A 109,702-nucleotide genomic window follows, 5' to 3' on the forward strand; every position below is an offset into this window, starting at 1 on the left:
GTCGCACCTCGACCACCGACCGCGGTGGTCGAGCAGGGAGGCGCGCCAGCGCCGAGCGTCGTCGAGACCCCCGCAGCGACCCACCCGCGCAATCGACTGGGTGGTTTCGAGGCTCCTCGCTAGCGCTCGTCACACCTCAACCACCGATGCCGGCCGTCGCGCAACGTGCCGTCGCACCTCAGCCACCGACCCCTGTGGTCGAGCAACGTGCTGTCAAACCTCAACCACCGTTGCCGGTGGTCGAGCGGGCTGGCTAGCAGGCGGAGCCGAGGTCGTCGGCGTCGTTGGCGGCGTACCCGGTGCTCTTGGACCCGAGCGAGCCGCCGGTCACGACGGTCGCCTGCTCACCCGACGGCTTGGCCTTGGCCTTCGCCTTCTTGGCGGGCGCCTTGCCCTCGGCCCGGTCGATCGCCTGGGTGACCTTGTGGCGGACGAGCGGGATGTCGGGGTCGGCGGTGTTGATCATCGGCGGCACCAGCGACAGGGTCGACACCTTCTGACCACGCGCCTTGAGCGCCAGCTCGACGAAGCGGGGGAACTCCCCCGAGGGGATATTGGTCGAGACCATGGAGGAGCTCGCGTCGGCGATGTCCGCGAAGTTGCGTACGGCGGACTGCGGGCTGATCTGCTGCAGCATCGCGCCCATCACGCACTTCTGCCGCGCCATCCGCGAGTAGTCGTCGGAGTCGTCCCGCGCCCGGGAGAACCACAGCACCTCGTGGCCGTTGAGCTTGCGGACGCCCGGCTTGACGTAGCCGGTGACGTTGGAGCCGAGTCCGCCGACCGGGATCGGCTGGCGCACGTTGAGGGTGACACCGCCGACGGCGTCGACGAGGTTCTTGAACCCCTTGAGGTTGACCATCGCCCAGTAGTTGATCTTCAGCCCGGTGATGCCCTCGATCGCCGAGATGGTGGCGTCGACGCCGGGGTTGTCGGAGTCGGGGAAGAGCTCGGTGTTGTCGCCGGCCCAGGTGCTGACGCCGTTGAGGTAGTCGGCGTCGAAGCCGTCAGGGAACTGCTCGCGCATGACCGAGCCCCGGGCGAAGGGGAAGTTCTTCATGTTGCGCGGCAGCGAGATCAGCACGGTCCGGCCGCTCTGGGCGTCGATGCTGGCCACCGTCATCGAGTCGGGTCGCAGCCCCCAGCGTCCGGCGCCGGAGTCACCGCCGAGCAGCAGCACGTTGTAGCGCCCCGCGTGGGCGTCGGTGACAGCGCCGTCGCCCGACATGGCCAGGATGAAGTCGCGCTGGACACCGACCAGGTGGGCGCTGAAGAGCAGCGCGGCCGCGATCGTCAGCGAGAGCACCCCGTTGACGCCGATCGCGGCACGGCGGTGCGCCATGTTGAGGGTGAGCGGCTGGCCGATCCGCCAGGCGTCGATGAAGAGCATCGCCCAGCCGATCGCCAGAGCCGTCAGCAGCAGCCGCAGCCACAGCAGTGCGGCCGGGTCGAAGGTGAGCCGGAAGAGGATGCCGTGCCAGAAGAGTCCGACGACGAGCGTGACGACGAGGCCGAGGACGAGCACCGCCCAGATCCGCAGCGCGATCCGACCGACCCGCTTGTTGCCGGCGACGAGCTGCGCCGACCCGGGCAGCACCAGCGTCATCAGCATCAGGGCCATGGCCCGGCGGAACCGGACGCGGGCAGCCCGCTCGCCAGGGGTGGAGCGCAAGGCTTGCGACCCGGGGGAAGGTGCGGGCGGCATCGAGATGCCTCTCTCGAGAGCGTCGTACGGGGAAGGGTGCTGCCCCGCCAGTATCACCAGTCACATGAGCAACATCGGTCACGACGCGCCGGGCGATCCCGTGACACCAGGGTGGACCGGGTACGGTCGCGGCATGAACGACCGTCCCCGCGGTGACGGCGAACCCGCGGACGGGACGCCCGACTACCACTGGCTCTACGGCGGCGGCGCCGACCCCACATCCGGCACGCCTCGCGAGCCCCGGCCCGACGAGACCCGGGTGATGCCCGCGATGTCGCGCCCCACCGATCCGAACGCCGGCCAGGGCGGTCCCGCCGGTCCCGTCGGCGCGGCACCGAGGCGGGCGGGCTCACCGCCCACCCCGCCACCGCTCGCACCGACGCCGGGCCAGCGACCGCCGCGTCGCCGCGGCTTCCGCTTCTACCTGCGCATCGTGCTGGCGCTGCTGCTGCTCTGGGTCGCCTACCTGGTGGTGGTGCCGTTCTACGCCTGGAGCAAGGTCGACAAGGTTGCGTTCGAGCCCAAGGTCGGCCGCCCCGCGGAGCAGCCCGGCACGACGTACCTGATGGTCGGCAGCGACTCTCGCGCCGGGCTCACCAAGGAGCAGCGCAAGGAGTACGCCACCGGCAACGCGGCCGGGCAGCGCACCGACACGATCATGCTGCTGCACACCGGCTCCGGCCCCAACCTGCTGATGTCGATCCCCCGCGACTCGATCGTCGACATCCCCGGGCACGGCACCGGCAAGATCAACGCCGCCTATGCGTACGGCGGCGCGAAGCTCCTCGTGAAGACCATCGAGCAGGAGACCGGCATCCGGGTCGACCAGTACGCCGAGGTCGGGCTGGGTGGCGTGGTCAGCATGGTCGACGCGGTCGGCGGCATCGAGATCTGCCCGACGTTCCGGATGAAGGACAGGCTGGCCGGCCTGAACATCAAGAAGGGCTGCCAGCAGGTGGACGGTCGGGTGGCCCTGGCCTACGCCCGCTCGCGGCACACCGACCCGAGGTACGGCGACATCACCCGCGCCAAGCACCAGCGCGAGGTGGTCTCCGCGGTCGGCTCCGAGGTCCTGTCGCCGGCGACCTTCATCAACCCCTTCCGCTACTGGGACGTGATGATGGCGACGCCCGACACCTTCACCTTCGGCGAGGGGATGTCGACGATCGATGCCGGTCGCTGGGCGCTGGCGATGACCCGCGTCAACGGCGACAAGGGTCTGACCTGCGGTGTCCCGATCTCCGACCTCGCGGTGCACTGGGACCCGGTCCGCTCGAAGCGGATGTTCCGCTACATCAAGCAGGACAAGACCGACGACATGCCGAAGTCGCTGTGCACCCCCACCGGGCTGCCGAGGAGCGTCACGGGATGAGCAGGCCATGACGTTCGAGACCCTCCGCTGGGAGGTCGACGCGGACGGCGTCGCGACCCTGACGCTGCACCGACCCGACCAGCTCAACGCCTTCGACCTGACCATGGCCGGCGAGCTGGAGCAGGTCTTCCGCCGGGAGGCCCGGGACGACGCCGTGCGCGCCGTCGTCGTGACCGGCGCCGGACGCGCCTTCTGCGCCGGCATGGACCTCAACGCCAGCGGCAACGTCTTCGGCCTCGACGAGTCGCTCTCCCCCACGCCGGCCGAGTTCCGCGCGTCGTACGACGAGCCGCCGTACCAGGACGGCGTCCGCGACACCGGCGGCAAGGTCACCCTCGCGATCCACGCGCTGCCGAAGCCGGTGATCGCGGCGATCAACGGCCCGGCCGTCGGCATCGGCGCGACCATGACGCTCGCGATGGACCTGCGCCTGGCCTCCACGAAGGCGCGGGTCGGCTTCGTCTTCGGCCGCCTCGGGATCGTGCCCGAGGCCGCGTCGACCTGGTTCCTGCCGCGCATCGTCGGCATCCAGCAGGCGCTCGAGTGGGTCTACTCCGCCGACATCCTCACCGCCGACCAGGCCCTCGCGGGTCGGCTGGTGCGCAGCCTCCACGAGCCCGACGACCTGCTCCCGGCCGCGCAGGAGCTCGCCCGGTCGTTCGTCGTCAACCGCTCCCCCGCAGCCCTCGGCCTGGCCAAGCGCCTGCTCTACCGCAACAGCGCGGCCGCCGAGCCGCTCGACGCCCACCTGTCGGACTCGCTCGCGATGTACTGGCAGTCGCTCGGCGACGGCAAGGAGGGCGTGGCGGCCTTCCTCGAGAAGCGCCCGCCGGTCTTCACCGGTTCGGCCTCCGACCTGCCCGACGTCTTCTGAGGCTCGGTGCACCGCCTGGCCTCCGCTCGGGCCACTGCGCTCGGCGCCGCCACGCTCACCTACGACGAGGTCGGCGCCACGCGGGGCGACCTCCCGGCCGGCTACCGGCCCGCCCACCGACGCCGGGTCCTCGAGCGGCGTGACTTCGACGGAGCCGTCGACGACCTGGTCCGCTGGCGGGTGCACGAGCGGGCCGGCCTGTGGGTGGCCGCCAGCGGCCCGGCGGCCGGCCCGGGGGTGATCGTCGACATGCGCCTGGGCGTCGGTCCGGTCGCCGTGCGCGTCCCCTGCCGGGTCGTGTACGTCGTGTCCGAGCCGGACCGCGCGGGCTTCGCCTACGGCACGCTGCCCGGCCATCCCGAGTCCGGTGAGGAGCTCTTCCTGCTGGCGCGGATGGGCGACGGCCGGGTCGTCTTCACGATCACGGCCTTCTCGCGGCCGGGCACCCGTCTGACCCGGCTCGGCGGACCGGTCGCCCGCGGCATCCAGGGGCGGATCACCGACCGCTACCTGCGCGCGGCCGAGGCGGCCGGCAGCGACGACCGCTGACCGGGCCGGGTCACAGGGTCCGCGCGAACAGGTCCCGCAGCACCTCGTAGTGGCGCTCGGTCGCCGCCTCGTCGTACGCCGACGTGTCGGCCATCGAGTAGCCGTGCGTCGCGCCCGGGTAGATCTCGTTGACGTGCTCGCGGCCCGCTTCCTGGAGGGCCTGCTCGAGCGCCGCGACCTGCTCGATCGGCATCGACGCATCCTGGTCGGCATGGCCGAACGCGTACGCCGCCGTCGAGCGGGCGATCGCGAGGTGCGGGCTGTCGTCCGCGTCGGTCACCAGCCTGCCGCCGTGGAAGCCGCCGACAGCACCGACGGTGCCCGGGAGCTGGCCCGCAGTGCGCACCGCCAGGCGGGCACCCATGCAGTAGCCGGTCACGCCGATCGGACCGTCGCCGGCGTGCTTCTCGAGCTCCGTGACCCATGCGGTCGCGTCCCGGGAGGACTGGTCCGGGGTCAGCCCGCCGACGCGCTCCATGACCCCGCCCGCGAAGAACGCCTCCCGCGCCCCGGCGTCGCGCAGGTCGCCCTGCGGTGCCAGCGCGGCGGCACTGCCGTCGCGGTAGAAGACGTGCGGCGCGAGCACGACGTACCCCCACGACGCTATCCGGTCGGCCATCTCCTCGATCTGCGGCCGCAGCCCGATCGCGTCGACGTAGAAGAGGACCCCCGGGCTGCCGGGTGCACCGGTCAGGTAGGCCTCAGCGGTACCGTCCGGCGTGGCGATCTCGATGGTCCGACCCATGGGAGCGACCGTAGACGGCGCTGCCAAGGTCCGCCGAATCCCCCTAATCCACTCAAGTCAGTAGAGTTCTGCCATGACGAGCACCGCACCGGCTCCGGCCCCGACGAAGCGCGACGGCGAGCTCCGGGTCTCGATCGTCGGCGGCGGTGCGAGCGGCGTGCTCACGGCCGCCAACCTGCTGGCCGACCCCGAGACCCGGCTGCGGGTCACGATCCACGAGTCGGCCCCCGTCCTCGGCGCCGGCGTGGCCTACGGCACCACGGATCCCCGGCACCTGCTCAACGTGCGCGCGCGCCACATGAGCGCCTTCCCGGACACGCCGTCGGACCTGATCGACTGGTACCACGCCACCGGCCGCACGATCGACCCGCTCGCGTTCCTGCCCCGGCGGGAGTACGCCGAGTACCTCCGTGACCGGCTCTCCGACGTGGCCGACGGCCGCCTGCAGGTCCACAGCGGGCGGGTGGACGACGTCGTACCGACGGACGCGGGCTACCAGGTGCTCAGCGAGGGTGCCGAGCCGACGGAGGCGGACGCCGTCGTGCTCGCGTACGGCAACTCCGCCCCGGCCCCCCTGGCCGTCGACGGTGACGCCCTGCCCGGCGCGGCCTGGCACGTGGCCGACCCCTGGGACCTCGCCTGGATCGACCGGCTGCCGCAGGACGGCGTCGTCGTGCTCGTGGGCTCGGGTCTCACGGCGGTCGACACGGCGATCACCGTGCTCGAGGACAGCCCCGCGCGCCGGGTCGTCATGGTGAGCCGGCACGGACTGCTGCCCGCCGCGCACGTCGAGCAGCAGTCGACGGCCTGGGTCAGCCCGGTCCCCGACGGTCCGCTCACCGCCGACCAGCTCGCCACCTTCTTCGACGGCCAGGTCGCAGCGGCCCGCCGGCAGGGCGTCGACTGGCGCGCGGTCGTCGACGGCCTGCGCGCTCCGACGCAGTCGATCTGGCAGCGGCTCGACGCCGACGAGCGCCGCCGCTTCCTGAGCCGCTACGCGCGGCACTGGGAGGTGCGTCGACACCGGATGGCACCGGAGGTCGCGGCGCGGCTCCAGCAGTACCGGCGCGACGGTCGGCTCCGGCTGGTGGCCGGCGGGCTCACCGGGCTGACCGAGCGCGACGGGCGGTGCCAGGTGCGGCTCGGCGACGAGGCCGAGCACCTGCCGGTCGACGCCGTGGTCAACTGCACCGGCCCGCAGACCGACGTCGGACGCAGCCAGAACCCCCTCCTGCAGAGCCTGCGCGAGCGCGGCCTCGTCGCCCCGGACGCCCTGCGCCTCGGCGTCAGCTGCCGGTCGACTGGCGAGATCCTCGACCCGAGCGGTGCGGTCGTCCCGCAGATGTACGCCGTCGGCCCGCCGCGCAAGGGCACGCTCTACGAGTCGACCGCCATCCCGGAGATCCGCGCCCAGGCCGCCGCCGTCGCCCGGGCGCTCACCACAGCCGGTTCCACTCAGATCCGGTAGCCACCGGCCGATTCGGCCTGCGTGAGCAATCGGAGACATGACAGCGCGGCCCGGCGCCGGCTCGCCGCGGCCCTGACGGGCGCCGTCCTGCTCGGTGGCCTCGGCGTGGTCGGCGCGACCCAGTTCGACGGCGCCCGGCTCACCAACGCCTGCGGCGTCGGCGGCGAGCTGGTCGACGCGAGCGACGACGGGTACGTCTCCTGCGTCCACCGCGACCCCACGCCTCCGGGCATCAACCTCGCCGCGTCGGTCTCCACCGGCGCCCTGCTGGCCCGTGAGGGCGTCGGCCCGAACGCCGCCGAGGCCGCCTCCGACTTCGGCGTACCGGCCACGCCGGCCAGCGTCGCGGTCACCCCCGACGTCGCGTGCGACGGCGACGGCAGCGCCGGCTACCGCGTCGAGGCGCTGTACGTCGTCGAGGCGGGCGGCACCAACCGGTACGCCGCGCTGAAGCCGACCATGCAGAACTGGGCGGCCGGCATCGACGACGTCTTCAACAAGTCCGCGGCCATCACCGGCGGCGTGCGCCACCTGCGCTACGTCACCGAGACCGCCGGCGGCGGCAGGTGCGTCATCTCCATCGACAACGTCACCGTGCCCACCGGCTCCCTCCGCACCTTCTCCGCCTCGATGAACGCGCTCGCCGCGGCCGGGTACGACGACGTGCACCGGAAGTACCTGGTGTGGGCGGACATCGCCAACCAGGGCATCTGCGGCATCGCCAGCATGTGGAACGACGAGACCGGCGCGCAGAGCAACATCAACAACGGGCTCCGCACGCAGTTCGCCCGGATCGACAACCCCTGCTGGGGTCTGGGCAACGGCACCAACCAGAGCTCCATCGAGGCGCACGAGCTCATGCACACCCTCGGCGGCGTCCAGGGCAGCGCACCGAACTCCTCCCAGTACGGCCACTGCACCGACGAGTCCGACACGATGTGCTACGTCGACCACACCGGCGTGAGGATGCGCCAGATCTGCCCGGCCGATCACGAGTACCTGCTCGACTGCGGCTCCAACGACTACTACTCGACCAGCCCCGACTCCGGCAACTGGCTGAGCACCCACTGGAACGCAGCCGACTCGCGCTTCCTCATCGGCGGCGGCAACGGCGCCGACGGGGGCTCCGTCGGGACCCCGACCACGCTGGGCGCCAAGCTCGCGGTGAACAACCCCGCCGTACCCGGTCTGGCCACCCAGGTCGCCGTCACGCCGATGCTGCCGACCGGACGCACCGTGGCCGGCGTCGCGTGGAAGTCCGCCAAGGCCGACTGCGTCTTCGCCGACCGCACCGCGCTCCAGACCACCGTCACCTGCTCGGCGGTGAACGTGAAGCCGACGACGGTCACGGTGACCATCACCGACTCGACCGGCGCCAACCGCACCGTCACCAGCCCGCTCACCTTCGCCACGGGCACCGCCCGCCCGGTGTCGATCGCCCTGTCCGTCGACCACCAGGGCGCCGGCGACGTCAGCAGCGCCTCCATGTGCCTCGGCGCCTCGACCCCGGTCCGGGCGGTCGTCACCGACACCGCCACCGGGCTGCCCGTCGTCGGGCTGTCGGTCGCCTTCACGAAGAAGCTCACGACCGCCACCGCCAAGGCGGCCAGGATCGCCAGCGTCCTGTCGGTCGCCGACGGCATCGCCACGTCCTTGCAGACGCCGACCGCGGCCGCGGAGTACGGCGCCGGCTCGATGAAGAACACGGTGTACGCCGCCTCGGAGCCCGCGGTCCTGCCCGCGACCGTCGAGAAGTGCACGCCCGAGCTCGCGGCCACGGCGGCCGCCTCGTCGACGTACCTCGGCGACCCGATCAGGATCACGGGCACGCTCGACCGCGCGGTCGGATCGGCCACCGTGCCGGTCGCGAAGGCCACGCTGACCGCGACCGTCACCACGACGACCACCACCGGCACCCGCACGGTCACCAAGGTGGCGAAGGTCGGCACCGCCACGACCGCCGCCGACGGCAGCTACGTGATCGACGCGAAGGTCGTCACGGATGGGGTCCTGACCGTCGCGCTCACCGACTCCAGGTCGTTCGCCGGCACCACCGTCGACCTCGGCGACGTCACCGCCGTCGCGCCGACGACCACGCTCACCGGCGCCCTCGACAAGACCGACGTCGGCCTCGGCGGCACCGTCATCGCCACCGGCAGGCTCACGCGGGTCGCGGCGACCACGACCGGCGCCGCCGCGCAGGCCGTGGCACTCGTCGTGACCGTGGCCGGCAAGCCCGTCACCCTGGGGACCGCACGGACCGCCGTCGACGGCAGCTACAAGATCGCCGCGGCCGCCAAGGCCGCCGGGGACTACCGCGTCGCGTACGCCGGCGCCGGCTTCCTGCCCGCTGCCGCGAAGGAGCTCGGCACGGTCACCTTCGGCACCTGGACCACCGCCCTCACCGGCGCGCCGTCCGTCACCTCGGTCGTCGCGGGCAAGCCGGTGACCATCTCGGGCACGCTGAGCCGCTCGTACGGCGGCACGACCGAGCCGGCCGCCGGCTACAAGCTCGAGGTGACCGCGACCCCGGCCGTGGGCGCCCCGACCGTGGTCAAGGTGACGGTGAGCGCGACCGGCACCTACACCCTCCGGGTCACGCCGAAGCTGACCACGACGTACGCCATCGTCGCCCCGCCGGTGACCGGCTACGACGGCACGTCGCTCTCGCCGTTCACGGTCACCGTCACCTGACACAGGAAGCCCTCACGCGGGCAGGACGATGACCTTGCCGTCGAGCGCGCCCCGCTCGGCCCGGGCGTGGACGGACGCGAGGTCGGTCATCGGGACACGCTCGGCGATGTCGACCGTGAGCTCGCCCCGGTCGACCCGCTCGGCGAGCCCGGCGAGCTGCGTGGCGTCGCTGCGGACGAAGAGGTCGATGCCACGCACGCCCCGCGCCTCGTCGGACGGAGCCGGCATCCACACGGTGGTGTTGACGATGACCCCGCCGTCGGCGACGACAGCCACCAGCGCGGTGAGCTGTTCCGGGGTGATCGGCGCCAGGTTGAGCAGCACGTCCACCGGCTCGTGGATCGCCGCGGGCAGGTCCTCGGCCGTGTGGTCGATGACCACGTCCGCGCCCTGCTTCTCGACCCGTCCCCGGGTGCGCGGGCCGGCCGTGGCAATGACATGCGCGCCTGCGGCCTTCGCGAGCTGCACGGCGTAGCCGCCCACTGCTCCGCTGGCGCCGTTGACGAGGATCCGCTGCCCGGCCCGCAGGTCGGCGTGCTCGAAGAGCGCCTGCCAGGCGGTCAGACCGACGACTGGCAGCGCGGCCGCGTCGCCGAGCGGGATCGTCGTCGGCGCCGGCGCGAGTCCGTCCGCGGCGACCACGACGTACTCGGCCGTGGCGCCGTCGTCGCCGAAGGGCAGGAAGCCGATGACCGCGTCGCCCGCCCGCAGGGTGTCGACGCCCTCGCCGAGCGCGTCGACGACGCCGGCCACGTCGAGGCCGGGCACGTGGGGAAGGTCCATGGGCATGGGGCCCTGCATGCGCCCGGCCCGGATGTTGCCGTCCACGCCGTTGAACGACGTCGCCGCGACGCGGACGCGGACCTGGCCGGCGTCAGGGGTGGGGAGGTCGACCTCGTCGAGGCGCAGGACCCCGGGGCCGCCGTACTCGTGGAACCGGATCGCCTTCATCGTGTGCTCCTTCATCGTGTCGATGTGCTTCGAATCCGAAGCACATGAATGACGATAGCGCTACTTCGAACTCGAAGCAAGTGCTTCGAATCTGAACGTTCGACTAGGGTGGCGCCATGTCGTTCACGCCCGCCTACTCCGGGCTCGCCCTCGACGAGGCCGAGCTGCGCGCTTACTTCGCCCTGATGGACGTGGCCGGCCTGCTGCGCCACAAGGTCGAGCAGCAGCTGCGCGAGGCGGCCGACCTCACCTACGTGCAGTTCAAGGTGCTGGCGCGGCTGGGCCTCGACTCGCCGACGGGCAGCCTGCGCATGACCGAGCTCGCCGACGAGGTGGTCTACAGCCGCAGCGGCCTGACGTACCAGGCGGGCCAGATGGAGAAGGCCGGCTGGGTCGAGCGCAGCCCGTCACCGGACGACGACCGCGGTGTCACGGTGACGATCACGGAAGTCGGTCGCGAGCGACTGACCCGGGCGCTCCCCGGGCACGTCGAAGTGCTGCGCGAGCTTCTCTTCACGACCCTGACCGGGAACGACGCCGGCACCCTCGCCGCCCTGCTCGAGCCGGCGCTCGACCACATGCGCGCCCTGCCGCCGCGATCGGCCTCGTCGCGCCGCCGGTCAGGTGCGCCGAGCTCGGTCTCAGATCCCTCCGCTGGTCACAGGAGCGTCGAGGCCCCAGGAGGCGAGCACTGACAGGGCCTGAGCGGTCAGCGACCCCGGCTCGACGGTGTAGACGACGAGCCGTTGCTCGGGGTCGTGCGGTGACACCAGGGCTTCGATACCGAAGGTCAGCGTCCCGACGACGGGATGCGCGATGCGCTTGTCGACCGAGGTCCGGTCGGTGACTCCGTGGTCGTCCCACCACCGCGCGACGTCCGGGTCGGTGGCTCGCAGCTCCTCGACCAGGTCCAGGAGTCGCCGGTCCGCGGGATGTCTCCCGACCTCGTAGCGCATCGCGCCGACCGCGGCCGCGGCGTAGTCGGACCAGTTGTCGATCCGCTGGCGGGCACGCGGATCGAGGAAGAGCCAGCGCATCAGCACAGCGCCGGCGTCGACCTCGGCGCCGAGCACGGCGCGCACGAGTGCGTTGCAGGCGAGGATCTCGGAACGACGGCCCACGATCAGCGCGGGGACGTGGTCGAGGGTCGTCATCATCCGCAGCAGACCCGGGTCGGCCCGCTGCGGGGCCTCCCAGGTCGTGCCGCGCCGGCGGGCCGGAGCCGAGAGGTCGCGCAGGTGGGCGCGCTCGACCTGGTCGAGCTGGAGCGCTCGGCTGAGCGCCTCGACGACCTCATCGGTGACGGTCTGCTGACGGCCCTGCTCGAGCCGGCTGTAGTGGTCGGGACTGAGACCGGCCAGGACCGCCAGCTCCTCCTTGCGCAGTCCGGGGACCCGCCGGGGCCCGGGGAACGCCGTGATGCCGGCCTGCGCAGGGGTGAGCCCGTCGCGTCGCGAGCGGAGGAAGGATCCGAGCGCTGATCGGTCGACGGGCACGCCACCAGCCTACGGATCCGGATCGGGTGGCGCCTGGTCACGTCGTGACCAGGCAGCACGCGCCCTGGTGCGCTGCTCGTCGCCGCGGTGGACTCGACCCATGAGCAACCAGAACCTGTCAGGACGCACCGCCGTCGTCACCGGCTCCACCAGCGGCATCGGCGCCGCCACCGCGCACGCCCTCGCCGCTCGCGGCGCCCGGGTCGTGGTCACCGGACGAGATGCCACCCGCGGCGCCGACGTGGTCGCCGGCATCGAGTCCAGGGGTGGGTCAGCCCTCTTCGTCGCCGGAGACCTCGCCGCCTCACCGGTCGCCCTCCGCGAGCTCGCCGCCTCCTGGTCCGCAGCACTCGACGGGCGGGTCGACATCCTCGTCCACAACGCAGCCGTCTGTCCCGCGGTCGACACGGTGTCCCTGAGCGACGCCGACCTGGAGACGACCCTCGCCGTCAACGTCCGCGCACCTCAGGTCCTGACCGCCGTCCTGGCCCCCGCGATGGCAGCCAACGGCAGCGGTGCGATCGTCGTCATCGGCTCCTGGATGGCGACTGTGGGACACGCCTTCGTCGGCTTCTACTCAGCCACCAAGGCCGCCGAGGCCCAGCTCGCCCGCAGCTGGGCTGCGGAGTTCGGTCCGAGCGGGGTGCGGGTCAACACCGTCGCGCCGGGAGCCACCCGGACCCCGATCAACGAGGGAAGCGACGACGTCATCACCCGGATGACCGCCACCATCCCGGCCGGCCGGCCCGGCAGGCCCGAGGAGATCGCCGAAGCGGTCGCCTGGGTGGTCTCCGACGACGCCTCCTACCTGCACGGCGCCCTCATCCCCCTCGACGGCGGGATCACCGCCACGAGGTAGCGCCTAGCCCCAACCCCAACCTCTCGCCTCACGGTGGGCGACGTAGCTGGCCCGTGCGTCCTCGGCCATTTCCTCCTCTGCCACGAAGTCCCGGGCGCCGACTCTCGCCAAGCGCTCCCGCAGGTCCCTTGGCAGGTCGTCGCCGAGCCACACATTGGCGAGGGCCACCTGAAACTCGGGGACCTCGCGCGCCGCGATCTCGATCGCCTCGATGCGCCGGACGTCGTGCGAGTCATGCCTTGCCAGGTCTTCGAGAGGACCGCAGCCCAAGGCGACAACAGTTGCCGAGTTCACTCGAACGACGACTTCCCGGAACAAGTCGACGGCCCAGATCGGCGCTTCCTGGGCTAGGCAGTACAAGAACGAGGTTGCCGGGCCGAGATCACGATCTCGTTCGTCGCTGTCGCTCTGCTCGCCGTCGTAGGCAGCAGCGAACTCGACGGGACCGGCCCACGTAGCCGGAGGCGCCTCGTCGAACATGTCGTGGAACTCGATCGTCCCATCGTCACGCAGGACAGCTCGTCCCTCGGTCATCGATCAATCATGGCAGGCCGATCGAGACCCGCGACGGTCCCGATCTTCGGTCCGCGGTCATGCGAGCTCCGGGCGTCCTACGTGCGGTGGCTCTGCTGCCTGTCGAGCTCGTCCCGGAGCCCTGCTGGCCAGGCTTCGATGAACGGCCACGTCGAGGAGTCCCATCAACCGGCGTCCTCCACGAGGGACACCGCAACGGCGTTCTCGACACACTCGTCGCCCTCGGACAAGCCAGCATCAAAAGCAATCAGCAATCGTTCAAGCGGTTCCGCAGCGCCTCGGTCGAACCAATCAACGGCCAGCCGAAGCAGGTCCGACATCAAGCCTGGCCTGACTCGAACGGCACCGTCATCCTCGGCGTCAGTCACGCGGGGCGTCTCGGAGCCGCGGGTCGGTGCGCGATCAGACCTCAGGTCGATTGACGAGGTGGTCCGGAAGCCAGACGCCCGGGTCGCGCCCGCTTCGGACCCGGACGGCCACGTAGACGGGGGAACCCGCTGCCCGGCAGGGGTCGGACGTGGTGGTCGTCTGGCTGCCGGCTCCCCCTCCGCCCAGCACTACGTCCTCGCCCTCATGGGCGACCAGCTGTCCGTCCGGGCCGACGAGCCGGATCGGATCGAAGGCGACGCGGTAGCCGACAGGCCACCGGATCTCGGTCGTGCGCTGGGCCCTGGTGTTGCCGAGCCAGGCGCAGGCGGTCCCATCTACGAGTGCTGCCTCGAAGGGGCCACGTGCGTACGCGAACGTCCGCTCGCGCTCCGCGGTGGTGAGACCGGTCGACGGGAGTGCGAACAACCGGTCACCGCCCCCGGCGGTCTCCGTCGGTGTCGTGGATCTTGTCGAACTGCCGGGCGCGGCCCCGAGGCCGGGCGAGGGCCCGGGCCGGGACGGGACCGACTCAGTCGACGCTACGACGGCCAGAGCGGCGCACGCGGCCGCGACCATGCCGGCGATCTCGACCAGTGCCCGTGTCCGTGGGGGTGGGGATGACGGAGGCTGTGACGCAGCAACGACGAGGTGCGCGGGTGGCTCGGGAGCTTCCGACCGGAGTCCGTGGATTCTCTGGTCTTCGTCACCGTGCACGGCACACTCCGATCGAAAGTCCGCGCTGCCCGGCGGAGTGTCCATCATGGCCCGTTCGTGGCTTCTGTGGGGTGCACGCAGCCTGGTCGGGTCGCGTCTCCGCCACCGCTCGTGGCAGGAAGTGTCGGCAGTTTGGCGCGATGCCGGCTTGTCGGTCGATCTCGCGTGCGCGAGATTTCTCGGCTCCGGACGGAGTCCGCACCTCCCGCGGCACCGCCTTCGAAGATCGGAACCAGGACGCCATGTCACTGCCCCAGCCCACCACGGCAACGGCGCACGCAGCCCTCGAGATCGCTCGCGCCCACTACTCGCCGGCACTGTTCAACCACTGTGTTCGCTCGTACCACTTCGCGGCTGACGCGGGACGTCGACTCGGGCTCGAGGTCGACGACGAGCTGCTGTTCGTCGCGGCCGTCCTCCACGACATCGGCCTGGTGGCGATCTTCGACTCCGCCACCGAGCCGTTCGAGCAGGCGGGCGGACACGTCGCGGAGATCTTCACCTGGGGTGCTGGTTGGTCCGAAGCGCGCCGCGTCCGGACTCGCGAGGTGATCGTCGCTCACATGGCGGACCACGTGGACGCGGAGGTTGACGTCGAGGGTCACCTGCTGGGGATCGCGACCGGGCTCGACATCAGCGGCCGAGACGTGGAGCTCTGGCCCACAAGCGTTCTCGTTCGAGCCCTTCGCGAATATCCCCGGCTCGATCTCACCGACGTGTTCGCGGGGTGCTTCGACGAGCAGGGCAGACGCAAGCCGGACAGCCCCGCAGCCGCCGCGGCGCGCAGCGGCGTCCGCCAGCGACTGGAGGACAACCCCTTGAACGACCTGCAGGCAGGGATCACCGCCAGGTCCTGAGGGATGACCGCATCCCCGCGCCCGGATCCCGCCATTCCCCGGAACGACTGCATCGGCGGGCCCGTTCTTGCATACTCCACGGCATGACGAACCAGCCCAACGGCATGGACGGTGCGACGCCGTCCCTCTACGCGTTCGTCGGGACGGTCCTGCTGGCCGTCGCGGCAGCATGCTGGGTGAATCTTGACGAGGACCGCGAGCTCTTCGCCATCCTCACGGCCGTCTTCGCGGCCCCGGGTCTGTACCTGGTGATCGCCGGCGCCGTCGCCCGCGGGATCGTCACCGCTCGGCGCTGAGAGTCCGGTCGGCGCGCCTCGCGCCGCCGAGGCCGGGCGCGGACCGCCTACCGCCGCGACAGCGTCGCCAGGAGCGCCGTGAAGTCGGCGCGACCTTCCCCGAGGCGACCGAAGAACGCCCGGTCGACGGCCTCGACGTCGACCACGGCCCGGTTGGCGAGGGCGACCCCCGCAGGGGTGGCGGCGAGGGAGCGGGCTCGGGCGTCGGTCGGGTGCGGACGCCGTACGACGTGGCCCGCCGCCTCGAGGGCTCGCAGCACCTGGCTGGTCATCATCGGGTCGGTGCCGGCGTGATCGGCCAGGTCGCGCTGGGTGATGGTCTCGTCGGTGTCGAGCCACACGAGCGAGGCGAGCAGCACGAACTGGACATGGGTCAGCCCGTGCGGCTTCAGTGCGGCCCGCTGGGCGGCCTGCCAGGTGTTGGTGACCCGCCACAGGAGCAGGCCGGTGCTGTCCGGGGCGTCGGCGTGCTCGGTGGCGAGCCGCCCCTCAGCCACGGCCGACCGCGGCCTCGGCCTCGGCCTCGGCCTCGACCAGGGCGACCAGTCGGTCGAGGTCGGCCTGCGCCGACTCGCGGAACCCACCGCCCATGATCCGCGACCAGAGCCAGGCGAGCGGGCCCGACATGGTGACCAGGACGCCGAGCTCGGTGCCCGCTTCCGTCGGCTCCGCGGTGTGCTGGAAGACCAGCGTGGCGCCGGGGAGTCGGGTGGTGTCGGTGTACTCCCGGCCCGGCTCGCACGCCGAGACGGTGAACCGGACGGCGGGTCCGCCGGCCGGCTTGAGCCGACCGCGGGTGCCGGTCCGGACCGGTCCCTCGACTCGGACCCACTCGGTGTCGGGGCTCCACTGGGGCCAGCTGTCGTGGTCGATCCACCGGGCGAAGAACGCGTCGGGGTGGGCGGTGGAGGAGGTGCGGCCCCGGCCGAGCTCGATCGTCATGCAATTAGTATGCGCGCATATCAACTGTCGGCGCAAGCGATCTCACCCCCGTCCAGACCCCCCGGGCGCGCTCAGATCTGCGACTGGACTCCCGCGAGCAGCTGACGGCCGATGACGATCCGCTGCACCTGGTTGGTGCCCTCGTAGATCTGGGTGATCTTGGCGTCGCGCATCATCCGCTCGACCGGGTAGTCGCGGGTGAAGCCGTAGCCGCCGAGCACCTGCACGGCGTCGGTGGTCACCTGCATCGCGACGTCGGAGGCGAAGCACTTCGCCGAGGCGCCGAAGAAGGTGAGGTCCTTGTCGCCGCGCTCGGACTTGCCGGCGGCGGCGTACGTCATCTGGCGGGCGGCCTCGACCTTCATGCCCATGTCGGCGAGCAGGAACTGCAGGCCCTGGAAGTCGGCGATGGACCTGCCGAACTGCTTGCGCTCCTGGGCGTAGCCGAGCGCGTAGTCGAGAGCACCCTGCGCGATGCCGACCGCCTGCGCGGCGATGGTGACGCGCGTGTGGTCGAGGGTGCGCATCGCGGTCTCGAAGCCGGTGCCCTCGGCGCCGATCATCCGGTCGGCGGGGATGCGCACGTTGTCGAGGTAGACCTCGCGGGTCGGGCTGCCCTTGATCCCGAGCTTCTTCTCGGGGGCACCGAAGGTGACGCCCTGGTCGGCCTTCTCGACGACGAACGCCGAGATGCCCTTGCTCCGCTTCTCCGGGTCGGTGACGGCCATGACGGTGTAGTACTCCGAGACGCCGGCATTGGTGATCCAGCGCTTCACGCCGTTGAGCACGTAGCTGTCGCCGTCACGGACAGCGCGCGTCTTCATGCCCGCGGCGTCCGAGCCTGCGTCGGGCTCGGACAGGCAGTACGAGAAGCCGCCCCGGCCCGCGGCGAGCGCGCCGAGGTACTGCTGCTTGAGCTCCTCGGAGCCGGCGAGCTGGACCGGCAGCGACCCCAGCTTGTTGACCGCCGGGATCAGGCTGCTGCTGGCGCACGCCCGCGCGACCTCCTCGATCACGATCACGGTCGCGAGCGCGTCGGCACCGGCGCCGCCGTACTGCTCGGGCACGTGGGGGGCGTGGAAGTCCGCGGCCAGCAGCGCGTCGGCCGCCTCCTGCGGGTAGCGGGCGTGCTCGTCGACGTCGGCGGCGTACGGCGCGACCTTGGCGTCGCAGAGCGCCCGGACGGCCTCGCGGATGGCCTGGTGCTCCTCGGAGAGGGCGAACATCGGGAACTCGGACATGACACACACCTTCGGACGCGGTGAACAAGATCGGTACTGAGTACCATACTCGCAGGACTTGATACCGGCCCCGGCCGGCCAGCAGAGAGAGGCGCCCATGACCGTGACGACGCGCGACCGGCTGGTCGACGCCGCGATGGCGCTCTTCAGCGAGCGCGGCTTCGAGGCCACCAGCATCGAGGACGTGGTGGCGCGCGCGGGCACCGGCCGCACGACCTTCTTCCGCCACTTCCCCACCAAGGAGGACGTGGTGTTCCCCGATCACGACGGCCTCCTGCTCCAGGTCGACGCGCGACTCGCGACCGGCACCGCCGCGACCGCCTCGACCGCGCTGCGCGAGGCCGGCGGGCTGGTGCTCGAGCACTACCTGGCGGAGGGTGACACCGCCCGTCAGCGCTACCGCCTCACCCGCAGCGTGGCGCCGCTGCGGCAGCGTGAGCTGGCGAGCGTGCACCGCTACTTCCGGCTCTTCGCGGGCCACCTGCGCGGGTGGTACGGCGAGTCACCGGACGCCGTGCTGCGGGCCGAGCTCACGGCCTCCGCGGTGATCACGGCGCACAACCACGTGCTCCGCGCCTGGCTGCACGGCGACGACGACGAGCCGCGCGCCCGGTTCGCCGCCGCCCTCGACCAGGCCCTGGGCACCGCCTCCCCCGGCGCGGCGGCGCCGCTCGCGGTCGTCGTACGCGGCGACGCCTCCGACGTCGACGCCGTCGTGGCGGAGGTACGCCGAGCCCTCCTGGGCGGACGGCAGAGCGGCGAAGGTTCTGCCCCGGCGACCGGCAGCGACTATCGTTGAGCACCAGGAGCCACATGGACCACTTGCGCCACCGCCTCAGCAGTGCGCACGGACGAAGGGGCGGTGCCATGGCGCCGGTCGGGACCCATCTGAGACGAGGCGTCGTCGCCACCCTCGGAGCACTGCTCGTGGGCAACGCCCTCGCGGCTGCCACTGAGGCCGCGGAGCCACCCACCCCCAGCGCCTCGCCGGTGGCGTTCTACACCCCGGTCGACGGCGGTACGACGGCCGGCAAGGTCCACGTCGTGCTCGGGGCCGACCCGGGCGTGACGGCGGTCCAGCTGGCCGCCAGCACCAACAACGGCGCCAGTTGGCAGCCGATCGGCGGCCGATTGCTGCGCCGTACCGGCTCCACGGTGTTCGAGACGACCTGGCAGTCGGCCGGCAACGGACCGGTGCGCCTGCGGGCCACCGGCTACGACAGCGCCGGCGCACCGGTCGGGGTGGACGCCGAGGAGTCGGTCACGCTGGCCGCGAGCGCCAGCCGCTTCGCGTTCACCAGCCCCGGCGCCCGGACCTCGCAGGTCGGCGTCTTCAAGCGCGCCGACGGCCGCTGGTTCGCCGCGGTCTCCGGCACCACGACCGGAGCCGTCGGGCCCGTCGCCGACGCACCGCTGCCGCCGACGGCGACCGCCACCGCGGCGGCGTCCAGGCTGCGCAGCCCGAGCGGCGTCTACGACAGTGCGGCTCGGACGTTCACGGTCCCCGTCGAGCTGTCGGCGTACGCCGCCCAGTCGCCGGCGCCCAAGCGGGTGCCGGTCCGCCTGAGCGACGGCACCTCCACCGAGGCGGTCGACGCACCGACCTACCCCCAGACCATCAGCGCCGTGCGGTCCACCACCACCACGCTGCCGGGGACCCGCGCCGTCACGATCACGACGCGCGTGACCGACCAGTACGGCCAGCCGGTGGCCGGCGCACCGGTCCGGCTCGTCGGCTACTCCTCGGGAGCCGCTGCGGGCGTGCGCGCCACGACCGTCACCGCCGTGACCGACGTCCTCGGTCTCGTCGCCTTCCCCGGCCCGGGCACGACGACGGGCTACCCCACCGGCTACTACACGGCGTACGTCGACCTCGACCTCGACCGCAGGCGCGACGCCGGGGAGCCGGGCTACCAGACCGTCGTGGGCACCGTGTCCTTCGCGGCACCCGGCCGGGCGTTCTACCACAACAACACCCCCATCGCCGGCGCCGGCGGCGTGGTCGCCGACTCGCTGCGCGGCACCCGCGACGCGGCCGCCCACGGCTACACGTGGATCGACCAGGACGGCCAGCTCTCCTACCGCTCGCACGCAGCGCTGCGCCGCGGATCGGCCCGGGTCTCGCGTCCTGCCGACCTGAGCTGGGTCAACGCGCACGGCGCCCCCTTCAACCCGCGCTGGCTGCGGAAGGGCCGCTTCGAGACGCACTCCTGGTCGTCGATCCGCCGACACCGGGGCCTGCGCAACGCGGTGATGACCTTCAAGCAGAACGCCGTCTACGGCATCTCCGTCGAGTGGGAGGTCAAGGACATCCGGCCCTTCACCACGAAGGTCGCCCTCGACGCAGCCTTCACCAACCTGGCGGCCGCCGCGCAGCGCGCCTACGGGACCGGCTGGCAGTCCCGGGTCCAGGTGAAGATGCTGTCGAGCCTGTCCGGCGGACAGGCGCGCGCGCTCAAGGTGCTCAGGTCGGCCCGCGCTCACGGCTTCACCACGATCTACCTGGCTCGCGGCAACGCCGCTCGCGTGCAGATCCCCGCCTCGGCGCACCGCTACGTCACCTACGTGCGCGGCGCCAGGTCCGGCCTCTATGCTCCGGTGCCGCCCGTCGGCCAGGACGCCCCCGTCGTCGTGACCGGCCCGCCGCCGGTCACGAACCGTCCGTGAGCACCTCGTGACCGGGTGGCAGGACCCGGAGTCCGTGAGACTCATGCTCGACGACTGCGAGACCTGGGCGGTCGTGGGCCTCTCGGGCAACCCGGCTCGTACGGCGTACTCGATCGCCGGCCTGCTCCAGCAGCGCGGCAAGCGGATCGTGCCGATCCACCCGTCGGCGCCGACCGTGCTCGGCCAGCAGGGCTACGCGACGCTCGCCGACGTGCCCTTCCCGATCGACGTCGTCGACGTCTTCCGGCGCTCCGCGGCGGCCGGCGCGTTCGCCGACCAGGCCGTCGCCGTCGGGGCGCGCGGCGTGTGGTTCCAGCTCGGCGTCATCGACGAGTCGGCGTTCGCGCGCACCGTCGCCGCAGGCGTGCCGATGGTGATGGACACCTGCCCGGCCATCGAGTGGCGGGCGCGGGGCTGACGTGGACGACCTCCGGGTGCCGGCCGGACCCGGGATCCCCGACGGCCTGGTGATCCCGGCCGGTGAGCTCGTCGAGCGGTTCAGCCGCTCCCCCGGGCCGGGCGGACAGTCCGTCAACACCACCGACAGCCGGGTGGAGCTGGAGTACGACGTCGCCGGGTCCGCGGCGCTCACCGACACCCAGCGCGAGCGGCTGCTGCGGCGCCTGCCGACCTCCGTCGTCCGGGTGGTGGCGTCCGAGCACCGCTCGCAGCACCGCAACCGCGTCGCCGCACGCGAGCGGCTCGCCGAGCTGCTGCGCGAGTCCCTCGCACCGCCGCCGCCGCAGCGCCGTGCGACCAAGCCCACCCGCGGCTCCAAGGAGCGGCGGCTCGACGCCAAGAAGCAGCGTGGTCGGACCAAGTCGCTGCGCGGGCGCGTCGAGGACTCGTGAGCCCGGCCCGACCTAGCGGGTCTCGACCGCCAGCCGCGCGCTCAGCGCGACGAACGACGCCGCGAACGCCCGACGGATCCGACGCACCAGCCGCGGCCGGGTCAGCACCCGGTCGCGCAGGGCGGCGGCGCCCACGCCGTACGCCGCGAACACGACGAAGGTCATCGCCATGAAGACCCCGCTGAGCAGCAGCATGTGGACCAGCTGGTGGGCGGAGCCCGCGGGGACGAACTGCGGCAGGAACGCGAAGAAGAAGATGGTCAGCTTGGGGTTGAGCAGGTTGAGCGTGATGCCCGAGGCGATCACCTGACGACGTGACGCCGGGCCGCCGTCGGCGTCGACCGTCAGCGCACCGGTGTCGCGCCAGGTCGACCAGGCCATCCAGAGCAGGTAGGCGACCCCGAGGTACTTGATGGTCTCGAAGGCCACGCCGCTGGCGTGCAGCACGGCAGCCAGGCCCGTGACCGCGGCCAGCAGGTGCGGGAGGGTGCCGAGCGTGCAGGCGAACGCGGCGAGCACGCTGGCCCGGGTGCCGCGGGCGAGCCCGGTCGCGATCGTGTAGAGCGCGCCGGTGCCGGGCGTCGCGACGATGACCAGTGCCGTCACCAGGAACGCCAGGCTCATGGAGCGACCTTACCGCGGTGCGGACCGTCCGGACCGGGCCCGGAGCAGGTGCGCTCCGCCGGTCTCCGTGCCGCCCGGACGACCGAGGAAGCGCTCGCGGATCTGCGGGCGGTCCAGGTCCTCGACCTCGCCGAAGCCCAGGTCGTCGAGGAGCCGGTGCAGGGCCCCGGTGTCGAGCCCGGCGGTCAGCGGCTCGCCCACGGCGGCGACGCGCGCGAGCAGGTCGGCCCGGTCTCCCTGCGCCGTGGCGAGGAGGTCGTGCACCGGGTTGGTGTAGTCGAGGACGACCTCGCCGCCGGGCACCGACGCGATCGCGCGCAGCGTGACCGTGACCGCGTCCAGGGTCAGGTAGGGCACCACCCCGAGCCACAGGAAGAACGCCGGCTCGCCCGCGTCCAGACCGGCCTCGACCAGGCGCGACGTCAGGTCGTCGGTCTCGAAGTCGACGCCGACGTAGGTGACGGTGTCGGGCACCGCGATGCCCGCCGCCGCGAGCCGCTCGCGCTTCCACGCGCCGGTGGCCGGGTGGTCGACCTCGAAGACCCGGGTGCCGGCGTACGGGTTGCGGTAGGCAAAGGTGTCCAGCCCGGCGCCGAGCACGACGACCTGCCGGGTTCCGTGCTTGACGGCGGCCGCCAGCGCGTCCTCGGCGAAGCGGTGCCGGGCGGCGATGAAGACGCGGAGCCGCGCGCGGTCCGTGGCCTCCGGCTCGGCGAGCACCGCCTCGCGGTCGACGCCCAGGATCTGCCAGGCGAGCGGGTCGGCGAAGATAGCCCCGCCGTCGAGGTCCTGGTGCACGGCGCGGTAGACCGCGGCCCCGAAGGCGGTCCGGCTCGGCTCACCCTCGCGCACGGGCAGCGCTCTCCCGCACCGCAGCCGCGAAGGCGCGCACCAACGGGTGCACCGGAGCACCGGCCAGGGCCCCGATGTGCGGCTGGAACATGCTGGCGACGTAGAAGGGGTGGTCCGGGAACTCGAGCACCTCGGCCCCCGCGTCGTCCGCCGTCGCACCGACGACGACGCCCGCGGCGACCAGCCTCCCCACGACCTCGGCGGTGGGGGCGTAGTTGCAGAAGTGCATCCCGGCGAAGGGCTCGGGGACCCAGCCGGCGAAGCGGCTCCCCGGCACGGGCGTCACGAGGCACTCCTCGCCGTACAGGCTGCACGCCAGCGCACCGACGACGTTGTCGTCGGCCTCTCCGTCGGACTCCGCGTGGGTCGCCCGCTCACCGAGCACCGAGCGCACGAACTCGATCACGGCGTACTGCATCCCGCCGCACGACCCGAGGAACGCGATGCCGCGCTCGCGCACGACCGACAGGGCGCGCAGCACCGCATCGTCGTCGGCGTACGGCGAGCCGGGCACCAGCCAGACGCCGTCGTACCGGCTGATGCCGAACGCGGAGTCGCTCGGCACCCAGGTCGTCTCGACGCCGAGCTCCGCCAGCTGGGGCCGCAGGGCGTTGAGCTCCCGGTGGCTGCGATGACCTCGGTCCTCGCCGAGCAGCGCGACGGTGCTCACTCGCCGGCCAGCCGAGCGATCTCCTCGTCCACGACCAGCGGGTCGAGCTTGGTGAAGATCGGGGTCGGCTTGCCGATGGGCGTGCCGGCCACGAGCGGCTTGCGCTCCCAGGCGGGGACGGCGGTGTAGTCGCCGGTGATGATCGGGTACGGCGCGCCGCCGTCCAGGTCGTCGACCTCCTCGATGCGGGGCATCGGGGCGATGTCGCCGGCGCCGCCGAGCGCCCGGTCGACCTCGTTGGCCGCGAACGGCAGGAACGGGCTGAGGACCAGGTTGAGGTCGGCCACGCACTGCGCCATCACGGACAGGATGGTGCCGAGCCGCTCCCGGTCCGCGGGGTCCTTGGCGAGCTTCCACGGCTCGGAGTCCGAGACGTACTTGTTGACCTCGGCCACCGTGCGCATCGCCTCGCCGATCGCCTGCTTCTGCCGGTGCCGGGAGATCAGGTCGCCGACCACCGCGAAGCTCGCGTCGACGGTGTCGAGGATCGTCCGGTCCTCGGCGCTGAGCTCGCCGGCCTGCGGGATCTCACCGAAGTTCTTGGAGATCAGCGTCGCGGTGCGGTTGACCAGGTTGCCCCACCCGGCCACCAGCTCGTCGTTGGTACGGCGGACGAACTCCGCCCAGGTGAAGTCCGAGTCCTGGGCCTCCGGGCCGGCCGCCGCGACGAAGTAGCGGAAGGCGTCGGGCTGGTAGCGGCTGAGCAGGTCGCGCACGTAGATCACGACCCGCTTGGAGGAGGAGAACTTCTTGCCCTCCATCGTCAGGAACTCGCTCGACACGACCTCGGTCGGCAGGTTGAGCTCGCCGTACTCGCGCGGCTTGCCGCCCTTGTCGCCCTTGCCGGAGTAGGCCAGCAGCTCGGCGGGCCAGATCTGGCTGTGGAAGGTGATGTTGTCCTTGCCCATGAAGTAGTAGGACAGGGCCTCGGGGTCGTTCCACCACTGGCGCCAGGCGTCCCTGTCCCCCGCCCCGGACTCGGCGGAGCGGCGCGCCCACTCGATCGAGGCGGACAGGTAGCCGACGACGGCGTCGAACCAGACGTAGAGCTTCTTCGTGGGGTTCTCGCGCCACCCGTCGAGAGGTACGGCGATGCCCCAGTCGATGTCGCGGGTCATCGCCCGCGGGCGGATCTCCTTGAGGATGTTCTGGCTGAAGCGGATCACGTTCGGCCGCCACGTCTCCGAGGCGGCCCGCTCGTCGAGCCACTCCCCCAGCGCCTCGGCCAGGGCCGGCAGGTCCAGGAAGAAGTGCTGGGTCTCGATGAACTCCGGGGTCTCGCCGTTGATCTTCGACCGCGGGTTGATCAGGTCGTGCGGGTCCAGCTGGTTGCCGCAGTTGTCGCACTGGTCGCCGCGCGCGCCGTCGTACCCGCAGATGGGGCACTCACCCTCGATGTAGCGGTCCGGCAGGGTGCGGCCGGTCGAGGGCGAGATCGCGCCGTACGTCGTCTGCTCGACGAAGTAGCCGTTCTCGTAGACGCCGAGGAAGAGCTCCTGCACGACGGCGTGGTGGTTGCGCGTCGTCGTGCGCGTGTAGAGGTCGTACGTCAGCCCCAGGGACGCCAGGTCCTCGGCGATGATCCGGTGGTTCTGGTCGGCCAGCTCCTGGGGGGTGACCCCGGCCTCGTCGGCGGCGATCAGGATCGGGGTGCCGTGCTCGTCGGAGCCGGAGACCATGAGCACGTCGTGGCCCGCCATCCGCATGTACCGACTGAAGACGTCGGAGGGCACGCCAAAACCGGCGACGTGGCCGATGTGGCGCGGGCCGTTTGCGTACGGCCAGGCGACGGCGGACAGGACTTTGCTCATGGCAGGAGTCTAGGGATCGACCGCCACGTCATTTCTACCGGCGTCGCTCGCCCCGGGGTCAGCTGAAGTCGAGGTCCTCGGTCCGGCTGCGCTTGAGCTCGTAGAAGTGCTCGAAGGCCGACAGCGTCACGAACGCGTCCCACATCTGGCCGGCGTCCTCGCCCTTCGGAGCCTTGCTGATGACCGGCCCGAAGAAGGCGTGCCCGTTGAAGGCGATCGTCGGCGTGCCGACCTCGTTGCCGACCTGGTCCATGCCCCGGCGGTGCGAGTCGCGGATCGCGTCGTCGTACGACGAGTCGTCCATCGCGTCGGCGAGGGCCAGGTCGAGACCTGCCTCCTCGAGCGCCGACTCGATCATCGCGCGGTCCTTGTCCTGCTTCTGGACGTGGATCCGGGTGCCCAGCGCCGTGTACAGCGGGAGCAGCGCCTCCTGCCCGTACTTCTGCTTGGCGGCCTGCACCACGCGCACCGGCTGCCAGGCGGTCTTGAGGAACTCGCGGTACTCGTCGGGGATGTCCTTGTCCTCGTTGAGGAACGCGAGGCTCATGATGTGCCAGGTCACCTCGATGTCGCGGACCTTCTCGACCTCGAGGATCCAGCGCGAGGTGATCCAGGCGAAGGGACAGGCGGGGTCGAACCAGAAGTCGGCGTTGGTCTTCGGCGCAGTGGTCATACCTGGTGCAAACCCCTGGGCCGGTCGACTATTCCCGATCAGCCCAGCAGCGACAGGCCGAGGCCGGCGAGCGCGCAGACACCCAGGGTGCGCAGCACCGACCAGCGCAGCGGGAAGACCATCACCAGGGCGACCGGGATGAGCACGAAGGACTCCCACACGTAGGAGTCCCACACGGGCACCAGCAGCCCGAGGTGCTGCCGGCCGAGCCGACGGACCTCCGCGAAGAGGGTGTGCAGGGCGAAGTAGAGCGCGAGGTTGGCGATCACGCCGACGACCGCGGCCGTCACCCCCGTCAGCGCGGCCGACAGTGCGGCGTTGCCGCGGAGGCGCTCGACGTACGGCGCACCGAGGAAGATGAAGAGGAAGCTCGGCACGAAGGTCACCCAGACCACGATCACCGACGCCAGCACGCCCGCCATCCACGGGTCGAGGCTGCCGGGGTCGCGGTAGGCACCGAGGAACGCCACGAACTGCACGACCATGATCAGCGGGCCGGGCGTCGACTCCGCGAGGGCCAGCCCCTTGGTCATCTCGCCGGCCGTCAGCCAGCCGAACGTGCCGACCGCGGCCTGGGCGACGTACGCGAGCACGGCGTACGCGCCGCCGAAGGTCACCAGCGCCATCCCGCCGAAGAAGACGCCCTGGTCGACGAAGACCGACGGTTCGCTGTCCGCGACGACCCACGCGATCGCCACCGGCGCCACCCACAGCACCAGGCCGACCGTCAGGATCACCAGGTTGCGGCGGGCCGACGGACGCACGCGGTGCAGCCCCTCGTCGGCCACCAGGGGCGCGTCGCCGCCGTCCGCGTCGAGCCCGGTGCCCGCCACCATGACGTCGGGGCGCAGCCGGCCGACCAGCCAGCCGACCGCCCCGGCGCCGATCACCACCAGCGGGAACGGCAGCGCCAGCACGGCCAGGGCGAGGAACGCCGCGACCGCGATCGCCACGAGGGCCGGATGGCCGAGCGCGCGACCGCCGATCCGGAAGACCGCCTGGACGACCACGGCGACGACGGCGGGAGCGAGCCCGACGAAGAGGCCGGTCACCAGCACGTTGTCGCCGTGCGCGACGTACACCGCCGAGAGCACCAGGAGCGCGACGAAGCCGGGGAGCACGAAGAGCACGCCGGCGATCAGCCCGCCGGCCCATCCGTTGAGCAGCCACCCCGTGTAGACGGCCAGCTGCTGCGCCTCGGGACCGGGCAGCAGCATGCAGTAGCTGAGCGCGTGCAGGAAGCGACGCTCGCCGATCCACCGGCGCTCGTCGACCAGCTCGCGCTGCATCACGGCGATCTGGCCGGCCGGCCCACCGAAGGTCTGGAGCGAGATCAGGAACCACGCCTTCGTCGCCGTCCGCAGCGGGACGAGATGGCGTCCGGGATCGCTCACGCGCTCATGATGCCCGCCATCTCCTTTTCGTCCGCCGCTGCCCGGGTGGCAGGATGCTTCGCATGCCTGGAACCAACCTGACCAGGGACGAGGCCGCCACCCGCGCCGCCCTCCTGGACGTCACGTCGTACTCCATCGACCTGGACCTCACGACGGGCGACACGACCTTCGGCTCGACCACCACGATCCGGTTCACGTCGACCGAGACCGGCGCGGAGACCTTCGCCGACCTCGTCGACGCGACCATCCACGAGATCACCCTCAACGGCGTCGCGATCGACCCGGCGACGGCGTACGCCGACAGCCGGATCACGCTGACCGGCCTGCAGGCCGACAACGAGCTCGTCGTCCGCGCGGACTGCACCTACTCGCGCACCGGCGAGGGCCTGCACCGCTTCGTCGACCCCGCCGACGACCGGGTCTACCTCTACTCGCAGTTCGAGGTGCCCGACGCCCGCCGCGTCTACACCACCTTCGAGCAGCCCGACCTGAAGGCGCCGTTCACCTTCCACGTGACCGCACCCGACCACTGGAAGGTCATCTCCAACTCCCCGTCGCCGGAGTCCGAGGCGCTCGACGCCGGCCGCGCGATCTGGCGCTTCGCACCGACCAAGCCGCTCTCGACGTACGTGACCGCCATCGTGGCGGGCGAGTACCACGAGGTCCAGCACACGTACGCCGGCAAGCACGGCGACATCCCGCTCGGCCACTACTGCCGCCAGTCGCTGGCCGAGTTCCTCGACGTGGAGGAGCTGGTGAAGGTCACCGAGCAGGGCTTCTCGTTCTTCGAGGACGCCTTCGACTACCCCTACCCGTTCGGCAAGTACGACCAGCTCTACGTGCCGGAGTACAACATGGGCGCGATGGAGAACGCGGGCTGCGTGACGCTGCGCGACGAGTACCTCCCGCGCAGCCGCCAGGACCGGATGTTCTACGCCTTCCGGGTCGAGGTCATCCTCCACGAGATGGCCCACATGTGGTTCGGCGACCTCGTGACCATGCGCTGGTGGGACGACCTGTGGCTCAACGAGTCCTTCGCGGAGTGGGCGTGCTACCACGCCGCCGCCGAGGTCACCGAGTTCGACGACGCCTGGACCGGCTTCGCCAACGTCCGCAAGAACTGGGCCTACCGTCAGGACCAGCTGCCCAGCACCCACCCGATCGCGGCCGACAACGTCGACCTGCAGGCGGTCGAGGTCAACTTCGACGGCATCACCTACGCCAAGGGCGCCTCGGTGCTCAAGCAGCTGGTGGCCTGGGTCGGGCTCGACAACTTCCTCGAGGGCGTGCGCGCCTACTTCAAGACCCACGCGTTCGGGAACTCCGAGTTCTCCGACCTCCTCGGCGCGCTCGAGACGGCCTCCGGTCGCGACCTCGAGTCGTGGGCCCAGGAGTGGCTGCAGACCTCGGGGGTCAACACCCTCGCCGCCCAGTTCGAGCTGGACGCCGACGGCAGCTACACGTCGTTCGCGGTGCGCCAGACGGCGGCCGAGGACTTCCCGACGCTGCGCCGGCACCGGCTCGCCATCGGCCTGTACGACGAGGTCGACGGCCACCTGGTCCGGCGCACGTCGCTGGAGACCGACGTCGACGGCGAGCTGACCGAGGTCGCGGAGCTCGTGGGCGCCCGCCAGCCCGACCTGCTCCTGCTCAACGACGGTGACCTCGCCTACGCGAAGATCCGGCTCGACCCGCGCTCGCTGGCCACCGTGGTCGGCGGCCTGGCCACGCTGGACGACTCCCTCGCCCGCGCCCTGTGCTGGGGTGCCGCGTGGGACATGACCCGCGACGCCGAGATGAGCGCGACCGACTTCGTCACCCTGGTGCTCAGCGCCATCGCGACCGAGACGGACGCCTCCGGCGTCAGCCGGATCCCGACGTACGCCGCCCTGGCCGTCACGCAGTACTCCGCACCGGGGCACCGTGCGGAGCTGCGCGCGACTTGGGAGCAGGGCCTGCGCCGACTCCTCGAGGAGGCGGCTGCGGGCAGCGACCACCAGCTGTCGTTCGCCCGGGCGTACGCCGCCGCGGCGCACAGCGACGCCGCCCTCGACGACCTCGCCGGGCTGCTCGACGGCTCGCTGGTCTTCGACGGCCTGGCGGTCGACACCGACCTGCGCTGGACGATCCTCAACGGGCTGGCCAAGAACGGCCGCGCCGACGCGGACCGGATCGCCGCCGAGCTCGAGCGCGACAACACCAACTCCGGCCAGGAGCACGCCGCCGCGGCCCGCGCACTGCGGCCCACGGCCGAGGCGAAGGCCGAGGCGTGGGAGATCGCGATGGTGCGCGACGACGTGGCCAACGAGACCCAGCGCAGCGTCGTCCTCGCCTTCCAGGCCTACGGCCAGGACGAGGTGCTGGCGCCGTACGTCGAGAAGTACCTCGCCGCCGCCGACACCCTGTGGGAGGAGCGCGGCACCCAGCGCGCGTCGACCGCACTGGAGTTCATCTTCCCCAAGCAGCTGGCGAGCAAGGAGCTCCTCGACCGCGTCGACGCGTGGCTGGAGACCTCGTCGGCCAACCCGGCCGCCAAGCGCTACGTGCGCGAGGGCCGGGCCGACGTCGCTCGCGCCCTCGCCGCCCAGGCCAGGGACGAGCAGGGCAGCGGCGCCTGAGCGACAGGCGCGTCGGACTGCCGTAGGACGACAACAGGGCGGTGACCACGAAGGTCACCGCCCTGTTGCTGCGTCGGGGTCGCGGATCAGTCGGCGTGCAGGGTGTCCGGAGCGCGCGCGTGGTCGGCGAGCATCTGGATCCCGCGGCGGAGCCCGCCGACCAGGTCACCGGACTCGAACGACGACTGCATCTGCAGCGTGGTGAGCTCGACCTCCTGGTCGGTGATGTTGCGCCGCACGGTGCCGCCGGTGACGATCTCGAGCACCCGCGCGGCCGGGTCGAGCATGATCAGGATGCTGCGCGAGGGAGCGACCAGCGAGTTGTGCAGTTGCGTGGCGAAGGCGCGCGGGTCGGTGCCCGAGCGGCCGACGAAGACGCTGAACTCGAAGCGCGAGACCTGCTCGGCGCCGCGGATCGCCTCGTCGATCTGGAACCGCTCCGCGGTGTTGAACTCACCAACGCCCACTTGCGCCACCGGCCTTCGACTCATCGTTGTCCGGGGCGGGCAGCGCGGCGGTGCCCTTGCTCGGTCCGCCGAACCACTGGTCCTGGGTCGCCTGGCCGCCCGGCGTGAACCGCTCGCCCTTGATGACGCCCGGGATCACGACCAGCGCGGTGATGACCAGGAAGAGCAGCAGCGGCACCCCGACCAGGAGCAGCACGGCCTCCCACGGGTCGACCGCTGCGGGGTCGCTCCAGCCCTCCGGCACGTCCGCACCGGCGGGACCGCCGGCGACCACGACGAGCGCCCCCGCGAGGAGGACGGCAGAGGTACGACGGGCGTGGCGGGCGAGCTTCGTGGTCACGGACGGAATCGTATCCGGTCGGATGCGTCACACGCCCCACGGGACCGGGCCGGCCCCACTCGTACGACGTGGACCGGTGCGGTAGACATGGGGCCCATGCTTGGCTTCGACGACACGTCCTGCGACACCTCCGACGCGCTCTGCAAGACCGTCTTCGGCTGGACCGACAACCAGAGGCTCGCCAACGTCTCCGACATCGTCATCGGCAAGCCGCTCGCCCTGCTGTGGCTGCTGGTCCTCTTCCTGGTCGTCCGCTGGCTCCTGCACCGCGTGCTCGACCGGCTCGTCGAGCGCGCGGAGGACGGCGTGCTGCCCGACCGGATGAGCCGGTTCGGCTCCCGCGGGAGGGCCGCGGAGGCCCGCGACCTTGCGACCACGAACCGCCGGGTCCAGCGCGCCAAGACCATGGGCGACCTGCTCAAGAGCATCATCACCGGGCTCCTGATCGCGGTCTTCGGCACGATGGCGCTCAGCGAGCTCGGGGTCAACATCGCCCCGATCATCGCCTCCGCCGGCATCATCGGGCTCGCGCTCGGCTTCGGCGCGCAGTCCCTGGTGAAGGACTTCCTCTCCGGCATCTTCATGATCTTCGAGGACCAGTACGGCGTGGGCGACGTGATCGACGTCGGGGCGGCCAGCGGCACGGTGGAGGCGGTCAGCCTGCGCGTGACGCGGCTCCGCGACCTCAACGGCACCGTCTGGTACGTCCCCAACGGCGAGATCCTGCGCGTGGGCAACATGAGCCAGAACTGGTCGCGCGCCGTCGTGGACGTCAACGTCGGCTACCAGGAGGACCTCGCCCGGGTGGAGCGCGTGCTGCGCGACGTGGCGCACGACCTGTGGGCCGACGACGACTACCGCGGGCTCATCATCGAGGAGCCGGAGGTCACCGGCGTGGAGATGTTCACCGCGGACGGCGTCACCCTCCGGGTGCTGATCAAGACCGCGCCGATGGAGCAGTGGGGCGTCGCCCGGACGCTGCGCCAGCGGATCAAGGCCCGCCTCGACCACGAGGGCATCGAGATCGCGCTCCCCCAGCGGGTCGTGTGGCACCGCGACCAGCCCACCCCGGACCAGGCACCGGAGACGCCGACGGGCTCCTCCCCCGCAGGGGAGAAGCCCGTCGCCGGATCCTGACTAGGCCAGGGACGCCTCGAGCTTGATCGGCACGGCGGCGAGCGCCTGGCTGACCGGGCAGCCGACCTTGGCGGCCTCGGCCGCGGCGACGAAGTCCTCGTTGCTCAGACCCTCGACGACGGCCTTGACCGTCAGGCGGATCTCGGTGATGCCGGTGCCCGGGACGAAGTCCACGGCCGCGCTGGTGTCCAGCGAGGTCGCCGGCGTACCGGCCTTGGCCAGGCCGTTGGACAGCGCCATCGAGAAGCACGACGAGTGCGCGGCGGCGATCAGCTCCTCGGGGCTCGTCTTGCCGTTGGCCTCCTCGGCGCGGGAGGCCCAGGAGACGTCGTACGTGCCGGTGCCGGAGGACTCCAGCGTGACCTTGCCGGCGCCCTCGAAGAGGGTGCCTTCCCAGTGCGTGCTGGCGTTGCGGGTCGTAGCCATGTGCGGATCACTCCTCGTGCGTCGCTCGAAAGGACTCGGTGCCAGCGAGTCTGGCACGCCGGTGTCGAGCGGTCACCGGGGCCTCGTCACAATGGACGGGTGACGACCTTCTACGACGAGATCGGCGGTTTCGAGACGTTCCGGCGGATCGTCGCGAGGTTCTACGAGGGTGTTGCCGAGGACCCGGTCCTGCGGCCGCTCTACCCCGAGGAGGACCTCGGGCCGGCCGAGGAGCGCTTCCTGCTGTTCCTGGTGCAGTACTGGGGCGGCCCCACGACGTACTCCGAGAGCCGCGGCCACCCGCGCCTGCGGATGCGCCACGCTCCGTTCGCGGTGACGCCGGAGACCAAGGAGCACTGGCTCCTGCACTTCCGGGCCGGGCTCGACGAGGTCGCCCTGACGCCCGAGCAGGACGAGCAGTTCTGGGACTACGTGACGCACGCGGCCCAGTTCATGGTCAACACGCTCGAGTGAGCGCGCCGCCCGGGACCGGCGCGCCGGCTCAGGCCGGCTGAAGGGCCCGCAGCCGGTCGAGGTAGATCTCGGGCGGGACGGTCGAGCGCTGGGTCGCCTGGTCGAAGAAGACGATGGTCACCCGGCCCCGGGCGAGCGTGACGTCGCCGTCGCCGATGACCGACTCGATGGTCGCGGAGCGCTGGCCGATGCGGGCGATCCAGGAGCGGGCGGCGTACGGCTCGGGCCGGAAGAGGATCGGCACCCGGTAGTCGACGTCGGTCTGCGCCACGACGAGGGTGATCGGCTCGAGGCCCGCCCAGAGCTCGGCGAAGCCGGAGATGCGGGCCTCCTGGAAGTACTCGAAGTACTTCACGTTGTTGACGTGCCCGTAGATGTCGACGTCCGAGAAGCGGACGTGCACCGGGTAGGACAGCGCCGGCTCCGGGAGCTCGCGCGGGAACCTCGGCCGGGGCGTCGGCGCCTCCGGCTCGAGGAAGCGACCGAGCATCTCGCGCTCCTGGTCGTTGACCCGGCGCGGTGTCTCGGTGGTGAAGACGTACGGCGTGAGCATCGTCTTGGCCCGCGCGTAGACCTGCCGCGTGCCGTCGGGCTCCTCGTGGAAGACCTCGTAGGCCACCGTGAACGACGCGGCTCGGATCTGGGTCACCCACGCCTCGATGCTGACGGGCCGAGAGCCGAAGCTCAGCGGCGCGACGTAGGTCACCTCGTGGCGGACCACGACGGTGCCCTCGGTCAGCATCCCCGAGTGGGCCGCAGGTGAGTGGGTGCGGAGCATGTCGACGCGGGCCTCTTGGAGGTAGTCCACGTAGACGACGTTGTTGATGTGCCCGAGCTGGTCCATGTCGGCCCAGCGCAGCGGGCACTCGTAGCGGTGTCGCACGCCCCGATGGTGCCAGAGATCAGCTGGTGAGGCTGAAGCTGCCGTAGTGCGAGCGGACCGACTCGTGGCGGGCCAGGCGGGCGCGGCGGTTGGTGACGACGAACTGACCGACGGCGGCGATGGAGACCAGCGCGGTGGCGGCGGCGACGACCAGGAACGCGATCGAGAGAGCGAAGAGCGTGGTGCTGACGACAGTCATGACGACTCCTTCTACAGACGTAGGATCTCTACTTCTGTAGAAACTACAACTGTAGAAGGATCGCGGCAAGCCCTCGCGGTAGTGTCTCCAGTCACAGCCCCCGAGAAGGACCTCATGTCGCACGCCACCACCGACGCCAGCTCCGAGACCAGCTCGGCCGCCGCTGCGTGCGCACCGCTGTCACCCCGCCGCCGCACGCTGCTCGACGCGGCCCTGCACGTGATCGCCGACGAGGGCCTCAAGGGCCTGACCCACCGCGCCGTCGACCGCCGCGCGGGCCTGCCGGAGGGCAGCTGCTCGGCGTACTGGCGCACGCGCAGCGCGCTGGAGGCGGCCCTGACCGAGTACGTCGCCGCCTCGCTGCTCGCGGACGTCGACGGGCTCACCGCGCAGATCGACGTCTGCCCCGAGGACGACGAGCAGGCGGCCGTGTCGGCCACCCTGGAGCTGTTCCTGCGCTGGCTCGACCAGCGCGAGCTGCTCGTGGCCCGGCTCGAGCTCACGATGGCCGCCACCCGCGACCCCGACCTCGCCCAGCTGCTGGCCGACCACCGGGCCCGGCTGATCGCGATCGTCGAGGAGATCATGACGGCCACCGGCAAGGAGCAGGGAGCGGCCCGCGCCGAGGCGCTGGTGGCGTCGTACGACGGGATCCTCCTGTCGGCGCTGCTGCAGCCGGCGCCCGCCAGGCGGGACTTCCTGGCCCGGTCGCTCGAGCTGCTCGGCACGTCGCTCGCCGGCGCCGCGGAGTAGTGACGAACGCCGCACCGGGCGCCGGTAGAACACGGTCTACTCTGGCTTGCGCAGCAGCACCAACCCCTGGAAACGGAGTGTTCCCATGCCCGAGGCAGTCATCGTGTCCGCCGCTCGTTCCCCGATCGGACGGGCCAACAAGGGGTCGCTGACCGAGTTCCGACCCGACGACCTCACGGCGTTCATCGTGAAGACAGCGCTGGACAAGATCCCGGAGCTCGACCCGAGCACGATCGACGACCACTACCTCGGCTGCGGCCTGCCGGGCGGCGAGTCCGGTAACAACCTGGCCCGCGTGGTCAACGTCCTCAACGGCCTGGACGACGTGCCCGGCGCGACCATCACCCGCTACTGCTCGTCCTCGGTGCAGACCACGCGGATGGCGTTCCACGCGATCAAGGCCGGCGAGGGCGACGTCTTCATCTCCTCCGGCGTCGAGACCGTGTCCCGCTTCGCGAAGGGCACCTCGGACCACTGGCCCGACACCCACAACCACGCCTTCGACGACGCCAAGGCGCGCACCGACAAGCAGGCCCAGGGCGGCGTGGACTGGAGCGACCCGCGCGAGAGCGGCCAGGTCCCCGACGTCTACATCGCGATGGGCCAGACGGCCGAGAACGTCGCCCGGCTCCGCGGCCTGAGCCGCCAGGAGCTCGACGAGTTCGGCGTCCGCTCGCAGAACCTCGCCGAGAAGGCCATCGCCGACGGCTTCTGGGCCCGCGAGATCACGCCGGTCACCACGCCCAGCGGCACCGTCGTGACCGCCGACGACGGGCCCCGCGCCGGCGTCACCTACGACGGCATCAAGGACCTCAAGCCGGTCTTCCGACCCGACGGCGTCGTCACCGCCGGCAACTGCTGCGGTCTCAACGACGGTGCTGCGGCCGTCATCATCATGTCCGACACCAAGGCCGCCGAGCTCGGCCTCACGCCGCTGGCCCGGATCGTCTCCACCGGCGTCTCGGGGCTGTCGCCCGAGATCATGGGCCTCGGTCCGATCGAGGCCACCAAGAACGCGCTCAAGTACGCCGGCATGAGCATCGGCGACATCGACCTGGTCGAGATCAACGAGGCGTTCGCCGCCCAGGTCGTCCCGTCGTACCAGGAGCTGGGCATCGACCTGGACCGCCTGAACGTCAACGGCGGCGCGATCGCGGTCGGTCACCCCTTCGGCATGACCGGCGCCCGGCTGCAGAACACGCTGCTGAACTCGCTGGACTGGCACGACAAGACCACCGGTCTCATCACGATGTGCGTGGGCGGCGGCCAGGGCATGGCCCTGATCCTCGAGCGTCTCTGACGCTCACCGCTCGAACCCGTCGAACGCCTGGCCGCGGAACGCGGCCAGGCGTTCTGCCTGCTCGGCCACGCCCGCCGGGACCGGACCGCCGTCCCACACCGTCACCGCGACCTGGAGTCTCCTGCCCTTGCTGCGCGGGCGCCACGAGCCGATCAGCTCCCCGCCGGCGAGCACCCCGCCCGGACGCCCCAGGGTGCGCCAGAGGTCCGGGCGCGCCGAGGCGTCGGGCACGACGAGCTCCCGGTCGCGTCCCTGCAGGAAGAGGTCGAACGGGCCGAGCAGGCGCAGGTACGCACGGACCGGGTCGAGGTGCACCAGCGCAGGTAGGGCTCGCCGAGACGGGCGGTGAGGGCGCCCGACATGTCGCCCTTGACGACCGGCTCGGTGGCGACGTCGCGCATCACCCCGGCGATGTGGTCGAGCGCGTCGAGCACCGGTATCCCGGCCTGCTTCAACGGCCGGGAAGCATCGAAGATCCGCTTGGCGGCGTCGGCCTCGCTCCACGGCGCCACGGCCGCCGCCACCTGCGCGGCCTCGGATCGCCGGTAGGCGTGCGGTGCACCGCGCAGGGTCCAAGCGAGGAACAGGTCGTCGTCGGACATGCGCACCGCGGATCTCGAGCGCCCAGCCCGCCCCTTGGGGACCGGAGTCCTGGGCACCCACGCGTAGCACGCTGGCGTCGCGGTGCTGACCGCCCCGCGCCAGCTGCTGGGCAGCGATCCGGAACCGGAGCACCGACTCGCGCGAAACCCGCGTGGCCTCCATGGCCCCATCCTCCATCACCGCGGCAGCACTCCCCTTACACTGCCCGAGTGACCGACTCGGGTGACGGCCAGACCAGATGGTTGGACCAGGATGAGCAGCGCTCGTGGCGCGCGCTGCTGATGGGGATGACCCTGCTCCTCGACCGCCTTGACGACGACCTCCGCCGCAACTGCGACCTGTCCCTCGTGGAGTACGAGATCCTCGTGCGGCTCTCCGAGCGCGAGGGCCGCCAGATGCGGATGGCCCAGCTCGCCGACGCACTCGCCCACAGCCGCAGCCGGGTGACCCACACGGTCACCCGGATGGAGCGGTCGGGCCTGATCACCCGCAGCAGCTCGCCGGAGGACGGCCGCGGGGTCGTCGCCAGCATGACCGACAAGGGCTACGACCTGATCGAGCGGATGGCCCCGATCCACGTCAACGGCGTGCGCGAGCACCTCGTCGACCTCGCCAGCCGCGAGGACTTCGCCGCGCTGGGCCGGGTCATGGACGCGGTCTCGGACAACCTGGTGGCCGCGCATCCCGAGATGGAGATGCGCGCGGACGCCCCCTGAACGGACGAGGGCGGCGACCCGGAGGTCACCGCCCTGCGTCAGCTCGGATGCATGCTGGATCAGTCGCGGGTCAGGCGACGGTGCGTGACCCGGTGCGGCCGGGCGGCCTCGATGCCGAGGCGCTCGACCTTGTTCTCCTCGTACGCCGCGAAGTTGCCCTCGAACCAGAACCACTTCGCCGTGTCCTCGTCGTCGCCCTCCCAGGCGAGGATGTGGGTGGCGACGCGGTCCAGGAACCACCGGTCGTGCGAGGTGACCACGGCGCAGCCGGGGAAGTCGAGGATCGCGTCCTCGAGCGACGACAGCGTCTCGACGTCCAGGTCGTTGGTGGGCTCGTCGAGCAGCAGCAGGTTGCCGCCCATCTTCAGGGTCAGCGCCAGGTTGAGGCGGTTGCGCTCACCACCGGAGAGCACCCCGGCCTTCTTCTGCTGGTCCGGGCCCTTGAAGCCGAACGACGCGACGTAGGCGCGCGAGTTCATCTCGAAGTTGGCGACCTTGATGAAGTCGAGTCCGTCGGAGACGACCTCCCAGACGTTCTTGTTCGGGTCGATGCCGCCGCGGCTCTGGTCGACGTACGACAGCTTCACCGTCGTGCCCACCTTGAGCTCGCCCCCGTCCGGCTCCTCGCCGCCGGTGATCATCCGGAAGAGCGTCGTCTTGCCGACGCCGTTGGGCCCGATCACGCCGACGATGCCGGCACGGGGCAGGCTGAACGTCAGGTCGTGCATGAGGGTGCGACCCTCGAAGCCCTTGGACAGACCGGTGGCCTGGAGGACGATGTCGCCGAGTCGCGGGCCGGCCGGGATGTTGATCTCGGAGGTGTCGATCTTGCGCATCCGGTCGGCCTCGGCCGCCATCTCCTCGTAGCGCGCGAGACGCGAGCGGCTCTTGGTCTGCCGCGCCTTGGCGTTGGAGCGGACCCACTCCAGCTCCTTCTCCAGCATCTTGGCGCGCTTGGCGTCCTTCTGGCCCTCGATCTTCAGCCGGTCGCGCTTCGTCTCGAGGTACGTGGAGTAGTTGCCCTCGTACGGATGGGTCTGGCCGCGGTCGAGCTCGAGGATCCACTCGGCGACGTTGTCCAGGAAGTACCGGTCGTGGGTGATCGCCAGGACGGCGCCCGGGTAGTCCTTGAGGTGACCCTCGAGCCACTGCACGGACTCTGCGTCCAGGTGGTTGGTGGGCTCGTCGAGGAGCAGCAGGTCGGGCTGCTGCAGGAGCAGCTTGCACAGCGCGACCCGGCGCCGCTCACCACCGGAGAGGTTGTCGACGATCGCGTCCGGCGGCGGGCAGCGCAGCGCGTCCATCGCCTGGTCGAGCCGGCTGTCGAGGTCCCAGACGTTGGCGGCGTCGAGCTCGGTCTGCAGGTCTCCGGCCTCGGTCGCGACTTTGTCCTGGTCGGCGTCCGGGTCGCCCATCATCATGTAGAGCTCGTCGAGACGGGCCATCTTCGCCTTCGTCTCGGCGACGGCCTCCTCGACGTTCTCGAGCACGGTCTTGCCCTCGGTGAGCGGCGGCTCCTGCTGGAGCATGCCGACCGTGGCGGCCGGGTCGAGGATCGCGTCGCCGTTGTTGGCCTTGTCGAGACCGGCCATGATCTTGAACAACGACGACTTGCCGGTGCCGTTGGGGCCGACGACACCGATCTTCGCCCCGTGCAGGAAGGAGAGAGTCACGTTGTCGAGGACGACCTTGTCGCCGTGGGCCTTGCGCACATTGCGCAGGGTGAACACATATTCCGCCATGGTCCGAGCCTAGTTGCCCGCCGGGCTTGAGACCTGATCGGGGGCCGACGGCGTCTGTAGGGTGACGGCCTCCACCGGGGAGGCCGGTGAACGCTCACGGAGGGCACGTGCGTCGATCCGACCGCACCGACGACGAGTTCGCGGAGTTCGTGACCGCCCGCTCACCGCAGCTCTATCGCAGCGCCTACCTGCTCACGACCTCGTCGCACGCCGCCGAGGACCTGGTGCAGACCGCCCTGGCCAAGACGTACGCCGCGTGGTGGCGGGTGCGGTCGGCGGACGACCCCGTCGCCTACGTGCACGGCGTGCTGGTGAAGTCCTTCCTCTCCGAGCGACGGCGGAAGAGCTCCCGCGAGCTGCCGATCGCGTCGGCGCCGGAGCGGGCGAGCACCGACGCCGACCCGACCGAACGGGCGGCGCTCCTGGCGGCGCTCGCCGAGCTCGGCGCCATCGACCGAGCCGTGGTGGTGCTCCGCTTCTGGGAGGACCGCAGCGTCAGCCAGACCGCGGTCCAGCTCCACCTCACCGAGGCTGCGGTGAAGAACCGCAGCCTCCGCGCCCTGCGCTCGTTGCGCGGCCTGCTCGCCGAACCCTCCTCCCACTCGAACGGAAGCGCGCGATGACCGATCTCGACTCCGGCGCCGACCTGCACGACCTGATGGACCGCGCCCTCACCGGCGTGTCCACCCCCACCGACCGTCTGCGCGAAGGTGCGCTGCACCAGGGCCGACCGCTGCGGCGCCGCCGGCGCGTGGTCACCGGGATCGCGAGCATGGCCGTCGTGGCTGCCACGGCCGCCGTGATGGTGCCGATCGTGGGTGGCGACGGTCCGACACCAGGCACGGTGGCCACGGACCCGTCGCCGAAGCCACAGCCGAAGGCTCCGGACGACTTCGTGGCCCACCCCGGCTGGTGGGACATGCCGGTCAGCGACATGCGGACGCGCCTGGTCGGGCTGCTCCCCGCGGACGTCGAGATCGCGTCGTACGCCAGGACCAACACCGAGCACGGCCCCGGCGAGAGCTCGGCCTGGTCCGGAGTCTTCACCGGGACGCTGCGCAACTCGGCAGCCACGGGGCCCGGCAGCATCGAGATCATGCTGACCGAGCTGCCCCAGGATCCCGCGGCACTCGCGGACGTCCGCACCCAGCACCTCAGCTGCGACCTGAGCGACTGGGACCTCCGCGACCTGACGACACCGGTGCACTGCGAGCTCGGCGACCGGCGCGGCGGGCTCCCCCACCAGCGGACGATCAGCTTCACCAACAACGGGATCAGCTACGCCGAGGTCCGACGGTGGGACGGCGACGGCGAGATCTACGCCGCCGTCGCGAACTCGACGCAGCGCAAGTGGGGTCCCCCGGCGTCCGCCGCCCGACCGCCGCTGACGGTGGCTGAGCTGACCGCGGTCGCCGAGAGCCCGTCCTGGGTCAGCGAGTAGCTATGCGGCCTCCTCGCCCGTCACCTGCTCGGCCGGCGGTGCCTGCGTCTCGGGCTGGCTCCGGGTGAAGGCGGACGTGCCCCGGCTCAGGTCGTGACCGACGTGGACGGCGTCGATCTCGAAGCTGAGCACCTCCACGTCGTTGGCGTTGACGAACGTGCGCGTCTCGAGCCGGCCGTGCACGACGACCGGGTCCCCTCGGCGCAGCGAGGTGGCGCAGTTCTCGGCCAGGGCCCGCCAGGCGGTCACGGTGTACCACTGGGTCAGGCCGTTGGACCAGGTGTCGGTCCGGCGGTGGTACCTGCGCGGGGTGCAGGCGAGCCGGAAGCTCGCGACCGGCACGTCGGCGGCGTGGCGCAGGGTCACATCGGCGCCGAGCCAGCCGCGAACGGTGATGGTGCAGTCGGACATCTCTGTCTCCTTGTCTGGATCCGGGTGGGACGGATCGAGACTCCGCTGCCGCGCCGACAGCGCGGCGACGGGCGGGACCGAGCTGGGGACGACCAGGTCGCAGACCGTCCCTGTGGAGGGAAGGTGGCCCGGACCCGGCGGGACGGAGGCGCTACGCGCGGGCGCGGGCCAGGCCGTCACGGACGGCGCCGTACGCCGCGAGCTCGGCCTCGACCGGCTCGATGACCAGCTCGTGGGTGACGCCGTTGACGCCCTCGCGCAGGCCGTGGTCCGCCCGGCTCGCGCGACCGCGCGCCATCCGGCTCACGAGCACCCGACAGACGATCGCGAGCACCAGCCCCAGCACGAGGCCACCACCCAGCAGCACGAGGGAGAGGGCGGTGCCGCCCACCGACGGGGTGTCGGCGTCCTGGAGCTTGCCCGTGCCGAGCAGGAAGGCGGTCCACCCCAGTCCCGCGACGGCCGTCAGCAGCAGCAGCCACTGCAGCACGCGCACCAGGCCGACCCAGACGGGGAGGCGGGCGACGCCGAGGTCGGTCTCGGCCAGGGCCTGGTCGAGACGGTCGCCCAGGAGGTCCAGGCGCGAGCCGGCGGCACGGCGTACGGCAGCGACCCAGGCGGGTGTCATGTCGTGGGTGAGCCGGTCCGAGAAGGAGCGCACCTCGTCGTCGACCCGCGCGCGCTGCACCTGGGTGGCCTCGGGGAGAGCGGCACGCGTGCGACCGCTGAGCCGGCGGCCGTCCTCACCGAGGTCGAGGTCCAGCCGCTTGAGCGGGTCGGAGCGGAGGCCGGAGAGCAGGGTCACGACGGGCCAGCCGGTCGCCCGGTTACCCCGGGTGCGCAGCGAGCGCTCGAGCGCCTCGACGACGACCGGCACGCCGGCGGCGTCGGCGAAGGCGTCGTCGAGCGCGACGACCTGACCCGGCTCGACCACGCGGGTCGGCACGTCACCGGTGGCCTCGGCGAGGCGCGTGGCCACGTCGCGGATGTCAGCGTCGATCCGACCGCGGGTCGCGCGCTTCTCGGCGGACCGGCGCGCGATCTCGGCTCGCAGCTCGGGGATCCCCACGCCCTTCCGGGCGCTGATCGGCAGCACCGGCACCCGGTCGAGGCCGTCCTCGTCCAGCAGCCGGCGGATGTCGTCGAGCATCGCTTGGCGACGCTCCTCGGGCACGGTGTCGATGTGGTTGAGCACCACGAGCATGACGTCCTGCTGCTCGGCCGACGGCTTCAGGTAGCGGTCGTGGATCGCGGCGTCGGCGTACTTCTGCGGGTCCACGACCCACACCAGCAGGTCGGCGAGCGAGACGAGTCGGTCGACCTCGAGGTGGTGCGCGACCTCGGTGGAGTCGTGGTCCGGCAGGTCGAGCAGCACGACGCCGTCGAGCTCGGCCTGCTCGTCGCGCCCCATGTCGAGCATGGAGTCGCGGGTGGTCTGGTGGCGGGGCGCGATCCCGAGCCACTCCAGGAGCTCCTCGGCTCCCTCGCGGCCCCACACGCACGCGGTCGCCCACGACGTGGTCGGACGACGTACGCCGACGGCGGAGAGCTCGAGCCCGGTCAGCGCGTTGAAGGTGGAGGACTTGCCGGAGCCGGTGGCGCCGGCGATGCCGACGACGGTGTGGGTCGCCGACAGCCGCAGCCGTCCGGCGGCGCGGTCCACCACACCAGCGGCGTCGTCGACCAGCCCGTCGTCGAGGCGACCGCGCGCGGCCGTGGCTGCGCCGTCGAGGCCGTCGATGCGGGCGCCGATGTCGGTACCGCGGGTGACCAACCGGTCGGTCCCCTCGAGCAAGGACGTCATCTTCTCCCTCGACCTGCCCGGAGCAGGCGGCGTTGCCTTCGTACAGTGCATGACCACCCTAGGGCCTGGACGCCCGGGTGGCTGGATCAGGGCACGGGTTCCTCGTCCGGACGGGCCTGCTCGTAGCGCCGGTCATCGACGCGACGAGCCGCCCGGCGCACCTGCTGACCGGCTCCTTCGTCGAGTCCCAGGGCGTCGAGCAGTCCGAGCGCGCGGGCCTCCTCCGCCACCAGGAGCGTGCCGATGCGACGCTCGAGATCGGCCCGGCCGCGCGCGACCAGCGAGCGGGCGTGCTCGGCGCCGAAGACCGCGTCGAGCAGGGTGCGCCCGACCTCGGCGCCGCTCGCGGCGCCCGCCGGCGCGGTGTCGGCGAGGACGCAGACCGCGAGCGTCACGGCGAGACCGCGGGCGCCGTACGCCAGGTAGCGGGAGGTACGGCGCTCGCCGTCGTCGGACTTGACCAGCTCGGTCAGCTGCTGCTGCCAGGCCCGGACCTCACCCTCGACCCCGCGGCGCAGGCCGCCGGAGGCACGGGAGAGGTCGACGTCGGCCACCGCGAGGACCGGTCCGGCGGTCCCGAGCTCGGCCCAGCGGGCCGCCGTCGTGGCGGCGGCACCCTCGGCGTGGTCGATGACCATCAGCTCGACGGCCGACTCCATCGCGACGGCCACGCGCTCGGCCTGCTGCCCCGAGCCCTTCACCGCGTTGACGACCCGGTCCCGGATCAGCCCGACACGGCCCTCGAGCGAGCGCAGCAGCTCGCCGTTGCCGGCGTACTCCCGCCAGCGCACCGCGACCTCGCCGCGCAGCAACGAGCCGTCCGAGACCGCAGCGACGGCGGCGGTCTGAGCGGCGGCGTACGCCGTCGTGACCGCCTCGCGCAGCGCGACCGCGGCGTCGAGCTGGTGGCCGTGGCCGTCGGCGATGACGTGGGCCTGGCGGGCGATCGAGCGGACCGTCCCGTCGAGGGTCTGGCGTACGACGGCCGACCGCGCGCCCTCGTCGTTGGCGAGCGACTCCAGCCAGGCGCGGACCTCGGCGACCGAGCTCGCGTCGAGCAGCCCGTCGGGCGAGACCGGCCCCTCGGCGACGGTGAAGAGCGGCGAGTCCTTGAGGCCGCGGCTCGCGAGCATCCGGGCCAGGTGGGCCGCGACGGTGCGGACGTCGCCCGCCGGCGTCCGGTCGAGCACGATCGCCACCGAGGTCGAGCGCTCGGCCGCGCGCTTGAGGTGCTCCCACGGGACCTGGTCGGAGTAGCGCGCCGCCGAGGTGACGAAGAGCCACAGGTCGGCCGCCGCGAGGAGCTGGGTGGCGAGGGAGCGGTTGGCCTCCTCCACCGAGTCGACGTCGGGTGCGTCGAGGATCGCGAGGCCGGGCGGGAGCGTGTCCGAGGCGACCAGCTGGAGCGAGTTCCGGTCGTCGGTCGACGCGGAGACGCGCACGAGCTCGGGCAGCAGCCGGTCCTGGCCGAACCAGTGGGTGTCGTCGGGGTGGTGCACCAGCACGGCCGAGCGGGTCGTGGGACGCAGCAGGCCGGGTGCGGTGACCCGACGGCCGACCAGCGAGTTCACCAGCGTCGACTTGCCGGCTCCCGTCGAGCCGCCGACGACGGCGAGCAACGGCGCCTCCACCGTCATCTGCCGCGGCAGCACGTAGTCCTCGAGCTGGCTGATCAGCTGCTCACGGCTCGTCCGCAGCTCCGCGGCACCCGGGACGTCGAGCGAGAAGGGGGCGGCCTGCAGCGCGTCGTGGAGCTGCACGAGCGCGGTCAGCATGCGCGAGTCGTGGTCGGGAGTGACCGTCATCTGGTCGGTACCACCTGTCCGGGGAAGGCGATCGACGGCCGGAGCGCGTCGATCCTCTGGAGGAACTGCTGGCCGCGGGCCGCGTAGTCGGGTGGCGGCGTGCCTCGCAGGTAACGGTAGTGGAGAAAGCCGAGCTCGATGGTCGCCTGCTGATAGTCACGCATCGCGCGCTCACCGTCGCGACCGCCGCGCTCGCGCGCGTACGCCCGGCTGCGCCGCCGCGCCGACAGGTCCACGACCCAGCCGATGTCGGTCGCCGGCACCAGTCCACGGCTCGCGGCGTCGGCGAGGGCGGCCGCCAGCATCCGGCGCTCGGACCGGCGCGACCACACGGCCAGGCTGACGACGGCGACCAGGGCCGGCGCCATCAGCACGACGTAGGCGACGGCGAAGCTGCCGAAGCCGTACGAGGTCGAGATGTTCCACACGGCGTGGGCCACGACCGCGCACAGGTAGCCCCCCAGCGGCCACAGCACCCGGCCGCGCCCGGTGCGGGCGTTGACCGCGAGCCCGACGCCGATCCCGGTGAAGGTGGTGAAGAGCGGGTGGGCGAACGGGCTGACCAGGCACCGGACGACGAACGTCGCCGTCACCGCCTGGGTGCCGCCCGGACCCATCCCGTCGGTGCCGTTGTACGCGGCTGCGAGGTAGAGGATGTTCTCGGTGAAGGCGAAGCCGACACCGACCATCCCGGCGTACACGATCCCGTCGAGCACGCCGTCGAGCTCGGCGCGGCGCCACCAGAGCAGCAGCAGGAGGAAGAGCCCCTTGCAGGCCTCCTCGGTCACCGGGGCCACCACCCCGAGGGTCTGCCGGTCGGTGAAGCCGGCCACCAGCCCGCCCAGGCCCTGGAGCAGGATCGCGGCCGCGGTCGCCACGAAGCAGCCCCACAGCAGTCCGGCCGCGAGCAGCGTGCGGGGCTCCGGCTCGTAGCGGTCCAGCCAGAGGTAGCACGCGATCACCGGACCCACCGGCACGGCCGCCAGCAGGGTCGCCAGGGCGATGCTCGCCGGTGCCCCCGACAACGCGACGACCGCGAGGATGACGAGGGCTCCGACACCCACCAGGACCGTCACCACCACCGTGAACGCGACCGACGAGGCGGCGCTGACACGGCGGGTTCCGGGCATGGTGGCAGCCTATCGGGGCCCGTCCTGACCTCGGGAAACGCGGCGTAGAGTGACCGGGTGAGCGAGAACGAGACCGGCACCGAGCCCAAGACCGAATCGCACGACCCGGCCGTCCCGGCGGCGTACGCCGCGTTCATGCGTCAGGGCTGGGGCGAGCGCGAGCTCGACCTCCCCGTCGCTGAGGTCGCCGCCCCGGCCGCGAAGCGCCGACAGCGGCTCGCCGACGCGTTCCCGGGCGAGCGACTCGTGCTCCCGGCCGGCACCTACAAGGTGCGCGCCTACGACACCGACTACCGCTTCCGGCCCGACACCGCTCACACCTACTTCTCCGGCAACCAGACCAGTGACGCCGTGCTCGTCATCGATGACGGTGAGTCCGTGCTCTACGCGCGCCCCCGCTCCTCCCGCGACACCGACGAGTTCTTCCGCGACCGTCAGTACGGCGAGCTGTGGGCCGGTCGTCGTCCGTCGCTGAAGGAGATGTCGGACTCGCTCGGGCTCGAGGTGCGCCACATCGACGCGCTTCCGTCCTTCGACGACGACCGCAAGACCCGCCGGCTCACCACGGACACCGAGCTGGCGCGGGTCGCCTCCGAGCTGCGTCTGATCAAGGACGACTGGGAGGTCGGCCAGCTGCAGGAGGCGTGCGACATCACCACCCTCGGCTTCGAGGACGTGGTGCGCGAGTGGGACCGGGTCCTGGAGTACGGCGAGCGCTGGGTCGAGGGCACCTTCTTCCGCCGCGCCCGCGCGATGGGCAACGACATCGGCTACGACTCGATCGTGGGCGGCGGCAAGCACGCGACCACGCTGCACTGGATCGACAACACCGGTCCGATGACCCCCGGCGAGCTGGTGCTCCTCGACATGGGGGTCGAGAACACCTCGCTCTACACCGCCGACGTCACCCGCACGCTGCCGGTCAACGGCCGGTTCACCGACCTGCAGCGCGAGCTGTACGACCTCGTCCACGCCGCCCAGCAGGCCGGCATCGACGCGATCCGTCCGGGCGCGACCTTCCGGGTCGGCCACAACGCCGCGATGGACGTCCTCGCGCACGGCCTGGAGGACCTCGGGCTGCTGCCCGTCTCCGCCGAGGAGGCACTCGATCCCGAGAGCCGCGTCTACGCCCGCTGGACCCTGCACGGCACCAGCCACATGCTCGGCATGGACGTGCACGACTGCGGCCAGGCCGCACCGGAGGCGTACGCCGAGGGCACCCTGGCCGAGGGCATGGTCCTGACCGTCGAGCCCGGGCTGTACTTCCAGGAGGACGACCTCCTGGTCCCCGAGGAGCTGCGCGGCATCGGCATCCGGATCGAGGACGACCTGCTGGTCACCGCCGAGGGCTCCACCAACCTCTCCGCCGCACTGCCCCGCACCTCGAGCGACGTCGAGGAGTGGATGGGCCGCCTGCGCGGCTGATCCGGCGCGGCCGCGGCGCTCAGTCGGCTCTCAGGCCTGCCTGGGACCCTGAGTCATGGCCGACCACGCTCTCTCGCCCCGCGCGCACGCCTTCCTCTCCCGCATCGAGGAGTGGTCGAACGCCGGACCCGTGCGCGCGGTCGTGGTCAAGGTCCTCGTCACGGTCGGCGGCCCACTCGTCATCGCCGCCGGTGTCGCCATGCTCGTGCTTCCCGGGCCGGGCCTGGTCGTCATCGCCCTGGGCTTCGCGCTCCTGGCCCTCGAGTACGCCTGGGCCCGCCACGCGCTGGCGCTCCTGGGCCACGGGCTGTCCCGGCTCCGCGCGGTCGTCTTCCCCCGCGACGGCTCTCGCGCCCGCCGACTCGTCGGCCTGGTCGCCACCGCCGGCTTCCTGGTCGCCACGACCGCCCTGACCTCGGCCGTCACCGCCCTGATCGGCACCCAGGCCCTCGCCTGACCGCAGGTCACCGCGCGAGCGGAGCCCCCGCTGGTTGAGGTGCGAGGCGCCCCGGCGGAGCCCCCGCTGGTTCAGGTGCGAGGCGCCCCGGCGGAGCCCCCGCCGGTTGAGGTGCGAGGCGCCCCAGCGGAGCCCCCGCTGGTTGAGGTGCGAGGCGCCCCAGCGCCGAGCCTCGAAACCCCCGCAGCCCTCCGCAGACCTCAGTTCGTCGGGAGCAGCGGACCCGGCCAGGGCGTCGACTTCGCCATCGTCAGCGCTCGGCTCAGCAGGAACGGGTCAGCCTGGTTGTAGAGCCACGGGCGGCCGAACCAGACGAACCCGTCGACGTACCTCTTGGCCACCGTCCGGGTCGCCTGCGACATCCCCCACCGGGCGTTCGCGACGCGCACGGTCGGCGGGATGCCAAGCGTGACGCACCGCGTCTGGGTCTTCGTCCGGCAGACGCGGGCGTTGTCCTTGAGGTCGGTCTTGGTCGCCGGGATCATGTCGCCCCACATCGTCGGCCGGCCGCTCTTGGCGGTGTCGATGATGAAGTGCTTCGTGCCGTAGCCGTCGCGGCGCAGCGCGGCGACGATCCTCGCGCCGTGCGCGATGTTGTCGGCCGGCCCGGTGTAGTGCGTGGAGTCCAGCGCGAACCCGCGGGCGTACCGGATCCCGGTCCGCTTCAGGATCCCCGCGCAGCGCTCGGGGTTGGCGCCCTTGTCGTTCTCACACCAGTCAGCGGCGCCCGCGTCGATGTAGACGCTGGTCCGACGCAGGGCGGAGAGCGTCTTCGTCGCGTAGGTCAGCAGCCGGGACTTCACGGCGAGGTCGGGGACGCACCACAGGAAGGGACCGTCGGGCTGCATGACCACGAGCGTCGGGGTGTCGCCGATGCCGGCCGCCAGCTCCTTGATCCACCTGCGGTAGCTCACCCGCTCGGCGTCGGTCGACCGGCGTCCGCACGCCTCGTGCTCCCACGGCTCCATCCGGAAGACGGTGATCTGGACGAGCTTGCGCGGGTCGCCGGCCTGTGAGGAGGCGATGTACTTGCGGACCGACGAGCGGATCTTGGAGTCGGGCACGAACCCGCCGTACCACTTGGCCTTCGGCCGGAGCGCGATCGTCGCCAGCATCCGGTGCCGCTTGCCCGTCGAGGCGAGGTACGGCACGGAGGCCTGGTCCTGCGGACCCTGGTAGACCCCCCAGACGCGTCGGGCCAGCGGGTTCCACCTGTTCTCGGCGTACGGCGCCTCGGCGCGCTGCCACACCTCGCGGACCGGCACCAGTGCCGTCCGGTCGGCGGCGGTCACCCGGTGCTGCTGCGCGGCCTGCGAGGCCTCGGCCGCCGGGTGGGACCCACCCGTGAGGAGGGCTACCAGCCCGAGCGCGAGCGCGGCCACGACGGCCCGTCTCAGGTGGAGGTGCCAGGAAGGGGAGGCAAGGTTCATCGACTGTCGTCCGCGCGGTCGCGCGGCTCCTCTCAGATCAGCAGGGCCGGACGCCGGGTCGTCCGCACCAAGGGTTCATGGTGCCGTCCGAGTGACGTCCACGTTCACCGATCGGCAGATGTGCCACCGAGATGAGGCGACAGGCCATTTCCGGAGCCAGCCGACAACCTGGGGCACGTGATGACTATCCTTGCGCGCAGGTCCTCATCGACCTCCGGCCTCCGTAGCTCAGCTGGATAGAGCAGCGGCCTTCTAATCCGCTGGTCGCAGGTTCGAGTCCTGCCGGGGGCGCCGCAGCGAGCAGCTGGGGTCCGTACTTAGTGCCTCGTACTCATGCCCGCAGGCAACGCTGCGTGGGTCAATGAGCGCCATGCCCCGCTACGCAGATCCCTTCGGCTGCCCCGACTGCAGCGCCCGACTCCCCGTCGACGTCACCCGCTGCCCGGCCTGTCGCCTCGACCTCCGCAACCCGCTCGCCGGTCAGCTGCTGCAGACGTTGCGGACGGCCGACGACCTGCTGGCCCGGTTGCGGGTCGAGTCGGCGGTGCAGCCGCCCGCCGGTGCGGCGACCGAGCGGACGCCGTACCCGGCCCCGACACCTCCTCCCGCGCAGCCGCGCGGCATCAGCGGAGCGTCGGTGCCGCGGATCCTGCTCGGCCTCGGCGCCCTGTGCCTGCTCGTTGCCGCGGTGATCTTCCTCGCCGTCGCCTTGACGTGGCTCGGCATCGGCGGTCGTACGGCGGTGCTCGTCGGCCTGACCCTGGTCAGCGGCGGCCTCGGCGGGGTGCTCGGCCGGCGGGGGCTGCGGGTGGCCGCCGAGGCGCTCACCACCGTGTCGTTGGGACTGCTGGCGCTCGACGTGATCGGCGCCGACAATGCGGGCTGGCTCGGCGATCTCGGCACCGGACCGCTCGTGGCCGTCACCAGCGCGGTGGTGCTGACGGCGGCGCTGGCGCTCGGCGTGACCGGCCGACTCGGTGCGCCGCAGCTCGTCGCCGCGGGCGCCGTCTCCGGCATCGGCTTCGGTGCCCTCGGGACGAGTGACCGGTGGCAGCTGATCGCCACGGTGGTCGTGGTCGGGTACGCCGCCCTCGCGGTCGTGGCCCGTCCCGGCTGGCTCCGGGTCCTGCGCGTCGCCGCCGTCGTCGGCGGCAGCACCTGGTGGGTCGGCCTCACCGTCTCCGCCCTGGGCGAGGCGACCGCGGAGGCCACCTGGCGGGCACTGTGGGTGACCGGCCACGGTTACCCGCTCCTGGCGGCATCCGTGATGGTGCTGCTCCCCCTCCTGGTCGACCGGACCCACCGGCCGGTCGTCACCGGCCTCCTCGCGAGCGCGACCGCCCTGCTCACGATCACCGTGGCGGTGCCGGCGGTGGACGAGAGTGCCACGACGATCGCCCTGGTCGGTCTGGCGGTCCTCGGGTTCTGGACGGTCGGCGCGGTCGCCGCACCGAGGGGCTGGCGGGTCGTCGCCCTGGTCCCGCTCGTGCTGGGCGCGGCGCCCGTTGCCGCGGTCGCCGTCGCGCTGGCCATCGCGGCCGGGGCCAACGCCTTCGACACCGTGCCGCCCTTCACCGGCACCATCACCCTCCGGCTGAGCGACCCCGTCCCCGTCGCCGCGCCCGCCCTCCTCACCCTCGGCGTCGCCGCGCTCGCTGCCGTGACGATCGCGCTCGGCCAGCGCTCGCTCAGCGTGCTGGTGACCTGCGGCGCTGCGGTCGGGGTCAGCCTGGTGGGCACGATGGCGCTCTACCCCGTGCCGCTCTGGAGCATCACGGCCGCCCTCGCCGTGGTCGGCGCGCTGCTGGTCGCGGACGCCGTACGCCGCACCGACCGGGGCGGTGCGCTCGAGACCGCCGCCGGTGGCGCCGTGCTGCTGGCCTCCACGGCCGTCGCGCTGCCCAGCGCGGGCCTGACGGCACTGGTCGCAGCGGTGCTCGTGCTGGCGGCTGCGGCCGTCCGGTGGTGCGGGGTCTTTGACGAGGCAGAGGTCGCCGGCGGCCTCGTCCTGCCGCTCGCCGCGGGTGGGCTGATCTGGTCCGTGCTCGCCGCCGGTGACGTGTCCACCGCGTGGCGGGGGCTCCCGGTCATGGTCGTCGTCGGGCTGCTGGCGATCGTGCTGCCGAGGCCGGAGATCGAGCTCGGTGCCGCGCTGGCGATGACCGTCGCCGCCACCGCCGCGATCGCGACGTCGACGGACGAGGTCACGGCGCTGGCGATCCACCTCACGCTCGCCGGTGCTCTGGTCACCGCCAGCGCGCTGATCCACGCCGACCGGCGGTCCCTCGGCTGGCCGGGCGCGGTGCTGCTGGCGGCAGCGACCTGGGTCCGGCTCGCGGACCTCGGTGTCGAGGCGCCCGAGGCCTACACCCTCCCCAGCGCCGCGACGCTGCTGGTCCTGGGCCTGGTCCGCCTGCACCGCGACCCCACCACGCCGACCGTGCGGGCCCTGGGTCCCGGGCTGGCGCTGGCCACCGTGCCGTCGCTGCTCTGGGTGCTGGTCGATCCGGTCTCCGTGCGTGCCGTGCTGCTCGGTGCCGGCTGCCTGGTGCTCGTGCTGGTCGGAGCCCAGCAGCGCTGGAGCTGCCCGATCGTCGTCGGCGCGACGGTCGGCGCGCTGCTCGTGCTGCGCGAGCTGGCGCCGTACGCCGCCGCCGTGCCGCAGTGGGTCCTGATCGGGATCGCGGGCACGCTGCTCACCGTCGTCGGGATCACGTGGGAGCACCGGATGCGCGACGTGCGCTCCGCCGCCGGCTACCTGCGCCGGCTGCAGTGAGCGTCGCTCAGCGCTGGCCGTTCGGTACGACGCTGCGCGTCCGGGTCGGCTCGAAGCCGTGCCGCATCCCCCACGCGACCGCCTGCGAGCGGCGGGTCACCTCGATCTTGCGGTACGCCGTGCGGATGTAGGTCTTGACCGAGTTGATCGACAGGTAGGTGCGCCCGGCGATCTCCTGGTTGCTCAGGCCCTGGGTGATCAGGGCGAGCACCTCGGACTCGCGCGCGCTGAGCCCCGCCTCACGCCCCGGCCACTCGCCCACGGCGGTCCGGTCGACCACCTCCACCGCCGGCGGGGTCACCGTCTGGCCGGCGTGCACCGCTTCGATCCCGGAGATGACGTGCTCGGCGTCGAGGCCCTTGGAGAGGTAGCCCGACGCGCCCCGGTCGAGGGCGGCCCGGACCAGGCTGTCGTCGATGTTCCAGCTGAAGATCACGACCCGGGCGTTGCTGCCGCGCACGAGCTCCACCAGATCGAACCCGTCGCCCTGCACGGCCGCGAAGGTGTCGTACAGGATCACGTCGACGTCGCTGATGACCGGCAGGTTGGAGTCGATCTCGACGATGCTCGCGCGCTCGTGGTAGGGGGCGAGCATGGCGGCAACGCCCGCAACCACGATCTCGTAGTCGTTGACCACTGCTACGCGGATTGGACCTGGAGCCATGTCACCAGCCTAATGCCAGGGACACGCCCGCCAATGCGGGGATCCGGGTTCGCGGAGCGATAGAAAGGACGTGGCCCCGCTTGGTATGAGCTCGCGGGGCCTCAACCATTTGCGGCGTACGCGTCGATCTCCGCCAGGACCCGCGTCTTGACCGCGTCCTCGGCGAACGAGACCCGCACCGCGGTGCGCGCCAGGTCGGCCACCCCGGACTCGTCCAGGTCCAGCAGGTCGGCCGCGATCTCGTATTCACGGTTGAGCGTCGTGTTGAACATCGGCGGGTCGTCGGAGTTCACGGTGATGGTCACCCCCGCGTCACGGAAGGCGCGGATCGGGTGCTCCTCCAACCGAGCGACCGCCCGGGTCGCGATGTTGGACGACGGGCACACCTCGAGCGGGATGCCGGTCTCGGCGAGGTGGGCCAGCAGCGAAGCGTCCTGCGCGGAGGAGGTGCCGTGCCCGACCCGCTCCGCGCCGAGGAGGCGCAGGGCGTGCCAGACCGTCTCCGGCCCGGTGGTCTCGCCCGCGTGCGGCACGCTGTGCAGGCCCGCGGCCCGGGCGGCGTCGAAGTGCGGTTGGAACTGCGGCCGCGGCACCCCGATCTCGGGACCGCCGAGACCGAAGCCGACGAGGGCGTCGGTGCGGTGGTCCAGCGCGTAGCCGAGGGTGGCGTCGGCCGCCGGCAGCCCGGACTCGCCCGGGATGTCGTAGATCCACCGCAGCACCAGTCCGAAGTCGCGCTCGACGGCCGTCCGGGCGTCCTCCAGCGCCTCGGTGTACGCCTCGATCGGCATCCCCAGGTCGTCGCGGTCGGGCCGCACGGAGGTGTACGGCGTGCACGTCAGCTCGGCGTACCTCAGGCCCTGGCCGGTCGCCATCTCACGGCCGACCTCGTGGGTCAGGTAGCGGATGTCCTCCGGCGTCCTGATCAGGTCCACGACGGCGAGGTAGACCTCGATGAAGTGGGCGAAGTCGCGGAACTCGAAGAACCGGCGCAGCTCGTCGGGGTCGCTCGGCACCGTGCCCGGGTGCCTCTCGGCGAGCTCGGACACGATGCGCGGCGAGGCCGACCCGACGTGGTGGACGTGGAGCTCCGCCTTCGGCAGACGGGCGATGAAGTCAGACAGCACCGGACGATCCTCGCACCGCCTACTGCAGCTTGGCGATCAGGCCGGCGGCCAGGTCGTCGATGGTCGTCCCGTCCTGGAAGACCTCGCCGTTCAGGAGGATCGTCGGGGTGCTGCGCACCCCGGCGTCGTCGGCGGCCTTGGTCGCCCGGGTGACCCACGGGGTGCCCTCGTCGCCCTCGATCGCGGATCGTACGGCGGACTCGTCGGCGCCGGCCTCGACAGCCAGGTCGGCCAGGGCGGAGCTCTTCGGGAACGGGCCGGACTCCTCGGGCTGGTTCTCGTACAGGAGGTCGTGGAACTTCTTGGCGATCTCTGGCGTGGCCTTGTCCAGCACGATCGAGAAGGCCCCCGCGGATCGCACGGAGTAGCTCTTCGGGTCTCCACCGCCGAGAAGGTCGAACGGGCGGTACTCCACCTGGACCTTGCCGTCGGCCGCGAGCTGCGCGAGGTCGTCGCGGGTCTTCTTCTCCAGCTCACCGCAGTAGGGGCAGAGGAAGTCCTCGTAGATGACCACCTTGTTGGGCGCGTCGTCCGGCCCGATGGTCACGCCGAACTCGCTGCTCGAGCCGGCCGGGTCCGCGTTGACGTCGGTGCTGGTGTCGAGGCTGCGCTGGACGAAGAAGCCGACCAGCACGATGGCGAGGATGACGCCGACGACGCCACCGATCATGAGGTTGCGGCGCCGACGCTCCTGTCGCTGCTGCTCCGCCAACGCCGCCGCCGCACGGGCGGTCCGGTCGGTGCCTCGGTTCTTCTTCGACATCAGATTCCTCCGGGCGTGGCGGTGCGGCGGAACAGGACGGAGTCCAGGGACAGCCTGGTCGACGGCAGCCAGACCAGGAAGAGCGAGGCGGCGAGCAGCCCGACGTCGCGGGCGATCTCCCAGGGGTACTTCGACGCGGCGTCGGGGTCGGCCCCACCACCGCCGAAGCAACCGCAGTCGATGTTGATCCCCCGCGACCAGACCGAGGCGATGCCGATGATGAAGGCGACGAAGAGCACCGCGGAGATGACCGCCGCTCCCCGGGTCAGCAGGCCGATCACCAGCATCACGCCGACGACGATCTCGACGACCGGGAGCAGCTGGCCCACGGTCGGCACGATGCTGCTCGGCAGCAGCTGGTAGGCGCGGACGGCGGCGACGCTCTGGGCCGGGTCGGGCAGCTTGATCGCCGCCGCGAAGATCCAGACCCCGCCGACCACCAGCCGCAGCAGTAGGCCAATCCATTCCTTCACGCGTCCGACCCTAGGGGCACAGGCTGAGTCGCGACTGAGAGCGTTCCGCGCCTCTCCGCGTAGGGTGACGTCTCGTGAATGACCGACTCGTCTGGATCGACTGTGAGATGACCGGGCTCGACCTCGGCGCGGACGCGCTCATCGAGGTCGCGGCCCTGGTGACCGACTTCGAGCTCAACGTGCTCGGTGACGGCATCGACATCATCGTCAAGCCGCCGCCGGAGGCGATCGACCAGATGAACGACTTCGTGCGCGAGATGCACGAGAAGTCGGGGCTCTCCCGCGAGCTCGACCGGGGCGTCACCCTCGGCGAGGCCGAGGACCGGGTGCTGGCGTACATCAAGGAGCACTGCCCCGAGGGCAGCCGGCCACCGCTGGCGGGCAACACCGTCGCCACCGACCGGTCGTTCCTGGCCCGTGACATGCCCACCCTCGAGACCTTCTTGCACTACCGGATCGTCGACGTCTCCTCGATCAAGGAGCTCTCCCGCCGCTGGTTCCCCCGCGCGTACTTCCAGGCTCCGGCCAAGCGCGGCAACCACCGCGCGCTGGCCGACATCCAGGAGAGCATCGAGGAGCTGCGCTACTACCGCGAGGCGGTCTTCGTGCCGTCTCCCGGACCCGAGAGCGACGTCGCCCGCAAGATCGCGGCCCGCCACGGAGGCGCCCTCACCGGGCTCACGGCGGACGGCGACCCCACTCCCGAGGTCGATTCCACGAACGGGAAGTAGTTCCCCTACACTTTCTCCTCGGTCCTCCGGGACCGGCATTGGTGGGTATAGCTCAGCTGGTAGAGCGCCGCCTTGTGGTGGCGGATGTCGCGGGTTCGAGTCCCGTTACTCACCCCAGTACGTCGAGCCCCTGACCTGGACGACAGGTCAGGGGCTCGATCCGTCTCCGGACGAGCCGGCTGTCGGCTGTCGGCTGTCGGCGCGAACGTCGAGCTCCTCGTCCATCGGCTGTGCTCCGGCGGCTCCGGGCGGGGCCGGGAATCTGGACGCTCACGTCGCCGCTCCCCCGGTCGAGGTCCGCGTCGTCGCGGCGATGACGAGCGCGGTGAGTGCCAGCACCAGCATCTCCAGAGCGCGCGCTACAACGACAACCCGTACGCCGAGGCGTGGTTCGAGAAGGACGTGGCCTAGGCAGCAGACGCGAGCACCGGCAGCCGCACCTGGAACGTCGTACCGAGGCCGGCCTCGGACTCCACCGCCATCGACCCGCCGTGCTGCTCGACGATCGCGTGCGCGATCGACAGACCGAGGCCGCTGCCGGGGATGGCGCGCTCCTGGGCGAGCGAGGAGCGGAAGAAGCGGGTGAAGAGCTGCTCCTGCTCGTGCTTGGGGATGCCGATGCCGTTGTCGGCCACCTCGATCACGATCCACTCCGGCCCGACCAGCAGGTTGACGGCGACCCGGCCGTGGTCGGGCGTGAACTTCACGGCGTTGCCCACCAGGTTGATCACCACGCGCTCGAGCATGTCGCGGTCGCCGAGGAAGGGGACGGGCTCCTCGGGCAGGTCCAGGTCGAGGTCCAGCTCCCGTCGTTCGAGGGTGGGCGCGACGACCGCGCAGGCGGCGGCGATCACCTTGCGCAGGTCGACCACCCGGTCGACCATCGCGAGTCCCCCGTCCTGCAGCCGGGACAGGGTCAACAGGTCGTCGATCAGCGAGAGCAGCCGCTCGCTGTTGACCCCCACCCGCTGGACGGCGTCGAGCTGCTCGGGACCGAGCGCGCCGTACGCGCCGTCCTCGAGCATCTCGGTGTAGCCCAGGATGCTGGTGATCGGGGTGCGCAGCTCGTGGCTGACGCTGGACACGAAGGCGTCCTTGACCCGGTCAACCTCCCGGAGTCGCTCGACCGCCTGGCGCTCGGTCTCGAGGGACTCGACGAGCCGGTTCTCCGCCTCGAGGCGCTCGGTGATGTCCTCGGAGGTGCTGACGTAGCCGATCACCCCGCCGCGGTCGTCGACGATGCGGTTGAGCGACATGGAGTGGCTGCGCTCCTCGCCGTCCTTGCGGACGAACTTCATGTCGCTGGGGCCACGCCCGATGATCGCCGCGGCGACGGCGGCGAAGTCGTCGGCCACCCCGAGCTCGGCGGCCTTCTCGGCGATGCTCTCCGGGCTGTGGAGCATCCGGCTCGACTTCCCGAGCACCTCCTCGGAGGTGTAGCCGAGCAGCCGCTCGGCACCGGGGTTGAAGAGGGTGATCTGGGCGAGCGAGTCGGAGCCGATGATCGCGACGCCGGCGGTGCCGTTGACGATGCTCTGGACCCGGTCCCGCTCGGCGGCGACCTGGCGCGCGTTCTCGAGCTGTTCGCCGACGCTCAGCACGAACGGCACCACCACGAGGGCGCAGTCGATGATGAAGATCGACAGCAGGATGCCCTGGACGTCCGGCGGCAGCCCGTAGCGCTCGTCGACGTTGGCGAACGGCCCGAGCCCGCGGGTCGTCATCCCGATCGCGAAGCCCAGCACCACGAAGAGCTGGGCGATCGACTCGTAGGCACCGCTGCGCAGCGCGCCCCACGCGAGCACCGGGATCACCATGAACACGAGTGCCGGGATGTCGTCGAGCACGAAGACGATCGGCGTCACGGTCAGGATCAGCGCCCACTGGGCGACCCGCTCGAACGTCTGGGCCAGCCCGCGGTGCGGCCGCAGCCGGCAGAAGAACGGCGTGACCGACAGCTGCGACGCGAGGCTCGACGTACCGACCGCCAGGCCGAGCAGCCACGGGTTGCCCCACCCGGTGGCGAAGCTGGTGAGGATGGCTGCCAGGGCCACCACGAAGTGACCGATCGCCGCCGATGCGATGTAGCGGGCGAGGTCGATGTTGGTGAAGAGCGGTGGGCGCTCGCGCACCCCGCCGGTCAGGACCCACCACACCACCCAGCTCTCGGCGGTGATGCCCAGGGCGAGACCGACCGCCACGTCCGCCGGCCGCGCCGTCCAGATCGTGCCGAACGCGATCACGAAGACCAGGCCGAGCACGACCGCCGTCGGCGGGCGCCGTGAGACGAGCAGCGTCGAGGAGGCGAGCGCCGCCGGCCAGATGCCGATCGCGTCCCCGCCCTCCGGGCTGCCGTAGAGCGCCAGGGTGCCGAAGACGGCCGTCAGGACCAGCATGCCGAGGGCAGGGACCATCGAGGACGATCTCGTTGTCACGCCCACCTCCCGAGCGGTCTGCCCCGTCACACGGTCGGCTCATCCTCTCGTGAGGCGGTCAGTCTGACACGCGACGTGCCGTGATCCGGTGCCTGCCTTCAGTTGCGGTCAGGGGGTTGGCCTAAGTTGAACGAATGACTTCGGAGCGCAAGACGTACGACGTCGTGGTCGTCGGCGGCGGCCACAACGGTCTGGTCGCAGCGGCCTACCTCGCCCGCGCCGGGCTGTCGGTGCTGGTGCTGGAGCGGCTCGCCCACACCGGCGGCGCCGCCGTCTCAGCGCCGGCGTTCTCCGGTCACCAGGCGCAGCTGTCGCGCTACTCCTACCTGGTCTCGCTGCTCCCGGAGCAGCTGATCGCCGACCTCGGCCTGGACCTGCGGCTGGAGTCGCGGTCGGTGGCGTCGTACACGCCGACCCTGCGCGACGGCCACCCCGGCGGCCTGCTCGTCCAGCGCCCCGAGAGGGGCAAGACCGAGAAGTCCTTCCGCGCGCTGACCGGTGGGGACAGCGAGTACGCCGCCTGGCGGCGCTTCTACGGCGAGGTCGGAGAGCTGGCCGAGGTGGTCGCGCCGACCCTGCTCCGCCCGCTCCCCCTCGAGCGCGAGATCCGCGACCGGGTCGACCCCGCGCTGTGGAGCGACCTGGTCAGCAACCCGCTCGGCGAGACGATCGAGGCCCGCTTCGCCGACGACACCGTCCGTGGCGTCGTCGCGACGGACGCCCTGATCGGCACGTTCGCGTCGATGAACGACCCGTCGCTGCTGCAGAACCGCTGCTTCCTCTACCACCTGATCGGCAACGGCACGGGCGAGTGGCGGGTGCCGGTCGGCGGGATGGGCGCGGTCACCGACGCCCTCGCCCGGGCGGCCACCGACGCCGGCGCCGAGATCCTCACCTCGGCGGGCGTGAGCCGGATCGATGCGTCCGACGACTCCGCCGAGGTGACCTGGGACGACGGCACCGGCACCCACAGCGTCAGCACCCGCCACGTCCTGGCCAACGTCGCACCGTGGGTGCTGCAGATCCTCCTCGGCGGGTCCGAGGACGCGGACGCGAAGCCGGCCGGCTCCCAGCTCAAGATCAACATGCTCCTCGACCGCCTGCCGCGCCTGCGCTCGGGCGCCGACCCGGAGGTCGCCTTCGCCGGCACCCTCCACCTCGAGGAGGACTACAGCCAGCTGGCAGCGGCGTACGATGACGCAGCGGCCGGCCGGGTCCCGCGGGTGCTGCCCGGGGAGATCTACTGCCACTCCCTCACCGACCCCTCGATCCTCGGCGACGCCCGGCCCGGCACCCACACACTGACCTACTTCGGCGTGCACACCCCGGCGGCGCTCTTCGAGCGCGACCCGGAGGGCGCCAAGCGGCTCGCCGTCGCGCGGGCGATCGAGTCGCTCAACCTGCACCTCGAGGACCCGATCGAGACCTGCCTGGCGACCGATGCCGATGGCAAGCCGTGCCTGGAGGCGAAGATCCCGCAGGACATCGAGCGCGACCTGGCGATGCCCGGCGGCCACATCTTCCACGGCGACCTCGAGTGGCCCTGGGCACCCAACCGCGCCCGCCTGGACACCCCGGCGCAGCAGTGGGGCGTGCAGACCGACGTCGCGTCGGTCCTGGTCTGCGGCTCCGGATCGCGCCGCGGCGGCGCCGTCTCCGGCCTCGGCGGTCACAGCGCCGCGCACGCGGTGCTTGCCTCGCTCTGACCCCGCCCGCGACGGTGGCCCTCGATTTTTCTCGATCGACTCCCGCTGGTATCGTTCACGTCGCTTCACCACGCGCGGCATTAGCTCAATTGGCAGAGCAGCTGACTCTTAATCAGCGGGTTCGGGGTTCGAGTCCCTGATGCCGTACCACCACCCTCGAAGGGCCGGGAATCACCAGGTTCCCGGCCCTTCGTGCGTCTGGTGGGCGTCGCGCTCAGCGCAGCGCGACGAGCTGCGTGACGTCGTCCGCGGGCAGGCCGTCGTCGGCGACGGCGCTGACGGAGGACCAGTCGAGGTTGACGTTGCCGCTCACGGTCGTCATGAACGCCGTGTCCGCGGCGTCCCGGCCGGTCGCGATCCGCACGAGCGACGACCGGGGCGCGAGCGCGGTCGCGTCCACGACCTGCCAGGCGCCGGAGACGAAGGCCTCGACGACCGCGTGGAAGTCCATCGGGTCGCAGCCGGGCGCGTAGACGGCGGTCAGCCGGGCCGGGACCCGGAGCGATCGCAGCAGTGCGATCACGAGGTGGGCGTAGTCACGGCACACGCCGGCACCGCTCAGCAGGGTGTCGGTGGCACCGGTCGTCGGCCCGCTGCTGCCCGGCACGTAGACGAGCCGGGTCCCGACCCAGGAGGAGACGGCGCCGAGGAGGTCCTCGTCGCTCACGTCCCCGAACTCCGAGACCGCGAAGCCACCGAAGGTGTCGGACTCGATGTAGCGACTGGGCCGTCGGTAGAGCGACAGGTCGGCCGGAGCCGGGTCCGGCAGCTCGGCGACGCCGCTGACCCGGGCCTGGTAGGTGACGCGCGAGAAGCCCGCCGGCAGGGTCACGAGGTGGAGGCGGCCGTCGTGGGCGGTGTCGACCTCGACCGGCGTGACGTCGCCGTTCTCATGGGCGATCGTGAGCTCCTCGACGACGTGCAGGCCGGGGGTCCTCGCGACGGCGATCTGCAGCTCCAGCTCGCACTCGCCGTAGGCGGTGATTCCCAGCTCTGCGCCCACGGTGCGGTCCATACGCGGATCGTCACACGGTTTGGCCACAGTGGCGGCATCGCGACCGGGCGGGTGACTGTGAGGTTGTGCACGGGCGAGCATGATGGACGCATGGAGATCCAGCAGGCCCTCGATGCCGTGCGCACCAACCGTCAGGCGATCCTGACGACCATCAAGGCCGACGGCCGGCCGCAGCTCTCCAACGTGCTCGCGGCGGTCGGCGACGACGGCCTGGTCCGGGTGTCGACCACCGCGGACCGGGCGAAGTACGTCAACCTGCGCCGTACGCCGTGGGCGGCGATCCACGTCAACGGCGGGAGCTTCTGGTCGTACGCCGTCCTCGAGGGCGACGTCACCACGTCGGCGGTCGTCGCGGAGCCGCACGACGAGGCCGCGGAGGAGCTGGTCGAGCTCTACCGGGCGCTGGCCGGCGAGCACGAGGACTGGGAGGACTACCGCGCGGCGCTGGTCCGCGACCAGCGCGTGGTGGTCCGGGTCGCCGCGACGCACGCGTACGGCATGCTCCGCTGAGCGTGGATCTGCGCGCCTCGACGGCTTTCCTCAAGGGAAACGCAAGGTTGGTCCATCGCCCGTACACGCTTCATCCACAGCCACAGACACGACGTTTCGCGCATGTAACGCTCTCCTGGAGAGCTGATCGAGACCGCTCGACCAGCCCCAGATCCCGGGAGACACCACGATGCGAGCACCGCTCGTCACCGCACTCGCCGCAGCCGCGCTCGTGCCGACATTCCTCGTGCTGGGCAGCCAGTCGGCCCTCGCCGCGCCGGCGAGCCCCGGCGGCAACAACGGCAGCGTCAAGATCGCCGGCGTCGACGACGCCACCACCCCGGGCAACGACCCGCACGTCGCGTGCACCTTCAAGGTCGAGTGGTACGGCTTCGACCAGGGCGCCAACATCGTGTCCACGGTCCAGTTCGAGTCCCAGGCACCGACCACCGGCGACCTGAGCGTCACCGGCCCGCAGAAGGTGTTCGTGGGCGGCGACGCCGCGGGCGGCGACAAGGACCTCGATGCCCGGCAGACCTACACGCTGGCCTTCGCGGGCACGGCGAAGAACGGCAGCTTCCACGTCAAGATGACGACGGACACCACCGGCTCGAAGGGCTCGACCAAGAAGTCCAAGGTCTTCTGGGTGGACGAGTGCTCGACGGGCGGCGGGACCACGGACCCGACGCCCGACCCCACCCCGGACCCGACGCCCGACCCCACCCCGGACCCGACACCCGACCCCACCCCGGACCCGACGCCGGACCCCACCCCGGACCCGGCGCCGGCGCCCACCACGGAGCCGACCGGCGTCCCCGGGGTCACCCATGACGCCGCGGTCACGCCCCCCGCGCTCTCCCCGTGGAGCTGGGACTGGACCTACGCGGCCCCGGGCTGCGACGCGCTGACGGTCGACTACCCGGCCAACCTGCCGTCGGGACAGTCCAACGACGTCAACATCCGGTTCACGACGCCGGACGGCCCGCTCACGCTCAACTTCCACCACGACACCGGCACCTGGTCGGGCCGCACGGTGTTCACCTACGCCGACCACCGGCAGTGGCCGGCCGGTCTCACGGCGTACGACGTGGTCTGGGTCCAGGTCGGTGGCACCAACTACCACTGGCAGGGTCACGCCTGCGCCGCGCCCTCGGCCGAGCCGGCTCCGGCAGCCTCGACCCAGGTCCTCGGATTCACGACCGCCGCGACCATCAGGCGCGGCTCGGCACCCCAGGCCGACTGGGTGTCGGTGACCGACACCGACGCCACCGCGGTCACGGTGCAGCGGCTCACGGGCGGTGTCTGGAAGGCGACCTCGAAGGCGTCGATCCGCTCGAACGGCACGGCCAAGGTGACCTACCCCCGGCTGGTCAAGGCCGGGACCTACAAGTTCCGGGTCGCCGTCGGCGGCGTCGTGACCAAGCCCCTGGTGGTCCGGGTCCGCTGAGGACCATCCGACCGACCCGCAGCCGGTCTCTACCTCGTCAGAGGTAGAGGCCGGTTGCCTCGTCGCCGACCCGCTCGGCGGCGACCGCGTGCACGTCGCGCTCGCGCATCACGACGTACAGCTCGCCGTGCACCTCGACCTCGGACTTGTCGTCGGCGTCGAAGAGCACGCGGTCCCCGACCTCGACGGCCCGGGCGTGCGGCCCGACGGCCACGACCTTCGACCAGGCGAGGCGCCGGGCGCCCATCGCGGCGGTCGCGGGGATCACGATGCCGCCCGAGGACCGACGCTCACCGGACTCGCGGTCGAGCTCGACCAGGACCCGGTCGTGGAGCATCTTGATCGGGGTCTTGCTACCCAGCGCGTCACTCACGGCGTCAGTTGACGACCTTGCGGATGACCACGAGCAGCGCGACCACCCCGACGACGCCACCGACGACCTTGAGGATGTTGTCGGTGCGCGGCTCGCCGGTCGCGGGGTCCACGAAGTGCGCCTTGATGCTGCTGACCTCACGGCTGACGATGGTCTTGGGGTGCGACCGGTAGAGGAGCTGGTCGATCGTGGTCGCCAGTTGCTCCCTGGTCTGCTCGATCTCGCGCTCGAGAGCGGACAACGAGTCGTCCTTGCTCACAGGTTCTCCTCCGTCGACGGGTTCGGGGTGAGGCTATCAACCGCGCCGTACCCAGGTCAGGGTCGGGGCATCGCCGTGCGCGGGTCGAATCCGAAGGGCAGCTCCAGGCGGTGCGCCCGCATCAGGGCGTCGTCGGTGAGCACGTCGTACGTCGTCCCGTCGGCCACCACCGTCCCGCCGCTGAGCACCACCGACCGCGGGCACAGCTCGAGCGCGTACGGCAGGTCGTGGGTGACCATCAGGACGGTGACGTCGAGGGAGCGGAGGATGTCGGCGAGCTCGCGGCGCGAGGCCGGGTCGAGGTTCGACGACGGCTCGTCGAGCACCAGGATCTCCGGCTCCATCACCAGCACGGTGGCGACGGCGACCCGCCGACGCTGCCCGAACGAGAGGTGGTGGGGCGGGCGGTCGACGTACTCCGCCATCCCGACCTGCTCGAGCGCGTGCATGACCCGGCGGTCGAGCTCGGCGCCCCCGATGCCGAGGTTGGCCGGGCCGAACGCGACGTCCGCGCGGACCGTGCCCATGAAGAGCTGGTCGTCGGGATCCTGGAAGACGATGCCGACCCGACGCCGGATCTCGCGCAGGTTGGCCTTCTCGACCCTCAGCCCGCTGACCTCGACCGAGCCGGCGCCCGCGGTGTGGATGCCGTTGAGGTGGAGCACCAGCGTGGTCTTCCCCGCACCGTTGGGGCCCAGCAGCGCGACCCGCTCGCCCTGGTGCACGTGCAGGTCGACGCCGAAGAGCGCCTGGTGACCGTCGGGGTAGGCGTAGGCGAGGCCGCGGACGTCGAGGACCGGAGCCGTCACTTCGGCATCCTGCCCGTGTAGCCGCGCGACAGCATCGCGAGGTGCACCCGCTCGCCGCGCTCGTAGGACCGGATGAAGAGCGCACCGGCCGACCTGGCCAGGACCGGCCAGTGCCGGGGGTTGCGCGCGGTGAAGCCCCGAGACTCGCGGGCGACCCTCATCCGCTGCATCTCGCCGGTGACCACGTCGAGGTAGCGCACCATGAAGGACATGATCTGCACGAGCTGCTGGGGCAGCCGCAGGCGCTCGAGGCCGAGCAGCAGCTCCTGCGGCTCGGTGGTCGCCGCCAGGGTCAGGCTGGCGAGCACGCCGAGCGTCCCCTTGACCAGCAGCGCGATCCCGGCCTCGAGGCCGTGCTCGCTGACGCTGACGCCGAGCACCTCGGTCCGGGGGCCGGTCGCGACGAACGGCAGCAGCACCGCGAAGAGCACGAATGGGACCTCGACGACCGTGCGCTTGAGCAGGTACGTCGGGGGCACCCGCGAGACGCCGATGACGACTCCGATGGCCAGCAGGTAGGCGCCGTACGCGAGGTACCAGTCGCGCGGGGTCGCGACCACGATGATCATGAAGGCCAGCAGCGCCAGGATCTTCAGGTGCGCCGGGACGCGGTGGATCGCCGAGTGGCCGTGGAAGTGCAGCTTGTGGCCGTGTCCGGCGCCCATCTCAGGCGGCTGGCCGGCGGTCGCGACGGCGTACGACGTAGGCGAGGCCGGTGCCGAGGGCGAGCACGACGACGACGCCGACCACACCGGCGAGCCCGCCCGAGAGGCGCCGGTTGTCGACGTCCTTCGCGGCGTAGCCGGCCAGGGGGCTGTCGGCGGCCCGGTGGTCCTTCTGGGTGCTGGCGAAGCCCTTGTCCTGCGAGACCCTGGTCAGGCCGTCGGGCTGGCTGGAGGCGTAGTAGCTGACGCCGCCGGCGAGCAGCAGGGCGGCCAGCAGGATGCCGAGGGCGACCCACTTCGTGGCGATGGTCCTCACGCGGCTGCTCCCGTCGACGAGGGCTTGATCTCGAGCTCGCGCTGCGCCAGGAGCCGACGGGCGCCGTACACGAGGTCAGGGCGCACGGCGAGGATCGCGCCGACAGCGAGGAAGGTGATCACGCCTTCGCCGATGCCGATCAGGACGTGCACGCCGACCATCGCCGTCGCGAGGCTGCCGAGCGGGATGTCGGTGGCGCCGCCGACCGCGTAGAGCCCGACGAAGAGCAGCGCGGCGACCGGGACGGAGACGAACGCGCCGATGCCGGCCTCGAGCGCGACCAGCGAGGTCCGCTTGGGCAGCACGGCCTGGAGCAGCCTGAAGACCAGGTAGCCGACCGCGACCGTGGTCAGCCCCATCAGGGTGATGTTGGTGCCGAGCGCGGTGATCCCGCCGTCGGCGAAGAGCAGGCACTGCACGGTGAAGACCACGCTGAGGCACAGGACGGCCGACCACGGACCGACGAGCACGGCGGCGAGCGCCCCGCCCATGAGGTGCCCGCTGGTGCCGACGCCCACCGGGAAGGTGATCATCTGCGCCGCGAAGACGAAGGCCGCGACGAGCCCGATCATCGGCGCCGTCCGGTCGTCCAGCTCCTTGCGCGACTTCACCAGCGCGGTGCCCACGCAGACCGCGGCGAACGCACCGGTCGCGATCGACGTCGGTGCGTCGAGGAAGCCGTCGGGGACGTGCATGCGCTCTCCTGCTCGAGGGGCCGGGGTCGGGCGCTACGTTGGTGGTGCCCGAGACCGCTCAGCGTACGTTATTGCACATTGTTTGCGAGAAGGAGCCCATCCCTGTGAGCCAGCGCCTGTCCCCCGGTGACACCGCCCCCGAGTTCACGCTCACCAACGACGTGGGCGACGACGTCGCCCTCGGCGACTTCCTCGGTCGCAAGGTGATCGTGTACTTCTACCCGGCTGCGATGACGCCCGGCTGCACCAAGCAGGCCTGCGACTTCACCGACTCGCTCTCGTCCCTGCAGGCGGCGGGCTACGAGGTCCTCGGGATCTCGCCCGACAAGCCGGCGAAGCTCGCGAAGTTCCGCGAGCGCGACGGCCTCACCATCACGCTGCTCTCCGACCCCGACAAGGTCGTGATGAAGGAGTACGCCGCCTTCGGCGAGAAGAAGTTGTACGGCAAGACCGTCGAGGGCGTCATCCGCTCCACGGTCGTGGTCGACGAGGACGGCAAGGTCTTCCTGGCGCAGTACAACGTCAAGGCCACCGGGCACGTCGCCAAGCTGCGCCGCGACCTGGAGCTCAACAACGCGGACGAGGAGCCGCGCTGAGCGATCCCTGCCCGGCGACGGTCTGAGAGACTTCCTCCGCGCGCCCGTAGCCCAATTGGCAGAGGCACCACGTTTAGGTCGTGGCCAGTGAGAGTTCGAGTCTCTCCGGGCGCACCGGACCACCGAGCCCGGCTGAGGGCGACCGCCTCCTCAGTCCTTCGCGCAGAGCACGTTGAGCGTCGCGGACACGGTCCCGTTGGTCCCCGTGTTCTGCACGATGGCCCACCAGCCGCCACCGAGACCCAGCTGCTCGCCGTCGAAGACCTTGTGGAAGCCGGCCTTGATCGGTGAGTCCATCACCACGTACGGCACCGCCTCGCCGGTGGTCTGGGTGAAGACGCCGGCGCTGATGGCCCGCTCGTCCGCGTGGCAGAGCAGCTGGACGTCGGCGACCCACTGACCGCTCACCGTCGAGGAGCGGACCGTCACGTCCTTCATCCCGGCGGCGCCGGCCGGCCCGGTGGCCCCGACCGGCCCCCGCTGGCCCGCGGGCCCGGCGCGACCGGTCCTGCCCGACAGGGCCCGCAGCGTCGCCGGAGCGAGGTCGGTGGTCGCGACGGACCTGTTCCTGATGTCCGCGGCGGTGATCGTGCCGTCCTTGATCTGCTTGCCGGTGATCAGGGCGCCTGCCACGGCACCTCCGGTGCTGGCCAGGACCAGGAGCACCACGATCACCCCCAGACCCAGCACGGTCACGGCGGAGGGCTTCGAGCTCGTCGTCTTCATGAGGCGCACGCTGACACCCACCGCTGGGACGGCGCTGGGTGCGCGCTGGGAGTCGCAGCCGCTCCGGCTCGCTCGCACGACTCAGCCGGTCTGGGTGCCCTCTTCACGCAGTCGGGGCTCGGTGGTGCCCTCCGGCTTGATGCCGGTCTTGTCGGCGTAGAAGGCCCGGATCCGGTCCATGTCGGCACCCACGTCACCGGAGACCGGGAACGTCGGACCCCAGCCGACGGTGCGCGAGGGCGCGTCGAGGAAGGCGAGGGTGATCGGCAGGCCGGTCTGCTGGGAGATCCGGTAGAACCCGGACTTCCAGTAGTCGCCCTTGCTGCGCGTGCCCTCCGCCGCGATGCCGAGCAAGAAGGTCTCGTCGGTCTCGGCGTCCGCGAGCAGCGTGCGGATGGTCGCCCCGGGGTTGGCCCGGTCCAGCTCGACCGCCCCGCTGGCACGCATGATCGGTGCCAGCGGACCCTTGAAGAACGAGTCCTTGACCAGCAGCCGGATCTGGATGTCGTTGTCCCACGCCAGCAGCATGGTGAGCACCCAGTCCCAGTTGGACGTGTGCGGTGCGCCGACCAGGATGCCCTTGCGCGGCACCTCGCCGACCGTCCGCCAGCGCGACAGCTTGAGCAGGATGCGGGCGAGGTTGCGGCGGAGGAAGAAGTGGCGGCTCATCGCAGCACCCGGGCCACGATCGGCGCCATCCGGCGCAGCGCCCACCCGCGGTGCGAGATGGCGTCCTTGTCCTCACGGCTCAGCTCGCCGGTCGTCAGCCCGGGTCGGGCGTCGGCCTCGAAGAGCACGTCGTACCCGAACCCGCCGCTCCCCCGGACCTCCCGGGTGATCCGGCCGGGCATCGTGCCGCTCGTGAGCTCCTCGCCGTCCGGGTGGCAGAACGCGACGGCGCAGTGGAAGTGCGCCGTACGCCGCTCGTCCGGCACGTCGTCGAGCTGCGCGAGCAGCAGCTGGTTGTTGCGGGCGTCGTCCTTGGGCGGCCCGGACCAGCGCGCGGACAGCACGCCGGGCATGCCGTTGAGAGCGTCGACGCAGAGTCCGCTGTCGTCGGCGATCGACGGCAGCCCGGTCGCGAGCACGCCGGCGCGCGCCTTGAGCAGGGCGTTGCCCTCGAACGTCGCCTGGTCCTCGACCGGCTCCTCGTAGCCCTCGACCTGGTCGATGCCGAGGACCTCGACCTCGGGGAGGTGCTCGCGCAGGATGCGCTCCATCTCCTCGATCTTCTTGAGGTTGCGCGAGGCCAGGAAGATCCTGGTTGCGTCTGGCTCAGCCACCGGAGAGCGCCTCCTGCTGGAGGCGGGTGAGGTCGACACAGCCCTTGGCGGCCAGCTCCAGCAGCGCGTCGAGCTCCGCGCGGTCGAAGGCCGCGCCCTCCGCGGTGCCCTGCACCTCGACGAACTTGCCCTCGCCGGTCATCACGACGTTCATGTCGGTCTCGGCGCGGACGTCCTCGACGTACGGCAGGTCCAGGCGCGGGACCCCGTCGATGATGCCGACGCTGATCGCCGCGACCGAGCCGGTCAGCGGCTCACCGGTCAGCGCGCCGGTGGAGCGCAGGTGCGCGACCGCGTCGGCCAGCGCGACGTAGGCCCCGGTGATCGCGGCCGTCCGGGTGCCGCCGTCGGCCTGGAGCACGTCGCAGTCGAGCTGGATGGTGTTCTCACCGAGCGCCTCGTAGTCGATGACCGCGCGCAGCGAGCGACCGATCAGCCGGCTGATCTCATGGGTGCGGCCACCGATGCGGCCCTTGACCGACTCGCGGTCCGAGCGGGTGTTGGTGGAGGCCGGCAGCATCGCGTACTCCGCCGTCACCCAGCCCAGGCCGGAGCCCTTGCGCCACCGCGGGACGCCCGGCGACGCGGACGCGGCGCAGAGCACCTTGGTGCGGCCGAACTCGATCAGCACCGACCCGGCCGCGTGGTCGAGCCAGTTGCGGGTGATGGTCACCGGCCGGAGCTCGTCGTCGGCCCTGCCGTCTTCTCGGGGCGCGTCCTCGCGTGCAGTCATGCCGCCGAGACTAGTGCGCCCTACTTGACCTCCGCGCGCAGCACCCGTCGCATCCCGATGACGAGCGGGACGACGAGCCAGATGAAGCCGGACACGAGCAGCTGTCCCCACTCCTCGCCGCTCAGCGACATGTCGTAGAGCGGGCCCTGCGCGGACTGGAAGTCGATCCACGGAGCGATCCTGTCGAACCAGTCCATGAGCGCGGCGCCCAGGGCGATCAGGCCCGGCAGGACCCACCGGTAGACGAAGAACACCACGATGGCGGCGGCGGTGTTGAGGAAGAGCGTCGCCAGCGCGAAGCCCCCGAGCATCGCCAGGCTCTGGGTGATCAGGAACCCGAAGAAGCCCGCCCAGCCGAAGGTCCAGTCGGCGCCGCCCTCCATCACGCCGTAGAGCAGGTTGCACACCAGGCCGACCACGAGAGACATCGCGATCGTCGCCAGGGTGAGGATCAGCCCGACCACGGCCTTCGCCAGGAACACCAGCGGCCGGCGGGGCTCGAGCGCGAACGTGACCATCGCGGTCCGCTGCCCCCACTCGGCCGTCACGAGCATGATGCCGAGGACGGGCAGCAGGATCGAGGTGACGAACGCGGCCGCGGCCACGAAGTCGCCGTACGACATCGCCTCGTCCTGGGTCACCGTGACGGCGAGCACGACGCCCTCGGTGAGCAGCACCAGGAAGCCGATGACCGCGAGCAGCCAGAAGCCGGCCCGGGTGTCGTACGACTTGCGGAGCTCGACCCCGACCAGTCGGAGGAACGGGGTGGGGGTGGTGGACGAGATGTCCAGCGCGTGCCCCAGGCCGGGGAAGGTCGTGCTCATCTCACTTCACCTCCGCGCGCAGCACGCGCCACACGCCGATCGTCAGCGGCAGGACGAGCCAGATGAGGCCGGCGACCGCGAAGTGCGCCCAGTCCTCACCGGTCATCGTCGCGTCGATCAGCGGTCCCTGGGCGTAGTTGAAGTCGATCCAGGGCTGCAGGTCGCCGAACCAGCCGATCAGGGCCGCGCCCAGGGCGAAGAGACCGGGCAGGACGAAGGAGTAGACCATGTAGAGGACGATCGCGGCCGGCGAGTTCAGCAGCAGCGCGGCGAACGCGAAGCCGGTGAGCATGCCGATCACCTGGAGGAGCACGAACCCGCCGACGTTGGCGATGCCCAGGTCCCAGACCACCTCGTCGCCGGAGATCGCGCCGTAGAGCGCGTTGCAGATCGCCGCCAGGACGAGCGCGATGACGACGGCCGTGACCGCCAGGCCGATGCCGACCACGAACTTGGCCGCGATGACGAGCGGCCGACGCGGCTCCAGGGAGAAGGTGACCATCGCGGTGCGCTGGCTCCACTCGCTGGTGAGCAGCAGGATGCCGAGCACCGGGAGCAGGATGGCGATCGAGAAGTTCGTCGAGGTCAGGAAGTCGAGGTAGGAGACCTGGAGGTCCTGGGCGAGCACGACCGCGAGCTGGATCGCCATCACCGCAGCGGTCAGCACCGCGGTGCAGATCAGCAGCCAGAGGCCCGCGCGGGTGTCCCAGGTCTTGCGCGCCTCGACGCGCACGATCCGGAGGAACGGCGTCGGCGACGTCGACGAGAGGTCCAGCGCGTGGCCGAGCCCGGGAGCGGCGGTGGCGCTCATCCGAGCACCTCGCGCTGGGTGTCGGAGGTGAGCTCCAGGAACAGGTCCTCGAGACCGCCGTCGGCGGCGCGGAGGTCGGTGAGCACGATCTGGTGCTCGACCGCCGCCCGACCGACCTCGACGGGCTCGGTCTCCACCCGGAGGCCCTCGCCCGCGCTCGCGACCGTGAAGCCCTTGGCGGACAGCGCCGCCGACAGCGCGTTGTTGTCGAGCGCGGTGACGAAGGTCGAGCCGGAGCCCGCGGCACCCGCCAGCAGCGACTTCTTGTCGCCCTGGGCGACGATCCTGCCGTGGCCGATGAGGATCATCTCGTCGGCGATCAGCTCGACCTCGTTGAGCAGGTGGCTGGAGAGCAGCACCGTGCCGCCGCGCTCGGCGTACCCGCGCAGCAGTCCACGCATCCACCGGATGCCGGCTGGGTCGAGACCGTTGGCCGGCTCGTCGAGGATCAGCACCGACGGGTCGCCGAGCAGCGCGTGGGCGATGCCGAGGCGCTGCTTCATGCCGAGCGAGTAGTTGCGCAGGCGGCGCTTCGACTCGGACTGGCTCAGCGAGACCAGGTCGAGCATCTCGTCGACGCGGGTCGTCGGGAGCCCCATGGTGCGGGCGCCGAGCTCGAGGATCTCGCGGCCCGTGCGGCCGGCGTGCTGGGCCGAGGCGTCCAGCAGGACGCCGACGTGGCGGCCCGGGTTGGGGATGTCCTGGTAGAGGTGACCGCCGATGGTCACCCGTCCCGACGTGGGGGGCGTCAGCCCGACCATCACCCGCATCGTGGTCGTCTTGCCCGCACCGTTGGGACCGAGGAAGCCGGTCACCCTCCCGGGCTGGCAGACGAAGCTGACGTCGTCCACTGCGGTGAACGTTCCGTACTTCCGAGTCAGTCCTTCAACCGTGATCATGGCCCCAGCGTGCCGCATCGGACGGCGGGAGACATCGACCCTGGGTCCCGACACGCGGCGACCTAAGTAGGGGGCGCCAGCGACCCCGGCCCCTGCCGGTGCGAGCCCGGACCCGCTTAGCCTTGCCGGGTGGACCGCCCAGCACCCGAGGAGTACCAGCCGCGACTGGGGTGGTGGGGGCGCGTGTGGCGGGTCGGTCTGATGCTGGTGATCAGCGCGATCGGCTGGGTCCCCGTGGCGCAGAACCAGGCGCACGACCACCCGTACCTCTTCCTCGTCGACATCCTCGTCGGCCTCGCCGCCTACGTCGCGGTCTTCTTCCGGCGCCGCTGGCCGCTGCCGATCGCGCTGCTGCTCTCCCTGGCGAGCGCCGTGTCCGGGACGGCCGCGGGCCCGGCCGTGCTCGCGGTGACCTCGCTGGCGACCCGCCGCCGGTGGCGCGAGCTCGCCGTCGTCGGCTCGGTGTCGTTCGCGGCGGCGCAGGTCTTCACGACCATGAACCCGACCAACGACGGCGAGCCCGCGTGGGTGGGCGTCCTGGTCAACGCGATCTTCACCGCGGCGATCCTCGCGTGGGGCATGTACATCGGCTCTCGCCGCGAGCTGATCTGGACGCTGCGTCACCGCGCCGAGCGGGCCGAGGCGGAGCAGGAGCTGCGGGTCGCCCAGGCCCGCAGCAACGAGCGCGCCCGCATCGCCCGGGAGATGCACGACGTGCTGGCGCACCGCATCTCGCAGGTCTCGATGCACGCCGGGGCGCTGACCTTCCGGGTCGACCTGACGGCGGAGGAGATGCGCGCGAGCGCGGGCGTGATCCAGCAGCAGGCCCACGAGGCCCTGACCGACCTGCGCGGCGTGCTCGGCGTGCTCCGGGACGAGAGCACCGGCGAGCTCGCGATCGCCCCGCAGCCGACGTACGCCGATCTCGGGCAGCTCGTGGCCGAGGCCGGCCGCTCCGGCGTACGGGTGGAGCTGGAGGACCTGGTCTCGGACCGGTCGGTGCCGGACGCGCTGGGGCGCACGGTCTACCGGATCGTGCAGGAGGGCATCACCAACGTCGGCAAGCACGCGCCCGGAGCCCTGCTGACCGTGCGGATCAGCGGCGACCCCGACGACGGCCTCGACGTGCTGCTGCGCAACCCGCTCGGGTTCGGGCCCACGCAGACGCCCGGCGCCGGGCTCGGGCTGGTCGGCCTGACCGAGCGGGCCGAGCTGCGGGGCGGGCGGCTGAGCGCGACGCGCGAGGGCTCGACGTTCGTGCTGCACGGATGGATACCGTGGACCGCATGAAGACGACCGTCCTCGTCGTCGACGACGACCCGCTCGTGCGCTCGGCCCTCGGCCTGATGCTGGGCGGCCAGGCCGACCTCGAGGTGGTCGGCGAGGCGGTCGACGGGTGGGACGCCGTCCGGCTGAGTGAGGAGCTGCGCCCCGATGTCGTGCTGATGGACATCCGGATGCCTCGACTCGACGGCCTCGGCGCCACGAGGGAGCTGCACTCGCGGCCGGGTCCGCCGCGGGTCATCGTGCTGACGACCTTCGACGCCGACGAGTACGTCGTCCAGGCGCTCGCGGCCGGGGCCGACGGGTTCCTGCTCAAGGACACCCCGCCCTCGCAGATCCTCGAGGCGATCCGCAAGGTCGTGGACGACGAGCCGATGCTCTCCCCGTCCGTGACGCGCACCCTGATCCGCCGGCTGCGCGACGACAGCGCCGAGCCCGACGCCGGCCAGGAGCGCGCCGAGCAGGCGCAGGTGCTGCTCGACGGGCTGACCGACCGCGAGCGGGAGGTCGCCCTGGCCGTCGGCCGCGGCCTCAGCAACGCCGAGATCGCGGCCGACCTCTACCTCTCGGTGCCGACCGTGAAGGCCCACGTCTCGCGGCTCTTCGACAAGCTCCGGGTCACCAACCGGGTGCAGATCGCGATCCTGGTCCTCAGAGCTTCGCGAACGTGAAGTAGCGGTCGGTCGCCGCACCGGCGCTGTTGAAGGTGTGCACGGCCATGTAGTAGCCCGTGCCGTTGCAGGCGCTGCCCCAGAAGTACGGGTTCACCACGATCGAGCCGGGGTCGCTGGTGCCGACGAGGGTGGCCGCGAAGGGGCCGCCCTGGTCACCCCAGCCGTCGCCGACGATGCAGTAGACACCGGTGGCCGGGTGGGTCACCGTCGGCGCCGCGAGCGCACCGCCCGAGCGGTAGGTCGTGCCGCTGGGGGTCACCGTGACGAACCCCTTGATCGAGCCCGCAGCACCCTTCTCACCCTGCTCGCCCTGGGGACCGGTCGCACCCTTGGCGCCGGTGGCTCCCTTGGCGCCCTTCGGGATCGAGCCCGCCTTGAAGTCCGCGGTGACCAGCGAGCCGTTCCTCACCTTCGCCGACGTGACGGCGTTGGACTTGAGCTGGACGGTGCCCACGCTGTGCTTGGGCAGCACCCCGGCCGCGTACGCCGTGCCGCTCATGGCGACACCGAGCGCGAGGACGCTGATGACGAACGACGGGGTGATGCGCAGGCGGAGGGCCGGCAGCCGGAGCCGACGGGCGTGGCGCTGGGTGGTGGACATGCTGTCTCCTGACGGACCGGCCGGACCCCGGTGACCCGACTCACCCGTTGAGGAGGCTCCACCCGCCGGCCACGGCCTGGCCCGATCGGGTCATCCCGCTGGCAGGTGTCAGAGGTCGTACGTCGCGCCCGCGCGCGCCAGGCTGAGCGGACCGTCGTACGCCGTGCGCGCCTCGGCCAGCGAGACCTCGGGGTCGTGCCACGGCGGCACGTGGGTGAGCACGACCCGGCGCGCGCCGGCGCGGGTCGCCGCGGCGCCGACGTCGACGCCGGTGAGGTGCAGGTCGGGCGGGTTGTCCACGGTCGTGACAAAGGAGGCCTCGGCGAGGAACAGGTCGACGTCGCGGGCGACCTCGTCGACGGCGGCGCACGGGCCGGTGTCGCCGGTGTAGCCGACGGTGAGCCCGCCGGCGCTGACCCGCAGGCCGAAGGCCGGCACCGGGTGGGCGACCGGCACCGGGGTCACGGTGAACGGGCCGATCTGCACCGGCCCGGCCCACTCCCGGAAGTCGAACTCCGCGGTCATGCCCGGGTCGAGCGGCAGGTCGTAGGCGCGCGCCATCCGCTCCGCCGTGCCCGGCGGGCCCCAGACGGGGATCCGTGGCTGCGCACCGGTGGGGTGGTACTTGCGGAGCACGTAGTAGCCGCACAGGTCGAGGCAGTGGTCGGCGTGGAGGTGGCTGACCAGCACGGCGTCGATCGACAGCGGGTCGACGTGCTGGTGCAGCGCGCCGAGCGAGCCGTTGCCGAAGTCGACCAGCACCCGCCAGGTGCGGGCGCCGTCGTCGGCCTCGAGCAGGTAGCAGCTCGCCGGGGACTCCGGTCCGGGATAGCTGCCGGAGCAGCCGACGATCGTCAGCCTCACCTCAGCCCTCCGACGAACTGGGAGGCGAAGCCCAGCTCGGGACCCAGGAACCGGCTCCCGATGGTCTCGAACTCGCCGGGCGAGCCGGTCGTGAGGAAGGTGTACGACGGCGCGCCGCCCGGGCGCATCAGCTCGGTGCGCACCAGCATCTTGTACACGTCCTTGGCGCACTCCTCGGCACTGCTGACCAGCGTCACGTTGTCGCCCATGACGTAGGAGATGACGCCGGTGAGCAGCGGGTAGTGCGTGCACCCGAGGATCACCGTGTCGACGCCGGCGGAGATCAGCGGGTCGAGGTACTCGTGCGCGACCCCGATCAGCTCGTCGCCGCCGGTGATGCCGGCCTCGACGAAGTCGACGAACCGCGGGCAGGCCCGGGTGAGGAGCTGCACGTGCGGCGCTGCCGCGAAGGCGTCGTCGTACGCCATCGACTCGGCGGTCGCGTGGGTGCAGATCACCCCGATGCGGCCGGTGCGGCTGGCCGCCACGGCCCGCCGGGTGGCCGGCAGGATCACCTCGACGACGGGTACGTCGTACCGCTCCCTCGCGTCGCGCAGCATCGCCGCGCTCGCCGAGTTGCAGGCGATGACCAGCGCCTTGACGCCGTGCGTGACCAGGTGGTCGAGGCACTCGAGGGCGTACTCGCGCACCTCGCCGATCGGCTTGGGTCCGTAGGGCTGGCGAGCGGTGTCGCCGACGTACACGATCGACTCGTGCGGGAGCTGGTCGATGACCGACCGCGCGACGGTGAGCCCACCGAAGCCGGAGTCGAAGATGCCGATGGGCGCGTCCGGGCTCGCGAGCACCGCTGCGTCGGCTTTGGTCAGGTCGTGCACGCTGGCAAGGCTAGAGCGTCGGACCCCCGCTCGGGCGATCACGCGACCCAGGTCACCAGAGACGCCGATCACGGGCACCGGCGGTCGGCGCCGCGGATGCCCCATCGGGGTCATGCGGCGCGACGGACGGCGGCGGATGATGGGTGGACCGACCGGCGCGGACAACCGGTGACGCCGGTCTCGAGGAGGCCGTCATGTCCAGACCCACGCTCCACCGACCCTCGCCCCGCTGGCAGGCGGTCCTGGTCGCCCTCGCGCTCGTCGTCGCCTTCAGCGGCGGAGCCGCGGCCAAGGGCAAGTACGACGCCAAGAACGCGCACCGCGTCGACGGCAAGCACGCCGTCGGCTCCGGGGCCAGCGTCACGGCCCGCAAGGGCCGGCTCGTCGCGACCAGCCCGAAGACGGGCCAGCTGCCGAGCAACATCATCAGCCGCGCGCCCGACTCTTTGCGGCTCGGCGGCTACAGCCACCGGGCGATGTCGGCGATGACGATCGTGCCGCAGGGCGTCGGTCACACCGGTGGAGCGACCCTCGACTCCGACGGCGTCACCTTCTCGCCGTCCGCCGGCGGGGAGATGCGGTTGGGCGTGGTGATCCCGCCCGACCACGACCCGAAGGCGCCGCTGCGCATCGACGTCGTCTACCGGGAGGACAGCCCCGGCGCGTGCTCCTGGTCGGTCGGGACCTCGGGGCTGGAGGGACCCGACTCCGACACCGGGTCGGACATCCACAACGGTGGCTGGCAGTTCCCCGGCAGCGGCAGCGGCTACAGCGGCCTCGTCACGGTGCCGGCCGGCGCCGGGTCCGTCCACACGCTGACGCTGACCTGGCCCTTCCAGGACGACCCGGGCATGTTCGTGCAGCTGGGGCTCGCCCGGGCGGGCGGGGACGCTGGGGACACCTGCAGCACGGTGTCGGTCTACGGGATCCAGCTCCGCTACTGAGGCGCTCGGCCTCAGGCCCAGAGCTGGCCGTCGAGCCTGCCCTCGGCGTCGTCGATGGTGCCCTCGTAGGCACCGGTCGACAGGTACTTCCAGCCGCCGTCGCACACGACGAACGCGATGTCGGCGGTCTCGCCGGCCTTGACCGCCTTGGCGGCCTGGCCGAGCGCGGCGTGCAGGATCGCGCCGGTCGAGATGCCGGCGAAGATGCCCTCGAGCTCGAGCAGCTCCCGGACCCGGCGTACGGCGTCGCGGGGGCCGACCGAGAAGCGCGAGTCGATCAGGTCGGCGTCGTACAGCTCGGGGACGAAGCCCTCGTCGAGGTTGCGCAGGCCGTAGACGAGCTCGCCGTACCTCGGCTCGGCGGCGACGATCCTGACGTCGGGCTTGGCCGCGCGGAAGAAGCGGCTGACGCCCATCAGCGTGCCGGTGGTGCCGAGGCCGGCCACGAAGTGCGTGATCGACGGCAGGTCGGCCAGCAGCTCGGGGCCGGTGCCCTCCTCGTGCGAGAGCGCGTTGGCGGCGTTGCCGTACTGGTAGAGCATCACCCAGTCGGGGTGCTCGGCGGCGACCTTCTTGGCCACCCGGACCGCCTCGTTGGAGCCGCCCGCAGCGGGCGACGACACGATCTCGGCGCCCCACATCCGCAGCAGCTGACGCCGCTCCTCGGAGGTGTTCTCCGGCATCACGCACACGATGCGGTAGCCCTTGAGCTTGGCCGCCATCGCCAGCGAGATGCCGGTGTTGCCGGACGTCGGCTCGAGGATCGTGCAGCCGGGGCGGAGCGTGCCGTCCTTCTCCGCCTCCTCGATCATCTTCAGGGCCGGGCGGTCCTTGATCGAGCCGGTCGGGTTGCGGTCCTCGAGCTTCGCCCACAGTCGCACGTCGGGACTCGGCGACAGCCTCGGGAGTCCGACGAGCGGCGTGCCGCCGACGGAGGCGAGGAGGTTGTCGAAGCGCATGGTGATCAGGATGCCATTCGTGCGGGTGCGGACCGAGTCAGCGGAGGAAGCGCTCGGGGTCGAACTCCGCGAGCGGGATGATCCGCACTCGCGGCAGCGGCTGGGTGAACGCGTTGACGTCGTCCTCCAGGTCGAAGAGCGGGACGCCGAGACCGGTGAGGTGCGTGCTCATGAACTCGCGCAGCCCGATCAGGCCGAGCTGGCGGCCACCGCCGATCAGGGCGCCGAGGTGCTGGGCGAAGTCGGCGTCGTGGCTGGCGAGCAGCACGTCGGCGTCGTCGTGGCTCAGCAGCGCGTCGAGCGTGCGCTGGATGCCGACGTCGACGACCTTCTGGTCGGCGCCGCCCGCGAGCGGGATCGGTCGGTAGTCCATCGCCAGCAGCGCCTGGACGAAGGACGACGGGAGGGTGCCGTTGCTCGCGTTGAGGAAGAACAGCCCGGTGACGGGCTGGCCCCAGGTGCGCTCCGCGAACTCCGTGACCCGCTCCCAGCGGGGCCGCTCCTCGGGGGCCGGTCGGCGTCCGAGCAGGGAGTTGCCGAGCGTCGCGTCGATGTTCTCGCCATCGACGAGGACGTAGGTACGACGCTCGGCCATCGGGTCTAGCCCCCCGCGACGGCGGGGAGGACGACGACCTGGTCGCCGTCGCTGAGCACGGCCTCGAGACCGCCGATGAAGCGGACGTCCTCGTCGTTGACGTAGACGTTGACGAAGCGGCGCAGGTCACCGTTGTCGATCAGCCGGTCCTTGATCCCCGGGTGGTTGACCTCGAGGTCGTCGATCAGCGCGCTCAGGCTCGCTCCCTGGGCGCTCACCGCCTTCTCGCCGCCGGTGTAGTTGCGCAGGATCGTCGGGATCCGGACCTCGATGGCCATGGGTGTGACTCCTCAGTTGCTTGCTGTCAGTTCGTCGACCACGGTGACCGGCTCCTCGGTCACCTCGCCGTCGACGATCCTGTAGGACCTGAACTCCACGGGGCCCGCGTTATTCCCGTGCTCGCGGGTGCTCACCAGCACATAGTGTGCTCCGGGCTCGCTCGCGAGGCCGATGTCGGTGCGACTGGGGTAGGCCCCGGTCGCGGTGTGCGAGTGGTAGATCACCACCGGCTCCTCGTCCCGGTCCCACATCTCCTTATAGAGCTCGAGCAGCTCGGTGGAGTCGAACTCGTAGAAGGTGGGCGACCCGGCGGCGTTGACCATCTCGACCAGCCGCTCGGCGCGGTCGCTGCCCTCGGGCCCGGCCACGATGCCGCACGCCTCGTCCGGGTGGTCACGCTTCGCGTGGGCGACGATGCCGTCGTACGTCGCCTGGTCGATGGTCAGCACCGGCCCAGCCTACGAGGGCGCGGTCCGGAACCTCGCCGCGGTCTCATCAGCGAGCGCATCCTCGATCCGCTCGCGCAGCCAGTCGGCCATCGGCGGCAGCGCGTCGGCCGGCCACCAGCGGACGTCGACGTTCTCGTCGTCGGCCACCCGGGCCTCACCGGCGACCCAGGTGCAGGAGAAGTTCAGGTCGAGGTAGACCCCGAGGTCCCCGTTGCCGTGCACGACCTGCGGACTCGCGCTGACCGAGGCGAGCCGGTCGACCGTCACCTCGACCCCGGTCTCCTCGAGCGCCTCGCGGGCAGCGCCGACGGCCGGCTCCTCCCCCGGGTCCAGGATCCCCGTGATCGGCGCCCACTCCCCGTTGTCCGCGCGCAGCGTGAGCAGGACCTCGGTCCCGGCTCCCTCCCCGCGGCGTACGACGGCAGTGACCGCCGGGAGCCACAGCTCCAGGGTGCCGACGAGCGCGCGCAGCTCGGCGACGAAGGGCGGGATCGGCATGGGTGCTCCTCGGGTGGTCCGGCTACGCGCTGAGTGCGCCGACGAGGGTCTCCTGCAGGTAGCCGACCCAGTCGTAGATGTCGTGGGCCTGGGCCCGCGGGTCCTCCTCGGGCAGGGAGTCCCAGTAGGCCTCGTCGCCCTCCTCGACCTCCAGCCGGGTGGCCAGCGCCAGTCGCAGGTCGGTGAAGGAGCGCATCCAGGCCTCCGCCGTCGGCTCGTCGAGCTCGACGTCGATCATCAGCCCGTCCTCGGTCAGCTCCTGCGGGAGCCCGGCCTCCTCCAGGCCGTCGATGATCGCGACCGCGGAGGCCGCCTTGCCGTCACGCAGGCCGCCCTCGGTGAACCGCCGGAACTCCGAGGCCGCCTCCTCGTCATCGGGATAGGCCGTCGGGAAGAGCCGGGCCAGCACCGGGTCCTCGGGCTCCTGGGTCGGCCCCGAGAAGTCCATCAGCGCCTCGAAGGGGTCGACGTCGTCGCGCGGCATCGCCGCCTCGTTGCGCAGCAGCTCGACGAGCTGACCCGCGAGCGAGCGCAGCAGGTCGGCCTCGAAGCCGGAGAAGTTCGCGATGATCAGCTTGCTGCGCCGGTGCCGGTGAAAGCCGCTCAACTCAGTCCTGCCTGTCCATCGTCGCCCACAGCCCGTACTCGTGCATGGCCTGCACGTCGCGCTCCATCTCCTCGCGGCTGCCGTGGCTGACCACGGACTTGCCGTCCTCGTGGACCTCGATCATCAGCTTCTCCGCCTTCTTCTTGGAGTAGCCGAAGTACTTCTGGAAGACGTAGGTCACGTAGGACATCAGGTTGACCGGATCGTTCCAGACGATCGTCACCCACGGCTTGGCCGTCTGGACGATCTCATCAGGGGTGGCGGTCGGCTCGACCTCGACGGGCGCGGTCACACCCGCAATGTTGGCACACTGTCGGTCGTGCCCGACTCCAGTGCCCTGCTGACCGATCACTACGAGCTCACCATGCTGCAGGCCGCCCTGCAGTCCGGGACCGCCCACCGCAGATCGGTCTTCGAGCTCTTCCCGCGACGACTCCCCGAGGGACGCCGGTACGGCGTCGTCGCGGGCGTCGGGCGCGCCCTCGACGCGATCGAGCGCTTCACCTTCGACGAGCCCACGCTGGCCGCGCTGGAGGGCGTCGTCGACGGGCCGACGCTGGAGTGGCTGGCGTCGTACCGCTTCTCCGGCGACGTGTGGGGCTACGCCGAGGGCGAGGCCTACTTCGCGTTCTCTCCCCTGCTGGTGGTGGAGTCGAGCTTCGCGGAGGCGGTGCTGCTGGAGACGGTGCTGCTGTCTATCTACAACCACGACTCGGCCGTCGCGTCGGCGGCGTCGCGGATGACGCTCGCGGCGGGCGAGCGGCCGTGCATCGAGATGGGCTCACGTCGTACGCACGAGGAGGCGGCGGTCGCGTCCGCGCGCGCGGCGTACGTCGCCGGCTTCACGGCGAGCTCCAACCTCGCCGCCCGGCAGCGGTACGGCGTGCCGACGACGGGCACCAGCGCCCACAGCTTCACGCTCCTGCACGACACCGAGGCCGACGCGTTCCGCGCGCAGGTCGCCGCCCTCGGCACCGACACCACGCTGCTCGTCGACACCTACGACGTCGTCGAGGCGGTCCGCCTCGCGGTCGAGGTCGCCGGACCGGGGCTGGGCGCCGTCCGCCTGGACTCCGGCGACCTCGCCGTCCTCGCCTCCCAGGTCCGCGCGCAGCTCGACTCCCTCGGCGCGACCGGCACCCGGATCATCGTCACCAGCGACCTCGACGAGCACGCGATCGCGGCGCTCGCGGCCGCGCCGGTCGACGGGTACGGCGTCGGCACCCAGCTGGTCGTCGGGAGCGGGCACCCCACCTGCGGCTTCGTCTACAAGCTGGTCGCGCGCGAGTCGGCGACCGGCGAGCTGGAGTCGGTCGCCAAGAGGAGCATCGACAAGATCTCGGTCGGCGGGCGCAAGTACGCCCTGCGCCGCCGCACGGCGTCGGGCGTCGCGGAGGCCGAGGTGATCGGCATCGGCCACCGGCCCACCGACGACGGCGACGACCGGGTCCTGCTGACGCCCCTCGTGCGGTCGGGCGAGGTCGTCGGCCGGGAGCCGCTGGCGGACGCGCGGGCGCGCCACCTCGCGTCGCGCGCCGAGCTGCCCGTCGCGATCCAGCAGATGTCGCGAGGCGAGCCCGTCATCCCCACCGTCCACGAGTAACGCGGCCGGCAGGCTGGTGCGGCGTGCGAGCCGCAGCCCGGTTCCGACGTCGGGAGCCCCCACTTCTGCGGCCGGACCGCGGGGACCGGACCCGATACGCTCGCACGCATGAAGCGCGCGCTGATCGTGACGGACGTGCAGAACGACTTCTGCGAGGGCGGATCGCTGCCGGTCGCCGGGGGCGCGCGCGTGGCGGCCGACATCGGGGCGCTGCTGCACGCCTGGTCGACGAAGGCGGCCGGTGCCGCGGCGTACGACCACGTCGTCGCGACCAAGGACCACCACGTCGACCCGGGCGACCACTGGTCGCGCGAGCCGGACTACGCCGCCTCGTGGCCGATCCACTGCCGGGTCGGCACCGACGGCGAGGCGTTCCACCCCAACCTCGACCCGCAACCCTTCGACGCGATCTTCCTCAAGGGCGAGCGGACGGCGGCATACTCCGGCTTCGAGGGCCGCACCGTCGAGGGCGTCGACCTCGTGGACTGGCTGCGCACGCACGAGGTGACCTCGGTGGACGTGTGCGGCATCGCAACCGACCACTGCGTGCGCGCGACGGCACTGGACGCGGCCCGGGCCGGGTTCGAGACCCGCTTGCTGGTCGACCTGTGCGCCGGCGTCGCGCCGGAGTCGACGACGGCAGCGCTCGCGGAGATGCGGGCGGCGGGGGTGCGCGTTGGGTGAGGCCCTGCTCCGGCGCGTCGAGGACGGCGTGCTGTGGCTGACCTTCAACCGACCCGAGATCCTCAACGCCGTCGACGGCGAGATGATGGTCGAGCTCGCGGAGACCCTCGAGGGCTCCCGGGGACGCGACGACGTGCGCGTGGTGGTGATCACCGGCACCGGACGCGGCTTCAGCGCCGGAGCCGACATGGCCTCGCTGCGGCTCGCGCCGCAGCATCCCGTCGAGACGATGGACGGCGCCAACCGCGTCATCCGAGCGGTCGTCGGTCTCGACAAGCCGGTGCTCGCCGGCGTCAACGGCATCGCGGCCGGGGTCGCCTGCTCGGCCGCGCTGGCCGCCGACATCATCGTGGCGGCTGAGTCCGCGGCGTTCCTGCTGCCCTTCGCCGGGATCGGGCTGATGACCGACGGCGGCTCGTCGGCCAGCGTGCCCGCCTCGATCGGACGGGCCCGCGCCATGCGGATGGCGCTGCTCGGCGAGCCGATGTCGGCGACCGAGGCGCTCGCCAGCGGCCTGATCACCCACGTGGCCCCGGACGACGAGTTCCCCGACCTGGTCGCCCGGCTGGCTCGCCGCCTCGCCCGCGGTCCGGCGCTCGCCCAGAGCGGCATCAAGAAGGCCATCAACGCCGCCACCCTGCCGCACCTCGAGGCCGCCCTCGACCGCGAGCACACCGGGCAGCGAGCGCTCTTCACCACCCGTGACTTCGCCGAGGGGCTCGAGGCGTTCGCTGCCGGCCGACGACCGGACTTCCGCGGCGAGTGAGCCGGCTCAGCCCACGGTGATCGGCGTACCGCCCGAGGTGAGCCGCCAGTCGACCGAGGCGAAGTCGGCCGGGTCGATGGTGCCGTGGGCGATCACCCAGTCGATCAGCAGCTGCCGGATCTCGTTCTGACGGTTGTAGACGACCGGTGCCGTGGAGACGGCCGGGAAGCCGCCGCCACCGGACTGCCGGTAGTTGTTGACCGCGAGCACGAACTGCTGCGCGTCAGTCACCGGCACGCCGCCGTACGCGAGCCCGACGATCCGCGAGCCCGGGGCCGCGGCGATGTCGATGTCGTAGGTCAACGGGGCGTCGAGCCCGGCGACGGAGTCGAAGTTGTAGTCCGGGGTGCCGGTCGGCGCCGTCGGCGTCACCGCGTTGGTCACCTGGTCGAGGGTGAACGGCCCGGTGCCGCTCACCTGCTTGAAGTAGCGCGCGGAGTACTCCAGGTAGGCCTTCACGTCCGCACCGGTCACGCGGACGCCGAGCAGCGTGTTGTCGTAGATGTAGAGCCCGGCGACGTCGCGGATCGTCACCTGACCGGCCGGGAAGGACGCCGCCCGGTTGAAGGGCGCGGCGATCGACAGCACCGGCAGCGCCGCGTCGGCACCGCTCAGGCCGGCCTTGACCGCGTCGGCCTGCACGTAGTTGACGAAGTCGATGATCGGGACGTCCTCCACCACGGCACGCGCCGCGGAGAGGGCCGTCGTCGAGGTCCCGACCGGCGAGTTCACGTAGGACACGACCGTCTCGTGCTGCTGACGCACGGCCCGTGCGACCCGCGGGTCCTCGGCGACCGTGTTGGAGTTGAGCACCTGCGACGTCGCGGCGACCAGCCGCCAGCCGCGTCCGCCCCGCCACCGCGTCTCCTCGACGACGAAGTCCATGACGGCCAGCCGCCGGCCCCAGTACGACGGCTCGCAGAGCAGCACCTGCTGCCCGGTCTGCTCGTTGGTGACGTACTGCTGCGCGATCTCGACGTGGGCGTGCCCGACCAGGATCGCGTCGATGCCGGGCACCTGGGCGGCGACCAGCGACGCGGCGTTCTCCGGGTAGGGCAGGGCGTCGCCGTACGACGAGGAGGTCGCCGCGCCCGAGTGCGCGGACACGATCACCAGGTCGCAGCCGCGCCGCTTCAGCTCGGGCACGAACTTCTTGGCCTGCTCGACCAGGCCGGGGAACTCCATCCGGCCCTCGACGTTGGCCTTGTCCCAGATCGCGATGCCGGGGTTGGTCAGGCCGAGGACGCCGACCTTGACCGTGCGCCCGCGGCCGACCCGGTAGGTCTTGACCAGGTACGGCGGGAACGCCGGCCGCTTCGTCGCCGGGTCGACGGCGTTGGCGCCGAGGAGCGGGAAGTCCAGCTGTCCCTCGAAGGTGCGCAGCGTGTCGAGCCCGTAGTTGAACTCGTGGTTGCCGAGCGCGGCCGCGTCGTACCCGACCGCGTTCATCGCCCGCGCCATCGGGTGGACCGCGCCGGAGGTGATCGGGTCGATCTTCGCGTAGTAGTACGCCAGCGGGGTGCCCTGGATCGTGTCGCCCGCGTCCAGGGTCAGGACCGGCTCGCCGCGGCGATGACGTCGTACGGCGCGGATCAGGGTCGCCACCTTCGCGAGCCCGATGTCGTTGTGCGCCGCGTCGTCGTACTCCGCGTTCTTGAAGTAGTCCCAGTTGTAGACGTTGCCGTGCAGGTCGGTGGTGCCGAGCACGGTCAGCCGCGCCCGGTCCGCCCGGCCGTGGCCGTGGCCGTGGCCTCCGGCGTACGCCGGGTCGGCGTACCCGGCAGCCGCGAGCGCCGCCGCCCCGGTGAGGCCGCCGGCGATCACCGCCCGGCGCGAGGTCGACGCAGAGGTCGAGGCAGGGGTGGGCACGGACGCATGAGAGTCAGACACTGACGATTCCTCCCGAGAACGGATCAGAGCCCCGCAGTTCTATCCCGGAAAACCCGCCATCACAAGGCACGACCCCGACCGACACCCGATGTTCACCGGCGGGCCGCCCTCAGCACCACTTCTCCGCCAGTGCCCGGATCACCGTGAGGTTGCGGTTGGTGGCCACGCCGAGGTGCTTCTCGATGACGGCGTTGGTCAGCCTCGCCTCGTGGTAGTTGTCACCGAGCAGCAGGTGCACGGCCCGACCGCCGACCCTGGCCACCTCGTCCGTCGTGCCGACGGCCTCCACGGCCGCGATCGCCGCCGCCGTCGGGACGTCCTTGAGCAGCGAGACGTAGTGCTTGCCGCCGTGGTCGTACGACGCCGCCTCGTCCGCGATCGCGCGCAGCTCGCGCCGGGTGAAGACGATCGTCGGCACGGCGAACCCGGCCGCGGCCTCGAACGCCTCCTCCAGCGCGGCCTCGATCCTGGCCCGCGACCGCAGCGGGGTGTCGAAGCGGACGTTGCCGGTGTTGATGTAGGTCTCGACGTCGGTGAAGCCCGCGGCCTCGACCGCGGTGATGATCGCGGCCTTCGGGAACTTGCGCGTCGCGCCGAGGTTGATCGCCCGCAGGAAGCCGAGGTAGGTCGCCATGCCCACATCCTGCCCGGTGACCAGGCTCACGTCGCAATACATAGGTTGCCTATGTAAAGTGGGGACGTGACCGACACCGAGCTCGCCAGCGACCTGGTCGTCCACGCAGCCCGTCTCGTGCGCGCCGTCCGGCGTGAGCTCGAGCTGCCTGCGGGGACGCGGATCATCTCGCTGCTCGACGAGCACGGACCGCTGGGCATCACCCAGCTCGCGGACCTCGACCGGTGCTCGCAGCCGACCATGTCGGCCGCGGTCAGCCAGCTGGTCGAGCAGGGCTGGGTCGGCAAGACGCCCAACCCCGCCGACGCCCGCGGCACCGTCGTCACGCTGTCCGACGCGGGGCGCGACGAGCTCGGTCGCGTCCGCCGCCGCCACGGCGAGCGGGTCGCCGCCCTCGTCGCCGCGCACCCCGACCTCACCACCGACGATCTCGCCACGGCCGTCGCCGTGCTCCGGGGCATCCTGCAGGAAGGCACACCGTGAACCACCGCGCTCCCACCACCGACACCGCCGACGCGCAGGGCTCGCTGCTCGACCAGCCGCGCGCCGTCTGGGCCGTCGCATTCGCCTGCGTCATCGCCTTCATGGGCATCGGGCTCGTGGACCCGATCCTCAAGGAGATCGCGGCCAAGCTCGAGGCCACCCCGAGCCAGGTCTCGCTGCTCTTCACCAGCTACATGGCCATCATGGGCATCGCGATGCTCGTGACCGGCGTGGTGTCGAGCCGGATCGGCCCCAAGCGCACGCTGCTCACCGGCCTCGTGCTCATCATCGTCTTCGCTGCCCTGGCCGGGTCCTCCAACAGCGTCGGGGCCGTCATCGGCTTCCGGGCAGGCTGGGGCCTGGGCAACGCGCTCTTCGTCGCCACCGCGCTGTCCACGATCGTGAGCGCCTCGAAGGGCTCCGTCGCGCAGGCGATCATCCTGTTCGAGGCCGCCCTCGGCCTGGGCATCGCGTCCGGCCCGCTGATCGGCGGCCTGCTGGGCGAGCAGTCGTGGCGCGGCCCGTTCTTCGGCGTCTCGGTCCTGATGACGATCGCCCTGGTGGCGACGGCGTTCTTCCTGCCCACGACCCCGCCGCAGGGACGCCGTACGTCGCTCGCCGACCCGTTCCGCGCGCTCCGGCACCCCGCGCTGCTGCTCATCGCCCTGGTGGCGATCTGCTACAACCTGGGCTTCTTCACGCTGCTCGCCGCCGGCCCGTTCGCGCTGCCGAGCTTCGACATCATGCAGATCGGCTGGACGTTCTTCGGCTGGGGCGTGCTGCTCGCCCTCACCTCGGTCGTGGTCGCACCCCGGCTGCAGCGCGTCTTCGGCACCCTGCCGACCCTGCTCGCGATGCTCGTCCTGTTCGGACTCGACCTGGTGGTGATGGCCCTCTTCACGGCGCACGAGGCGGCCGTGGCGACGGCGATCATCGTGGCCGGCGCGTTCCTCGGCGTGATCAACACCCTGGTCACCGAGGCCGTGATGGGCGCCGCACCGGTCGAGCGGCCGGTCGCCTCCGCGGCGTACTCCTTCGTCCGCTTCACCGGCGGCGCGATGGGCCCGTACGTCGCGCTCAAGCTGGCCGAGCGCGTCGGGGTGCACGCACCCTTCTGGTTCGGCGCGACCGCGGTCGGCGTCGGCGTGGTCATCCTGGCCGCGGGCACGGCCACGATCGGCCGCGCCCTGCGCGCCGACGCCCCGGCGTCGCACTCCCCCGCGGAGGCCGAGGCCGAGCTCGTCGGCGACCTCGCCTGAGGCGGGTCTAGCGGGTGCGCACGACGTTCGGCCGTGCCGCCTTGTCGTGCAGGGCCTGCCGCTTGCCGTCCCACAGGGGCCACAGGCCGTCGAGGAGCGAGTAGACCGACGGCAGGTAGCGCACGTACGGGACCGCTCCGAGCAGGCTCGGACCGAACTGCGTCAGCCACCGGAGCAAGGACCGTGCCGAGGGGCATCGGCCCGGCGACGTCGCGGCGGCGCACCCGCAGCCCCAGCAGCAGCTTGCCCGGCGTCGCCTGCTTCCACATCAGGAAGCCGACGTGGTAGGCGAGGCTGATCGCGGTGTTCACCAGGCCGATCAGCAGCAGCGTCCGGGCCAGCTCACGCTGGAGGTCGGTCCCCGACGGCGCGTCGCCGCCGGCGTCGATGGAGCGGCCGACGTCGTGCCAGTAGTCGCCGAACGCGTCGCCGATCTGGCCCCAGAAGGGGATGCTCGCCACCAGGACCACCGGCAGCAGGATGAGGACGTCGAGCAGGTAGGCGCCGAGCCGGATCCCCCAGCCCGCGAGCGGCTCGCCGTCGGGCGTCGTCGCCGGCGGGGCGTACGCCGCGGCGACGGGCTGCGTCGCGGCGGCGAGGTGCTCGGTCCACGCGGACCCGTCCCAGTAGCGCTGTGCGGGGACCATCCCGGGCGGCGGGGTCGGGTCGGGATACCAGCCAGCGGGCGTCGACATGGCCGCACCCTAGCGGCCCGCCAGGCACAATCGGAGCCATGCCGCAGACCGTGATCACCGTCCAGGGGACCTACGACGCCTTCCATCCGGCCGAGCGCGCGACCGTCACGGTGACGGTCGGCTTCGAGGGGCCGGAGCGGACCGCGGTCGTCACTCGCACCACCCAGGGCACGGCGGCGCTGGTCGCCGGCATCCGGGCCAAGCACGACCCGGCGCACGGTCCGGTCACCTGGCACGCGACCGACCGGATCCAGGTCTGGTCCAGCCGGCCGTTCAACAACAAGGGCGAGCAGCTGCCGCTGGTGCACCACGCCCAGACGACGACCCGCGCCAAGTTCCGCGACTTCGACGACCTGGCGCAGTGGGTCGAGCGCGCGGCCGTCCACCCCGGCGTACGCATCGACGGCGTCGAGTGGGCCCTCACCGCGCAGACCCAGCAGGGCGCGACCACGACCGCCCGCACCCGCGCCGTCGAGGAGGCCCGTGCGAAGGCGCACACGTACGCCGAGGCGCTCGGTCTGGGCGACCTGCGCTGCCTCGCCATCGCCGACCCGGGCATGCTCGGCGACAACACCTCCAGCACCTCCGGCGGCGGTCAGGCGACGTACTCCCGCGCCGCCAAGGCCGAGAGCGGCGGCGGCGGGCTCGCCTTCACCCCCGAGGACATCGCCGTCTCCGCCACGGTCGACGCCCGCTTCGAGGCGAGCTGACCGGGGTCGGGTCAGGCGGGGTCGCGCGGCTCAGAGGTTGCCGCGGGCGTCCTGCTCACGCTCGATGGCCTCGAAGAGCGCCTTGAAGTTGCCCTTGCCGAAGCCGAGCGACCCGTGCCGCTCGATCAGCTCGAAGAAGACCGTCGGCCGGTCGCCGAGGGGCTTGGTGAAGATCTGCAGCAGGTAGCCGTCCTCGTCGCGGTCGACCAGGATCGCGCGCTTCTGCAGCTCCTCGATCGGCACCCGGACGTTGCCGATGCGCGCGCGCAGCTCCGGGTCCTCGTAGTAGGAGTCGGGCGTCGCGAGGAACTCCACGCCGTTGGCGCGCAGCGCGTCGACCGAGGCCAGGATGTCGTTGGTCGCGACCGCGAGGTGCTGGGCGCCGGCGCCGCGGTAGAACTCGAGGTACTCGTCGATCTGCGACTTCTTCTTCGCGATCGCCGGCTCGTTGAGCGGGAACTTCACCCGGTGGTTGCCGTTGGCGACCACCTTGCTCATCAGCGCGGAGTAGTCGGTGGCGATGTCGTCGCCGATGAACTCGGCCATGTTGGTGAAGCCCATGACCTTGTTGTAGAACTCGACCCACTCGTCCATGTGACCGAGCTCGACGTTGCCGACGATGTGGTCGAGCGCCTGGAAGAGCCGCCGCGGCTGACCCTCGGGCTTGACCCAGGTGCTGGCCTTCGCGACGTAGCCGGGCAGGTACGGGCCGTCGTACCGGCTGCGGTCGACCAGGGTGTGGACGGTCTCGCCGTACGTCGCGATGGCGGCGATCCGCACGGTGCCGTGCTCGTCGGTGACGTCCTCGGGCTCGCGTACGACGCGCGCCCCGGCCGTGCGGGCCTGCGCGATGCAGCGGTCGACGTCGGGCACCTCGAGCGCGATGTCGACGACGCCGTCGCCGTGCCGGCGGTGGTGGTCGGCCAGCGGGCTGTCCGGGTCGACGGCGCCGTTGAGCACGAACTTGATCGAGCCCGATCGCAGGACGAAGGACTTGTGGTCGCGGTTGCCGTTCTCGGGACCCGAGTAGGCGACCAGCTCCATGCCCCAGGCGGACTGGTAGTAGTGCGCGGCCTGCGTGGCGTTGCCGACGACGAAGACGATCGCGTCCCAGCCGGTGACCGGGAAGACGTCACCCTCCTCGTCGTACTCCACCAGCCCGACCAGCTGCTGGAGCTGCTCCAGGGTGAGGTCGGCCTTGAGCTCGTCGGCGGTCAGCGCGTGCGTCGTCATGGCCGGAGCCTGCCGCGGCCACGCAGAGTGTGCAATCGTGGGCCGAAACACTGCACAACCTGTCCAGCAGCGGAGGACACCATGGACGAGCTCGACGGCAGATTGATCGACCTCTTCGCCGACGACCCCCGGGTGGGCGTGCTCGAGGCGTCCCGTCGGCTGGGCGTCGCCCGCGGGACCGTGCAGGCCCGGCTCGACAAGCTGGCCGCCACCGGGGTCATCACCGGGTGGGGACCGGACCTCTCCCCCGAGGCCCTCGGCTACCCGGTGACGGCGTTCCTCACCCTCGAGATCCGTCAGGACGCCAGCCGGGGCGGCCACGACACGGTCGGCGCCCACCTGGCCGGCATCCCCGAGGTGCTGGAGGTGCACACGATCACCGGCGCCGGCGACCTGTGGGCGCGGGTCGTGGCCCGCTCCAACACCGACCTGCAGCGGGTCATCGACCGCGTCCTGGAGACGCCGGCGATCGTGCGGTCCTCGACGGTGATCGCGCTCGCGACCCAGGTCGCCTACCGGGTCCGGCCGCTGGCGCGTGCCGGCCTCAGCGAGCAGCCAGTCCCCGACCGGCGGTGACGGCGGCCTCCTCGGCCTCCTTCTTCATCAGCGCGGCCAGCTCGGTGAACTCGTCCAGCGCCGGGTTGACGCCGACGAGCGTGAACTCCCGCTCGATGACGGTCAGGTCGGCGCCCCAGATGTCGACCAGGATCCGGCGCAGGTAGTCGGTGCTGTGGTCCCAGCCCTCGCGCGGGGTGCCCGCGCCGTACGCGCCGCCGCGGGTGGTGAGCAGGACGACCGGCTTGCCCTCGAGCAACCGGGTGCCCTGCGGGGCGCCCGCGAGCACGAGGTCGAACCAGGTCTTGGCGTGCTGCGAGACGCCGAAGTTGTAGAGCGGCAGCGCGAGCACGGCGGCGTCGGCGGCCTGGAGCTCCGCAGCGAGCCCGGCGGCGAGGGCGAGCGCCTCGACCTGGGCCGGCGTGCGCTGGTCCTCGGGGGTGAACGACGCGTGCACCGCGTTGGCCCACGCGTCCGACGGCAGCGGGTCGGCGCCCAGGTGCCGGGTCACGACCTGCTCGTCCGGACGCTCGGCGAGGAAGTGCTCGAGGACCAGGTCGGCGAGCGCGGAGCTGGACGACGCCGGCCCCTGGATGGAGGAGTCGATGCGGAGCAGGGTCATGGCGGGTTCTCCTGAGAGTCGGGTTGAATGTTCAATGCGACGGTACGACGTCCGAGTTGAATGTTCAAGTCGCCCGGTATGCTGGCCAGGTGACCGACCGACCCGCCCTCGACGACGCGCCCTGGCTCGACGAGGACCAGCTGCCCGAGTGGCGCGCCCTGGTCGGCCTGGTGATGACGCTCCCGGCTGCGCTCGACGCCCAGCTCAAGCGCGACTCCGGGCTCAACAGCTTCGAGTACCACGTGCTCGCGCAGCTCTCCGAGGCGCCGAGCTGCGCCGTGCCGATGAGCGAGCTCGCGACCCTGGCGCAGGGCTCCCGCTCGCGGCTGTCGCACGCGGTGTCCCGGCTCGAGGCGGCCGGCTGGGTCGAGCGGCGCGAGTGCACCGCCGCCGGGGTCCGCACCGCCGCCCACCTCACCGCCGCCGGTCAGCGCAAGCTGGAGGAGGCGGCGCCGGGTCACGTCCGGGAGGCCCGACGACTGGTCGTCGACGTCCTCACCCCCGAGCAGCTCAGCGTCCTGGGTGAGGCCGCGCGGGCGATCGTGGCGGCCGCCGACCCGGGCCTGGCCTGCCGAATGGCGACCGAGCCGGCCGAGCGCAGCTGATCAGGACGACTTGCGGGTCGCCCACTCGCGGATCCGGTTGATCCGCGCGTGCAGCTGCTCGGCCGTGGCCACCGCGGCCGCCGGTCCGCCGCACTCCTTGCGCAGCGCCGCGTGGGTGATGCCGTGCGGCTGCTGGGTGCGGTGGTGCCAGGCGGCCACCAGCCCGTTGAGCTCCCGGCGCAGGATCGCCAGCTGCTCGTGGGTCGTCACCTCGGTGACGGTGTCGGCCTCCGGCTTCGGGGCGGCCTTCTGCTTCTTGGCCCGGTCGCTCTGGCGCTGCTGGAGCAGCTCGCGCATCTGCCCCGGCTCGAGCAGCCCCGGGATCCCGAGGAAGTCCATCTCCTCCTCGGACCCGACGTGCACCTCGCCCGCGTGCCCGAACTCGCCACCGTCGAAGAGCACCCGATCGAAGCGGGCCTCGGAGCCGAGTGCCTCGAAGGACATGTCGAGCTCGTCCGAGGCGCCCTCGCCGGCGTTCGCCTCCGCGAGGAGGTCGTTCTCGGCGGCGAAGATGTCGCCCTCGTCGGTGATCTTGCGGCGGAGCACGTGGTCGCGCTCGACCTCCATCTCGGAGGCGAAGCCCAGCAGCGACGGCACCGACGGCAGGAACACCGAGGCGGTCTCGCCCCGGGTCCGCGCCCGCACGAAGCGACCGACGGCCTGGGCGAAGAAGAGCGGGGTGGACGTACGCGTGGCGTAGACGCCCACGGCGAGGCGCGGGACGTCGACGCCCTCGGAGACCATGCGGACGGCGACCATCCAGCGCCGGTCGCTGTCGGTGAACTCGGTGATCTTCTTCGACGACGCCTTCTCGTCCGAGAGCACGACGGTCGCCGGCTCACCGGTGATCTGGCGCAGGATCTTGGCGTACGCCCGGGCGTTGTCCTGGTCGGAGGCGATCACCAGACCGCCGGCGTCGGGCACGTGCCGGCGCACCTCGGTCAGCCGGCTGTCGGCCGCCGCGAGCACCGAGGGGATCCACGACCCGCTCGGGTCGAGCGCGGTGCGCAGCGCCTGGGCGGTCAGGTCCTTGGTCAGCGGCTCCCCCAGGCGCGCGGCGATCTCGTCGCCGGCGCGGGTGCGCCACGTCATCTCGCCCGAGTAGGCCATGAAGAGCACGGGCCGGACGACGTGGTCGGCCAGGGCGTGCGCGTAGCCGTAGGTGTAGTCGGCCACCGAGCGCGGCACTCCGTCGTTGCCGGGGGCGTAGGTCACGAACGGGATCGGGTTGATGTCCGAGCGGAACGGCGTACCGGTCAGGGCGAGCCGGCGGGCCGCGGGCTCGAAGGCCTCGCGCACGCCCTCGCCCCACGACAGCGCGTCGCCCGCGTGGTGGACCTCGTCGAGGATCACCAGGGTCTTGAAGCGCTCGGTGCGGATCCGCATGGCCAGCGGGTTGACCGCCACGCCGGCGTACGTCACGGCGATCCCGACGAAGTCCTGCGACGTCTTGCCCTTGCCGGCGGAGTACGTCGGGTCGATCGGGATGCCGGCGCGGGCGGCCGCCTCGGACCACTGGAGCTTGAGGTGCTCGGTCGGCGCCACGACCGTGATCCGGTCGACGATCCTGCGGCCGAGGAGCTCGGCGGCGACCGACAGCGCGAAGGTCGTCTTGCCGGCGCCGGGGGTCGCGACCGCGAGGAAGTCGCGCGGACTGTCCTCGAAGTACTGCCGCATCGCCGCCGTCTGCCAGGCACGCAGCGAGGGCGCCGTCCCCCAGGCCGCACGCTCCGGCCAGGCCGGTGTGAGCGCGATGGGCAGGGAGTCGGCCTCGGGCCGACCCGTCACTCCTGCGGGCCTGAGTCGTCGTTGAGATGCTCCCAGGCGTCCTTGCACTCGGGGCACACCGGGAACTTCTCCGGCGCCCGGCTGGGCACCCAGACCTTGCCGCACAGGGCCACGACGGGGGTGCCCATCACCATGGCCTCGGTGAGCTTGTCCTTCTCCACGTAGTGGGAGAACCGCTCGTGGTCGCCCTCGTCGGTCGGGACGGTCCGGCGGTCCTCGCGGACGTCGGTGTCTGTCGAGAAGCCGATCGTGGTCACGAGCCCTACTGTAATCCAGCCGGCGGACAGGCCAAGCCGCCGCGGCCTGGGTCAGTTGAGCTCGGGGTCCGCGGGCCGGGTGGAGTGCCAGGCCAGCTCACCGGGTTGGCGGCGCAGCACCTCACGCCACAGGTCGGCGGTGTCGTCGGTGAACGCGTCCCAGGCCTCCCCCGGTACGACGTACCAGCTGCCCTCCTCGATCTCGGCGTCGAGCTGCTCGACACCCCAGCCGGCGTACCCCGCGAAGATCCGCAGCCCGGCGAGGCTGCCCTCGAGCAGCTCGACGGGGGCATCCAGGTCGACCAGGCCGAGTCGGCCATCGACCGGCCGGAAGCCCACCGGCACGTCGTCGGCGTCGCGCAGCAGCGCGACGGCGAGCGCGCCCTCGGCGCCGACCGGGCCGCCCTGGAAGAGCACGTCGGGCTCGGCCACGACGCTCGCCCACCCGTCGAGCACGGCGTCGACGGGCACGCCCGACGGGCGGTTGAGCACCACGCCCAGGGCACCGTTGTCGTCGACGTCGAGCAGGAGCACGACGGACTCGGCGAAGTTGGGGTCCACCAGCGCAGGGGTCGCCACCAGCAGCATCCCGGCGACCGGTCGACTCATGCCCCCATCATCGCTCAGGCGGCGGCGGCCGCACCGCGGGCCCGCTCCTCGATCTCGGCGCCGACCCGCTCGGCGGCGGCACCCGGGGTGCTGATGCGGCCCGCCGACAGCGCGAGCAGGGCGTGCTCCTTGGCCATCGACTTCTGCATCACCGCGGCGATGTCGGGGGTGCTGGGGCTGGACCGTTCGCGGTCCAGGATCGCGCGAACCCCCGGCAGCTCGTGGGCGGCCGTGCGCCAGGCGGCGACGACGGCGTCCTCGAGCTCGAGGGGCTGGGCCAGCAGCTCACGCTCGATGCGGCCGGCCAGGCGGGTGTGCCAGCGCAGCTGCAGGGCCCCGAGCAGGCTGACCTCGTCGCCGAACGTCTCGGCGACGCCGGGCAGGTCGAGCGGCAGACGACCGTCGCGACGACGGTCGGCGCTGGCGATGACGTCACGGAGGACCTCTCCGCGGCGGTGGAAGGACGTCCAGGTCATGGGTGTCCGCTCCTTCGGGATCGTGGCGGCGTCCCGGACGGGACATACCGATGGTACGTACTCACGGTATGGAACCATACCGACGGTACGCAACCGGGCCCGCGGGTGATCCGGGTCACGCATACCGACGGTCGGTATTAGGCTCCGGTGACCATGAGCAAGTCCTCGGTCTCCAAGCTCGTGCCCCGGGTCCCCGGCGTGCCCGGGTCCAGCCGCCGCCAGCAGTACTCCGCCTCGACCAAGCGCGCCCTCGTGGACGTCGCCGAGGGGCTGTTCACCGAGAACGGGTACGCCGCGACCTCGCTCGACTCGATCGTGGCGGGGGCCGACGTCACCAAGGGCGCGCTCTACCACCACTTCAGCGGCAAGCAGGCGCTCTTCGAGTCCGTCTTCGAGCGGGTCGAGGACGACGCCGCCCGGGCGATCCAGAAGGCGCTCAAGGGCCACCGCGACCCCTGGGAGAAGGCCACGGCCGGGCTGCGGGCGTTCCTGTCGGTCGTGCAGGAGCCCCGCTACCGGCGCATCGTCATCCAGGAGGGTCCGGCGGTGCTCGGCTACGAGCGCTACCGCGAGCAGGAGGAGCGCTCCACCTTCGCCAACGTCGTCGAGATCGTGCGCGCGGTCCTCAACGCCGGCCAGTGGGAGCTCGACGAGGACCTGCTCCAGACCTTCGCCCGGATCTTCTTCGGGGCGATGTCGTCGGCGGGCGAGTCGGTCTCGAGCGCGCCCGACCCGATCGTGGCCGCGACCAACGTCGAGACCGCGATCAGCTTCATCCTCTCGGGCTTCCGCGCGCTCGCCGAGAGCGGCGTCTCGCTGCCGGCCGGCGAGGTCGCGGACCAGGCCGACCCGGCCTGACTACCGCTTGGTGAAGGTGACGTCCCCGGTCGCGGACGGCACCAGCTCGACCCAGGTGTGGCCCGCGGGCACGGTGAGCGGGCCGGCCTGCGTCGACAGCTGGATCGGGGCACCGAGGGAGGTCTTGCTCCAGCTGCCGCGGACCAGCTTGCCGTCGTGGAAGACCAGCGCCCGGCCGCGGCCCTTGAACTTGGTCTCCGGCACCGGGTTGTTGGCCGGGTCGAGGTAGCCGGCGTCGCCGACCTTGACCCGCAGCACCAGGACGGTGTCGGCCGGGAAGTGGTCCCCGTCGGCGGCGAACGTGTTCTCGTTGACGTAGCCCTTGCCGTCGTAGGTCCAGTTCGTGGTGTGCCCCGGGCCGAAGCTGGCCGCGATCTTGACGGCCGGCTGGCCGGCCGGGAAGTCCTTCTCCTCGCCCCACGGCAGGTAGTCGGCCGGCCGCGCGGCCTCCGTCTTCGCGGAGTCGGCGATCGTGGTCAGGTCGGCGAAGACGTTGTACGGCGCGCTCCGGCTGGTGTCGCGCGAGATGCCGTCAGCACCCTCCTGGAAGAACTGGATTCCGGCGTTCTTGATGCGGGCGATGGTGAAGCTCGCCGCACCGCTGGTGACCACGGAGGCCTTGACCGGCGAGACGATGCCGATGTCGCTGGCGCGCATCGAGCGGACCGGGCCGACCTTGGTCGGGAGCTCGGAGTAGAAGAAGGCCGCGAGGCGGGTCAGCCCACCCTCGACCAGCTCCTCCACGACCAGGTCGGCACCGCCGAGGCCCAGCTGCGGGGCGCTGGCGTCGGTGTTGTCGATCTTGGTGACCAGGACGGGGTGCGTCTTCGCGGGGTCCTCGTCGCCGGTCACCGGCAGGCCGGTGAGGGGCCAGGTCGCCGCGATCTCCTCGCTGCCGGCGACCTGCTGCGAGGCCGGCTTCTTGTCGCCGGAGGAGGAGTCGTCTCCCCCGCCACAGCCGACGAGCAGCAGGCTCGCGACGGCAATCAGGGCGGTGGTCAGCTGGACACGACGCACAGTGCGCTCCGTTCGGGGTGGTTCCGGGGTCTGATCGATCTCAGTGTGCAGGCGCGGCGCTACCGCCACGGGGAGGCGCGCTCGCGCCACGACATGGCTCTCGACACGCCCGACGCGGCCTGGGCCGCTCGGCCGGGCGGCTGGCTAGCCGAGCTTGGCGCCACCGTCGACGTACAGCGTCTGACCGGTGACGTACGACGCCTCGTCGCTGCACAGGAAGGCGGCTGCGGCCGCGATGTCCTCGGGGTAGCCGACGCGGCGGACCGGGTTGACCTGGGCGGCGGCGGCGCGGAAGTCCTCGACGCTCACGCCCAGCCGAGCGGCGGTCGCGTCGGTCATCTCGGTGGCGATGAAGCCGGGCGCGATCGCGTTGGCGTTGATGCCGAACGGGCCGAGCTCGATGCCGAGGGTGCGCGTCAGGCCCTGGATGCCCATCTTGGCGGCGGAGTAGTTGGCCTGACCACGGTTGCCGAGCGCGGAGACGCTCGAGAGGTTGAGGATCTTGCCGTACTTCTGGGCGACGAAGTGGCGCTGCGCGGCGCGGGTCATCACGAAGGCACCACGCAGGTGGACGTTGACGACCAGGTCCCAGTCGTCGTCGGTCATCTTGAAGAGCAGGTTGTCGCGGGTGACACCGGCGTTGTTGACGAGGATGTGGATGCCACCGAGCTCCGCGACGACCCGCTCCACGGCGGCCTCGGCCGACTCGGTGCTCGCGACGTCCGCGCCGATGCCGATGGCCCTGGCGCCGTCGACCAGCGGGAGCCTGGCGGCCGCCTCGGCCGCGCTGGCCTCGTCGAGGTCGAGGATCGCGACGGACGCGCCCTCCTCGGCGAACCGGGTGGCGGTGCCGAAGCCGATGCCTCGTGCCGCGCCGGTGATCACGGCGACCCGTCCGTCAAAGCGACCCATCGCTGCTGCTCCTGCCTGTCGGTGTCACTGTCGGTGCCCCACCCTAGGCGGACCGACGTGCGGCCGCCTCAGCGGCGCACCTTCGCGGTGGCGGCGCTCCGCGAACGAGTCGCTCACCGGTGGCCGTGCTGGATCACCACCGCGCCCGCCGCGGTCAGGCGAGGACGGCGCGCAGACGGGCGGCGTACTGCGCGGACTCCCCCTCGGCGTACGACGTGCGCGGCCAGAAGAACCCGCGGAGCCCGTCGCCCTTGGTGCGGGGCACGACGTGCAGGTGCAGGTGCGCGACGGACTGGCTGACCACGTTGTTCATCGCCACGAAGCTGCCCTGCGCCTCGAGCCCGTCCACCACCGCGCTCGCGAGCCGCTGCGCAGCGGCCAGGAACGGGTCGCGCAGCGCCGCCGGCAGGTCCGGCAGCGTCACGACGTGCTCACGCGGCACCAGCAGCACGTGACCCTTGAAGACGGGACGACGGTCGAGGAAGGCCACCACGTCGTCGTCGGAGAGCACGAAGTCGGCGTCGAGCTCGCCGGCGATGATCGAGCAGAAGACGCAGGCGGCACTCATGCCGGCAACGCTAGTCGCAGAACCGGGTGCAGGCCTCCGGGCCGCCCGCGGCCGACCGCGCGCTGCCCTTGCCGACGAAGTCGAAGTGCTGGGTGTCGCCGTTGCCGTACGTCCAGCGCAGACCGTGCCGCGCCATCACCTTGACCACGGCGTGCGAGCGGGAGCGCCAGGCGACGCGCTTGTCGGAGTGCGACTGCCACCACGAGTTGGGCACCAGCCCCTGCGCCGAGCGGTAGGGGTTCTCCCAGGTGTTCACGTCGAGCGAGCGGCCCCACGAGTGCGGCGAGCGGTGGCCGGGACGCCCGGTGACGTCGCGGCAGTTGAACGCCGAGGTGTTGCCGGCCGCCATCGAGGCGTAGTCGTTGCCGCCGTGCGAGCGGTCGCTCCAGCCGAACCGGTCGACGCGGTACATCGCGCGGATCGGCAGCTTGCGGCGGTACATCTCCGCCAGGGCCGCACCCATCGCGCCGGCGGCGCCGGTGCTGGCCACGACCTCACCGCGGCGACGGTAGCCCTGGTAGTCCCAGTAGTTGACCCGGATGATCCGCAGCCCGCCACGCCCGACCGGACACCCCGAGTGCCAGCTGACGCCGACCATCTGGCGCCACACCGCGTCGCTGAGCCCGGTGATGCTGACGTGCGCTCCCCGGCCCACGGCGTGGCGCTGCACGGGCAGCTTGATGCGGGGGCTGGGTGCCGCCTTCGGCAGCCTCACGGGGCGGCCCGGCGGGAGGTTGTCGATGCGGCGTACGGCGCTCCGCGCGGCCGTGACCCAGTCGAGCCGGGGCGCCCGCACCTGCCAGGAGGTGTCCTTGCGGGGGGTCACCTTGAGCGAGCCGAGGCCGTTCCTGCCGGTGGCGACGACGGCGTAGGCCAGCCAGCTCCCGCCGGCGACCCGGCGGTAGACCCGCACCTTGCCGGCGACGCGCTGGCCGTTGCTGGCGGCCCACCGCACCCGCAACCGCACCGAGTGCTCGTCGACGACCGTCTTCGGGGCGACCAGGGAGACCCGACCGGTGCGGAGCACCATCGGGACCTGCCGCTCGGCCTGCACCGGCGGGTGGTCCGCGTCCCCGGCGTACGACGCCCGCACGCGGTTGTCCGCGGCGGTCCGCGACACGGTGACGGCGGTGGACGCACGCCCGTCGGCGCCGGTGACGAGGGTGCCGACCGGTGTCCAGGATCCCTTGCGACGGCGTTCGATCACGACCGAGGCGCCGACGACCGGTGCCCCGGTCTCGTCGGTGAGGGCGACGCGCACCGTGGAGTCGTTGTCCGCGAACGCCTTCGACGCCGTCAGGCTCAGCCTGGAGGTGGTGGCCGCGCCGGCGGCCGTCATCATGCCGGTGGCGAGTGCGAGAGCGCACACGACCACGCAGAGCCGAGTCCCGAGTGACATGCGCTCCATGTTCCCATCTGCGCCGGTTGCAAGCGCGCAGCGGGGTGTCGGCGACCGCCGGCGCACGACGAACGGCGGCGGGTGCGGGCGTCTAGGGACCCCCCGGCACGGCGTGCCCGGCCTCGTAGGCGTACATGACCAGCTGCGCCCGGTCGCGACAGTCGAGCTTGGTGAGGAGGTTGCTCACGTGGGTCTTCACCGTGCCGTACCCGAGGTGGAGCTCGGCCGCGATCTCCTGGTTGGACAGGCCGCGCGCCACGGTGAGCAGGACGTCGAGCTCCCGACCGGTGAGGTGGTCCTCGGGTGCCCTCGTGCGCGGCGGGAGCGCGGCGAGCTGCTCGATGAGCCTCCGGGTCACCCGCGGGTGGAGCAGCGCCTCGCCGGCGGCCACGACCTCGATCGCCTCCAGCAGCTGCGCCGGCCGGGTGTCCTTGAGCAGGAAGCCGCTGGCTCCCGATCGCAGCGCCTCGAGGACGACCTCGTCGTCGTCGAACGTGGTGAGCACGATGACCCGGGTGTCGGCGCAGGCGGGGTCGACCAGGATCGTCCGGGTCGCCGACAGGCCGTCGAGGTGCGGCATCCGGACGTCCATGAGCACCACGTCGGGCGCCGTACGCCGGCACAGGGCGATCGCCTCGAGGCCGTCACCGGCCTCGCCGACGACCTCGATGCCGGCCGCGGAGCCGAGGAGGAGCAGGAACCCGGCGCGCACCAGGTCCTGGTCGTCCACGACGGCGACGCGGATCATCGGGAGACCCGTGCCGGCAGGTCGACCCGAACGCGGTAGCCGCTGCCGAGCGGTCCGGCGTCGAGGGCACCGTCGAGCAGCCGGACCCGCTCGCGCAGGCCGAGCAGTCCGTGCCCGGAGCCGGGACCGGGACCCGGTCGCGCCGGGCCCGGGTCGGTCACCTCGATGGCGAGGCCGCTCGCCGTGGCGGTCAGCGTGACGGTCGCCGTACGCGCCGCGGAGTGCTTGACGATGTTGGTCAGCGACTCCTGGACGATCCGGTAGGCCGCGTGCGAGGCGGCGGCGTCGAGGTCGGGCAGCGGCGCGGGGAGACTCAGCCGGACCTCGAGCCCCGTGGCCCGGACGTCGTCGACCAGACCGGCCAGGTCGCCGAGCCCCTGGGTGGGTGGCCGGGCCCCGTCCTCCGCGGTGTCGCGCAGCATCCCGAGCATCGAGCGGGTCTGCTCCAGGGCCCGGCGGCTGGTCTCGGCGATGACCTCGAGGCTCTGCTCGGCCGCTGCCGCGTCCGTGCGGATCACGTGCGCACCCACCCCGGCCTGCACGGCGATCAGCGACATGCTGTGCGCGACGACGTCGTGCAGCTCGCGAGCGATGCGGAGTCGCTCGTCGGAGACCGCCGCCTCCACCAGCTCACGCTCCTGCTCACGCTGCTGCTCGCGCCGCGAGCGGGCCGCGTCCCCGAGCGCCCAGGCGGCGACGAGCAGGGCCAGCGACTGCAGCAGCACCGAGGTGCCGAGGTCGGGGACGTCGAGCAGGGCCAGGACGACGAACGACACGACGCCCACCCCGAGCCCGATCAGCCCGTCGCGCCGTCCTCCGTGGGCGGAGAGCGAGAACAGGCTGACCAGGAACAGCACCGAGAGCAGCCCGATGTAGTGGTCCGACAGGCTCACCACGAGGCAGCCCGCCAGCATGACGGCGTACGACGGCACCGGACGGCTCCGACGCCAGGCGAGTGCCCCTCCGGCGGCCACCGTCGCCACCACCGCGATGACGTCCGGGTCCTCGAGACGCTGGTCGATGGAGCCCGGGTCGGCCGCCAGCAGCGACGTCAGGGCCAACCCCGCCGCGAGGACGCCGACGGCGGGATCGAGGTAGGGCTCCAGCCGCCGGGAGGCGACCGTCCACCCGCTCCGCCGACCCGCCCGCGGCGCCGTCTGCGCAGTCATGGTCGGGGACTACGCGGCAGCGACCGGTGCCGGCCGCCGCTCCGCCTGCGGCGCCGGTGCGTGCCACACCCGGGCGTAGCGCCACAGCACCACGGCGGTCACGACCACGACGGCCAGCGTCGCGACGCCGGTCTCGCCCGCGACGTACGCGATGTTGGCGCCGCCGGTCGCGACGACCGCCGCCGCCCCCAGGTCGAAGACCGTGTTCACGGTGTTGTGCGCGATCGCGACCGGCCAGACCGACCTCGACCGGTCCCAGATCCAGGCGTAGAAGACGCCACCCGCAGTGATCAGGGCGACCGCGGCGGGGGCCGCCACCCAGCCGGGGACCTCGTTGTCGTACGTCGTGCCGATCAGGATCAACGGCAGGTGGAAGCACCCGTGCACGAAGCCGGTCGCCAGCGCTGCCCGCCTCCGGTCCGGGAGCAGCTGCTGCATCCTCGGCAGCAGGTAGCCACGCCACCCGATCTCCTCGCCGAGGATGAACACGGTGCCCATCGCCAGGCTGATCGGGAGGTTGGTCCACCAGGTCAGGTCTCCGTCGGACGCGTCGACCTGCAGCCGCCCCGCACCGACGGCGACCGCCGTCGCGTAGGCGGCCGCGCACAGCACCATCGGGATCAGCAGGGCGCTCGGCCAGGTGCGCACGGCCGCCCGGTTCAGCCCGAACGACCCCCAGAGCGCTCGGCGGCCTCCGCGGGGCGTGATGGTGAAGGTCAGGATCGCGACGGTGACCGTCGGGACCAGGACGGCCAGCATCATGTTGATGTTCGCGTGTGGCAGTGCCACCACCACCGCGATGCACAGCGCGTAGGCGAGGGCGATGTACGCCGCTACCTCGCGCCTGACTTGCGTGGTCGACTTCGTGGTCGAGCTCGTGATCGGGTTCATGGTCCAACCCTCGCGCCGGCCCGGGCCGCGCACCTCTGGCTGCAGACTCGACCCGCCTCTGTCCCGAGACCCCCGTCCCCGGGGCCGGGTCCGCTCGCGGGCGGTGATCCGCGGACCGGTGCCATCTCCTGCGGCACCCTTGTTGCACGGGGACGACATCCGGACATAGAGGGGCATGGGACAGATGAGACCGGCGTCGGAGGAGCGCTTCCGCTCGCTGTACGCCGCCCACTACGACGACGTCCTGCGCTTCGCGCGGCGGCGCACCGATCCCGCGAGCGCGGACGACGTGGTCGCCGAGACCTTCGTGGTCGCGTGGCGTCGCGCGGACGACGTACCGGACCGCCCGGGCGAGGCGCTGCCGTGGCTCTACGCGGTGGCCCGGCTCTGCCTGCTCAACGCGACGCGCGGCGACAACCGGCAGCGTGCGGTGGCGGTCCGGCTGGCGGCCCGCCCTGCCGAGCCCCGCCGGGAGGAGGCCGACACCGTCGGCGACCGCCTCGAGATGGCGGACGCGTGGCAGCGCCTGACGCCTGGGGAGCAGGAGGTCCTGGCCCTGGCGGTGTGGGAGGACCTCACCTCGCCGCAGGCGGGCAGGGTCCTCGGCATCTCCGCTGCGGCCTACCGGCTCCGTCTCACCCGGGCCCGACGGGCCCTGGCGCGGCACCTCGACCACTCCCTCGCCCTGGCGGCTGCCAGGGCCCTCGCCCCGGAGGTCTCCTCGTGATCGACGACCCGACACTGGACCAGCAGCTGCGCGAGCTCGACGCCGCGCCCCTCGACGACGAGGTCGACCGCGACCGGCAGGACCGGTTGCTCGCGTCGGTCCTGGCCTCCGACCCCGACCTGCCGGTGGTCGTCACCCCGTCCCGCGCACGGCGTCCGGCGAGACGTGTCGCCTGGGGGGCCGCTGCCGCTGTCGTGACGACGGCCGCGGTCGTGCTCCCGCTCACGTCAGGTGGCCAGCCGGCCTTCGCGAGCTGGACCGAGGTGCCCGTGACCGCGTCCGAGCACGACGGCCGAGCGCTGCGCAGCGCGTGCCTCGACCAGGTCGGCGACGCCGTCGGAGGAGACGGTGCCCCGCGGGTCGCGAGCGGGGACCTGCGCACCGGGCTGGTGGACCGGCGCGGCGACTGGGTGTCGGTCCTGCTGACGTGGACCGGACCGGATCGCTACGGGTTCAGCGTGGCCTGTCTCGGGCACCTGCCCCCGGGTTCCACGGAGAAGCCCACGGACGTCACCCACACCGTCGCCGGCGGGGGCGGCTGGCGAGCGCCCGAGGGTCACGAGCTCGTCGAGGGACCGATGTCGGAGCTCAGCGTCGGAGGCGGGATCCTCGGACTCGGCCGCAGCGAGGAGGCCGCGACCACCAACGGTGAGGTGGGGCCCGACGTGGTCGCGGTGACCATCCATGCGGGCCCGACCACCGTCGAGGCATCGGTGGACCACGGGACCTACGCGGCCTGGTGGCCCGGCACGATTGCGGGCCCGACCCCACGTCGCACGGCCGCCGACGACGGCGGCCCCGGCCGGATCCTGCGCTACGACATCACCCTGCGAGACGGCACCCTGCTCCGCGACGTGGCTCCCGTCCACCCCACCCGCTGAGCGGGACCGAGCGTCGGTCTCCGGAGCGGTGGTCTAGACCGATCGGGATCTCCACCCATCCGCTGGAGCGACGGCGTCGAAGACGAGGCATGGAGCTGTCCCTTCGGCGCGCCCTCGACGAGGTCCAGCAGGCGCCGTTCGTGGTGGACGTGCTGCGCAGCGGGGATCGTCTCGCGGCCGCCGCTGCCGGCGAGGGGGGACCGGAGTCGGTGCGGCTGCTGGCTGCCGCGATCCAGGAGCCGGACGAGCTGAGCGCGGTGGCGGCCGTCCACGCCCTGGCCCGGGTGTTCGACGACGGGGCCGACGCCGTCCTGGCCGACCTGCTGTCGCACCCGCGGCCCTTCCTGCGCGAGCACGCGAGCTGGGCGCTCAAGGTGCGACTCCCCCGCCTCGACGCGATCGGCAGGCTGGTCGGGGTCGTCGTGGGTGGCGGGTTCTCCGGCGTCCTCGCCCAGCGCACGCTCGCGCGGTGGGCCGCAGCCGCGCCGGAGCAGGTCGCGCTCGCCATCGAGGGCGCGCTGGCCGGGTCAGCCGGTCCCGACGTCCGCAGCAGGCTGGTCGAGACGCTCGGACTGGTGCCGGGTCCCCTCGCCGGCCGGGCGCTGCTCGAGCTCGCCGTGGACCCCGGCGAGCACCTGACCGTCCGGTTGACCGCGGTCGCCGCCCTCGGTGACCGTCCGGCCGACGCCGCCACGGTGGCGATGGTCCGGCACCTCAGCACGGCCGCCGGCGACCTGGGCACCGTCGCCCGGCTCGCCGCCATCGACCTCGGCGTCGACCTCGGCATGGACCCCGGCATGGACTCCGTCGAGCGCGGCAGCGCGAGCCACGGTCTGACCGTGGCGCAGCTCTTCCTGCACGCCGACATCGACCACGACCTCAGCCGCGCCGGTGCCGGTGACAACGGCGGCGTCGCCACCCTGCTGGTCCGGTTGGGTGCCGCACTGGCGACCGAGCCCGGCGTCGGGCGGGTCCTGACCCTCTCCCGCGGCACCGCCCGCGCCGCCCTGGAGGCGCTCACCCCTGGCGAGGGACACCTGCTGACCCCGGTGCCGCTGCTGACCGAGGCCGCCTCCGCCGCGCAGGCGTGGCCGTCGCGGGTCGCGGCCGAGCGCGGGATCCGCCGCGTGCTGCGGGCCCACCACGCCGACGTGCTGCACCTGCGGATGGCCGAGGTGGGCAGCCTGGCCGCGGCGAAGGTGGCTCGCGAGCTGGGCATCCCGGTGGTCTTTACCCTCGCGCCCGACCCGCACGCCGTCATCCACGCCTTGGACATGACCGGCGCCCTGCACCGGGGCAACTTCGGCAGCGAGGACGAGCGGGAGCACTACTGGTTCCGCGCCCGCCTGGTGCAGCGACTGGCCGCGGACTCCGCACACATCGTCCTCTTCCCCCGCCCGCAGCTGCAGGACGACATGCGCGAGCTGCTCGGTCTCGACGTGACGGGCGAGCCGAGCCGGTTCACCGTGGTGCCGGAAGGTGTCGACCTCGGAGTCACCGCCGCGGCCGCCGCCGAGCTCGAGCGGCCCGGGCCGCCGAGCCCCGCGCTGGCCGAGCTCGACGCGCTCGTCGCCACGCTGCCCGAGCACCGCCGAGGACTGCCGCTGGCGATCAGCGTGGGGCGCCTGCACCGGGTCAAGGGGATGGCGACCCTGGTCGAGGCGTGGGCCGGTGACCCTGGGCTGGCCGAGCGGTGCAACCTGCTGATCGTCGGCGGCGACCTCGCCGACCCCTCGCCCGACGAACGCCAGCAGCTCGACCTGATCGACGAGGTGCTGACGCAGCACCCCACGGCCGCTGCGGGCCTGCTGATGCCGGGTCATCGCCCCAACGACGTGGTGGCGGCCTGGCTGGCGGCCGCGCGGGTGGGCAGGACGGGTGGCAACGGCCCCGCCGGGGTGTACGTGTGCAGCAGTCTCAAGGAGGAGTTCGGCCTGGCGCTGGTGGAGGCCCTGGCCTCCGGCCTGGTGGTGGTGGCCCCGGCAGCCGGCGGACCGGCGACCTACGTCGAGGACGGGGTGACCGGCGTCCTCGTCGACACCCGCCGCCCCGACGAGGTGGCCCGAGGGATGCGGGTCGCGTTCGACCTCGCGGCCGCGCCGGACCAGGAGGAGCGGATCAACCGGGCCACGGAACGGGTCAGGGCCGACTTCACGGTGCAGACCATGGCCACCCGGCTGAGCGCGATCTATGCCGGTGCCGCGCGGACGGCCGGTCGCTGGTGACACGGTTGCGCGCATGACCCTGTTGGTGATCAGTCCGGACTACGCCTCGCACCTGCTGCCGCTGGCCACGATCGCGACGGCCTGGCAGGACGCCGGCGAGCGGGTGGTGGTGGCCACCGGTCCGGCGACCGCTGGGATCGTGGCCGGGTTCGGCTTCGACCGGGCCGAGCTGGTGCTGGGACGCGGTTCGAACCCCGGGGTCATCCGGGCGGAGCAGCAGCCACCCGGCGAGGACGCGGCACTGCGTGGCTTCTTCGCCGCCACCCGGCACGGCATGGTCGCGACGCTGCGCTACCAGGCCGAGGCACGGCGCACCGACCTGCTGTGGGACCCGGTGGAGCGGGCGCGGGCCGTCCTGGACATCGTCGACCAGGTCCGGCCCGACCAGGTGGTCGTCGACCACCTGGCGTTCAGCGCCCGCCTCGGGCTGGCCGTCGGCGGCGTCCCGTACGCCGACGTCGTGCTCGGCCACCCGTCCGCGCTGCCGGTCGGCGACGAGGTGTACGGCTACCCACCCGCCTGGCCGGCCGCCTTCACCCCGCCCGCGTCCGACCTCGCCGACCTGCACCGGCTCTGCCGCGACGTCCGCGATGCGTTCACCGCCGAGTGGAACGCCGCCCTGCGCGTGCTGGCACCCGGGGCCACGCCGTCGGTGGACGCGTTCGCCGAGCACGGCGACCTGCTGATGTTGAACTACCCGGCTGCTCTGCACGACCCGGCCCGTACGGCGTTGCTGCCACCGCACGCGTTCCTCGGCTCCGCCGTGCGGGCCGAGCCGGCCGACGACGAGGTCCGGAGCTGGCTCGAGGCCGACGACCGGCCGGTGGTCTACGTCAGCTTCGGCAGCTTCCTCTCGGCGCGCGGTGACGTGCTCGCCACGGTGCTGGAGGCGCTGCGCCCGCTCGGCCTGCGGGTCGCGGTCGCGACCGGCTCCGCCACCGGCCTGCCGGACGTGCCGCCGGACTGGCTGCTGCGCCCCTACCTGCCGCAGGTCGCGCTGCTGCCGCGGGCGGCGGTGCTGGTCACCCACGGCGGCAACAACAGCGTCACGGAGGCGCTGACCGCAGGGGTCCCGATGGTGGTGCTGCCGTTCTCCACCGACCAGTTCGCAGGGGCGGCGGCGATCGAGGCCGCCGGGCTGGGCGCCGCGCTCGACCCGAACACGGTGACGGCCGACGACCTGGGTGCCGCCCTGCGCGCCGTCCTCGACGGACCCGCCCCGCAGCGGGCCCGGGAGATCGGCGCGGGACTGGGTCGGGAGCCGGGCCGCGACGTCGCCCGCGCGGCGCTGCTCGGCTGAGCACCGGCGGGCACGCGCGGCAACAGCACGAGAGCCGCCCCGACGGTGTCGGGGCGGCTCTCGTTCAAGAGGGCTGGCTCTCGGTGGGTGACCCACCGGGACCGGCGGTGCTGCGAGGAGTCCGCCTACATCCTGCGGAGACCTCGGGGTGGAGCTGGCGGGAATCGAACCCGCGTCCTCGAGCGTCGAACCAGGTCTTCTCCGGGTGCAGTCCGTGATGTCGCTTTTCTCGGCCTCGGGGCTCGCACGGACACGTCCCCGACAGGCTCAGTCACGGAATAGTCCCGCTCACCCTCCGCGACACGGAGTGAGCAGCAAGTCTCCTAGATGACGCCAGGACCCGGGACGGAGACAGGTGCCCGGACTGACGCTTCGATCACTGCTCAGGCAGCGAGAGCGAAGGAACTGCGATTGGAGTTGGCAGTTATAGGTTTCCAACGATCGTTTACGAGATGACGTTGGCTTCTCGACCCGCTTCCCCTGGGACTAACGTCCCAAGTCGAAACCAATCAGCCCCTCTTGAGTTGTGCCACCAGTCTACGGGGCAAGCGTCTGCGAGGCACATCAGTTGACCACCCGGACCAGGATCCAGTTGCGCGGGTTGCCGCCCATGGAGGTCCGCGTCAGCGCGTAGACCCCGCGCAGGCGCTCGCCGGACAGCTCGACCTTGAGGTGCCCGGCCTCGATGGCGGACCGTACGTCGACCGGCTCGCCGGCGCGCTCGGTCAGGTTGTCGTAGGTGCCGTGGTCCCACCGGGTCTTCGTGGCGGACTCGTAGGTGGCGTGCTCGAGGGCGTGGTCGTCGACGTGCACGGCCAGGCGCTTCTCGTTGACCACGAGCGAGGGTCCCTTCGGCACCGCCCACGAGGCCAGCACGCCGTCCACCTCGAGCCGCAGGTCGTGGTGCAGCGTGGAGGCCTGGTGCAGCTGGACGACGAAGATCACTCGACCGGCACCGGTGCGTCGCGACCGAGGCCGAACAGGGCGTGCCCGTTGCGCCAGCACACCGACCGCAGCCAGTCGTCGCCGAGGTCGAGGCGGGCCAGGCCCTCGAGCTGGTGCACGTAGGGGTAGGGGATCGTCGGGAAGTCGGTGCCGAGCAGCACCCGGTCCTGCAGGTCGCGCAGGCGGGCCGTGAGCTCGGCCGGATAGCTGGTCTCCCAGAAGTCGGTGAACACCATGGTGGTGTCGAGGTGCACGCGCTCGTAGCGGTCGGCGAGGTCGCAGAAGGCCAGGTAGTCCGGGGCGCCCAGGTGGGCGACGATCGCGGTCAGCCGCGGGTGCCGGGCCAGCACCCGGGCCAGCGGCTCCGGTCCGGTGAAGTCGTTGCCGACCGGAGCGCCGCCGGCGTGGATCACCACCGGCGTCCCGGCGTCGGCGAGGGTGCCCCAGACCGGGTCGAGCAGCGGGTCGTCGAGGCGGAACTCACCCACCTGCACGTGCACCTTGAAGATCTCGGCGCCCTGGGCGACCAGCGCCTCGACGTACGCCGCTGCCTCGGGCTCGGGGTAGAGGGTGGCCGACCAGAGCGACTCGGGGACGTCGCCGGCGAACACGCGCGCCCAGTCGTTGAGGTACGTCGCGATGCCGGGCCGGTGGGCGTAGGGCAGCGACGAGAACCGGCGTACGCCGCAGCGGCGCAGCAGGTCGACCCGCTCGTCGACGGACTGCCGGTAGCGGATCGGCCACGGACGGCCGATCTTCGGACCCGCCTCGTCGAACTGCGCCCACACCCGGCGCTCGATGTTGGCGGGCAGGAAGTGCGTGTGCACGTCGAAGAGCCCGGGCAGCCCGAGGGGCTGCCAGAACATCCGGACGGCCCCGGCATCGGACGCGACCGGCCGGGGGTCCGGATCAGTCACGGATGCCCTTCGCCCGTCGACCGATGGCCTGCTCGGTCTCCCGGGTGGCCTGCCGCTCGGCGAGCGCCGCGCGCTTGTCCCACGACTTCTTGCCCTTCGCGAGCGCGATCTCGACCTTCGCGCGACCGTCGAGGAAGTAGAGGGAGAGCGGGATGACGGTCAGGCCCTTCTCGTTGACCCGACGCTCGATCTTGTCGATCTCGACGCGGTTGAGCAGCAGCTTGCGCTTGCGACGGGCCGCGTGGTTGGTCCAGGTGCCCTGCGTGTACTCGGGGATGTGGACCCCGTGCAGCCAGGCCTCG

At 72.0% G+C, this 109,702-nt stretch carries 120 protein-coding genes, 4 tRNA genes, 1 other RNA gene and 2 pseudogenes (1 of these 127 cut by a window edge); 49 read left to right on the plus strand and 78 right to left on the minus strand.

Annotation, left to right across the window (positions count from 1 at the left end; all coding sequences use genetic code 11):
* Positions 1-253: 253 nt before the first annotated feature.
* On the minus strand, positions 254-1,621 hold the full coding sequence (locus tag N542_RS0104330) for an LCP family protein (protein WP_231482443.1): 1,368 nt from the start codon (positions 1,619-1,621) through the stop codon (positions 254-256).
* 217 nt (positions 1,622-1,838) lie between these two features.
* Here N542_RS0104330 and N542_RS0104335 point away from each other — a divergent pair, with 217 nt between their 5' ends.
* From N542_RS0104335 to N542_RS0104345, 3 genes are read left to right on the plus strand one after another with little or no spacing between them, the layout of a single operon-like run.
* Positions 1,839-3,077, plus strand: coding sequence for an LCP family protein (locus tag N542_RS0104335; protein WP_028642880.1), 1,239 nt, complete (start codon positions 1,839-1,841; stop codon positions 3,075-3,077).
* Between the two features lie 7 nt (positions 3,078-3,084).
* Positions 3,085-3,951 (plus strand): crotonase/enoyl-CoA hydratase family protein, encoded by an 867-nt coding sequence (locus tag N542_RS0104340; RefSeq protein ID WP_028642881.1) that lies wholly within the window; start codon positions 3,085-3,087, stop codon positions 3,949-3,951.
* A gap of 6 nt (positions 3,952-3,957) precedes the next feature.
* Complete coding sequence (locus tag N542_RS0104345) at positions 3,958-4,500, plus strand: DUF1990 family protein (RefSeq protein ID WP_231482444.1); 543 nt, start codon at positions 3,958-3,960, stop codon at positions 4,498-4,500.
* A gap of 10 nt (positions 4,501-4,510) precedes the next feature.
* Here the strand turns inward: N542_RS0104345 and N542_RS0104350 are convergent, their stop codons facing one another.
* Positions 4,511-5,245, minus strand: a complete 735-nt coding sequence (locus N542_RS0104350) for a dienelactone hydrolase family protein (RefSeq protein ID WP_028642883.1) — start codon at positions 5,243-5,245, stop codon at positions 4,511-4,513.
* A gap of 73 nt (positions 5,246-5,318) precedes the next feature.
* Here N542_RS0104350 and N542_RS23350 point away from each other — a divergent pair, with 73 nt between their 5' ends.
* Together N542_RS23350 and N542_RS26365 are read left to right on the plus strand one after the other, a co-directional pair.
* A complete protein-coding gene (locus tag N542_RS23350) occupies positions 5,319-6,713 on the plus strand; it encodes an FAD/NAD(P)-binding protein (protein ID WP_051551390.1) in 1,395 nt (464 codons plus the stop codon).
* Between the two features lie 21 nt (positions 6,714-6,734).
* Positions 6,735-9,407: a hypothetical protein gene (locus tag N542_RS26365; protein ID WP_051551391.1), complete on the plus strand. Its 2,673-nt coding sequence runs from the start codon at positions 6,735-6,737 to the stop codon at positions 9,405-9,407.
* A 12-nt stretch (positions 9,408-9,419) separates the two neighbouring features.
* Here the strand turns inward: N542_RS26365 and N542_RS0104365 are convergent, their stop codons facing one another.
* Positions 9,420-10,358, minus strand: coding sequence for an NADP-dependent oxidoreductase (locus tag N542_RS0104365; protein WP_028642884.1), 939 nt, complete (start codon positions 10,356-10,358; stop codon positions 9,420-9,422).
* A 116-nt stretch (positions 10,359-10,474) separates the two neighbouring features.
* Here N542_RS0104365 and N542_RS23360 point away from each other — a divergent pair, with 116 nt between their 5' ends.
* Positions 10,475-11,053 carry a MarR family winged helix-turn-helix transcriptional regulator gene (locus tag N542_RS23360; RefSeq protein WP_051551392.1) on the plus strand — a complete coding sequence of 193 codons (579 nt, stop codon included), beginning with the start codon at positions 10,475-10,477 and terminating at the stop codon, positions 11,051-11,053.
* Here the strand turns inward: N542_RS23360 and N542_RS0104375 are convergent.
* Positions 11,000-11,854 (minus strand): helix-turn-helix transcriptional regulator, encoded by an 855-nt coding sequence (locus tag N542_RS0104375; RefSeq protein ID WP_028642885.1) that lies wholly within the window; start codon positions 11,852-11,854, stop codon positions 11,000-11,002. The two genes, N542_RS23360 and N542_RS0104375, sit on opposite strands and share 54 nt — an antisense overlap.
* 100 nt (positions 11,855-11,954) lie before the next feature.
* Here N542_RS0104375 and N542_RS0104380 point away from each other — a divergent pair, with 100 nt between their 5' ends.
* Entirely contained in the window at positions 11,955-12,713 is a 759-nt protein-coding gene (locus N542_RS0104380; protein ID WP_028642886.1) for an SDR family NAD(P)-dependent oxidoreductase, read from the plus strand.
* 3 nt (positions 12,714-12,716) lie between these two features.
* On the opposite strand, the gene N542_RS0104385 is transcribed toward N542_RS0104380, so the two are convergent.
* Positions 12,717-13,247, minus strand: a complete 531-nt coding sequence (locus N542_RS0104385; protein ID WP_028642887.1) for a DUF6869 domain-containing protein — start codon at positions 13,245-13,247, stop codon at positions 12,717-12,719.
* Between the two features lie 164 nt (positions 13,248-13,411).
* The gene (locus N542_RS27380; RefSeq protein WP_155992850.1) at positions 13,412-13,615 is read right to left on the minus strand and encodes a hypothetical protein; all 204 of its coding nucleotides are present in this window, start codon (positions 13,613-13,615) and stop codon (positions 13,412-13,414) included.
* 957 nt (positions 13,616-14,572) lie between these two features.
* On the opposite strand from N542_RS27380, the gene N542_RS0104400 reads away from it, so the two are divergent.
* Together N542_RS0104400 and N542_RS0104405 are read left to right on the plus strand one after the other, a co-directional pair.
* Positions 14,573-15,187: an HD domain-containing protein gene (locus N542_RS0104400; RefSeq protein ID WP_036506452.1), complete on the plus strand. Its 615-nt coding sequence runs from the start codon at positions 14,573-14,575 to the stop codon at positions 15,185-15,187.
* An 83-nt stretch (positions 15,188-15,270) separates the two neighbouring features.
* On the plus strand, positions 15,271-15,483 hold the full coding sequence (locus N542_RS0104405) for a hypothetical protein (protein ID WP_028642890.1): 213 nt from the start codon (positions 15,271-15,273) through the stop codon (positions 15,481-15,483).
* A 47-nt stretch (positions 15,484-15,530) separates the two neighbouring features.
* On the opposite strand, the gene N542_RS0104410 is transcribed toward N542_RS0104405, so the two are convergent.
* The 3 genes from N542_RS0104410 to N542_RS0104420 all read right to left on the minus strand — a co-directional run bounded on the left by N542_RS0104410 (position 15,531) and on the right by N542_RS0104420 (position 17,666).
* Complete coding sequence (locus tag N542_RS0104410) at positions 15,531-15,980, minus strand: MarR family winged helix-turn-helix transcriptional regulator (RefSeq protein WP_028642891.1); 450 nt, start codon at positions 15,978-15,980, stop codon at positions 15,531-15,533.
* The gene (locus tag N542_RS23365) at positions 15,973-16,425 is read right to left on the minus strand and encodes an SRPBCC family protein (RefSeq protein ID WP_051551393.1); all 453 of its coding nucleotides are present in this window, start codon (positions 16,423-16,425) and stop codon (positions 15,973-15,975) included. The genes N542_RS0104410 and N542_RS23365 overlap by 8 nt, the downstream gene beginning before the upstream one ends.
* A gap of 71 nt (positions 16,426-16,496) precedes the next feature.
* The gene (locus N542_RS0104420) at positions 16,497-17,666 is read right to left on the minus strand and encodes an acyl-CoA dehydrogenase family protein (protein WP_028642892.1); all 1,170 of its coding nucleotides are present in this window, start codon (positions 17,664-17,666) and stop codon (positions 16,497-16,499) included.
* A gap of 97 nt (positions 17,667-17,763) precedes the next feature.
* Here N542_RS0104420 and N542_RS23370 point away from each other — a divergent pair, with 97 nt between their 5' ends.
* The 4 genes from N542_RS23370 to arfB all read left to right on the plus strand — a co-directional run bounded on the left by N542_RS23370 (position 17,764) and on the right by arfB (position 21,184).
* Positions 17,764-18,465 carry a TetR family transcriptional regulator gene (locus N542_RS23370; protein WP_051551394.1) on the plus strand — a complete coding sequence of 234 codons (702 nt, stop codon included), beginning with the start codon at positions 17,764-17,766 and terminating at the stop codon, positions 18,463-18,465.
* Between the two features lie 68 nt (positions 18,466-18,533).
* A complete protein-coding gene (locus N542_RS0104430; protein ID WP_028642893.1) occupies positions 18,534-20,333 on the plus strand; it encodes a hypothetical protein in 1,800 nt (599 codons plus the stop codon).
* Positions 20,334-20,376: 43 nt separating this feature from the next.
* Positions 20,377-20,751: a CoA-binding protein gene (locus N542_RS0104435; RefSeq protein WP_051551395.1), complete on the plus strand. Its 375-nt coding sequence runs from the start codon at positions 20,377-20,379 to the stop codon at positions 20,749-20,751.
* Position 20,752: 1 nt separating this feature from the next.
* Positions 20,753-21,184, plus strand: a complete 432-nt coding sequence (gene arfB, locus N542_RS0104440) for an alternative ribosome rescue aminoacyl-tRNA hydrolase ArfB (RefSeq protein WP_028642895.1) — start codon at positions 20,753-20,755, stop codon at positions 21,182-21,184.
* A 12-nt stretch (positions 21,185-21,196) separates the two neighbouring features.
* Here arfB and N542_RS0104445 read toward each other — a convergent pair whose 3' ends face one another.
* From N542_RS0104445 to chrA, 6 genes are read right to left on the minus strand one after another with little or no spacing between them, the layout of a single operon-like run.
* Complete coding sequence (locus N542_RS0104445; protein WP_028642896.1) at positions 21,197-21,808, minus strand: LysE family translocator; 612 nt, start codon at positions 21,806-21,808, stop codon at positions 21,197-21,199.
* A gap of 9 nt (positions 21,809-21,817) precedes the next feature.
* Positions 21,818-22,660, minus strand: a complete 843-nt coding sequence (locus tag N542_RS0104450; RefSeq protein WP_028642897.1) for a class I SAM-dependent methyltransferase — start codon at positions 22,658-22,660, stop codon at positions 21,818-21,820.
* A complete protein-coding gene (locus N542_RS0104455) occupies positions 22,647-23,330 on the minus strand; it encodes a glutamine amidotransferase-related protein (RefSeq protein WP_036506459.1) in 684 nt (227 codons plus the stop codon). Before N542_RS0104455 ends, N542_RS0104450 begins: the two co-directional genes overlap by 14 nt.
* Entirely contained in the window at positions 23,327-25,141 is a 1,815-nt protein-coding gene (gene metG / locus N542_RS0104460; RefSeq protein WP_028642899.1) for a methionine--tRNA ligase, read from the minus strand. Before metG ends, N542_RS0104455 begins: the two co-directional genes overlap by 4 nt.
* A gap of 58 nt (positions 25,142-25,199) precedes the next feature.
* On the minus strand, positions 25,200-25,814 hold the full coding sequence (locus tag N542_RS0104465; RefSeq protein WP_028642900.1) for a mycothiol-dependent nitroreductase Rv2466c family protein: 615 nt from the start codon (positions 25,812-25,814) through the stop codon (positions 25,200-25,202).
* 38 nt (positions 25,815-25,852) lie between these two features.
* Positions 25,853-27,208 (minus strand): chromate efflux transporter, encoded by a 1,356-nt coding sequence (gene chrA, locus N542_RS0104470; RefSeq protein WP_028642901.1) that lies wholly within the window; start codon positions 27,206-27,208, stop codon positions 25,853-25,855.
* Positions 27,209-27,270: 62 nt separating this feature from the next.
* Between chrA and pepN the strand changes: the two genes are divergently transcribed.
* Positions 27,271-29,826 carry an aminopeptidase N gene (gene pepN, locus N542_RS0104475; RefSeq protein WP_036506463.1) on the plus strand — a complete coding sequence of 852 codons (2,556 nt, stop codon included), beginning with the start codon at positions 27,271-27,273 and terminating at the stop codon, positions 29,824-29,826.
* A gap of 86 nt (positions 29,827-29,912) precedes the next feature.
* Here the strand turns inward: pepN and N542_RS0104480 are convergent, their stop codons facing one another.
* Together N542_RS0104480 and N542_RS0104485 are read right to left on the minus strand one after the other, a co-directional pair.
* The gene (locus N542_RS0104480) at positions 29,913-30,293 is read right to left on the minus strand and encodes a DUF5130 family protein (RefSeq protein WP_051551396.1); all 381 of its coding nucleotides are present in this window, start codon (positions 30,291-30,293) and stop codon (positions 29,913-29,915) included.
* Positions 30,280-30,633: a hypothetical protein gene (locus tag N542_RS0104485; RefSeq protein ID WP_028642904.1), complete on the minus strand. Its 354-nt coding sequence runs from the start codon at positions 30,631-30,633 to the stop codon at positions 30,280-30,282. Before N542_RS0104485 ends, N542_RS0104480 begins: the two co-directional genes overlap by 14 nt.
* A gap of 96 nt (positions 30,634-30,729) precedes the next feature.
* Here N542_RS0104485 and N542_RS23375 point away from each other — a divergent pair, with 96 nt between their 5' ends.
* Entirely contained in the window at positions 30,730-31,770 is a 1,041-nt protein-coding gene (locus N542_RS23375) for a mechanosensitive ion channel family protein (RefSeq protein WP_231482446.1), read from the plus strand.
* Here the strand turns inward: N542_RS23375 and N542_RS0104495 are convergent, their stop codons facing one another.
* Complete coding sequence (locus N542_RS0104495) at positions 31,771-32,196, minus strand: OsmC family peroxiredoxin (RefSeq protein ID WP_028642905.1); 426 nt, start codon at positions 32,194-32,196, stop codon at positions 31,771-31,773. It lies immediately after the preceding gene.
* 99 nt (positions 32,197-32,295) lie between these two features.
* Between N542_RS0104495 and N542_RS0104500 the strand changes: the two genes are divergently transcribed.
* The gene (locus N542_RS0104500; RefSeq protein ID WP_028642906.1) at positions 32,296-32,670 is read left to right on the plus strand and encodes a globin; all 375 of its coding nucleotides are present in this window, start codon (positions 32,296-32,298) and stop codon (positions 32,668-32,670) included.
* Between the two features lie 28 nt (positions 32,671-32,698).
* On the opposite strand, the gene N542_RS0104505 is transcribed toward N542_RS0104500, so the two are convergent.
* Positions 32,699-33,553 (minus strand): acyl-CoA thioesterase, encoded by an 855-nt coding sequence (locus tag N542_RS0104505; protein WP_028642907.1) that lies wholly within the window; start codon positions 33,551-33,553, stop codon positions 32,699-32,701.
* A gap of 19 nt (positions 33,554-33,572) precedes the next feature.
* Positions 33,573-33,752: a hypothetical protein gene (locus N542_RS0104510; RefSeq protein WP_028642908.1), complete on the minus strand. Its 180-nt coding sequence runs from the start codon at positions 33,750-33,752 to the stop codon at positions 33,573-33,575.
* 114 nt (positions 33,753-33,866) lie between these two features.
* Between N542_RS0104510 and N542_RS26370 the strand changes: the two genes are divergently transcribed.
* Both N542_RS26370 and N542_RS0104520 read left to right on the plus strand, forming a co-directional pair.
* On the plus strand, positions 33,867-34,505 hold the full coding sequence (locus N542_RS26370; protein ID WP_051551397.1) for a TetR/AcrR family transcriptional regulator: 639 nt from the start codon (positions 33,867-33,869) through the stop codon (positions 34,503-34,505).
* 85 nt (positions 34,506-34,590) lie between these two features.
* On the plus strand, positions 34,591-35,805 hold the full coding sequence (locus tag N542_RS0104520; RefSeq protein WP_028642909.1) for an acetyl-CoA C-acetyltransferase: 1,215 nt from the start codon (positions 34,591-34,593) through the stop codon (positions 35,803-35,805).
* A gap of 3 nt (positions 35,806-35,808) precedes the next feature.
* Here N542_RS0104520 and N542_RS27755 read toward each other — a convergent pair whose 3' ends face one another.
* Both N542_RS27755 and N542_RS28415 read right to left on the minus strand, forming a co-directional pair.
* Positions 35,809-36,120, minus strand: a complete 312-nt coding sequence (locus N542_RS27755) for a DNA glycosylase AlkZ-like family protein (protein WP_028642910.1) — start codon at positions 36,118-36,120, stop codon at positions 35,809-35,811.
* Between the two features lie 23 nt (positions 36,121-36,143).
* A pseudogene (locus N542_RS28415) lies at positions 36,144-36,578 on the minus strand (DNA glycosylase AlkZ-like family protein); the annotation flags it as partial.
* Between the two features lie 39 nt (positions 36,579-36,617).
* Between N542_RS28415 and N542_RS0104535 the strand changes: the two are divergent.
* Entirely contained in the window at positions 36,618-37,124 is a 507-nt protein-coding gene (locus N542_RS0104535; protein ID WP_028642912.1) for a MarR family winged helix-turn-helix transcriptional regulator, read from the plus strand.
* A gap of 59 nt (positions 37,125-37,183) precedes the next feature.
* Here the strand turns inward: N542_RS0104535 and ettA are convergent, their stop codons facing one another.
* Entirely contained in the window at positions 37,184-38,866 is a 1,683-nt protein-coding gene (gene ettA, locus N542_RS0104540; RefSeq protein ID WP_028642913.1) for an energy-dependent translational throttle protein EttA, read from the minus strand.
* A gap of 107 nt (positions 38,867-38,973) precedes the next feature.
* On the opposite strand from ettA, the gene N542_RS0104545 reads away from it, so the two are divergent.
* Together N542_RS0104545 and N542_RS0104550 are read left to right on the plus strand one after the other, a co-directional pair.
* Positions 38,974-39,489: a SigE family RNA polymerase sigma factor gene (locus N542_RS0104545; protein WP_028642914.1), complete on the plus strand. Its 516-nt coding sequence runs from the start codon at positions 38,974-38,976 to the stop codon at positions 39,487-39,489.
* Positions 39,486-40,307: a hypothetical protein gene (locus N542_RS0104550; RefSeq protein ID WP_028642915.1), complete on the plus strand. Its 822-nt coding sequence runs from the start codon at positions 39,486-39,488 to the stop codon at positions 40,305-40,307. Before N542_RS0104545 ends, N542_RS0104550 begins: the two co-directional genes overlap by 4 nt.
* Here N542_RS0104550 and N542_RS23385 read toward each other — a convergent pair whose 3' ends face one another.
* The 4 genes from N542_RS23385 to N542_RS0104570 form a co-directional block, all read right to left on the minus strand.
* Positions 40,308-40,718, minus strand: coding sequence for a single-stranded DNA-binding protein (locus N542_RS23385; RefSeq protein ID WP_051551398.1), 411 nt, complete (start codon positions 40,716-40,718; stop codon positions 40,308-40,310).
* A 151-nt stretch (positions 40,719-40,869) separates the two neighbouring features.
* Positions 40,870-42,522 carry a GTPase gene (locus tag N542_RS0104560; protein ID WP_051551399.1) on the minus strand — a complete coding sequence of 551 codons (1,653 nt, stop codon included), beginning with the start codon at positions 42,520-42,522 and terminating at the stop codon, positions 40,870-40,872.
* 86 nt (positions 42,523-42,608) lie between these two features.
* Positions 42,609-44,327, minus strand: a complete 1,719-nt coding sequence (locus tag N542_RS0104565; protein WP_028642917.1) for a dynamin family protein — start codon at positions 44,325-44,327, stop codon at positions 42,609-42,611.
* Positions 44,324-45,457 (minus strand): PrsW family intramembrane metalloprotease, encoded by a 1,134-nt coding sequence (locus N542_RS0104570; RefSeq protein ID WP_028642918.1) that lies wholly within the window; start codon positions 45,455-45,457, stop codon positions 44,324-44,326. The genes N542_RS0104565 and N542_RS0104570 overlap by 4 nt, the downstream gene beginning before the upstream one ends.
* 57 nt (positions 45,458-45,514) lie before the next feature.
* Between N542_RS0104570 and N542_RS0104575 the strand changes: the two genes are divergently transcribed.
* Positions 45,515-46,882 carry an aminopeptidase P family protein gene (locus N542_RS0104575; protein WP_028642919.1) on the plus strand — a complete coding sequence of 456 codons (1,368 nt, stop codon included), beginning with the start codon at positions 45,515-45,517 and terminating at the stop codon, positions 46,880-46,882.
* A 55-nt stretch (positions 46,883-46,937) separates the two neighbouring features.
* Positions 46,938-47,339, plus strand: a complete 402-nt coding sequence (locus N542_RS27385) for a PGPGW domain-containing protein (protein WP_036506468.1) — start codon at positions 46,938-46,940, stop codon at positions 47,337-47,339.
* A 200-nt stretch (positions 47,340-47,539) separates the two neighbouring features.
* Here the strand turns inward: N542_RS27385 and N542_RS0104585 are convergent, their stop codons facing one another.
* Positions 47,540-48,769, minus strand: coding sequence for a glycoside hydrolase family 6 protein (locus N542_RS0104585; RefSeq protein ID WP_081795014.1), 1,230 nt, complete (start codon positions 48,767-48,769; stop codon positions 47,540-47,542).
* A gap of 217 nt (positions 48,770-48,986) precedes the next feature.
* Between N542_RS0104585 and N542_RS0104590 the strand changes: the two genes are divergently transcribed.
* Together N542_RS0104590 and N542_RS0104595 are read left to right on the plus strand one after the other, a co-directional pair.
* Positions 48,987-49,060: transfer RNA gene (locus N542_RS0104590), tRNA-Arg, on the plus strand.
* Positions 49,061-49,139: 79 nt separating this feature from the next.
* Positions 49,140-51,545 (plus strand): SCO7613 C-terminal domain-containing membrane protein, encoded by a 2,406-nt coding sequence (locus N542_RS0104595; RefSeq protein WP_028642921.1) that lies wholly within the window; start codon positions 49,140-49,142, stop codon positions 51,543-51,545.
* A 7-nt stretch (positions 51,546-51,552) separates the two neighbouring features.
* On the opposite strand, the gene N542_RS0104600 is transcribed toward N542_RS0104595, so the two are convergent.
* The 4 genes from N542_RS0104600 to N542_RS0104615 all read right to left on the minus strand — a co-directional run bounded on the left by N542_RS0104600 (position 51,553) and on the right by N542_RS0104615 (position 54,572).
* The gene (locus N542_RS0104600; RefSeq protein WP_028642922.1) at positions 51,553-52,209 is read right to left on the minus strand and encodes a response regulator transcription factor; all 657 of its coding nucleotides are present in this window, start codon (positions 52,207-52,209) and stop codon (positions 51,553-51,555) included.
* Positions 52,210-52,310: 101 nt separating this feature from the next.
* Positions 52,311-53,336: an adenosine deaminase gene (locus N542_RS0104605; RefSeq protein WP_231482455.1), complete on the minus strand. Its 1,026-nt coding sequence runs from the start codon at positions 53,334-53,336 to the stop codon at positions 52,311-52,313.
* Positions 53,337-53,355: 19 nt separating this feature from the next.
* Complete coding sequence (locus N542_RS0104610) at positions 53,356-54,099, minus strand: DsbA family protein (RefSeq protein ID WP_028642924.1); 744 nt, start codon at positions 54,097-54,099, stop codon at positions 53,356-53,358.
* Positions 54,099-54,572: a MauE/DoxX family redox-associated membrane protein gene (locus N542_RS0104615; protein ID WP_028642925.1), complete on the minus strand. Its 474-nt coding sequence runs from the start codon at positions 54,570-54,572 to the stop codon at positions 54,099-54,101. The genes N542_RS0104610 and N542_RS0104615 overlap by 1 nt, the downstream gene beginning before the upstream one ends.
* Before the next feature lie 74 nt (positions 54,573-54,646).
* Here N542_RS0104615 and orn point away from each other — a divergent pair, with 74 nt between their 5' ends.
* Both orn and N542_RS0104625 read left to right on the plus strand, forming a co-directional pair.
* A complete protein-coding gene (gene orn / locus N542_RS23395; protein ID WP_036506472.1) occupies positions 54,647-55,303 on the plus strand; it encodes an oligoribonuclease in 657 nt (218 codons plus the stop codon).
* Between the two features lie 41 nt (positions 55,304-55,344).
* Positions 55,345-55,420: transfer RNA gene (locus N542_RS0104625), tRNA-His, on the plus strand.
* Positions 55,421-55,710: 290 nt separating this feature from the next.
* Here the strand turns inward: N542_RS0104625 and N542_RS26375 are convergent.
* On the minus strand, positions 55,711-57,717 hold the full coding sequence (locus tag N542_RS26375; RefSeq protein WP_051551400.1) for an ATP-binding protein: 2,007 nt from the start codon (positions 57,715-57,717) through the stop codon (positions 55,711-55,713).
* Positions 57,718-57,872: 155 nt separating this feature from the next.
* Here N542_RS26375 and N542_RS0104635 point away from each other — a divergent pair, with 155 nt between their 5' ends.
* Both N542_RS0104635 and N542_RS0104640 read left to right on the plus strand, forming a co-directional pair.
* Positions 57,873-59,444, plus strand: a complete 1,572-nt coding sequence (locus N542_RS0104635) for a phytoene desaturase family protein (protein WP_028642926.1) — start codon at positions 57,873-57,875, stop codon at positions 59,442-59,444.
* Positions 59,445-59,518: 74 nt separating this feature from the next.
* Positions 59,519-59,594, plus strand: a tRNA-Lys gene (locus N542_RS0104640).
* Between the two features lie 64 nt (positions 59,595-59,658).
* Here the strand turns inward: N542_RS0104640 and N542_RS0104645 are convergent.
* Positions 59,659-60,459 carry a transglutaminase-like domain-containing protein gene (locus tag N542_RS0104645; RefSeq protein ID WP_028642927.1) on the minus strand — a complete coding sequence of 267 codons (801 nt, stop codon included), beginning with the start codon at positions 60,457-60,459 and terminating at the stop codon, positions 59,659-59,661.
* A 90-nt stretch (positions 60,460-60,549) separates the two neighbouring features.
* Here N542_RS0104645 and N542_RS0104650 point away from each other — a divergent pair, with 90 nt between their 5' ends.
* Positions 60,550-60,969, plus strand: coding sequence for a PPOX class F420-dependent oxidoreductase (locus N542_RS0104650; protein WP_028642928.1), 420 nt, complete (start codon positions 60,550-60,552; stop codon positions 60,967-60,969).
* Between the two features lie 169 nt (positions 60,970-61,138).
* The gene (locus N542_RS27765) at positions 61,139-62,395 is read left to right on the plus strand and encodes a hypothetical protein (protein ID WP_051551401.1); all 1,257 of its coding nucleotides are present in this window, start codon (positions 61,139-61,141) and stop codon (positions 62,393-62,395) included.
* A gap of 37 nt (positions 62,396-62,432) precedes the next feature.
* Here N542_RS27765 and N542_RS0104660 read toward each other — a convergent pair whose 3' ends face one another.
* The 6 genes from N542_RS0104660 to N542_RS0104685 are packed head-to-tail and all read right to left on the minus strand — an operon-like array spanning position 62,433 to position 65,512.
* Positions 62,433-62,732 (minus strand): GroES family chaperonin, encoded by a 300-nt coding sequence (locus N542_RS0104660; RefSeq protein WP_051551515.1) that lies wholly within the window; start codon positions 62,730-62,732, stop codon positions 62,433-62,435.
* 40 nt (positions 62,733-62,772) lie between these two features.
* Positions 62,773-63,027, minus strand: coding sequence for a DUF3618 domain-containing protein (locus tag N542_RS0104665; RefSeq protein WP_028642930.1), 255 nt, complete (start codon positions 63,025-63,027; stop codon positions 62,773-62,775).
* A gap of 56 nt (positions 63,028-63,083) precedes the next feature.
* The gene (locus tag N542_RS0104670; protein WP_028642931.1) at positions 63,084-63,836 is read right to left on the minus strand and encodes an energy-coupling factor ABC transporter ATP-binding protein; all 753 of its coding nucleotides are present in this window, start codon (positions 63,834-63,836) and stop codon (positions 63,084-63,086) included.
* Positions 63,833-64,501 (minus strand): cobalt ECF transporter T component CbiQ, encoded by a 669-nt coding sequence (gene cbiQ / locus N542_RS0104675; protein ID WP_028642932.1) that lies wholly within the window; start codon positions 64,499-64,501, stop codon positions 63,833-63,835. The genes N542_RS0104670 and cbiQ overlap by 4 nt, the downstream gene beginning before the upstream one ends.
* 1 nt (position 64,502) lies before the next feature.
* The gene (locus tag N542_RS27770) at positions 64,503-64,817 is read right to left on the minus strand and encodes a PDGLE domain-containing protein (protein WP_197025859.1); all 315 of its coding nucleotides are present in this window, start codon (positions 64,815-64,817) and stop codon (positions 64,503-64,505) included.
* Entirely contained in the window at positions 64,814-65,512 is a 699-nt protein-coding gene (locus tag N542_RS0104685; protein ID WP_028642934.1) for an energy-coupling factor ABC transporter permease, read from the minus strand. The genes N542_RS27770 and N542_RS0104685 overlap by 4 nt, the downstream gene beginning before the upstream one ends.
* A 104-nt stretch (positions 65,513-65,616) precedes the next feature.
* Between N542_RS0104685 and bcp the strand changes: the two genes are divergently transcribed.
* Both bcp and N542_RS0104695 read left to right on the plus strand, forming a co-directional pair.
* Entirely contained in the window at positions 65,617-66,108 is a 492-nt protein-coding gene (gene bcp, locus N542_RS0104690) for a thioredoxin-dependent thiol peroxidase (RefSeq protein WP_028642935.1), read from the plus strand.
* A gap of 40 nt (positions 66,109-66,148) precedes the next feature.
* Positions 66,149-66,222: transfer RNA gene (locus tag N542_RS0104695), tRNA-Leu, on the plus strand.
* Positions 66,223-66,258: 36 nt separating this feature from the next.
* Here N542_RS0104695 and N542_RS0104700 read toward each other — a convergent pair.
* The 7 genes from N542_RS0104700 to N542_RS0104730 form a co-directional block, all read right to left on the minus strand.
* Complete coding sequence (locus N542_RS0104700; RefSeq protein WP_155992851.1) at positions 66,259-66,834, minus strand: hypothetical protein; 576 nt, start codon at positions 66,832-66,834, stop codon at positions 66,259-66,261.
* 81 nt (positions 66,835-66,915) lie between these two features.
* A complete protein-coding gene (locus tag N542_RS0104705) occupies positions 66,916-67,503 on the minus strand; it encodes a lysophospholipid acyltransferase family protein (RefSeq protein WP_028642937.1) in 588 nt (195 codons plus the stop codon).
* Complete coding sequence (gene rdgB, locus N542_RS0104710) at positions 67,500-68,117, minus strand: RdgB/HAM1 family non-canonical purine NTP pyrophosphatase (protein ID WP_028642938.1); 618 nt, start codon at positions 68,115-68,117, stop codon at positions 67,500-67,502. The genes N542_RS0104705 and rdgB overlap by 4 nt, the downstream gene beginning before the upstream one ends.
* Positions 68,110-68,850: a ribonuclease PH gene (gene rph, locus N542_RS0104715; protein WP_028642939.1), complete on the minus strand. Its 741-nt coding sequence runs from the start codon at positions 68,848-68,850 to the stop codon at positions 68,110-68,112. Before rph ends, rdgB begins: the two co-directional genes overlap by 8 nt.
* 20 nt (positions 68,851-68,870) lie before the next feature.
* Positions 68,871-69,674 carry an ABC transporter permease gene (locus N542_RS0104720; RefSeq protein WP_028642940.1) on the minus strand — a complete coding sequence of 268 codons (804 nt, stop codon included), beginning with the start codon at positions 69,672-69,674 and terminating at the stop codon, positions 68,871-68,873.
* A gap of 1 nt (position 69,675) precedes the next feature.
* Positions 69,676-70,485 carry an ABC transporter permease gene (locus N542_RS0104725; protein WP_028642941.1) on the minus strand — a complete coding sequence of 270 codons (810 nt, stop codon included), beginning with the start codon at positions 70,483-70,485 and terminating at the stop codon, positions 69,676-69,678.
* Positions 70,482-71,384 carry an ABC transporter ATP-binding protein gene (locus N542_RS0104730; RefSeq protein ID WP_028642942.1) on the minus strand — a complete coding sequence of 301 codons (903 nt, stop codon included), beginning with the start codon at positions 71,382-71,384 and terminating at the stop codon, positions 70,482-70,484. The genes N542_RS0104725 and N542_RS0104730 overlap by 4 nt, the downstream gene beginning before the upstream one ends.
* Before the next feature lie 129 nt (positions 71,385-71,513).
* On the opposite strand from N542_RS0104730, the gene N542_RS0104735 reads away from it, so the two are divergent.
* Both N542_RS0104735 and N542_RS0104740 read left to right on the plus strand, forming a co-directional pair.
* Complete coding sequence (locus N542_RS0104735; RefSeq protein ID WP_028642943.1) at positions 71,514-72,674, plus strand: sensor histidine kinase; 1,161 nt, start codon at positions 71,514-71,516, stop codon at positions 72,672-72,674.
* A complete protein-coding gene (locus N542_RS0104740; RefSeq protein WP_036506782.1) occupies positions 72,671-73,339 on the plus strand; it encodes a response regulator in 669 nt (222 codons plus the stop codon). The genes N542_RS0104735 and N542_RS0104740 overlap by 4 nt, the downstream gene beginning before the upstream one ends.
* Here N542_RS0104740 and N542_RS23410 read toward each other — a convergent pair.
* The 3 genes from N542_RS23410 to murI all read right to left on the minus strand — a co-directional run bounded on the left by N542_RS23410 (position 73,320) and on the right by murI (position 75,643).
* A complete protein-coding gene (locus N542_RS23410; protein ID WP_036506480.1) occupies positions 73,320-73,943 on the minus strand; it encodes a collagen-like triple helix repeat-containing protein in 624 nt (207 codons plus the stop codon). The genes N542_RS0104740 and N542_RS23410 overlap by 20 nt on opposite strands.
* A gap of 108 nt (positions 73,944-74,051) precedes the next feature.
* Positions 74,052-74,807: an MBL fold metallo-hydrolase gene (locus tag N542_RS0104755; RefSeq protein ID WP_028642946.1), complete on the minus strand. Its 756-nt coding sequence runs from the start codon at positions 74,805-74,807 to the stop codon at positions 74,052-74,054.
* Entirely contained in the window at positions 74,804-75,643 is an 840-nt protein-coding gene (gene murI / locus N542_RS0104760) for a glutamate racemase (RefSeq protein ID WP_081795015.1), read from the minus strand. The genes N542_RS0104755 and murI overlap by 4 nt, the downstream gene beginning before the upstream one ends.
* 194 nt (positions 75,644-75,837) lie before the next feature.
* On the opposite strand from murI, the gene N542_RS0104765 reads away from it, so the two are divergent.
* On the plus strand, positions 75,838-76,587 hold the full coding sequence (locus N542_RS0104765; RefSeq protein WP_155992852.1) for a hypothetical protein: 750 nt from the start codon (positions 75,838-75,840) through the stop codon (positions 76,585-76,587).
* A gap of 11 nt (positions 76,588-76,598) precedes the next feature.
* Here the strand turns inward: N542_RS0104765 and N542_RS0104770 are convergent, their stop codons facing one another.
* The 7 genes from N542_RS0104770 to clpS are packed head-to-tail and all read right to left on the minus strand — an operon-like array spanning position 76,599 to position 80,266.
* Positions 76,599-77,546 carry a PLP-dependent cysteine synthase family protein gene (locus N542_RS0104770; protein WP_028642949.1) on the minus strand — a complete coding sequence of 316 codons (948 nt, stop codon included), beginning with the start codon at positions 77,544-77,546 and terminating at the stop codon, positions 76,599-76,601.
* A gap of 37 nt (positions 77,547-77,583) precedes the next feature.
* A complete protein-coding gene (locus N542_RS0104775; RefSeq protein ID WP_028642950.1) occupies positions 77,584-78,141 on the minus strand; it encodes an NYN domain-containing protein in 558 nt (185 codons plus the stop codon).
* A 5-nt stretch (positions 78,142-78,146) separates the two neighbouring features.
* The gene (locus N542_RS0104780; RefSeq protein WP_028642951.1) at positions 78,147-78,419 is read right to left on the minus strand and encodes a MoaD/ThiS family protein; all 273 of its coding nucleotides are present in this window, start codon (positions 78,417-78,419) and stop codon (positions 78,147-78,149) included.
* Between the two features lie 12 nt (positions 78,420-78,431).
* On the minus strand, positions 78,432-78,869 hold the full coding sequence (locus N542_RS0104785) for a Mov34/MPN/PAD-1 family protein (RefSeq protein ID WP_028642952.1): 438 nt from the start codon (positions 78,867-78,869) through the stop codon (positions 78,432-78,434).
* 9 nt (positions 78,870-78,878) lie between these two features.
* Positions 78,879-79,367, minus strand: a complete 489-nt coding sequence (locus N542_RS0104790) for an NUDIX hydrolase (protein WP_028642953.1) — start codon at positions 79,365-79,367, stop codon at positions 78,879-78,881.
* A gap of 22 nt (positions 79,368-79,389) precedes the next feature.
* Positions 79,390-79,974 (minus strand): DUF2017 domain-containing protein, encoded by a 585-nt coding sequence (locus N542_RS0104795; protein WP_028642954.1) that lies wholly within the window; start codon positions 79,972-79,974, stop codon positions 79,390-79,392.
* 1 nt (position 79,975) lies between these two features.
* Positions 79,976-80,266 carry an ATP-dependent Clp protease adapter ClpS gene (gene clpS / locus N542_RS0104800; RefSeq protein WP_036506786.1) on the minus strand — a complete coding sequence of 97 codons (291 nt, stop codon included), beginning with the start codon at positions 80,264-80,266 and terminating at the stop codon, positions 79,976-79,978.
* An 18-nt stretch (positions 80,267-80,284) separates the two neighbouring features.
* On the opposite strand from clpS, the gene N542_RS0104805 reads away from it, so the two are divergent.
* From N542_RS0104805 to N542_RS0104815, 3 genes are all read left to right on the plus strand, one after another.
* Positions 80,285-81,577: a nicotinate phosphoribosyltransferase gene (locus N542_RS0104805; RefSeq protein WP_028642955.1), complete on the plus strand. Its 1,293-nt coding sequence runs from the start codon at positions 80,285-80,287 to the stop codon at positions 81,575-81,577.
* Positions 81,578-81,685: 108 nt separating this feature from the next.
* On the plus strand, positions 81,686-82,261 hold the full coding sequence (locus N542_RS0104810) for an isochorismatase family protein (protein WP_028642956.1): 576 nt from the start codon (positions 81,686-81,688) through the stop codon (positions 82,259-82,261).
* Positions 82,254-83,027, plus strand: a complete 774-nt coding sequence (locus N542_RS0104815) for an enoyl-CoA hydratase (RefSeq protein ID WP_028642957.1) — start codon at positions 82,254-82,256, stop codon at positions 83,025-83,027. The genes N542_RS0104810 and N542_RS0104815 overlap by 8 nt, the downstream gene beginning before the upstream one ends.
* A 6-nt stretch (positions 83,028-83,033) precedes the next feature.
* On the opposite strand, the gene N542_RS0104820 is transcribed toward N542_RS0104815, so the two are convergent.
* Positions 83,034-84,896 (minus strand): bifunctional metallophosphatase/5'-nucleotidase, encoded by a 1,863-nt coding sequence (locus N542_RS0104820; RefSeq protein WP_028642958.1) that lies wholly within the window; start codon positions 84,894-84,896, stop codon positions 83,034-83,036.
* A 130-nt stretch (positions 84,897-85,026) separates the two neighbouring features.
* Positions 85,027-85,551, minus strand: coding sequence for a DUF1697 domain-containing protein (locus N542_RS0104825; protein ID WP_028642959.1), 525 nt, complete (start codon positions 85,549-85,551; stop codon positions 85,027-85,029).
* A gap of 66 nt (positions 85,552-85,617) precedes the next feature.
* Between N542_RS0104825 and N542_RS23415 the strand changes: the two genes are divergently transcribed.
* Entirely contained in the window at positions 85,618-86,034 is a 417-nt protein-coding gene (locus N542_RS23415; protein WP_036506485.1) for a MarR family winged helix-turn-helix transcriptional regulator, read from the plus strand.
* The gene (locus tag N542_RS0104835; protein ID WP_028642960.1) at positions 86,031-87,293 is read left to right on the plus strand and encodes an MFS transporter; all 1,263 of its coding nucleotides are present in this window, start codon (positions 86,031-86,033) and stop codon (positions 87,291-87,293) included. Before N542_RS23415 ends, N542_RS0104835 begins: the two co-directional genes overlap by 4 nt.
* A gap of 7 nt (positions 87,294-87,300) precedes the next feature.
* Here N542_RS0104835 and N542_RS28245 read toward each other — a convergent pair whose 3' ends face one another.
* Positions 87,301-87,471 carry an RDD family protein gene (locus N542_RS28245; protein ID WP_081795016.1) on the minus strand — a complete coding sequence of 57 codons (171 nt, stop codon included), beginning with the start codon at positions 87,469-87,471 and terminating at the stop codon, positions 87,301-87,303.
* A 43-nt stretch (positions 87,472-87,514) separates the two neighbouring features.
* A pseudogene (locus tag N542_RS28420) lies at positions 87,515-87,988 on the minus strand (DUF2510 domain-containing protein); the annotation flags it as partial.
* 38 nt (positions 87,989-88,026) lie between these two features.
* Between N542_RS28420 and N542_RS0104845 the strand changes: the two are divergent.
* Positions 88,027-88,698 (plus strand): SIMPL domain-containing protein, encoded by a 672-nt coding sequence (locus N542_RS0104845; protein WP_028642961.1) that lies wholly within the window; start codon positions 88,027-88,029, stop codon positions 88,696-88,698.
* A 30-nt stretch (positions 88,699-88,728) separates the two neighbouring features.
* On the opposite strand, the gene hppD is transcribed toward N542_RS0104845, so the two are convergent.
* Positions 88,729-89,931, minus strand: coding sequence for a 4-hydroxyphenylpyruvate dioxygenase (hppD, locus tag N542_RS0104850; protein WP_028642962.1), 1,203 nt, complete (start codon positions 89,929-89,931; stop codon positions 88,729-88,731).
* An 81-nt stretch (positions 89,932-90,012) separates the two neighbouring features.
* Between hppD and N542_RS23420 the strand changes: the two genes are divergently transcribed.
* The gene (locus N542_RS23420; RefSeq protein WP_036506488.1) at positions 90,013-90,507 is read left to right on the plus strand and encodes an Lrp/AsnC family transcriptional regulator; all 495 of its coding nucleotides are present in this window, start codon (positions 90,013-90,015) and stop codon (positions 90,505-90,507) included.
* Here the strand turns inward: N542_RS23420 and N542_RS0104860 are convergent.
* Entirely contained in the window at positions 90,476-91,108 is a 633-nt protein-coding gene (locus N542_RS0104860; RefSeq protein WP_028642963.1) for an FMN-dependent NADH-azoreductase, read from the minus strand. The two genes, N542_RS23420 and N542_RS0104860, sit on opposite strands and share 32 nt — an antisense overlap.
* Positions 91,109-91,197: 89 nt before the next feature.
* On the opposite strand from N542_RS0104860, the gene N542_RS23425 reads away from it, so the two are divergent.
* Complete coding sequence (locus tag N542_RS23425; RefSeq protein WP_036506491.1) at positions 91,198-91,713, plus strand: MarR family winged helix-turn-helix transcriptional regulator; 516 nt, start codon at positions 91,198-91,200, stop codon at positions 91,711-91,713.
* Here N542_RS23425 and N542_RS0104870 read toward each other — a convergent pair whose 3' ends face one another.
* Genes N542_RS0104870 through N542_RS26385 form a run of 4 tightly spaced genes read right to left on the minus strand, consistent with a single transcriptional unit; the run spans position 91,714 to position 94,843 of the window.
* Complete coding sequence (locus tag N542_RS0104870) at positions 91,714-93,501, minus strand: DEAD/DEAH box helicase (RefSeq protein ID WP_051551402.1); 1,788 nt, start codon at positions 93,499-93,501, stop codon at positions 91,714-91,716.
* Positions 93,498-93,749: a DUF3039 domain-containing protein gene (locus N542_RS0104875; protein ID WP_028642965.1), complete on the minus strand. Its 252-nt coding sequence runs from the start codon at positions 93,747-93,749 to the stop codon at positions 93,498-93,500. The genes N542_RS0104870 and N542_RS0104875 overlap by 4 nt, the downstream gene beginning before the upstream one ends.
* A 60-nt stretch (positions 93,750-93,809) precedes the next feature.
* Positions 93,810-94,367 carry a YqgE/AlgH family protein gene (locus N542_RS0104880; RefSeq protein ID WP_028642966.1) on the minus strand — a complete coding sequence of 186 codons (558 nt, stop codon included), beginning with the start codon at positions 94,365-94,367 and terminating at the stop codon, positions 93,810-93,812.
* 14 nt (positions 94,368-94,381) lie between these two features.
* Positions 94,382-94,843, minus strand: coding sequence for a hypothetical protein (locus N542_RS26385; RefSeq protein WP_051551403.1), 462 nt, complete (start codon positions 94,841-94,843; stop codon positions 94,382-94,384).
* 153 nt (positions 94,844-94,996) lie between these two features.
* On the opposite strand from N542_RS26385, the gene N542_RS23435 reads away from it, so the two are divergent.
* Positions 94,997-95,701 (plus strand): TetR/AcrR family transcriptional regulator, encoded by a 705-nt coding sequence (locus N542_RS23435; protein ID WP_028642967.1) that lies wholly within the window; start codon positions 94,997-94,999, stop codon positions 95,699-95,701.
* Here the strand turns inward: N542_RS23435 and N542_RS0104895 are convergent, their stop codons facing one another.
* From N542_RS0104895 to N542_RS26395, 7 genes are all read right to left on the minus strand, one after another.
* The gene (locus N542_RS0104895; protein WP_028642968.1) at positions 95,702-96,718 is read right to left on the minus strand and encodes a DUF3048 domain-containing protein; all 1,017 of its coding nucleotides are present in this window, start codon (positions 96,716-96,718) and stop codon (positions 95,702-95,704) included. It lies immediately after the preceding gene.
* A 144-nt stretch (positions 96,719-96,862) separates the two neighbouring features.
* The gene (locus N542_RS0104900) at positions 96,863-97,630 is read right to left on the minus strand and encodes an SDR family NAD(P)-dependent oxidoreductase (RefSeq protein WP_028642969.1); all 768 of its coding nucleotides are present in this window, start codon (positions 97,628-97,630) and stop codon (positions 96,863-96,865) included.
* A 154-nt stretch (positions 97,631-97,784) separates the two neighbouring features.
* Positions 97,785-98,198, minus strand: coding sequence for an HIT family protein (locus tag N542_RS0104905; protein ID WP_028642970.1), 414 nt, complete (start codon positions 98,196-98,198; stop codon positions 97,785-97,787).
* 10 nt (positions 98,199-98,208) lie between these two features.
* Positions 98,209-99,597 (minus strand): M15 family metallopeptidase, encoded by a 1,389-nt coding sequence (locus N542_RS26390; protein WP_155992854.1) that lies wholly within the window; start codon positions 99,595-99,597, stop codon positions 98,209-98,211.
* A 91-nt stretch (positions 99,598-99,688) separates the two neighbouring features.
* Positions 99,689-100,345 carry a response regulator gene (locus N542_RS0104915; RefSeq protein WP_028642971.1) on the minus strand — a complete coding sequence of 219 codons (657 nt, stop codon included), beginning with the start codon at positions 100,343-100,345 and terminating at the stop codon, positions 99,689-99,691.
* Positions 100,342-101,514, minus strand: coding sequence for a sensor histidine kinase (locus tag N542_RS23445; protein ID WP_051551405.1), 1,173 nt, complete (start codon positions 101,512-101,514; stop codon positions 100,342-100,344). Before N542_RS23445 ends, N542_RS0104915 begins: the two co-directional genes overlap by 4 nt.
* A gap of 9 nt (positions 101,515-101,523) precedes the next feature.
* On the minus strand, positions 101,524-102,405 hold the full coding sequence (locus tag N542_RS26395; protein ID WP_051551406.1) for a CPBP family intramembrane glutamic endopeptidase: 882 nt from the start codon (positions 102,403-102,405) through the stop codon (positions 101,524-101,526).
* Positions 102,406-102,580: 175 nt separating this feature from the next.
* Between N542_RS26395 and N542_RS23455 the strand changes: the two genes are divergently transcribed.
* The 4 genes from N542_RS23455 to N542_RS0104945 all read left to right on the plus strand — a co-directional run bounded on the left by N542_RS23455 (position 102,581) and on the right by N542_RS0104945 (position 107,538).
* On the plus strand, positions 102,581-103,132 hold the full coding sequence (locus N542_RS23455) for an RNA polymerase sigma factor (RefSeq protein ID WP_036506494.1): 552 nt from the start codon (positions 102,581-102,583) through the stop codon (positions 103,130-103,132).
* A complete protein-coding gene (locus N542_RS0104935) occupies positions 103,129-104,013 on the plus strand; it encodes a hypothetical protein (RefSeq protein ID WP_028642972.1) in 885 nt (294 codons plus the stop codon). The genes N542_RS23455 and N542_RS0104935 overlap by 4 nt, the downstream gene beginning before the upstream one ends.
* An 89-nt stretch (positions 104,014-104,102) precedes the next feature.
* Positions 104,103-106,238 carry a glycosyltransferase gene (locus N542_RS0104940; RefSeq protein ID WP_197025860.1) on the plus strand — a complete coding sequence of 712 codons (2,136 nt, stop codon included), beginning with the start codon at positions 104,103-104,105 and terminating at the stop codon, positions 106,236-106,238.
* 13 nt (positions 106,239-106,251) lie between these two features.
* Positions 106,252-107,538 carry a nucleotide disphospho-sugar-binding domain-containing protein gene (locus tag N542_RS0104945; protein ID WP_028642974.1) on the plus strand — a complete coding sequence of 429 codons (1,287 nt, stop codon included), beginning with the start codon at positions 106,252-106,254 and terminating at the stop codon, positions 107,536-107,538.
* Positions 107,539-107,684: 146 nt separating this feature from the next.
* Here N542_RS0104945 and ssrA read toward each other — a convergent pair.
* The 4 genes from ssrA to smpB all read right to left on the minus strand — a co-directional run.
* Positions 107,685-108,055, minus strand: a transfer-messenger RNA (tmRNA) gene (gene ssrA, locus N542_RS27045).
* A gap of 47 nt (positions 108,056-108,102) precedes the next feature.
* Positions 108,103-108,483 (minus strand): DNA polymerase ligase N-terminal domain-containing protein, encoded by a 381-nt coding sequence (locus N542_RS23460; protein WP_036506802.1) that lies wholly within the window; start codon positions 108,481-108,483, stop codon positions 108,103-108,105.
* On the minus strand, positions 108,480-109,400 hold the full coding sequence (locus N542_RS0104955; protein WP_028642975.1) for an amidohydrolase family protein: 921 nt from the start codon (positions 109,398-109,400) through the stop codon (positions 108,480-108,482). Before N542_RS0104955 ends, N542_RS23460 begins: the two co-directional genes overlap by 4 nt.
* Positions 109,393-109,702, minus strand: partial view of an SsrA-binding protein SmpB gene (smpB, locus tag N542_RS0104960; protein WP_028642976.1) — the 3' portion only. 170 nt of this gene lie beyond the right edge of the window; the window shows 310 of its 480 coding nt (coding positions 171-480); its start codon lies beyond the right edge, outside the window; its stop codon occupies positions 109,393-109,395. The genes N542_RS0104955 and smpB overlap by 8 nt, the downstream gene beginning before the upstream one ends.

The sequence above is a fragment of the Nocardioides sp. URHA0020 genome (assembly GCF_000620705.1).
Lineage (GTDB): Bacteria > Actinomycetota > Actinomycetes > Propionibacteriales > Nocardioidaceae > Nocardioides.

Bases quoted from the DNA above. Each gene is read 5' to 3' on its own strand.
- N542_RS0104330 (WP_231482443.1), bottom strand. From the start codon at position 1,621: ATGGCCCTGATGCTGATGACGCTGGTGCTGCCCGGGTCGGCGCAGCTC.
- N542_RS0104335 (WP_028642880.1), top strand. From the start codon at position 1,839: ATGAACGACCGTCCCCGCGGTGACGGCGAACCCGCGGACGGGACGCCC.
- N542_RS0104340 (WP_028642881.1), top strand. From the start codon at position 3,085: ATGACGTTCGAGACCCTCCGCTGGGAGGTCGACGCGGACGGCGTCGCG.
- N542_RS0104350 (WP_028642883.1), bottom strand. From the start codon at position 5,245: ATGGGTCGGACCATCGAGATCGCCACGCCGGACGGTACCGCTGAGGCC.
- N542_RS23350 (WP_051551390.1), top strand. From the start codon at position 5,319: ATGACGAGCACCGCACCGGCTCCGGCCCCGACGAAGCGCGACGGCGAG.
- N542_RS0104365 (WP_028642884.1), bottom strand. From the start codon at position 10,358: ATGAAGGCGATCCGGTTCCACGAGTACGGCGGCCCCGGGGTCCTGCGC.
- N542_RS23360 (WP_051551392.1), top strand. From the start codon at position 10,475: ATGTCGTTCACGCCCGCCTACTCCGGGCTCGCCCTCGACGAGGCCGAG.
- N542_RS0104380 (WP_028642886.1), top strand. From the start codon at position 11,955: ATGAGCAACCAGAACCTGTCAGGACGCACCGCCGTCGTCACCGGCTCC.
- N542_RS0104385 (WP_028642887.1), bottom strand. From the start codon at position 13,247: ATGACCGAGGGACGAGCTGTCCTGCGTGACGATGGGACGATCGAGTTC.
- N542_RS0104400 (WP_036506452.1), top strand. From the start codon at position 14,573: ATGTCACTGCCCCAGCCCACCACGGCAACGGCGCACGCAGCCCTCGAG.
- N542_RS0104405 (WP_028642890.1), top strand. From the start codon at position 15,271: ATGACGAACCAGCCCAACGGCATGGACGGTGCGACGCCGTCCCTCTAC.
- N542_RS23365 (WP_051551393.1), bottom strand. From the start codon at position 16,425: ATGACGATCGAGCTCGGCCGGGGCCGCACCTCCTCCACCGCCCACCCC.
- N542_RS0104420 (WP_028642892.1), bottom strand. From the start codon at position 17,666: ATGTCCGAGTTCCCGATGTTCGCCCTCTCCGAGGAGCACCAGGCCATC.
- N542_RS23370 (WP_051551394.1), top strand. From the start codon at position 17,764: ATGACCGTGACGACGCGCGACCGGCTGGTCGACGCCGCGATGGCGCTC.
- N542_RS0104430 (WP_028642893.1), top strand. From the start codon at position 18,534: ATGGCGCCGGTCGGGACCCATCTGAGACGAGGCGTCGTCGCCACCCTC.
- N542_RS0104435 (WP_051551395.1), top strand. From the start codon at position 20,377: ATGCTCGACGACTGCGAGACCTGGGCGGTCGTGGGCCTCTCGGGCAAC.
- N542_RS0104445 (WP_028642896.1), bottom strand. From the start codon at position 21,808: ATGAGCCTGGCGTTCCTGGTGACGGCACTGGTCATCGTCGCGACGCCC.
- metG (WP_028642899.1), bottom strand. From the start codon at position 25,141: ATGAGCAAAGTCCTGTCCGCCGTCGCCTGGCCGTACGCAAACGGCCCG.
- N542_RS0104465 (WP_028642900.1), bottom strand. From the start codon at position 25,814: ATGACCACTGCGCCGAAGACCAACGCCGACTTCTGGTTCGACCCCGCC.
- pepN (WP_036506463.1), top strand. From the start codon at position 27,271: ATGCCTGGAACCAACCTGACCAGGGACGAGGCCGCCACCCGCGCCGCC.
- N542_RS23375 (WP_231482446.1), top strand. From the start codon at position 30,730: ATGCTTGGCTTCGACGACACGTCCTGCGACACCTCCGACGCGCTCTGC.
- N542_RS0104495 (WP_028642905.1), bottom strand. From the start codon at position 32,196: ATGGCTACGACCCGCAACGCCAGCACGCACTGGGAAGGCACCCTCTTC.
- N542_RS0104510 (WP_028642908.1), bottom strand. From the start codon at position 33,752: ATGACTGTCGTCAGCACCACGCTCTTCGCTCTCTCGATCGCGTTCCTG.
- N542_RS26370 (WP_051551397.1), top strand. From the start codon at position 33,867: ATGTCGCACGCCACCACCGACGCCAGCTCCGAGACCAGCTCGGCCGCC.
- N542_RS0104520 (WP_028642909.1), top strand. From the start codon at position 34,591: ATGCCCGAGGCAGTCATCGTGTCCGCCGCTCGTTCCCCGATCGGACGG.
- ettA (WP_028642913.1), bottom strand. From the start codon at position 38,866: ATGGCGGAATATGTGTTCACCCTGCGCAATGTGCGCAAGGCCCACGGC.
- N542_RS0104550 (WP_028642915.1), top strand. From the start codon at position 39,486: ATGACCGATCTCGACTCCGGCGCCGACCTGCACGACCTGATGGACCGC.
- N542_RS23385 (WP_051551398.1), bottom strand. From the start codon at position 40,718: ATGTCCGACTGCACCATCACCGTTCGCGGCTGGCTCGGCGCCGATGTG.
- N542_RS0104560 (WP_051551399.1), bottom strand. From the start codon at position 42,522: ATGACGTCCTTGCTCGAGGGGACCGACCGGTTGGTCACCCGCGGTACC.
- N542_RS0104565 (WP_028642917.1), bottom strand. From the start codon at position 44,327: ATGACGGTCACTCCCGACCACGACTCGCGCATGCTGACCGCGCTCGTG.
- N542_RS0104570 (WP_028642918.1), bottom strand. From the start codon at position 45,457: ATGCCCGGAACCCGCCGTGTCAGCGCCGCCTCGTCGGTCGCGTTCACG.
- N542_RS27385 (WP_036506468.1), top strand. From the start codon at position 46,938: ATGGCCGACCACGCTCTCTCGCCCCGCGCGCACGCCTTCCTCTCCCGC.
- N542_RS0104585 (WP_081795014.1), bottom strand. From the start codon at position 48,769: ATGAACCTTGCCTCCCCTTCCTGGCACCTCCACCTGAGACGGGCCGTC.
- N542_RS0104595 (WP_028642921.1), top strand. From the start codon at position 49,140: ATGCCCCGCTACGCAGATCCCTTCGGCTGCCCCGACTGCAGCGCCCGA.
- N542_RS0104600 (WP_028642922.1), bottom strand. From the start codon at position 52,209: ATGGCTCCAGGTCCAATCCGCGTAGCAGTGGTCAACGACTACGAGATC.
- N542_RS0104610 (WP_028642924.1), bottom strand. From the start codon at position 54,099: ATGTCGAAGAAGAACCGAGGCACCGACCGGACCGCCCGTGCGGCGGCG.
- N542_RS26375 (WP_051551400.1), bottom strand. From the start codon at position 57,717: ATGGTCCCTGCCCTCGGCATGCTGGTCCTGACGGCCGTCTTCGGCACC.
- N542_RS0104635 (WP_028642926.1), top strand. From the start codon at position 57,873: ATGACTTCGGAGCGCAAGACGTACGACGTCGTGGTCGTCGGCGGCGGC.
- N542_RS0104645 (WP_028642927.1), bottom strand. From the start codon at position 60,459: ATGGACCGCACCGTGGGCGCAGAGCTGGGAATCACCGCCTACGGCGAG.
- N542_RS0104650 (WP_028642928.1), top strand. From the start codon at position 60,550: ATGGAGATCCAGCAGGCCCTCGATGCCGTGCGCACCAACCGTCAGGCG.
- N542_RS27765 (WP_051551401.1), top strand. From the start codon at position 61,139: ATGCGAGCACCGCTCGTCACCGCACTCGCCGCAGCCGCGCTCGTGCCG.
- N542_RS0104660 (WP_051551515.1), bottom strand. From the start codon at position 62,732: ATGCTCCACGACCGGGTCCTGGTCGAGCTCGACCGCGAGTCCGGTGAG.
- cbiQ (WP_028642932.1), bottom strand. From the start codon at position 64,501: ATGGGCGCCGGACACGGCCACAAGCTGCACTTCCACGGCCACTCGGCG.
- N542_RS0104685 (WP_028642934.1), bottom strand. From the start codon at position 65,512: ATGCACGTCCCCGACGGCTTCCTCGACGCACCGACGTCGATCGCGACC.
- N542_RS0104700 (WP_155992851.1), bottom strand. From the start codon at position 66,834: ATGAAGACGACGAGCTCGAAGCCCTCCGCCGTGACCGTGCTGGGTCTG.
- N542_RS0104705 (WP_028642937.1), bottom strand. From the start codon at position 67,503: ATGAGCCGCCACTTCTTCCTCCGCCGCAACCTCGCCCGCATCCTGCTC.
- rph (WP_028642939.1), bottom strand. From the start codon at position 68,850: ATGACTGCACGCGAGGACGCGCCCCGAGAAGACGGCAGGGCCGACGAC.
- N542_RS0104720 (WP_028642940.1), bottom strand. From the start codon at position 69,674: ATGAGCACGACCTTCCCCGGCCTGGGGCACGCGCTGGACATCTCGTCC.
- N542_RS0104725 (WP_028642941.1), bottom strand. From the start codon at position 70,485: ATGAGCGCCACCGCCGCTCCCGGGCTCGGCCACGCGCTGGACCTCTCG.
- N542_RS0104730 (WP_028642942.1), bottom strand. From the start codon at position 71,384: ATGATCACGGTTGAAGGACTGACTCGGAAGTACGGAACGTTCACCGCA.
- N542_RS0104740 (WP_036506782.1), top strand. From the start codon at position 72,671: ATGAAGACGACCGTCCTCGTCGTCGACGACGACCCGCTCGTGCGCTCG.
- N542_RS23410 (WP_036506480.1), bottom strand. From the start codon at position 73,943: ATGTCCACCACCCAGCGCCACGCCCGTCGGCTCCGGCTGCCGGCCCTC.
- N542_RS0104765 (WP_155992852.1), top strand. From the start codon at position 75,838: ATGTCCAGACCCACGCTCCACCGACCCTCGCCCCGCTGGCAGGCGGTC.
- N542_RS0104770 (WP_028642949.1), bottom strand. From the start codon at position 77,546: ATGCGCTTCGACAACCTCCTCGCCTCCGTCGGCGGCACGCCGCTCGTC.
- N542_RS0104775 (WP_028642950.1), bottom strand. From the start codon at position 78,141: ATGGCCGAGCGTCGTACCTACGTCCTCGTCGATGGCGAGAACATCGAC.
- N542_RS0104780 (WP_028642951.1), bottom strand. From the start codon at position 78,419: ATGGCCATCGAGGTCCGGATCCCGACGATCCTGCGCAACTACACCGGC.
- N542_RS0104790 (WP_028642953.1), bottom strand. From the start codon at position 79,367: ATGCCGATCCCGCCCTTCGTCGCCGAGCTGCGCGCGCTCGTCGGCACC.
- N542_RS0104810 (WP_028642956.1), top strand. From the start codon at position 81,686: ATGAAGCGCGCGCTGATCGTGACGGACGTGCAGAACGACTTCTGCGAG.
- N542_RS0104825 (WP_028642959.1), bottom strand. From the start codon at position 85,551: ATGGCGACCTACCTCGGCTTCCTGCGGGCGATCAACCTCGGCGCGACG.
- N542_RS0104845 (WP_028642961.1), top strand. From the start codon at position 88,027: ATGCCGCAGACCGTGATCACCGTCCAGGGGACCTACGACGCCTTCCAT.
- hppD (WP_028642962.1), bottom strand. From the start codon at position 89,931: ATGACGACGCACGCGCTGACCGCCGACGAGCTCAAGGCCGACCTCACC.
- N542_RS23420 (WP_036506488.1), top strand. From the start codon at position 90,013: ATGGACGAGCTCGACGGCAGATTGATCGACCTCTTCGCCGACGACCCC.
- N542_RS0104860 (WP_028642963.1), bottom strand. From the start codon at position 91,108: ATGACCCTGCTCCGCATCGACTCCTCCATCCAGGGGCCGGCGTCGTCC.
- N542_RS0104880 (WP_028642966.1), bottom strand. From the start codon at position 94,367: ATGAGTCGACCGGTCGCCGGGATGCTGCTGGTGGCGACCCCTGCGCTG.
- N542_RS26385 (WP_051551403.1), bottom strand. From the start codon at position 94,843: ATGACCTGGACGTCCTTCCACCGCCGCGGAGAGGTCCTCCGTGACGTC.
- N542_RS23435 (WP_028642967.1), top strand. From the start codon at position 94,997: ATGAGCAAGTCCTCGGTCTCCAAGCTCGTGCCCCGGGTCCCCGGCGTG.
- N542_RS0104900 (WP_028642969.1), bottom strand. From the start codon at position 97,630: ATGGGTCGCTTTGACGGACGGGTCGCCGTGATCACCGGCGCGGCACGA.
- N542_RS0104905 (WP_028642970.1), bottom strand. From the start codon at position 98,198: ATGAGTGCCGCCTGCGTCTTCTGCTCGATCATCGCCGGCGAGCTCGAC.
- N542_RS26390 (WP_155992854.1), bottom strand. From the start codon at position 99,597: ATGTCACTCGGGACTCGGCTCTGCGTGGTCGTGTGCGCTCTCGCACTC.
- N542_RS0104915 (WP_028642971.1), bottom strand. From the start codon at position 100,345: ATGATCCGCGTCGCCGTCGTGGACGACCAGGACCTGGTGCGCGCCGGG.
- N542_RS23445 (WP_051551405.1), bottom strand. From the start codon at position 101,514: ATGACTGCGCAGACGGCGCCGCGGGCGGGTCGGCGGAGCGGGTGGACG.
- N542_RS26395 (WP_051551406.1), bottom strand. From the start codon at position 102,405: ATGAACCCGATCACGAGCTCGACCACGAAGTCGACCACGCAAGTCAGG.
- N542_RS23455 (WP_036506494.1), top strand. From the start codon at position 102,581: ATGGGACAGATGAGACCGGCGTCGGAGGAGCGCTTCCGCTCGCTGTAC.
- N542_RS0104940 (WP_197025860.1), top strand. From the start codon at position 104,103: ATGGAGCTGTCCCTTCGGCGCGCCCTCGACGAGGTCCAGCAGGCGCCG.
- N542_RS0104945 (WP_028642974.1), top strand. From the start codon at position 106,252: ATGACCCTGTTGGTGATCAGTCCGGACTACGCCTCGCACCTGCTGCCG.